89 protein-coding genes and 1 tRNA gene (2 of these 90 cut by a window edge) are annotated in these 115,343 nt (G+C 44.1%); 36 read left to right on the forward strand and 54 right to left on the reverse strand.

What is annotated here, in order from left to right; genetic code table 11:
- A protein-coding gene (locus GTQ48_RS10850; protein ID WP_163106716.1) for a M14 family metallopeptidase crosses the window boundary here: on the reverse strand, positions 1-446 show its beginning. It extends 691 nt beyond the left edge of the window; the window shows 446 of its 1,137 coding nt (coding positions 1-446); its start codon is at positions 444-446; its stop codon lies off the left edge, out of view.
- Between the two features lie 206 nt (positions 447-652).
- A complete protein-coding gene (locus GTQ48_RS10855; protein ID WP_032096644.1) occupies positions 653-2,098 on the reverse strand; it encodes a glyceraldehyde-3-phosphate dehydrogenase in 1,446 nt (481 codons plus the stop codon).
- A 165-nt stretch (positions 2,099-2,263) separates the two neighbouring features.
- Between GTQ48_RS10855 and GTQ48_RS10860 the strand changes: the two genes are divergently transcribed.
- Positions 2,264-3,115 carry a DUF2989 domain-containing protein gene (locus GTQ48_RS10860; RefSeq protein WP_163106717.1) on the forward strand — a complete coding sequence of 284 codons (852 nt, stop codon included), beginning with the start codon at positions 2,264-2,266 and terminating at the stop codon, positions 3,113-3,115.
- A gap of 143 nt (positions 3,116-3,258) precedes the next feature.
- Here the strand turns inward: GTQ48_RS10860 and msrB are convergent, their stop codons facing one another.
- The 5 genes from msrB to malQ all read right to left on the reverse strand — a co-directional run bounded on the left by msrB (position 3,259) and on the right by malQ (position 12,176).
- A complete protein-coding gene (gene msrB / locus GTQ48_RS10865) occupies positions 3,259-3,657 on the reverse strand; it encodes a peptide-methionine (R)-S-oxide reductase MsrB (RefSeq protein ID WP_163106718.1) in 399 nt (132 codons plus the stop codon).
- Positions 3,658-3,848: 191 nt separating this feature from the next.
- Complete coding sequence (gene gndA, locus GTQ48_RS10870; RefSeq protein WP_163106719.1) at positions 3,849-5,402, reverse strand: NADP-dependent phosphogluconate dehydrogenase; 1,554 nt, start codon at positions 5,400-5,402, stop codon at positions 3,849-3,851.
- A 123-nt stretch (positions 5,403-5,525) separates the two neighbouring features.
- Positions 5,526-7,613, reverse strand: coding sequence for a glycogen debranching protein GlgX (gene glgX / locus GTQ48_RS10875; protein ID WP_420837604.1), 2,088 nt, complete (start codon positions 7,611-7,613; stop codon positions 5,526-5,528).
- Positions 7,614-7,681: 68 nt separating this feature from the next.
- The gene (gene glgB, locus GTQ48_RS10880) at positions 7,682-9,883 is read right to left on the reverse strand and encodes a 1,4-alpha-glucan branching protein GlgB (protein ID WP_163106720.1); all 2,202 of its coding nucleotides are present in this window, start codon (positions 9,881-9,883) and stop codon (positions 7,682-7,684) included.
- Positions 9,884-9,977: 94 nt separating this feature from the next.
- Entirely contained in the window at positions 9,978-12,176 is a 2,199-nt protein-coding gene (gene malQ, locus GTQ48_RS10885) for a 4-alpha-glucanotransferase (RefSeq protein WP_163106721.1), read from the reverse strand.
- A 239-nt stretch (positions 12,177-12,415) separates the two neighbouring features.
- On the opposite strand from malQ, the gene gap reads away from it, so the two are divergent.
- Entirely contained in the window at positions 12,416-13,411 is a 996-nt protein-coding gene (gap, locus tag GTQ48_RS10890) for a type I glyceraldehyde-3-phosphate dehydrogenase (protein ID WP_163106722.1), read from the forward strand.
- A 230-nt stretch (positions 13,412-13,641) separates the two neighbouring features.
- A complete protein-coding gene (locus tag GTQ48_RS10895; RefSeq protein WP_163106723.1) occupies positions 13,642-14,493 on the forward strand; it encodes a D-hexose-6-phosphate mutarotase in 852 nt (283 codons plus the stop codon).
- Between the two features lie 118 nt (positions 14,494-14,611).
- Here GTQ48_RS10895 and GTQ48_RS10900 read toward each other — a convergent pair whose 3' ends face one another.
- From GTQ48_RS10900 to zwf, 5 genes are read right to left on the reverse strand one after another with little or no spacing between them, the layout of a single operon-like run.
- The gene (locus GTQ48_RS10900; RefSeq protein WP_163106724.1) at positions 14,612-15,256 is read right to left on the reverse strand and encodes a bifunctional 4-hydroxy-2-oxoglutarate aldolase/2-dehydro-3-deoxy-phosphogluconate aldolase; all 645 of its coding nucleotides are present in this window, start codon (positions 15,254-15,256) and stop codon (positions 14,612-14,614) included.
- Between the two features lie 3 nt (positions 15,257-15,259).
- Positions 15,260-16,213 carry a glucokinase gene (locus GTQ48_RS10905; RefSeq protein ID WP_032096653.1) on the reverse strand — a complete coding sequence of 318 codons (954 nt, stop codon included), beginning with the start codon at positions 16,211-16,213 and terminating at the stop codon, positions 15,260-15,262.
- A complete protein-coding gene (edd, locus tag GTQ48_RS10910) occupies positions 16,213-18,039 on the reverse strand; it encodes a phosphogluconate dehydratase (RefSeq protein ID WP_163106725.1) in 1,827 nt (608 codons plus the stop codon). The genes GTQ48_RS10905 and edd overlap by 1 nt, the downstream gene beginning before the upstream one ends.
- Positions 18,040-18,049: 10 nt before the next feature.
- Positions 18,050-18,742: a 6-phosphogluconolactonase gene (gene pgl / locus GTQ48_RS10915; RefSeq protein ID WP_163106726.1), complete on the reverse strand. Its 693-nt coding sequence runs from the start codon at positions 18,740-18,742 to the stop codon at positions 18,050-18,052.
- 1 nt (position 18,743) lies between these two features.
- Entirely contained in the window at positions 18,744-20,237 is a 1,494-nt protein-coding gene (gene zwf / locus GTQ48_RS10920) for a glucose-6-phosphate dehydrogenase (RefSeq protein ID WP_163106727.1), read from the reverse strand.
- Between the two features lie 283 nt (positions 20,238-20,520).
- Here zwf and GTQ48_RS10925 point away from each other — a divergent pair, with 283 nt between their 5' ends.
- A complete protein-coding gene (locus GTQ48_RS10925; RefSeq protein ID WP_032096656.1) occupies positions 20,521-21,372 on the forward strand; it encodes a MurR/RpiR family transcriptional regulator in 852 nt (283 codons plus the stop codon).
- A 322-nt stretch (positions 21,373-21,694) separates the two neighbouring features.
- On the forward strand, positions 21,695-23,131 hold the full coding sequence (gene pyk, locus GTQ48_RS10930; RefSeq protein ID WP_163106728.1) for a pyruvate kinase: 1,437 nt from the start codon (positions 21,695-21,697) through the stop codon (positions 23,129-23,131).
- A gap of 167 nt (positions 23,132-23,298) precedes the next feature.
- Here pyk and GTQ48_RS10935 read toward each other — a convergent pair whose 3' ends face one another.
- Positions 23,299-23,919 carry a BON domain-containing protein gene (locus GTQ48_RS10935; protein WP_163106729.1) on the reverse strand — a complete coding sequence of 207 codons (621 nt, stop codon included), beginning with the start codon at positions 23,917-23,919 and terminating at the stop codon, positions 23,299-23,301.
- A 567-nt stretch (positions 23,920-24,486) separates the two neighbouring features.
- Here GTQ48_RS10935 and GTQ48_RS10940 point away from each other — a divergent pair.
- Positions 24,487-25,470: an endonuclease/exonuclease/phosphatase family protein gene (locus GTQ48_RS10940; protein ID WP_163106730.1), complete on the forward strand. Its 984-nt coding sequence runs from the start codon at positions 24,487-24,489 to the stop codon at positions 25,468-25,470.
- 166 nt (positions 25,471-25,636) lie between these two features.
- Here the strand turns inward: GTQ48_RS10940 and GTQ48_RS10945 are convergent, their stop codons facing one another.
- Positions 25,637-26,191: a hypothetical protein gene (locus tag GTQ48_RS10945; RefSeq protein WP_163106731.1), complete on the reverse strand. Its 555-nt coding sequence runs from the start codon at positions 26,189-26,191 to the stop codon at positions 25,637-25,639.
- 773 nt (positions 26,192-26,964) lie between these two features.
- Here GTQ48_RS10945 and GTQ48_RS10950 point away from each other — a divergent pair.
- Positions 26,965-28,050: a glycosyltransferase family 2 protein gene (locus tag GTQ48_RS10950; RefSeq protein ID WP_163106732.1), complete on the forward strand. Its 1,086-nt coding sequence runs from the start codon at positions 26,965-26,967 to the stop codon at positions 28,048-28,050.
- Between the two features lie 151 nt (positions 28,051-28,201).
- Positions 28,202-30,406, forward strand: coding sequence for a response regulator (locus GTQ48_RS10955; RefSeq protein ID WP_163106733.1), 2,205 nt, complete (start codon positions 28,202-28,204; stop codon positions 30,404-30,406).
- A 150-nt stretch (positions 30,407-30,556) separates the two neighbouring features.
- Here the strand turns inward: GTQ48_RS10955 and GTQ48_RS10960 are convergent, their stop codons facing one another.
- The 4 genes from GTQ48_RS10960 to GTQ48_RS10975 form a co-directional block, all read right to left on the reverse strand.
- Positions 30,557-31,441, reverse strand: coding sequence for a WYL domain-containing protein (locus GTQ48_RS10960; protein ID WP_163106734.1), 885 nt, complete (start codon positions 31,439-31,441; stop codon positions 30,557-30,559).
- 356 nt (positions 31,442-31,797) lie between these two features.
- The gene (locus tag GTQ48_RS10965; RefSeq protein ID WP_239060087.1) at positions 31,798-34,344 is read right to left on the reverse strand and encodes a M1 family metallopeptidase; all 2,547 of its coding nucleotides are present in this window, start codon (positions 34,342-34,344) and stop codon (positions 31,798-31,800) included.
- A 267-nt stretch (positions 34,345-34,611) separates the two neighbouring features.
- Positions 34,612-36,531: a methyl-accepting chemotaxis protein gene (locus GTQ48_RS10970; protein ID WP_163106736.1), complete on the reverse strand. Its 1,920-nt coding sequence runs from the start codon at positions 36,529-36,531 to the stop codon at positions 34,612-34,614.
- A gap of 133 nt (positions 36,532-36,664) precedes the next feature.
- Positions 36,665-36,916 (reverse strand): hypothetical protein, encoded by a 252-nt coding sequence (locus GTQ48_RS10975; RefSeq protein WP_163106737.1) that lies wholly within the window; start codon positions 36,914-36,916, stop codon positions 36,665-36,667.
- A 193-nt stretch (positions 36,917-37,109) separates the two neighbouring features.
- Here GTQ48_RS10975 and GTQ48_RS10980 point away from each other — a divergent pair, with 193 nt between their 5' ends.
- The gene (locus GTQ48_RS10980; RefSeq protein ID WP_163106738.1) at positions 37,110-37,514 is read left to right on the forward strand and encodes a type 2 periplasmic-binding domain-containing protein; all 405 of its coding nucleotides are present in this window, start codon (positions 37,110-37,112) and stop codon (positions 37,512-37,514) included.
- Positions 37,515-37,604: 90 nt separating this feature from the next.
- Here the strand turns inward: GTQ48_RS10980 and GTQ48_RS10985 are convergent, their stop codons facing one another.
- A complete protein-coding gene (locus GTQ48_RS10985) occupies positions 37,605-38,513 on the reverse strand; it encodes a LysR family transcriptional regulator (protein ID WP_163106739.1) in 909 nt (302 codons plus the stop codon).
- 118 nt (positions 38,514-38,631) lie between these two features.
- Here GTQ48_RS10985 and GTQ48_RS10990 point away from each other — a divergent pair, with 118 nt between their 5' ends.
- The 4 genes from GTQ48_RS10990 (at position 38,632) to idi (ending at position 43,706) form a co-directional block, all read left to right on the forward strand.
- A complete protein-coding gene (locus GTQ48_RS10990; RefSeq protein WP_287009199.1) occupies positions 38,632-39,519 on the forward strand; it encodes a type 1 glutamine amidotransferase domain-containing protein in 888 nt (295 codons plus the stop codon).
- Between the two features lie 19 nt (positions 39,520-39,538).
- Complete coding sequence (locus GTQ48_RS10995; protein WP_163106740.1) at positions 39,539-40,693, forward strand: iron-containing alcohol dehydrogenase; 1,155 nt, start codon at positions 39,539-39,541, stop codon at positions 40,691-40,693.
- Between the two features lie 323 nt (positions 40,694-41,016).
- Positions 41,017-42,891, forward strand: coding sequence for a putative bifunctional diguanylate cyclase/phosphodiesterase (locus tag GTQ48_RS11000; RefSeq protein ID WP_163106741.1), 1,875 nt, complete (start codon positions 41,017-41,019; stop codon positions 42,889-42,891).
- A 257-nt stretch (positions 42,892-43,148) separates the two neighbouring features.
- Positions 43,149-43,706 carry an isopentenyl-diphosphate Delta-isomerase gene (gene idi, locus GTQ48_RS11005; protein ID WP_163106742.1) on the forward strand — a complete coding sequence of 186 codons (558 nt, stop codon included), beginning with the start codon at positions 43,149-43,151 and terminating at the stop codon, positions 43,704-43,706.
- 80 nt (positions 43,707-43,786) lie between these two features.
- Here the strand turns inward: idi and GTQ48_RS11010 are convergent, their stop codons facing one another.
- From GTQ48_RS11010 to GTQ48_RS11035, 6 genes are all read right to left on the reverse strand, one after another.
- The gene (locus tag GTQ48_RS11010; RefSeq protein WP_163106743.1) at positions 43,787-44,662 is read right to left on the reverse strand and encodes a Brp/Blh family beta-carotene 15,15'-dioxygenase; all 876 of its coding nucleotides are present in this window, start codon (positions 44,660-44,662) and stop codon (positions 43,787-43,789) included.
- A complete protein-coding gene (locus GTQ48_RS11015; RefSeq protein ID WP_163106744.1) occupies positions 44,662-45,846 on the reverse strand; it encodes a lycopene cyclase family protein in 1,185 nt (394 codons plus the stop codon). The genes GTQ48_RS11010 and GTQ48_RS11015 overlap by 1 nt, the downstream gene beginning before the upstream one ends.
- A complete protein-coding gene (locus tag GTQ48_RS11020) occupies positions 45,839-46,753 on the reverse strand; it encodes a phytoene/squalene synthase family protein (protein ID WP_163106745.1) in 915 nt (304 codons plus the stop codon). Before GTQ48_RS11020 ends, GTQ48_RS11015 begins: the two co-directional genes overlap by 8 nt.
- Positions 46,743-48,353, reverse strand: coding sequence for a phytoene desaturase family protein (gene crtI, locus GTQ48_RS11025; RefSeq protein ID WP_163106746.1), 1,611 nt, complete (start codon positions 48,351-48,353; stop codon positions 46,743-46,745). Before crtI ends, GTQ48_RS11020 begins: the two co-directional genes overlap by 11 nt.
- A complete protein-coding gene (locus tag GTQ48_RS11030) occupies positions 48,346-49,203 on the reverse strand; it encodes a polyprenyl synthetase family protein (RefSeq protein ID WP_239060084.1) in 858 nt (285 codons plus the stop codon). Before GTQ48_RS11030 ends, crtI begins: the two co-directional genes overlap by 8 nt.
- Positions 49,204-49,293: 90 nt before the next feature.
- Positions 49,294-50,115: a bacteriorhodopsin-like gene (locus GTQ48_RS11035; protein WP_239060085.1), complete on the reverse strand. Its 822-nt coding sequence runs from the start codon at positions 50,113-50,115 to the stop codon at positions 49,294-49,296.
- A 202-nt stretch (positions 50,116-50,317) separates the two neighbouring features.
- Between GTQ48_RS11035 and GTQ48_RS11040 the strand changes: the two genes are divergently transcribed.
- Positions 50,318-50,482: a hypothetical protein gene (locus tag GTQ48_RS11040; RefSeq protein WP_163106747.1), complete on the forward strand. Its 165-nt coding sequence runs from the start codon at positions 50,318-50,320 to the stop codon at positions 50,480-50,482.
- Between the two features lie 44 nt (positions 50,483-50,526).
- Here the strand turns inward: GTQ48_RS11040 and GTQ48_RS11045 are convergent, their stop codons facing one another.
- From GTQ48_RS11045 to GTQ48_RS11075, 7 genes are all read right to left on the reverse strand, one after another.
- Entirely contained in the window at positions 50,527-51,201 is a 675-nt protein-coding gene (locus tag GTQ48_RS11045; RefSeq protein ID WP_163106748.1) for a nitroreductase, read from the reverse strand.
- 137 nt (positions 51,202-51,338) lie between these two features.
- Positions 51,339-53,294 carry a methyl-accepting chemotaxis protein gene (locus GTQ48_RS11050; RefSeq protein WP_163106749.1) on the reverse strand — a complete coding sequence of 652 codons (1,956 nt, stop codon included), beginning with the start codon at positions 53,292-53,294 and terminating at the stop codon, positions 51,339-51,341.
- A 351-nt stretch (positions 53,295-53,645) separates the two neighbouring features.
- Positions 53,646-56,771, reverse strand: a complete 3,126-nt coding sequence (locus tag GTQ48_RS11055) for an efflux RND transporter permease subunit (RefSeq protein ID WP_163106750.1) — start codon at positions 56,769-56,771, stop codon at positions 53,646-53,648.
- Positions 56,772-56,782: 11 nt separating this feature from the next.
- The gene (locus tag GTQ48_RS11060) at positions 56,783-58,102 is read right to left on the reverse strand and encodes an efflux RND transporter periplasmic adaptor subunit (protein WP_163106751.1); all 1,320 of its coding nucleotides are present in this window, start codon (positions 58,100-58,102) and stop codon (positions 56,783-56,785) included.
- 126 nt (positions 58,103-58,228) lie between these two features.
- The gene (locus GTQ48_RS11065) at positions 58,229-58,618 is read right to left on the reverse strand and encodes a hypothetical protein (RefSeq protein ID WP_163106752.1); all 390 of its coding nucleotides are present in this window, start codon (positions 58,616-58,618) and stop codon (positions 58,229-58,231) included.
- Between the two features lie 213 nt (positions 58,619-58,831).
- Positions 58,832-60,967, reverse strand: coding sequence for a FlgO family outer membrane protein (locus GTQ48_RS11070; RefSeq protein ID WP_163106753.1), 2,136 nt, complete (start codon positions 60,965-60,967; stop codon positions 58,832-58,834).
- A gap of 167 nt (positions 60,968-61,134) precedes the next feature.
- Entirely contained in the window at positions 61,135-61,734 is a 600-nt protein-coding gene (locus GTQ48_RS11075) for an FMN-dependent NADH-azoreductase (protein ID WP_163106754.1), read from the reverse strand.
- A gap of 345 nt (positions 61,735-62,079) precedes the next feature.
- On the opposite strand from GTQ48_RS11075, the gene GTQ48_RS11080 reads away from it, so the two are divergent.
- Both GTQ48_RS11080 and GTQ48_RS11085 read left to right on the forward strand, forming a co-directional pair.
- On the forward strand, positions 62,080-62,841 hold the full coding sequence (locus tag GTQ48_RS11080) for a pirin family protein (RefSeq protein WP_163106755.1): 762 nt from the start codon (positions 62,080-62,082) through the stop codon (positions 62,839-62,841).
- A 308-nt stretch (positions 62,842-63,149) separates the two neighbouring features.
- Positions 63,150-65,543, forward strand: coding sequence for a fatty acid cis/trans isomerase (locus tag GTQ48_RS11085; RefSeq protein ID WP_163106756.1), 2,394 nt, complete (start codon positions 63,150-63,152; stop codon positions 65,541-65,543).
- Positions 65,544-65,656: 113 nt separating this feature from the next.
- Here GTQ48_RS11085 and GTQ48_RS11090 read toward each other — a convergent pair whose 3' ends face one another.
- The 3 genes from GTQ48_RS11090 to GTQ48_RS11100 all read right to left on the reverse strand — a co-directional run bounded on the left by GTQ48_RS11090 (position 65,657) and on the right by GTQ48_RS11100 (position 71,368).
- Complete coding sequence (locus GTQ48_RS11090; protein WP_163106757.1) at positions 65,657-66,859, reverse strand: mechanosensitive ion channel family protein; 1,203 nt, start codon at positions 66,857-66,859, stop codon at positions 65,657-65,659.
- A gap of 91 nt (positions 66,860-66,950) precedes the next feature.
- Positions 66,951-70,070: an efflux RND transporter permease subunit gene (locus tag GTQ48_RS11095; RefSeq protein WP_163106758.1), complete on the reverse strand. Its 3,120-nt coding sequence runs from the start codon at positions 70,068-70,070 to the stop codon at positions 66,951-66,953.
- A 2-nt stretch (positions 70,071-70,072) separates the two neighbouring features.
- Positions 70,073-71,368, reverse strand: coding sequence for an efflux RND transporter periplasmic adaptor subunit (locus GTQ48_RS11100; RefSeq protein ID WP_163106759.1), 1,296 nt, complete (start codon positions 71,366-71,368; stop codon positions 70,073-70,075).
- A 323-nt stretch (positions 71,369-71,691) separates the two neighbouring features.
- Between GTQ48_RS11100 and GTQ48_RS11105 the strand changes: the two genes are divergently transcribed.
- Positions 71,692-73,095, forward strand: coding sequence for a TrkH family potassium uptake protein (locus GTQ48_RS11105; RefSeq protein WP_163106760.1), 1,404 nt, complete (start codon positions 71,692-71,694; stop codon positions 73,093-73,095).
- Positions 73,096-73,125: 30 nt separating this feature from the next.
- Positions 73,126-73,248: a hypothetical protein gene (locus tag GTQ48_RS17825; RefSeq protein ID WP_275405632.1), complete on the forward strand. Its 123-nt coding sequence runs from the start codon at positions 73,126-73,128 to the stop codon at positions 73,246-73,248.
- On the opposite strand, the gene GTQ48_RS11110 is transcribed toward GTQ48_RS17825, so the two are convergent.
- The 4 genes from GTQ48_RS11110 to apbC all read right to left on the reverse strand — a co-directional run bounded on the left by GTQ48_RS11110 (position 73,237) and on the right by apbC (position 76,819).
- Positions 73,237-73,313: transfer RNA gene (locus GTQ48_RS11110), tRNA-Pro, on the reverse strand. The genes GTQ48_RS17825 and GTQ48_RS11110 overlap by 12 nt on opposite strands.
- A gap of 104 nt (positions 73,314-73,417) precedes the next feature.
- Positions 73,418-74,869, reverse strand: a complete 1,452-nt coding sequence (locus tag GTQ48_RS11115; RefSeq protein WP_163106761.1) for an SLC13 family permease — start codon at positions 74,867-74,869, stop codon at positions 73,418-73,420.
- 114 nt (positions 74,870-74,983) lie between these two features.
- Positions 74,984-75,577: a dCTP deaminase gene (dcd, locus tag GTQ48_RS11120; protein WP_163106762.1), complete on the reverse strand. Its 594-nt coding sequence runs from the start codon at positions 75,575-75,577 to the stop codon at positions 74,984-74,986.
- A 126-nt stretch (positions 75,578-75,703) separates the two neighbouring features.
- Positions 75,704-76,819 (reverse strand): iron-sulfur cluster carrier protein ApbC, encoded by a 1,116-nt coding sequence (apbC, locus tag GTQ48_RS11125; protein ID WP_163106763.1) that lies wholly within the window; start codon positions 76,817-76,819, stop codon positions 75,704-75,706.
- 108 nt (positions 76,820-76,927) lie between these two features.
- Here apbC and metG point away from each other — a divergent pair, with 108 nt between their 5' ends.
- Positions 76,928-78,955, forward strand: a complete 2,028-nt coding sequence (gene metG / locus GTQ48_RS11130; RefSeq protein WP_163106764.1) for a methionine--tRNA ligase — start codon at positions 76,928-76,930, stop codon at positions 78,953-78,955.
- A gap of 72 nt (positions 78,956-79,027) precedes the next feature.
- On the opposite strand, the gene GTQ48_RS11135 is transcribed toward metG, so the two are convergent.
- Positions 79,028-79,858: a methyltransferase domain-containing protein gene (locus tag GTQ48_RS11135; RefSeq protein ID WP_163106765.1), complete on the reverse strand. Its 831-nt coding sequence runs from the start codon at positions 79,856-79,858 to the stop codon at positions 79,028-79,030.
- An 85-nt stretch (positions 79,859-79,943) separates the two neighbouring features.
- On the opposite strand from GTQ48_RS11135, the gene gloB reads away from it, so the two are divergent.
- The 4 genes from gloB (at position 79,944) to GTQ48_RS11155 (ending at position 84,054) form a co-directional block, all read left to right on the forward strand.
- Entirely contained in the window at positions 79,944-80,735 is a 792-nt protein-coding gene (gene gloB / locus GTQ48_RS11140; protein ID WP_163106766.1) for a hydroxyacylglutathione hydrolase, read from the forward strand.
- 65 nt (positions 80,736-80,800) lie between these two features.
- Complete coding sequence (locus GTQ48_RS11145; RefSeq protein ID WP_163106767.1) at positions 80,801-82,465, forward strand: lytic transglycosylase; 1,665 nt, start codon at positions 80,801-80,803, stop codon at positions 82,463-82,465.
- A gap of 4 nt (positions 82,466-82,469) precedes the next feature.
- Positions 82,470-83,519 (forward strand): ion transporter, encoded by a 1,050-nt coding sequence (locus GTQ48_RS11150; RefSeq protein WP_163106768.1) that lies wholly within the window; start codon positions 82,470-82,472, stop codon positions 83,517-83,519.
- 64 nt (positions 83,520-83,583) lie between these two features.
- Positions 83,584-84,054 (forward strand): BamJ family beta-barrel-assembly machinery protein, encoded by a 471-nt coding sequence (locus tag GTQ48_RS11155; protein ID WP_163106769.1) that lies wholly within the window; start codon positions 83,584-83,586, stop codon positions 84,052-84,054.
- A 61-nt stretch (positions 84,055-84,115) separates the two neighbouring features.
- Here GTQ48_RS11155 and cysS read toward each other — a convergent pair whose 3' ends face one another.
- Entirely contained in the window at positions 84,116-85,498 is a 1,383-nt protein-coding gene (cysS, locus tag GTQ48_RS11160) for a cysteine--tRNA ligase (RefSeq protein WP_163106770.1), read from the reverse strand.
- A gap of 223 nt (positions 85,499-85,721) precedes the next feature.
- Between cysS and GTQ48_RS11165 the strand changes: the two genes are divergently transcribed.
- The 9 genes from GTQ48_RS11165 (at position 85,722) to GTQ48_RS11205 (ending at position 95,583) form a co-directional block, all read left to right on the forward strand.
- Positions 85,722-86,213, forward strand: a complete 492-nt coding sequence (locus tag GTQ48_RS11165) for a peptidylprolyl isomerase (RefSeq protein ID WP_163106771.1) — start codon at positions 85,722-85,724, stop codon at positions 86,211-86,213.
- Between the two features lie 136 nt (positions 86,214-86,349).
- A complete protein-coding gene (gene lpxH, locus GTQ48_RS11170) occupies positions 86,350-87,075 on the forward strand; it encodes a UDP-2,3-diacylglucosamine diphosphatase (protein WP_163106772.1) in 726 nt (241 codons plus the stop codon).
- Between the two features lie 308 nt (positions 87,076-87,383).
- Positions 87,384-88,967: an alkaline phosphatase gene (locus GTQ48_RS11175; protein ID WP_163106773.1), complete on the forward strand. Its 1,584-nt coding sequence runs from the start codon at positions 87,384-87,386 to the stop codon at positions 88,965-88,967.
- Positions 88,968-88,981: 14 nt separating this feature from the next.
- Positions 88,982-90,901, forward strand: a complete 1,920-nt coding sequence (locus GTQ48_RS11180) for an alkaline phosphatase (RefSeq protein WP_163106774.1) — start codon at positions 88,982-88,984, stop codon at positions 90,899-90,901.
- 179 nt (positions 90,902-91,080) lie between these two features.
- A complete protein-coding gene (locus GTQ48_RS11185; RefSeq protein WP_239060086.1) occupies positions 91,081-91,848 on the forward strand; it encodes a hypothetical protein in 768 nt (255 codons plus the stop codon).
- A gap of 163 nt (positions 91,849-92,011) precedes the next feature.
- Positions 92,012-92,626, forward strand: a complete 615-nt coding sequence (locus GTQ48_RS11190) for an OB-fold-containig protein (RefSeq protein ID WP_163106775.1) — start codon at positions 92,012-92,014, stop codon at positions 92,624-92,626.
- Positions 92,627-92,643: 17 nt separating this feature from the next.
- On the forward strand, positions 92,644-94,401 hold the full coding sequence (locus tag GTQ48_RS11195; protein WP_163106776.1) for a flotillin family protein: 1,758 nt from the start codon (positions 92,644-92,646) through the stop codon (positions 94,399-94,401).
- A gap of 152 nt (positions 94,402-94,553) precedes the next feature.
- Positions 94,554-94,730 (forward strand): oxidoreductase-like domain-containing protein, encoded by a 177-nt coding sequence (locus GTQ48_RS11200; protein ID WP_163106777.1) that lies wholly within the window; start codon positions 94,554-94,556, stop codon positions 94,728-94,730.
- Positions 94,731-94,824: 94 nt separating this feature from the next.
- Positions 94,825-95,583 (forward strand): type 2 periplasmic-binding domain-containing protein, encoded by a 759-nt coding sequence (locus GTQ48_RS11205; RefSeq protein WP_163106778.1) that lies wholly within the window; start codon positions 94,825-94,827, stop codon positions 95,581-95,583.
- A gap of 127 nt (positions 95,584-95,710) precedes the next feature.
- Here GTQ48_RS11205 and GTQ48_RS11210 read toward each other — a convergent pair whose 3' ends face one another.
- The 4 genes from GTQ48_RS11210 to GTQ48_RS11225 form a co-directional block, all read right to left on the reverse strand.
- A complete protein-coding gene (locus GTQ48_RS11210) occupies positions 95,711-96,166 on the reverse strand; it encodes a type II toxin-antitoxin system YhaV family toxin (RefSeq protein WP_163106821.1) in 456 nt (151 codons plus the stop codon).
- Between the two features lie 20 nt (positions 96,167-96,186).
- Positions 96,187-96,516, reverse strand: coding sequence for a type II toxin-antitoxin system PrlF family antitoxin (locus GTQ48_RS11215; RefSeq protein ID WP_163106779.1), 330 nt, complete (start codon positions 96,514-96,516; stop codon positions 96,187-96,189).
- Between the two features lie 150 nt (positions 96,517-96,666).
- Positions 96,667-97,032 carry an RHS repeat-associated core domain-containing protein gene (locus tag GTQ48_RS11220; protein WP_338023315.1) on the reverse strand — a complete coding sequence of 122 codons (366 nt, stop codon included), beginning with the start codon at positions 97,030-97,032 and terminating at the stop codon, positions 96,667-96,669.
- A 128-nt stretch (positions 97,033-97,160) separates the two neighbouring features.
- On the reverse strand, positions 97,161-99,161 hold the full coding sequence (locus GTQ48_RS11225) for a hypothetical protein (RefSeq protein WP_163106781.1): 2,001 nt from the start codon (positions 99,159-99,161) through the stop codon (positions 97,161-97,163).
- A 503-nt stretch (positions 99,162-99,664) separates the two neighbouring features.
- On the opposite strand from GTQ48_RS11225, the gene gtfA reads away from it, so the two are divergent.
- Positions 99,665-101,164: a sucrose phosphorylase gene (gtfA, locus tag GTQ48_RS11230; protein WP_163106782.1), complete on the forward strand. Its 1,500-nt coding sequence runs from the start codon at positions 99,665-99,667 to the stop codon at positions 101,162-101,164.
- 242 nt (positions 101,165-101,406) lie between these two features.
- Here the strand turns inward: gtfA and GTQ48_RS11235 are convergent, their stop codons facing one another.
- On the reverse strand, positions 101,407-101,817 hold the full coding sequence (locus GTQ48_RS11235) for a winged helix-turn-helix transcriptional regulator (protein ID WP_163106783.1): 411 nt from the start codon (positions 101,815-101,817) through the stop codon (positions 101,407-101,409).
- Between the two features lie 126 nt (positions 101,818-101,943).
- Here GTQ48_RS11235 and GTQ48_RS11240 point away from each other — a divergent pair, with 126 nt between their 5' ends.
- Entirely contained in the window at positions 101,944-102,939 is a 996-nt protein-coding gene (locus GTQ48_RS11240) for a YhdH/YhfP family quinone oxidoreductase (protein ID WP_163106784.1), read from the forward strand.
- A gap of 347 nt (positions 102,940-103,286) precedes the next feature.
- Here GTQ48_RS11240 and GTQ48_RS11245 read toward each other — a convergent pair whose 3' ends face one another.
- From GTQ48_RS11245 to GTQ48_RS11260, 4 genes are all read right to left on the reverse strand, one after another.
- The gene (locus GTQ48_RS11245; protein ID WP_163106785.1) at positions 103,287-105,704 is read right to left on the reverse strand and encodes a PAS domain-containing protein; all 2,418 of its coding nucleotides are present in this window, start codon (positions 105,702-105,704) and stop codon (positions 103,287-103,289) included.
- A 317-nt stretch (positions 105,705-106,021) separates the two neighbouring features.
- On the reverse strand, positions 106,022-107,032 hold the full coding sequence (locus tag GTQ48_RS11250) for a zinc-binding alcohol dehydrogenase family protein (RefSeq protein ID WP_163106786.1): 1,011 nt from the start codon (positions 107,030-107,032) through the stop codon (positions 106,022-106,024).
- Between the two features lie 15 nt (positions 107,033-107,047).
- Positions 107,048-108,589: a S10 family peptidase gene (locus tag GTQ48_RS11255; RefSeq protein WP_420837605.1), complete on the reverse strand. Its 1,542-nt coding sequence runs from the start codon at positions 108,587-108,589 to the stop codon at positions 107,048-107,050.
- Between the two features lie 242 nt (positions 108,590-108,831).
- On the reverse strand, positions 108,832-109,416 hold the full coding sequence (locus GTQ48_RS11260; protein WP_163106788.1) for an acyl carrier protein phosphodiesterase: 585 nt from the start codon (positions 109,414-109,416) through the stop codon (positions 108,832-108,834).
- A gap of 180 nt (positions 109,417-109,596) precedes the next feature.
- Between GTQ48_RS11260 and miaE the strand changes: the two genes are divergently transcribed.
- Positions 109,597-110,391 (forward strand): tRNA isopentenyl-2-thiomethyl-A-37 hydroxylase MiaE, encoded by a 795-nt coding sequence (gene miaE / locus GTQ48_RS11265; protein WP_163106789.1) that lies wholly within the window; start codon positions 109,597-109,599, stop codon positions 110,389-110,391.
- Between the two features lie 176 nt (positions 110,392-110,567).
- On the opposite strand, the gene GTQ48_RS11270 is transcribed toward miaE, so the two are convergent.
- Genes GTQ48_RS11270 through GTQ48_RS11280 form a run of 3 tightly spaced genes read right to left on the reverse strand, consistent with a single transcriptional unit; the run spans position 110,568 to position 113,876 of the window.
- Complete coding sequence (locus GTQ48_RS11270) at positions 110,568-112,163, reverse strand: M48 family metalloprotease (RefSeq protein WP_163106790.1); 1,596 nt, start codon at positions 112,161-112,163, stop codon at positions 110,568-110,570.
- The gene (locus GTQ48_RS11275; RefSeq protein WP_163106791.1) at positions 112,153-112,527 is read right to left on the reverse strand and encodes a hypothetical protein; all 375 of its coding nucleotides are present in this window, start codon (positions 112,525-112,527) and stop codon (positions 112,153-112,155) included. Before GTQ48_RS11275 ends, GTQ48_RS11270 begins: the two co-directional genes overlap by 11 nt.
- Positions 112,524-113,876, reverse strand: coding sequence for a CHASE2 domain-containing protein (locus GTQ48_RS11280; protein WP_163106792.1), 1,353 nt, complete (start codon positions 113,874-113,876; stop codon positions 112,524-112,526). The genes GTQ48_RS11275 and GTQ48_RS11280 overlap by 4 nt, the downstream gene beginning before the upstream one ends.
- A 580-nt stretch (positions 113,877-114,456) precedes the next feature.
- On the opposite strand from GTQ48_RS11280, the gene GTQ48_RS11285 reads away from it, so the two are divergent.
- On the forward strand, positions 114,457-115,056 hold the full coding sequence (locus GTQ48_RS11285) for a Yip1 family protein (RefSeq protein WP_163106793.1): 600 nt from the start codon (positions 114,457-114,459) through the stop codon (positions 115,054-115,056).
- 194 nt (positions 115,057-115,250) lie between these two features.
- Here GTQ48_RS11285 and purF read toward each other — a convergent pair whose 3' ends face one another.
- Positions 115,251-115,343, reverse strand: partial view of an amidophosphoribosyltransferase gene (gene purF / locus GTQ48_RS11290; protein WP_163106794.1) — the final stretch only. 1,428 nt of this gene lie beyond the right edge of the window; the window shows 93 of its 1,521 coding nt (coding positions 1,429-1,521); the start codon falls outside the window, past its right edge; its stop codon occupies positions 115,251-115,253.

Below are 115,343 nucleotides of genomic sequence, written 5' to 3' on the forward strand. Positions count from 1 at the left end.
ATGACTAACATCGACATGTCACGGCCATCCAGTGTTAGCCCTAGAAAGCGGTGCTCACACAACAGTGACATTTGCGCGTCGTGAACTAGGTCTAGGTGGCGCTCATAGCTATAAGGAATGAAATACGCAAAATACACGCTTGGCTGTTCTAACGTGAGTGAGAAGGTGAGATTGTCGCCGTCAAATTCACTTGGAACACGAAACCAGGTTTGCCTATCGTAAGAAGCAAGAACGTTATACCCCTTCCAACCATCGGGATACGCAGATTTTGCCAACCCTTGGATGGTCATTTTGTGAGTAACAAACGTTTCGCCCACAAGACGAAAATGAAACCATTGGGCAAATTCTGATTGGTTGTCTTTAGGTATAGTAAGAAGAATATCTTCTGGAGACTCTGCGCTAACAACATTAATGTTGCCGCTGTCGAATTGACTGGAGATATGCATAGACTGTCGTTTCCCTTATTATTTGTGCGCTAATTTAGCATAGTCAGCAACACAAATACCATGTGCACTGGCTGGTTTTACCAGCATGAAGTACACATTTTGTTTACACTAATAAAAAACCGACCCTGTTGGTCGGTTTTTTAATCAATTAACGCTTGGTGCTTTAGCGAGCGGGGATGTAGTGACTTTAGCAGTCACTTAGCTTACTAAAGCGGTAGCGTTGGAAAGCTAAGGTTAGCCATATCGCGAACTACGCGAAGCACCTGACAGCTATAACCAAACTCGTTGTCGTACCACACGTAAAGCGTTAATCGGTCATCAGACACGATGGTTGCCTGTGAATCTACGACTGACGCAGCTCTTGAACCTACCAAATCGGTAGATACAATTTCTTTACTCGCCGTGTAGTCTATTTGGTGCTGCAATTTAGAGAATAAAGCGGTATCGCGTAAGAATTCGTTGACCGATAGCTTGTCTGTGGCTTTCTCTAAATTGAGGTTCAAAATTGCCATAGACACATTCGGGGTAGGCACTCGAATCGCGTTACCCGTAAGCTTACCGCCTAATTTAGGGTATGCTTTCGCCACTGCTTTCGCTGCGCCGGTTTCCGTGATCACCATATTAAGTGGTGCACTTCGACCTCGACGATCCCCTTTGTGATAGTTATCGATAAGGTTTTGATCGTTTGTGTAAGAGTGAACAGTTTCAACGTGACCATTCTTAATGCCATATTCTTCATCAAGGGCTTTTAACACTGGAGTGATAGCATTGGTGGTACAGCTGGCCGCCGATACAATGGTGTCATCAAGGGTCACTTCGCCATCATTCACACCGTGTACGATGTTTTTAATATCGCCTTTACCAGGCGCGGTCAGCACTGCCTTAGCTGCGCCTTTTGCTTTTAAGTGAAGACCTAACCCGTCTCGGTCGCGCCAAATACCGGTATTATCAATGATAATAGCGTTGTCGATACCGTATTGCGTGTAATCCACTTCATCAGGGCTGTTCGCGTAGATAACCTGAATAAACGAGCCGTTTGCTTTTAGTGCATTGCGCTCGTGGTCAATTGTAATACTGCCGTTGAATGGACCGTGCACTGAGTCTCTGCGAAGTAAACTCGCACGTTTTTCCAAATCGCCATCGCGACCGCCGCGCACGACAATGGCACGTAAACGAAGCTTGTTGTTTTTGCCCTGACGCTCGATGAGCAAACGGGCTAGTAAACGGCCTATTCGACCAAACCCATAAAGCACAACATCTTGAGGCTGCTGATTATCGTCTTTATCAACCACATCACTGAGTTTGTCAGTGAGATACGCAGTTAAGTCATCATTATCAACGGCTGAGCCATAGTGAAAGTCAAACGCTAATTTGCCGATATCAATTTGCGCTGGAGCAATCTTCATTGTACTTAGCGCTTCCAATATAGGATAGCTTTCTCGCAAACGTAACTTGATGCCTTCGTGCAAACGGACCTTGCGGTGCGCTTTAATGATGTCGATAGCACTGGCATTAAGAAGAGAGCGGCCGTATACAGATATCTCTACGGCTTTGTTGCGATACAGCTTGCCTATCAAAGGCAGCATAATTTCTGCGTATTCCTGACGCTCTTGCCAGCTACTTTGTAATTCCTGCTCGTACTGTTGATTCATGCTTCAGCCTTCATGGATGTAAATTTACGTTGGTTTCACGTCAGCTTTTTATTATTCTTAGGGTACACGTAGGTGAGTTTTTGCCTGACGATCGTGGGATATATCTTAATTAAACACGCAGGGAAGGCCAAATTGTCTATTAATTTCAAAAATGCAGTATATTTTATGAATGGACATACATTATTTTGTAAGTTTCCAACAAGTTATTACAAAGCTGCCTGCTTTGTGGCGTCGTTAGTCGTGATAAGTGGCTGTAGTGATTGGTTCGAGCCCACCATCAAAGAAATTTGCGCAGAACATGAGAACATGTGCGTAGACTTAAGCTTAGATGCTCGATGCACACCGCAAAGAGCAGAGATTATTAGACTGCGTTACTACAACCAAAACCCGTCTAGCGATGCCTATAAATATCCCCTACTCCTGTCTTTCGAAACCTACCTTGAGTGCGTTAAAGAAGTGCAGCACATTGAGCATATAAAGCGTAAAGGCAAAGAAGCAACCCGTCTAAAAGGAGTGATCACCGCGAGAAGAGAATTGCAGCGTTTAGCCCGAGAAACAAAAGACTCCTTAGACCCTCACCTAAGCTATTACCACTGGACGCGCTTCGGCGATGATGACGCGTTTCATCGCTTCGAACGTTATGCAGCGAGTAACCAAGTCAAAGATCCTGAACTACTGGTTAATTTGGCTTCGGTGCAAATCAAAAACGATCCTACGCGAACCATAGAAACACTTTATCGCGCATTAAGTCTGTATACCGACAGTGACGACATTGATATTGGCGTTTATCATTCTCTGGCATCAATTGGCATTGATGCAGACAATTACCGAATGGCCTATGTGTGGTATGGCGTAGCGGAAGAGTATGACGATAGATTACCTGACACTCAGCGCGTACAGTTAGGCGAACGCTTCGACTTACCCACAAACATACTCGACTCTGTCACCACTGACATCATCAGTGCCCTCGATAGCAATACGTTTGATGCTGCAAAATTAAAGCTCAACAAGCTCTAATATTGAAAGTAAATTACATTTTAAAAGTGTATAAAACACAAAAAAACCGCCTTTCGTTGGCGGTTTTTTTTCTATTATTGAAAGCGATAACGAAACAAGCTTAAATTTTAACCACCTGTTTACCTTTAACCTAGACCAAAGTGCTAGCCTTTTACTACTTCGTTATTTTCACTTTTAAACGTCATAGAGACTGAATTCACGCAGTATCGCTGGCCTGTTGGTTCTGGGCCATCTGGGAATACGTGGCCCAGGTGTGAATCACACTGCTTACATAGTATTTCTACTCGACGCATGCCGTGCGATATATCTTCGCGATAATCAACATTACCATCGTCTAGTTGTTTATAAAATGAAGGCCAACCGCACCCTGCATCAAATTTTGTGTCTGAGGGGAACAATGGCGCATCGCAGCATTTACATACATACACACCACCACGGGTTTCATCAAGCAATGCGCCAGTGAATGGTCTCTCTGTCTCGGCCTGACGGCAAATTCGATATTCTTGCTCGCTCAGCTTTTCTTTCCATTTATCGTCTGACATTACGCCCTCTCTTTGTTCAAATAATCCAATTCACGTTAGCGGGTTACCAGTGCTCACCTTTGTAGCCAGTCTGTTAAACCTCACACTTAAAAAAAAGTGGGTAAACAGACTAACAAAAAGGGTGTATTTGCTGCCAAATACACCCTTTTTATTGTGGATAACGCTAAACCGCTATGTGTTTATCCTAACGGTTAACGTTTTATAGCAGTCTCTGGTCTTGCAGGATCACTCCACTCGATGTGGTACTTTTTACCCGCTGGCTTATCAACGCGCTGGTAGGTATGCGCTCCAAAGTAATCACGCTGCCCTTGAAGCAGATTTGCCGGTAATACTGCTGAACGGTACGAGTCGTAATAGCTGAGTGCCGACATCATTGCAGGGCAAGGAATTCCTGCTAGTGCAGATTGCGCAATAGACTCACGCCAATCAGCCTGATACTCGGTAATTTGCTCTGCAAAATACGGGTCCATTAACAAATTAGCCAGGTCTTCGTTATTTTCATAAGCTTTTGAAATAGACTGTAAGAATACGGCGCGGATAATACATCCAGCTCGCCATATTTTTGCTATTTCCCCAAAGTCTAATGTCCAGCCATGCTCTTTACCTGCCATTGCCATTAGCTGGAAACCTTGAGCGTATGCACAGATTTTCGAGCAATATAGCGCCTGCTCAAGTTTGTTGATGATTGACATTTTTTGTTCATCATCGAACACAGAGGCTTCTGGGCCTGCCAGTACTTGGCTTGCCGCCACGCGTTCTTCCTTTAAGCTTGAAATACTGCGAGCAAATACCGCTGCCGTGATTGTTTGAGCCGGGCTTCCCACCTGCAACGCACTTACCGCGGTCCACAGGCCAGTGCCTTTTTGCCCTGCTCGGTCTAAGATAACATCCACTAGAGGCTGCTTGGTCTCAGGGTCTAGCTGTTCGAGTACTTCGGCACTGATTTCAATGAGATAGCTATTGAGCTTACCATCGTTCCAGCGGCGGAATACCTCTGCTATTTCAGCGGGCGCCATATGAAGCGCATCGCGCATAATTTGGTACGCTTCACAAATAAGCTGCATATCGGCATATTCGATGCCGTTGTGCACCATTTTTACGTAGTGTCCTGCACCCACAGGGCCTATATAAGTCGCGCATGGCTCACCGCCAACCACGGGCTTACCCGGCACAAAGCTCTCGATTGGCTTGCCGGTTACAGCATCAACTTTTGCTGCAATAGATTTCAAAACAGGCTCAATACGCGTCCACGCATAAGGATTACCCGATGGCATGAGCGAAGGACCAAAACGAGCCCCTACCTCACCGCCAGATACAGCCGTAGAGAAGAATATGAACTTGCCTTTGTACTGCTCTTCGCGAGCAACTGAGTCGGTCCACAAGCTGTTTCCCGTATCAACAACGATATCATCGGCTTGAATGCCTGCATCAATAAGGTGATTACATACGTGGTCAACGGGGTCGCCGGCCGGCACTGAGAGGATAATGAGGTGTGGCGCTTTAAGTTTACTGAGTAATTCAGTATAAGAACTGCAACCTTCAACCCGTGGGGGTGTATTGCTTTCTCTTTCACTTTCATCTTTGGCAAGAATTGCATCAACTTTATTTTGATCTAAGTCGAAGCATGCCACTCGATAACCATGATCTACTAGGTTCATGGTAAGGTTATTACCCATTACCCCTAAACCGATAAAACCGATATCGCACAAAGTGTCTTTGTGCGAACTGCCACCATTATTTTGCATAGGAAAACCCTCACATTTAGATGGGAGAGCATGTTACCACTTGATGATATAAAGAACAGTCAAACATCGAAAATTTAGTGCGGTATGCCGTATTTACCACCGCTGGTAAAGGTTAATTCGCTGTTAACGGAATAATTCAGAGAAACTGAATAAGGTTAACGACCTGCTTGCTTGTAAAAAGACCTGCTGAATACAAATTGAAGGCTGGTCATCAAGTGAGGCATAACGCGTATCTAGCTGTAGTGTCCAGCCGCCACGGCGTTTTGACGTAGGTAAATGGAACCGTACGTCATTTTCACTGGCGTTAACGCATAAAAACCAGTGCTCTGGCTTAACGTTACCGTCACGGTAACCTTTAATCTCAACGCCAAAAGCCTTGTTGTGATGCGCATTCCAGTCTTCGGAGGCTTTGTCAGACCCATCGGGTTTGAACCAATTAATGGCTTTCACGTTTCTCGACAACGTAAACGAATCATCGTGAAGTTTTAGCTCGCTCAATAGAGTGGATGATTGACGCAAGCGAATAACAAACTGACAAAACTGCAGGAAGTCTTGTTTACTCTTGTTCATCTCCCAATTCAGCCAGCTTATGGCATTGTCTTGACAGTACGCGTTATTGTTTCCGTTTTGCGTTCGGCTTAGTTCATCGCCACCGAGTATATGCGGGGTTCCTTGGGAAAAAATAAGTGTGGCAAACAAGTTGCGTTTTTGGCGCTCACGGACTGCCAAAATGGCACTGTCCTTGGTCTCCCCTTCAACGCCGTAATTGGCAGAAAGGTTGTTTCCATGACCATCGCGATTGTCTTCTAAATTATCGAGGTTGTGGCGATCGGCGTAGGTCACCATATCGTGCAGGGTAAACCCATCGTGATAGGTAATATTGTTGACTGACGTAGAGATGTGGCGATGGCCTTTATGGAATATATCTCTAGAGCCCATTAGGCGGGTTGCAAAGTCGGGTGTTTGACCATCATCGCCGCGCCAAAAAGCGCGAACTGTGTCTCGGTATTTATCATTCACTTCTAACCACGGTGATTCAAAGTTGCCGACTTGATAGCCTCCAGGACCAATGTCCCACGGCTCAGCAAGCAATACTTTGTCGCTAAGCACTGGGTCTGCACTAATTGCTCTTAAAAGGCCCGACTGACTGTTAAAATGCTGAGGCTCCCGACCAAGAGACACTGCCAGGTCAAACCTAAACCCATCGATACCAATAACATTTACCCAATGACGCATAGCATCAAGGATAAGCCCCATCATAAAAGGTTGTGCAGTGTTTATGGTATTGCCGCAGCCAGAGTGATTTGAATAAAATACCTCACCGGCGTCCGTTTGCTCAAGTAAGTAGGCCTCATAAGGACACAGCCCTTTGTAGGACAATATTGGACCGCCAAACCCGGCCTCTGCAGTATGGTTAAATACCACATCCACAATCACTTCAATACCGGCCTCATGGTAACTATTCACCATCTCTTTAAGTTCAGCCAGTGCGTCAGACACGCCGTAGCGCGGCTCTGGTGCAAAAAAATTAACAGGGTTATATCCCCAGTAATTGGTTAGCCCTTTGTCTGTAATAAAGGGTTCTGGCATAAACGAGCACAGCGGCATAAATTGCACGGTGGTGACGCCTAGTGCTTTAATATGATTAATGACACTTGGATGAGCGGCGCCAAGGAACTTGCCCTGATGCGCCTTAGGAACGTCAGGGTGTAACTTTGTTAGGCCTTTAACATGGGCCTCGTAAACAATGCGGTTGTGTTTTGCTATTTTCGGGCGAGACGTATCACATTGCGCATATTCCGCGTCATCAATAACTAAACATTTAGGGACCATAAACTGTGAGTCATCGTCATACTGGCGGCGATTCCATTTAATGGGTCGGCTAATTTTCTTTGCATAGGGATCGATTAACAGCTTCTCTCGCGTTACCTCATCAAGGTCACCCTTTGCTCGTTCAACGCGATAGCCATAAAGCTGCCCGGCTGCAATGCCATCTACAAAACCGTGCCACACGTCCCCGGTTTTTTCTGGTAACGCTTGCTCGTGAGTCGTTTGCTCCGTATCGCTGTTAAAAAGGCACAATATAACCGCGGATGCCCCTGGTGCATACACTGCAAAATTACATCCGTCTGCGTCTACAGTGGCCCCTAAAGGAAATGATGAACCACTTTTAATATTGTTTATTTTATTCAGCTTCACGTTTTTATTCACTGCTCATTCACTTTGCGAAATTATACCTAAGGGTGCGTTTTTCTGTGCCTAGGGTGTACCGCGCCTAATTACTTTTCATTAACCACATAAAATATTGTCGCAAGCGGCGGTATCGTCAGTTCTACCGAATAATCTCTGTCATTCCACGCCGTTTTTTGCGGTGTAGCTTTACTTAATACCGTCATACCGCTTCCCCAAAACTTCTCATCGTCGGTGTTAAGCGCAAGCGTCAGCGCATTTTTGGAGTCTACCCCTACCCTGAAGTTTTCATGAGGTATTGGTGTAAAGTTGGTAATGACATACACTTTTTGTTTTGAAGACTTTGCGTTTCGAACAAATGAAACGATGCTTTGCCCTGCATTACTGTGGTCTATCCATGCAAAACCATCGGCGTGGTGATCTTGTTCATAAAGCGCAGGGGTTGTTTTGTATAAATGATTCAGTGCTTTGTAGACAGCTTGCACCCCTTTATGACGGTCGAAGTTCAAGAGCCCCCAGTCTAGTTCGCTATCGTGATTCCATTCTGAAGACTGGCCTAACTCATTACCCATAAAGTTCAGCTTTTTGCCCGGGTGCCCGTACATAAACCCAGCGTAGCAGCGCAAGTTAGCCGTTTGTTGCCATTCGTCACCGGGCATTTTACGCAGCATACTCCCTTTACCGTGCACAACTTCATCGTGGGAAATTGGCAGCACAAAATTTTCGTCAAATGAATAAACCATGCTGAAGGTAATATCGCCGTGATGGTAATTTCTGTAAGCGGGGTCTTTGGCAATGTAATGCAATGAATCGTGCATCCACCCCATGTTCCATTTAAAACCAAAACCTAAACCACCGTCAAACACGGGGCGAGAAACTTTAGGGAAAGACGTTGACTCTTCAGCAATCGTCATCGCATCAGGGAAGTGTTTGTAGACTTCTTCGTTCATCCAGCGCAACAAGCTGATAGCTTCGTAATTCTCGTTCCCGCCATCCACATTGGGGATCCATTCGCCATCATTGCGTGAGTAATCCAAGTACAGCATTGACGCTACGGCGTCGACGCGCAAACCGTCGATGTGGAATTTATCTAACCAGAATAACGCGTTGGCGACTAAGAACTGACGAACCGTGTCTTTGCCAAAATCGTAAATGCATGAATTCCAATCCGGGTGCCAGCCCTTCTTAGGATCCTCATACTCATACATGCACGTGCCGTCAAAGCGCGCCAGTCCGTGCCCGTCTTCAGGAAAGTGAGCTGGAACCCAATCAATAATAACGCCAACACCTGCTTGGTGGCAGCGGTCGACAAAGTATTTGAAATCGTCAGGGTCGCCAAATCGGCTTGTCGGTGCAAACATACCCACGGGCTGATACCCCCAAGAGCCATCGAATGGAAATTCTGATATGGGCAGTAATTCAACATGGGTGTAGCCCATATCGCTAACGTAATCGATTAAGTTGTCAGCTAATTCTTTATAGCTTAAATAGCGTGCATCGCTCTCGCTATTCGGACGTTTCCATGACCCCAAATGAACTTCGTAAATGCTCATAGGTGTGGTGTATTTATTTGCTTTTCGTTTCTCCAACCATTCGTCATCATTCCACGTGTAGTTGTCGTGGTTGTATACTTTTGATGCATGGGAAGGGTATTGCTCAGCGCTAAATCCTAGAGGGTCGGCTTTATGAGGAAGGTCGTAGCCACGAGAGTCTTTAACTTGATACTTGTAGCGCTCGCCTTCGGCCATACCTGGAATAAACAACACCCAGTAACCCATGGATGTTTTTTCCATAGGATGAATCCGGCCATCCCACTGGTTAAAATCGCCGATTACCGATACTGCCGACGCATTCGGTGCGAACACACAATATCTTACCCCTTCTACCGATGAGTTATCTGCCGCATCTACAATGAGTAACTGAGCGCCCGCTTGTTGATACAGGTTAAACGGTGTGCTGTCGATAAAATGAACGGCGTGATATGCCTGTTCTTTAAACTGGTATGGGTCGGTGTAATCGTACTGTTGCTGCCCTTTATTAACAACAACGCGATAAACATGACTAGCACAGTCTCTTGGAATGACAGCTTCAAATAAACCTGAGGTTGAAATAGGCAGTAACGATATGTCTTTCAGTGCAGGGCTATCCCACGTTATCGTTATCGATGTTGCTTCTGGACGCCATACGCGAAGAAGTAATTCACCTTCGCCTTCGATAACACCTAATTGGGAAAACGGTTGTGAACATTTTGCTTGTTCAAACTGCTCAACTACCTTCTGCACTAACTGCATTTGTTACTCCTATTAAAAACCCGCGATGCGCGGGCCTAACTAAGTCATAGTGAGAGGCAGCAAAGAGCACCTCTCATTAAATTACCCTGCAAGGTTAACGATTACTCGCTTGTTTTCTTGCAGCAGTAAGTTTAGACGCTAACGCATTTATATCATGACTTTCAAAGATTGACTCAATATTCTGTGTCAACTTTCGGCGCCAATTCGGGTATTCGTTAAACGTACCTGGAATATTCACTGGCTTATCCATTTCCAGCCAGTCTTCTAACTGCAAGCTCAGCAGCGCACTTGAACCACCAGCCATGTGAACCTGCATGCCGTTGTTAAGCTCTCGATTCATACCGGTAACATTGACGTCGTGTCCCACATGTTCTGGGATAGAGTGATGCCCGTGCAGTGTATTAAGGATCTCCTGCTTGTTTTCATGCCTATCAGCATACAGGGTTTGCAATATATCATCCGTTGGATACAGCCCAATCTCTTTACCCAACTCTAAATCTAAACAGTGCCAGTAGCCAATAAGCGTTGGCATATCGTGGGTTGTTAACGTACTCATCGACTGTTCAGGATAATGACTTGGTGAATAAAAACCACCGTCCTCGGCCTGTTCGAAGAAAAACACACGGTATGAATAAACGCCATTTTGAGCAAGCTTACTACGAATTTCCTCTGGTACTGTTCCGAGGTCTTCGCCAATCACTAAACTTTCATTTCGGTGACTTTCTAACGCTAAAATCCCAAGTAAATCATCTACTGGGTAGTAAACGTACCCGCCCTCTTTGGCACTATCACCTTTACACACCCACCACAGGCGAAGAAGTGCCATCACGTGGTCAATACGCAATGAGCCAGAAGACGCCATGTTCGACGCAAACAAATCAATGATCGGTTGATACTGTTGCTCGTAGAGCTTTTGAGGGTCCATTGGCGGCAACCCCCAGTTTTGGCCTAACGGACCAAGAATATCTGGCGGAGCCCCCACACTTGCATCGGTACAGTATAAATCTTTATTGCCCCAAATCTCAGCGCTGCCTTCACTCACACCAACCGCTAGGTCGCGATAAAGACCAATGGTCATGTTGGCATCAAGTGCTCTGCTGCTTGCCATGTCGAGCTGCTGGGCAGCAATCCATTGCAAGAACAGATAAAACTTAACGTCGTGAGCGTTATCTTTCTTAAATTTAGCAACCGCAGAGTTGTGGTAATCTTTGTATGCTTTAGGGAATACAGGCCATCCCCAGCTTTCTTTGCCATCTGATTTTAACTTAGACTGCAATGCGTCGTACACCGCAAGCATATCAAGACTCTCACCACCGGCTTCAACAAAGGCATTAAACGCTTTATTTTGCGGTGTTTTGCCACGTAGAAACTGTTTATCGTAGATATTGAACAAGGCGTATAGGGCGGAAAGCTTTAGCTTGGCTACCGCTTCGTAATCTACGTGTTCAGCGTCTCGGGCATGTTTCAAGGTGTCGACAAAGTCATCTGCATTGACCACATCTTGAACAGATTTATCATCGAAGCCTTCAACAGCAGTGACGTCAATATATAGATAGTTCAACCAACGACGTGAGCTTGGGCCATAAGGCGAACAGGCATTTGGGTTTGCCGGATAAAGTGCATGTATCGGATTAAGACCGATAAAGTCAGCCCCCACGCCCGCAGCATTATCAATCAGTTTTGCTAGGTCAGAAAAATCACCAATACCCCAGTTATTTTCGCTGCGCACACAATAAAGCTGGACGCTTAGGCCCCAGATTTTTTTTCCATCCTTGATTTCATTGGGGCTATAGCACGCTTCTGGCGCAACGATGAGTCTTGAGGTGCCAAGTTGGTCGTCGTCGGCTTTAAGTACTATATTGTGATAGCCCAGAGGGAAGTCCAAAGGCAGTTTCACTGCGTACTCATGAAACTCTACTTCATCGATATGGGCCATTGACGTCATTTTTTGGTCAACAGGCGTAAACGGGTATTGTTTTTGACTACCATCTTCTAAGGTAATCTCAAACACATGCTCGTCATTAACAAGTTCGATAGGCAGACGCACAGGCAAATAAATTGCTTCAGTAGCTCTGACTACCTGGACGGGATTAAGCGGCGACAACCAAACGGAGGAAACATCTTGAGCTATTTGAGACTGAATTTTTTCATCACTGGATGTGTCATAGCCTAGCGCGTTTAATAGTTTCGCTTTGCTCGGTTCTGCGATGGTTGTCGGGTTGCCCCATGCGTCGACGTAGTGGGTCTCGATCCCACGCATTTCAACCAGTTGTTGCAGAAGTTGTTGTGTCATTATGAGTCATTCCTGTTATTCGGCAAAAGACGCTGGCATAGGCAAACTTGCAGAAAGCGTCTACAAACAATTTTTTAACATTATTCTAGAAACTACGCGCTGGCGAAACTGAATACGTTTGCATAAGTATTTATTCGTAATTTTGCAACACTTTATCTTTTTATTTTGCTAATTATGGCATTTTGATCCATACTTTACGTAATTTATTTTCATTTTATTTTAAATTTTCGAGGTACGTTATGACAATTCGCATCGGTATCAATGGTTTTGGCCGCATCGGTCGCCTAGTAATGCGCGCAGCAGCAGAGCGTCAAGACATCGAAGTTGTGGCAATTAACGACTTACTAGACACAGATTATATCGCCTACCTACTAAAATACGATTCTACTCACGGCGTTTTCAACGGTGAAGTTTCAGTGGACAATGGAAGCCTAGTCGTTAATGGCAAAACTATCCGCATCACCTCAGAAAAAGATCCTGCCTCTTTGAAATGGGGTGACGTTAACGTAGATGTAGTTGTTGAATCAACAGGTCTATTTTTGACGAAAGAAACAGCCGCTAAACACATCGAAGCGGGTGCTAAGAAAGTGGTTATGTCTGCGCCGTCTAAAGACGACACGCCAATGTTTGTTATGGGTGTTAACCACGACAGCTATGCGGGTGAAAACATTGTGTCTAACGCATCGTGCACCACAAACTGTCTTGCACCGCTTGCGAAAGTACTTAACGACAAGTTTGGTATTGTTGACGGCTTAATGACAACAGTTCACGCAACAACCGCTACGCAAAAAACCGTTGACGGTCCTTCAATGAAAGACTGGCGCGGCGGCCGTGGTGCTGGCCAGAACATCATTCCTTCGTCAACTGGCGCCGCTAAAGCGGTAGGTAAAGTTATTCCAGAGCTAAACGGTAAACTTACCGGTATGGCATTTCGCGTTCCAACGCCAAACGTTTCAGTGGTTGATTTAACCGTAAACTTGGCAACGCCAACAAGCTACGACAATATCTGTGCGGCAATGAAAGAAGCCTCTGAGGGTGAGCTTAAAGGTATTATGAGCTACACCGAAGACGCTGTTGTGTCTAATGACTTCATTGGCAACGCAAATACGTCAATCTTTGATGCGACAGCGGGTATCGCATTGACTGACACCTTCGTTAAAGTGGTATCTTGGTATGATAACGAATGGGGCTACTCGTCAAAAGTACTTGATTTGGTTGCTCACATCTCTAAATAACTTAGCAATAACAAATTTTGCGGCGTTAACGCTTTATTTGTTTAACAGTTAAGGTAATCTAAAGGCGTAGATGTCATATCTGCGCCTTTTTTGTTTCTGTGGCAGTGGTAATGTTTCGTCACTTTTAGCTTAAGCTCTGTCGTATGAGCTCTGACGTATAAGCTCTGTTATTTTATCTCTGTCGTTTAAGTTTTACGTCTTCATTTTCTTTATTTTTTAGCGGAGCATCTATGTCGCCGGTACCGTCAATTTCTATCAGTGAGTCTAACGGACTTTCATTTCTCAACGTTAACAATGAGTTTGCGTCGGCAAAAATCAGTTTGTTCGGTGGGCACGTTTTATCATTTGTGCCAGCTTTAGACGGCAAAGACAGGCTCTGGGTTAGCCCTCATGCTTATTTAAACGGCGAACGCCCTATCAGAGGGGGTATTCCTATTTGTTGGCCGTGGTTTGCTAACGACCACGGCAAAGAGGCTGGTGAGTTGCCGCCTCATGGTTTTTTACGAACTCAAGTATGGCAACTCACAGAGTCGTCAGAAGACGAAAGTGGAACAACGCTAGCTTTGACCCCTTCGTTTACTCGTGCAGAAGGCTTTGAACACGACTGTAACGTTGTACTTCGAGTACACGTAGGCGCACGTCTACGTGTGGCCTTAGAAACTGAGAACACCGGTGTGGCTCCTTTCTCGTTTAATACAGCATTACACACCTACTTTCACGTAGACCATATCAAACATACTGAGCTTGTTGGAATAACGGGTGAGTACAAAGATAAGCTCGATGACTGGGCGGTAAAACCCACACCTGTGCCCTACACTATTGATGCCGAAACAGACCGTATTCACTTATCTGCGGTAAAACAAGCAACTATTTCGGTTGATAGCACTGAATTTACTGATGTCATTTCAGAAGGTAACGACTCACTCGTGGTATGGAACCCGTGGCAAGGTGCAGCCTCTATTTCTGATATGGACCCGTTTGGCTACAAGCATATGCTGTGCGTGGAATCGTCGGTAACAAAAGGGCTTAAGCTTGAGCCGGGAGAAAAGTTTGAACTGGCTCAGATAATCGTGCCGAAATAAGTCTCAAGTGTGGCGTGGGTACAACGTCAGACAAATACGGGTTGAGTAAAACAAAAAACCTGCCAATTGGCAGGTTTTTTAATGCTGATACGTTTAGCTTAGGCTTATGGCAGAATAATTACTGCTTTGCACCGGCAACCGCTTCTTTCGCTAACTGCGTAATACGGCCCCAATCACCTGACTCAATCGCGTCATCAGGCGCTAACCACGAACCACCCACACATTTCACGTTATTCAGCGAAAGGTAATCGTTGTAGTTATTAGGGCCAATGCCGCCAGTCGGACAAAATGTCACGTCTGGAAACGGGCCGCTGATTGATTTAATGGCTTTCACGCCGCCAGATGCTTCAGCAGGGAAAAATTTCATGTGGGTATAACCCGCATCTTTACCCTTCATCAAATCTGACGTTGATGAAATACCTGGAATCAGCGGTATTTCTGCGTCCATACCCGCTTTCAGTAAATCGGCAGTCATACCAGGGCTAATAGCGAATTTAGCCCCCGCATCTACAACCGCTTTTAACTGCTGTGCATTGGTTACTGTACCGGCGCCAATCAGAGAGTCAGGTACTTCTTGCGCAATACGCTTAATAACGTCAATAGCAGAAGGTGTGCGAAGGGTAACTTCTAGCACTTTTATTCCACCGGCCATCAGCGCTTTCGCCAAAGGAACGGCCTTTTCTACGTCGTTGATAACCAATACAGGAACCACAGGTCCGGCCGCAAAAATTTCCTCTGGAGTGTACTTCCATTTAGTCGTCATAATTTAACTCGCTGTGTTTTGATTCAGATAAGCAGCTGCGCCTAAAAGGCCATGATCAGGCTCTGCTATCAAATAGGTAGGAATATCTTTTACATAGTGCTTCATTTGACCTTTAGCTTCGAATCTCGCTCTGAAGTCACTATTGTGTATAAAATCTGGAAAGCGGTTAGCAATACCGCCGCCAATGAAGATACCTCCAGTGGTTGCCATATTCAGTGCCAAGTTACCGGCAAAACTTCCCATTATTCGGCAAAACTGAGTAAGGGCAGCTGCAGATATCTCGCAGGTTCCTGCAAGTGCTGCGTCAGTAATTTGCGCTGGCTCTTGAAAAGCAACCGGCTTGTCAGCATGTTTGGCAAGTGCCGTGTAAATGTTCAAAATTCCGCGACCCGACATCACTTCTTCAGCGGATGCTCTTCCAAAAGAAGACTGCAAATGACGCCAAACAACAATGTCAGTTTCATCAACCGGAGCGAAGTCGATATGACCACCCTCTCCGTCTAATGTCTGCCAGCCTGAATCCGTCATGGTGATATGCTCTACACCAAGGCCAGTGCCTGGGCCGAAAACAGCAATGTTGCCGTTTTCAGTGGCAGTACCCTCACCAATTTGTATAACTTGGTCGCTACTAAGCACGGGAAGTGAGTGAGCTACTGCAGTGAAATCGTTTATCACAAACAGCGCATCTAGCTTAAGCTGTGAACGCAACGCATTTTGTGAAAACGCCCAACTGTGGTTGGTCATTTCTACCTGATCGCCAAGTACGGGGCACGCAATAGCAATGCAGCCTTCGCTAAAGGAAACATGAGGCATATCTGAAAAATACTGTGCAATCGCTAGATCGATACTGGCAAACTCTTCGCACATATATTTTTTGATGTCGGCAACGCCAGACTCGGTAACCCGAGCCAGACGAATATTGGTACCGCCAACGTCAGCCACAAATCTCTGGCTCATTACGCTTGCTCCTGAGTGTAAAAAAGAGAGCAAGCTCCTTCTTCTGCGCCAGTAAGTATTGCGCGCATTCCCGCAAACATTTCCCGTCCCATTCCAACATGATGGTTAGCCAAATTCGCAGGTGCTGGTTCACGGGCTGCTAATGTTGCATCATCAACATGAAGAGTCAGTGCACCTGTTTCTGTATTAAGCTCAATAATGTCGCCTTCTTGCACTTTAGCAAGTAAACCACCTTTATAGGCTTCAGGGGTAACATGGATGGCGGCTGGCACTTTACCTGAGGCCCCAGACATACGACCGTCGGTGACTAGTGCAACCTTAAAGCCCTTATCTTGCAACACACCCAATGGAGGCGTTAAGCGGTGAAGCTCTGGCATACCAATGGCAGATGGACCTTGGAAACGAACGACCACGATACAGTCTTGATCTAATTTACCTGCTTTAAACGCTGCGTCTAATTCGAACTGATCTTCAAATACCACTGCAGGCGCTTTCAGTGTGCAGTGTGGCGTGCGTAAAGCAGACGTTTTAATAACGCCACGGCCTAAATTACCGTCAAGTACACTTAATCCACCGTCTGGTTTAAACGGTTTTTCAACGGTTGCCAGCACTTCTTTATCAAGTGACTCAGTTGGACCGTCGCGCCACTCTAGTTCACCGTCAACAAGTTTTGGCTCTTTGGTATAGAAGTCTAAGCCTTCACCACAAATTGTCTTAACATCGTTGTGCAGTAAACCAGCGTCAAGCAACTGCTTCATTAGCAATGACATACCGCCAGCTGCTACAAAGTGATTAATATCGGCTGAACCGTTAGGGTAAATACGCGTCATTAACGGCACTGCGTTTGAGATGTCTGAGAAGTCATTCCAATTAACGATATAGCCAGCTGAGCGAGCTACCGCAATTAAGTGCATGGTGTGGTTTGTTGAACCGCCTGTGGCTAATAAGCCCACGAGGCCGTTAACAATAGCTTTAGCATCGACAATATGACCAATTGGCGTGTAGTTGTCGCCTAAATCAGTCAATCGAGTTGCTTGTACTGCAGCGGCTTTCGTTAGCGCTTCACGTAAAGGTGTACCTGGATTAACAAATGAAGAGCCCGGTAAATGCAGCCCCATCATTTCTACCACAAGCTGGTTAGAGTTTGCTGTTCCGTAGAACGTACAGGTTCCTGCCGAGTGGTAAGACTGTGATTCAGCTTCCAACAGCGCATCACGGCCCACTTTACCTTCCGCGAATTCTTGGCGCACTCGCGCTTTTTCTTTATTCGGCAATCCAGAAGGCATTGGGCCTGCAGGAACGAATACCGTTGGTAGGTGGCCGAAGGTCAATGCACCCATGAGTAATCCAGGGACAATTTTGTCACAGATACCTAGCATCATGGCGCTATCAAACATGTTGTGCGAAAGCGCTATGGCCGCCGCTTGTGCAATGTTGTCACGACTCATTAGGCTCAAGTCCATACCAGACTGACCTTGAGTAACGCCATCACACATGGCAGGTACACCACCGGCAAACTGGGCCACACTGCCTACGTCTTTTATCGCTTCTTTGATGACAGCAGGATAAGACTCGTAGGGCTGATGCGCTGAAAGCATGTCATTGTATGAAGAAATAATAGCAACGTTTGCTTTCGTCATCGAACGCAAATCGCCCTTTTCTTCTGTGCCGCATGCGGCAAAACCATGAGCAAGGTTACCGCAAGATAACACACCGCGATGTGGGCCTTGGCGACGAGCCTTTTCAATTTTCTCTAAATACGCTTTACGCGTTTCTTTGCTACGCTCAATAATGCGTTGCGTGACTTCGGCAATTTTTGGGTTCATTTCTTGTCTCCTATGGCGCCCACATCAAGGTAACCGGTGCTCTATTGACAACGGCTGTGATGGGCTTTTGCGCTTCGGTGGCGTTTTCAATAGCGTCGAGTAGCACTTGTTTTTTCATCTCACCGGTAAGGTGCAAGAAAATATTTCTGCTATTGAGTAAAGCGGGTAACGTTAGTGAAATACGTTGATGAGGTGCTGTTGTAGGTTGAACAGCGATACACGTTCTTCCGCTGCTCATATCAAGGCCGTCATTAACTTGTTCTGAACATGGGAAAAGCGATGCGGTATGACCGTCTTCCCCCATACCCAAAATAAGTGCATCGAAAGGTTGAGACATGCTGGCTAAATTACGCTCAGCAACATTCACACCTTCGTTTGCATCTTCTACATCACTTTTTAATTCAACAAAGCGTGCGGCTGCGGCCTTATTTTGAATAAGGTTATTTTTAACTAAACTCGTATTGCTGGCGTCGTGGTCTTCATTTACCCAACGTTCGTCGGCAAGAGTAACGTCTACTTTGTCCCACTCAAGGTCGGTGTCGCTCAACTGCTTGAACAACGCTAGCGGCGTGCGACCACCGCTAACAATAAGCGATGCACGGCCACGAGTTTTAATACCTGTTTTAAGGATACTAACTAAGTCTTCTGCAAACGCGCTGGTAAGCGCGTCTGGATTGTCGAATGATAATGTAGTGAGTGCCATATTATTTCTTCTTTACCGTTTTGCTTTCGTACCAGCTGCGATTTGCACGCGCTAATAAACCGATGGAATCTACTGGGCCCCACGTACCAGCCTGGTAAGGCTCTGGAGGCTCATTTGATGACTTCCATGCATCGAGTATTGAATCAACCCACGTCCATGCTTGCTCAATTTCATCGCGACGAACGAACAGCGCCTGATTACCTAGCATAACTTCAAGCAATAGCTTTTCGTAGGCATCGGGAATGCGCTCATCTGCAAACGCTTCTGAAAAGCTTAGGTTAAGCTTCGACTTTTGAAGGTCCATAGAGCCCGAATTAGTTAAACCCGGTACTTTATTCATTACGGTAATTTCTACGCCTTCATCTGGCTGTAGACGGATGACTAACTTGTTTGGCGGTAGATTCTTAAAGCTATCACCAAATAAGTTATGAGGCTGTCGCTTAAAGTAGATAACAACTTCGCTCACCTTGTTTGGCATGCGCTTTCCGGTGCGCAGATAAAATGGAACCCCTGCCCAACGCCAGTTATCTATTTCCGCTTTAATAGCAACGAAAGTTTCCGTTTTGCTTTGCGTGTTAGCACCCTCTTCTTCAAGGTACCCAGGTACTTCTTCACCTTTCACAAAGCCCGATGTGTACTGACCGCGAACAATGCTTTCATTAATATTAGTGGCATTGATAGGACGCAGCGCTTTAAGTACTTTTAGTTTTTCGTCGCGAATACTGTCAGCATCAAGTGTTGTTGGTGGCTCCATGGCCACTAGACTCAATATTTGCAACAAATGGTTTTGGACCATGTCGCGCATTTGGCCGGCGTCATCAAAGTAACCCCAACGGCCTTCAATGCCCACAGACTCAGCCACTGAGATTTGCACATGATCGATACAATTATGATCCCAGTTTGTTGCGAATATTGAATTAGCAAAACGCAACGACACTAGGTTAAGTACCGTTTCTTTACCAAGATAGTGGTCAATGCGGTAAATCTGCTTCTCGTCAAAATACTCTGCAACTTGTTCGTTGATTATTTTCGACGACTCAAGATCATGACCAATCGGCTTTTCAAGCACAACGCGTACGCTTGAATCAATAATTTTGCAGCTGTGTAAACCACGACAGATATCACCGTAAATCGCAGGCGGTGTTGCTAAGTAACATACCATGGTGCGAGATGGGTCTACATGGTCGTCTAGCACACAGTAGCTGTCGACATTTTTCATATCAACACACGCATAATGTAAGCGAGCGCGCATTCTTTCCCATGTAGCTTCACACAGCTCTTGTTCGCCAAACTTAACTAAGTTTGTATGCACTTCTTCAATGTAATCTTCTAAAGACATATCATGGCGAGCAACCCCCACAATAGTGGTTTCAGGGTGCATTAGATTCGCTTTTTCAAGCTGATAAAGTGATGGCAACAGCTTGCGTCGTGAAAGATCCCCAAGTGTACCGAAGAGTACAAAATCACAGGGTTCGTAGGAATTATCCATTACCATATTCGTCGACCTTTTAAATGTGGTTTTAAGTGCCGTGTTGGTTCTTTATTTACAACACTAACGACTATTATTACCGTATAGTTAACACCAAATGTAGTAAAATTACAACTTCTACATACTATACGATGAGATTCTTTACTTTTCGATGATATAGCTCCCTGTCTATTACCATTTACAGTACAAAAAATGTTAAAAAATTACATTTTTCTTGTCACAGCTTTCACATTGGGTACTATTAGGGTGTACCTTACAATAAACCGAGCCAATTACTTGCCGTATCTGTATGAACATTTTAGAAAAAATAACTCAAAACAAAGCTGCGTTTAGCAAATCAGAAAAGAAAGTTGCTGAGATTATACTTGCTAATCCTCAAACTGCCATCCATTCAAGTATAGCAACATTAGCTAAAATGTCGGATGTCAGCGAGCCAACTGTGAATCGATTTTGCCGCAGACTAGATACTAAAGGCTTTCCGGACTTTAAACTCCATTTGGCGCAGAGTCTCGCAAACGGTACGCCCTACGTGAACCGTCATGTTGACGAGAACGACAGCCCAGACGAATACACCAACAAAATCTTCGAATCGACAATGGCTTCATTGGAAGTAGCGAGACAGTCTATAGACGTCAATGTGGTCAATCGCGTTGTTGATTTACTTACTCAAGCGCAGAAGATTTCTTTCTTTGGTCTTGGTGCATCGGCTTCTGTGGCTCATGATGCGTTAAACAAGTTTTTTAGGTTTAATGTCCCAGTTGTTTATTTTGAAGACATTCTGATGCAGCGCATGAGCTGCATGAATTGCTCTGCCGGTGACGTTGTCGTGCTGATAAGCCACACAGGTCGAACTAAAAGCTTAGTTGAAATTGCACAGATCTCACGAATGAACGACGCCACCGTTGTTGGCATAACGTCAGCTGACAGCCCACTGGCGCAGGAGTGCAGTTACGTATTATCGCTAGAAGTACCTGAAGATACCGACATGTACATGCCAATGGCATCGCGCATCGCACAGCTGACCCTCATCGATGTACTTGCTACCGGATTTACGCTTCGACGTGGTAATAAATTCAGAGAGAACCTTAAACGGGTTAAAGATACACTGCGCGGGTCTCGTTACGATAAAAGAGATGGCTAAGGGTTGCATCTCTTTCTTCATTCTATTCACTACCATTTTTTCCACGCCCTTCTGTTTTACTTCTGCATTACTGACGCTTGCGTGCAAGCGTCAGTAACCTATACTTAAACTGTGCCGCGATTATTCATCTGTTTCTCGCAAAGTAGAGGAAAGTTAACGACAACTGGTCAAGCCAGTAGGGAGTTTTTCTTTCTTTCATTCACATTTTTGTCAAAATACTCTACTATTCTGTAATAAAATTACGTAAAGCGATTACAGCGCTCATTGAGTTGAATAATTAGCTTTACCATCTTTTCTATAAAAGAAGCAGCGACGGAATCCCATGACCAGAAGAACCAAAATTCTTGCCACATTAGGCCCCTCAACCGATTCAATTGAAAAAATTAAAGAACTTATTGCTGCCGGAGCAAACACGGTTCGCATGAATTTTTCTCACGGACAAGCAGAAGACCACATTGAGCGCGCAAAACGTGTTCGTGAAGCGGCGAGAAGCCTTGGTAAATATGTGGCAATACTCGGTGATTTGCAGGGACCTAAAATTCGCGTTGCCCGATTCCAAGAAGGCGCCGTTAAATTACAGATTGGTGCTAAGTTTGTATTAGATGCTGAACTTGAGCGAGATGAAGGCACGGTCGACCATGTAGGCATAGACTACAAAGCACTACCTGATGATGTGTCGGCTGGCGATATTCTTTTACTGGACGATGGACGCATACAGTTAAAGGTAACAGGTGTAGAAGGTCGCAAGGTTATTACAGAAGTTACCGTTGGCGGTAAACTGTCTAATAATAAAGGTATTAACCGCCAAGGCGGTGGTTTGTCAGCAGAAGCGTTAACAGAAAAAGACAAGCAAGATATAAAAACGGCAGCGCAAATTGGCGTAGACTACCTTGCTGTGTCGTTCCCACGCAGCGGCGCCGACCTTAATTACGCTCGCGAGCTTGCTGAAGCAGCCGGCTGCTACGCAAAAATTTGCGCCAAGGTAGAGCGCGCAGAGACTGTTGCGACTGACGACGCCATTACCGATATTATCAGTGCCTCTGACGCTGTCATGGTTGCCCGTGGCGATTTGGGTGTTGAAATTGGTGATGCAGAACTTGTTGGGGTTCAGAAGAAACTTATCGCTCGCTCACGTCAGCTTAATAAAGTGGTTATTACAGCCACTCAAATGATGGAGTCTATGATTGATAGCCCTATGCCCACTCGTGCAGAGGTTATGGATGTGGCTAACGCCGTATTAGATGGCACAGATGCAGTTATGCTGTCAGCTGAAACAGCGGCGGGAAGTTTCCCTATTGAAACTGTTCAAGCTATGGCACGTGTTTGCGAAGGCGCTGAAACTCACCCTAGCGTAAAAATTTCCAAGCATCGCATGGACCAGCAGTTTTCATCGACCAGTGAATCTATAGCGCTATCTGCGGTTTATGCCGCGAATCACCTACCAAGCGTAAAAGCAATTGTAGGATTGACAGAAAGCGGAACCACGCCGAAATTAATGTCTCGAATTACAACATCACTGCCAATTATCGCCATGTCTCGTCACGAGGGCACGCTCAACGCAATGGCCCTTTATCGCGGTGTTAAGCCAGTATTTTTCGACTCGTCTAACAGCGAGCCCGGCAAACTTAAGCACGACGTTGTGGCCTGTTTAAAAGAAAAAGGCTTAGTGGAGAGCGGTGATAGCATTATTCTGACTTACGGCGATGAAATGGAAAAAGTCGGCGCAACTAATACGCTTAAGATTGTAGATGTTGAGTAACTAGAGAGACTAATCCTAGAGAAATTAGCCCTAGAGAAACAAGCTTAACGTCCGTTTTGAATAAGCGATGTTAAGAATTCGGCATTGAATGAGTATTTAGCAAAATAGCTACATTATAAATACAAAAAAGGGGCGCAAGCCCCCTTCATATTAGCATAACTAATTAATTAGTTCATCGCTGTGGTTGTTACAACCTTGAGATTGTTTTCAACATTCTTCACGTCAGAGGCGTTTTTCGCAATCTCTACCGCTAAGTCTTCTTCAGCATCAGAGTCTACGGTGCCCGTAAGCACAACATTGCCGTCTTCTACATCTACGTCGATGTCAAAGCCTGAGATATCAGAGTCCATCAGCAAACGAGTTTTGATCACTGTGGCGATTTTCGCATCAGTCAATTCGCTTGTACCTTCATCGACGCCGTCTTCAACATCGTCAGACATATCTGATGTCATTGAATCCATATCTCTGTCTTCAATTACTGAGAGCTTGTTATCGACTGACATTACACCGTCGATGTTAGCAACTAATTCTTCAGCGAGCTTTTTGTCCACTGAGTTATCGACTTTACCGGTTAGAATTACATCGCCGTCTTTCACGTCGGTATTAATGTCAAAAGAATCTAGGTTACCATTGAACAGCAGCGTAGCTTCCGCTTTGCCATCAATCCATGCGTCTTTGGCACCTTTTTCCCATGCGTTATCTGTTTGGCTATCTGAATTCATATCACCTGCAACAGCAGCTGTAGACAATGATGTAGCAACAATAATAGATAGTATTGTACGTTTCATAACATTTCTCCTTTGTTGAAACTCACAAGAGATGTAGCTAAGTTCATGCCAACGCAGTAACATGTTGTTATATATGGATTTGTTTAAATCCAACTAAAAATAGGTAAGATATACTTGCAAAGTTTGCTTACTTTCAAGCAATTTTTACTGATTCTCATTTAGATTAATGCTGAGTTGATAAACTCACGTATTTATCTCAAGCGCCTATATAGCGAAGCATATCCTTCAAGCTAGATGAGTGTTGGGTGTACAGGGTGAATTCTGAAGATTGAACTGAGGTATAAGAGTTTCTAGTACATCAAGTAGCCGAAGAATCAGTACATAAAGATAAGACTTTCACAACAGTAGTCATTGTTGAAGTAGGCTTCATCACAGTTGTACTGCTATGATGAACCCAGTAGAGTCATTCATTAAACGCTTTTTTATGCGGGTGTTCTAACTTAAAAGGCACACATTTAGCATGTGCGATTGAGCACTTGCACGAGTTGCATCACTTTGCATAGAACAGACAGAGCTTACCTTAGCCTTAAGCGTATGTGAGTCTTAAACTATTAATATGGATATTTAATGGACATTTTTCTTGTATCACTTTCGGTTTTTTTTATTGTAGTTAGCGCTGCGCCATTACTGCCATCATCACATTGGCTAGTAAGAGTCTGGGAATTTCCAAGGTTACAACTTGCGGTGTTAATTACTGCGGTACTTATCACCCTACTTTGCTATAAAAGTCTTGCGCTACCTTTTTGGCTTCATGCTGCACTTGTCGCAGGGTTAGGCATAAGTTTACTGTATCAGGCTATTTGGATTTTTCCTTACACTGGCTTTTATCGCAAAGAAGTACCCCGCGACAGAAACCCGCAAAAGCAGCGTACGATAAGCATTCTTTCTAGTAACGTTTTTATGCCTAACAGCAATTATCAAAAACTAATCGACCATATCAACAATAAAAAGCCCGACTTTGTAGTCACCCTGGAATCAAATGAAAAATGGGAGCGCGCGTTACAGCCTATTGAAAAAGATTACCCTTATACGCAATTTTGCGCCTTGGAGAATCTCTACGGTATGCATTTGTACAGCAAGTATGAGTTTGATGAGCACACGCTTCGTTTTTTAGTGGAAAATGATGTTCCATCGGTAAAAATAGCCATAAAGGTTGACGGTGAGCGTGTCATTCTTCAGTTTCTTCATCCAAAACCACCTAGCCCTACAGAAAATGAGTATGCTCGCCCAAGAGATATTGAACTTAATATTGTGGGACAGGAAGTGGCACAAACGGCGGGGCCTATCATCGTTGCGGGAGATTTAAATGATGTGGCATGGTCGCCGACGACTCGCAAATTTAAAAAGATAAGTGGGCTTTTAGATCCAAGGGAAGGTCGCGGCTTTTACAACACATTTCACGCTCACTATCCGTTAATAAAATGGCCGCTAGATCACGTCTTTCATTCTTCACACTTTGCGTTAGTAGACCTAGAGAGGCTCTCTGATATTGGCTCAGATCATTACCCGCTTTACACCGAGCTTGTACTTAAAGAAGCGAACGAAAAGTAGGTTCAAATCGGTTACAAGGATCCAAGCCAAGCTCAAACCAATTAATTCAAACCAAATAGCACGCATACAAAAAAGCCCCCAATTTGGGGGCTTAATTATTACAACTGGTTAGTGAAGTAACGTGGCGTGCTGGCAGCGCTTGTGTGATAGCGCTCCGATTTGCATCTTATGACTTCGCTGAGACCGACTTATTCGTGCACCACATAACGCTTTCACACGCATCTTCTCGGCGTTTAAAATGTGCGAGTCCTACCAATTTACCCTCTCGCGGCCACACTGCTTGTTTTAAGACTTCATTATCTTCAACAGTGAGGTGTTCACTGCGTAGCTGAATTTCTACCGCTTTTTTGTTTGGCTTTATTAATGTGGGTATCGCATCCACAATTAATGATTTATCAACGCATATGTATTCTCGTTTAACGGGGTCGCGAACTACGCCGATAACGTTGTCATCGCTGATAATTGCAGGCCACCCCTCTGAAATTCGGCTTTGACCGAACATGATAATTGTAAAGGCAATCAATACAAAAAGCGTTAACCCGACAAACTGGGTACTCAGGTCTGGGGCCACAATAACAATTACAGCAACCACTGCAGCAAAGAATATCCAACCGCCAAACACCCTGCGCATGGCGTTAGGTGAAATACCTGAAATAACATCGACAAGGCGTAGCGTTTGCTTGTCGTAATGTCGAAGTTCTACAGAGGACTGGGATGACACAGAATTAACCACCATTAATATGAAAATAAAAGTAAAAAAGATGACCCTACACTTTTACGTATAAGGAATAGTTAAAGGTTAAAAAGTAATGCTAATACAACGATAATACATGGCTACTACACTGGAACTATATGCATATACGCTAAAAAATAACTAGGGCCTGTTGATCTTTGTTGTACGAGTTTTGGGCTAAATGGAAGCATTTTAATCGCGAAAGAGCCCTGTAGGCCTAGTGGACTAAGTCAAAGGGCTGTGACAAAGAGTAAAATGCTTCCATAACGCCCCCTTCGGGCAGCGCCTGTGAGCTATTTGTCCTGCGTTGAATGGTTTCGATTTAGCCCGCTAGACCTTCAACCATTCGCCTTGTCTAAATAGCTCACAGACCGCTGCAAAAATGTACAGCAAAGGTCAACACGCCCTTGAATAAGTTATTGAAAAATAATTATTTAAGCAATGTTGTTAGGTTACCAAATAACCCTACTATCGCATAGCGTTAATCGTGTAAATAAAGTGAAAATACCTATCCTATAGTGATGTGGATATTCGCCTGTAATTTTTACCCTTTCATTTACAAAGATGCGCATCACATTTCTACACCCCAGAGCAAAAAACGACAAAAAATCATATAAAACAGTGAATTAAACAATGGATCGACTATTGCTTATCTAGTGCTACGAATCAGTCGTTTTAGACAAAAGTATAAGAGTACATCCAGTTCACGCTCTTATTCGGTAAAAGTCTCCTCTAATAGCGATGCAAAAGGGATAGTTAAAATGAGTGCACCAGTGAGTGTGATAACGATAGTGAAGAACAGAACCGAAAAGCTCTGCAACCTCATTAATCAGCTTGAGGCATGCAGCCCTACCCCTGATGAGTTACTCATTGTATGGATGACACCACCGTCTGATTTATCTTTAATCACAAGCGACAAGTTCAACATTGAACATAAATTTGTCAACCAGGAAGAGCTTCCAATTGCGAAGGCAAGAAATAAAGGAATGTTCGATGCGAAAAACGACCTGTTAGCATATATTAGTGTCGACACTATTTTTTCGCCGGCATGCCTTAAAGAGGCGGTATCAACACTCGTACCATCATCAATAATGAGAGCTCCGGTGCGCTCTATTCCAATCACCTCTCGCAATCAACCGTATACTGAGCTTTTACATGCCAAAAGCGAAATTAATTTAGGCAAACCTTTTTCTGTAACACAAACAAGCGACACTTCATATAACGACGCTTTACCGAAAGCGAGTTTGCTAGAAAATACAGGGCCAGTAGACAAACAGGACAATAATCATGGAAAATTTAGTAACGATAGCAGTGCTTCTGCAATGTTTTTTATACGTAAGGCAGACTTTGAAAAAACCAACGGCTTCGATGAAACCTACGACGGTTACGGGCTAAACGACGAAGACTTCTTCACCCAGTGCCGCAATGTGGGATTATCACTCACCGACCATCCTTCCATTGTTTTCTCTCCCTCACGGGACCTCACGCGATGCCCCGTTAATCATTTATTAGACTTTGTTCATAACGCACAAATTTTCCGTGAAAAATGGGGGTTTTATCCCCGTAAGGATATTCTTTGTGCCTATGCCGATAAAGGATTAATCAATAAAGACTTTGAACACAATAGTATTCGAGTAGTTCGCTTGCCAAACGAAAACGAACTCTCTGAAAGTAAAACAGCGCTAGCGCCAATTGATAAACCTAAAAAAGTGGAGCGCAAGGTAAAAAAGCCCTTAAATAAGGTGCTTGCTGAGCCTAAAGCGCCTTTTACATCGCCAGCTGATAAACCTAAAAGTAAGTCGAGCGCTTTAAAGTTCTTCCGAGGCACAGAGAGAAAGTCTGCCTAGTTAAATGGTTCACAGAAATAGTTGAAGCGCTACTATCCAATTCTTCTCTTCTATTTCATGAGTTTGTTTATACCAATTAAACAGCTGACAAGTTGCACATGAAATGTGTGTCTATTACATTGTAAGGTAAGGTTTGCCGAATGCGATTGTAATGACCATAAAGTTTCAGTATATTTTTGCCCTTGTGCTTACTGCCACAGCAGTGTCGCTATCCTTTTTTATCATTAACGATTTATTGAGCGATCAGCGTCAAGATGCAGAAATAATCAATATTGCTGGCCAGCAGCGAATGCTTTCTCAAAGAATTGCGTTGTTACAGTCAGCCACTAATTTGTGTGGCAGCACGCAGACCAAAAGCTATTTAGCGTCCTCATTAGACAAGCTCGAAAGTAACCATGCAAAACTCATCGCCCTTGATAATTTATCAGCCGCACATAAAGACTTATATTTTGGGAATGTAAACCTCGATAAAGCCGTTAAGACCTACGTAAAAAGCGGCAGAAACAAACTTGCGAATGCATCTAGTACAATCAATGCAATGAGTGTAGTCAGTGAAAGCAATAAAGAATGCTCCACAACATTTTTGCAAGACATAGCAGTTCAACCATCTGCGTCATCTTCGATAATTGCAGATTCCACGCAACTCCTTAAGCACTTAGATATGGCCGTCACCTTATTCGAAAACGATGCCAACGCCCGTGTGAACAATGCAGAAAATTTTGCGCTATACCTTTGGTTAATAACCTTACTACTGCTTGCTATTGAGGCGGTATTTGTTTTTACGCCAATGGAAAAGCAAATACGTCGTTCGTTAGCCCGTCTCACTAAACTGAAGAACGTGGCTATGGAAGAAGCAGAAAACGCAAAGCGTGCAAGCCAAGCAAAGTCCGATTTTCTTTCTAGCATGAGCCATGAACTGCGAACGCCGATGAACGGGCTTTTTGGGATGATTGAACTCGCCATTGATACGCCTAGTAAAAGCAATATCTACCTTAAAAAAGCGAAGAGTTCAGGTAGGCAGCTACTCTCTCTTATCAACGATATCCTCGATATTTCAAAGATTGAAGCAAACAAAATTAAAATTGAAAAAGTGCCTGTCGATCTACTTCAAGTGTTAGATGACGTAGTGTCGTTGCAACGTGTTTTTTGCCAAAAGAAAGGGCTCGAGTTTTATTACCATAAAGAGGCTAGCCTTCCACCCATAATAGAAGGCGACGTGACTCGTATTTCACAAATTCTGCATAATTTGCTGAGCAACGCAATTAAGTTTACCTCATCCGGCAGCGTTTCATTGAATGTGAGTCACGCCGTGTCGGGCGATTCACTTTTACTCACGTTTGATATTATCGATACCGGAATTGGCATAGAAGAGGATGTCATTGACAAAATTTTTCAAAAGTTTGAACAAGCCGATCAAGCCACTACCCGCCAGTTTGGCGGAACGGGGCTTGGTTTAAGCATCGCAAAACAGCTGTCGCTGCTGATGGGTGGCGATATAAACGTGCGCTCAGCGGTAGGGAAAGGGACGACCTTTTCATTTACTATGAACACACAGGAGGCCCGTTTACCGCCTATGTCCGTTCAGTCTATAGCAAATATTCGCTGCGCCATCATCGACGACTTACAAACTAGTAGAGAATATCTGGCCCATATATTGGCTTCTATGCATATTGAAGGTACCTGCTATGCATCGGCCAGCGACTTTTTAAACCACACGCCTTTAGACTACGACGCTATTATCGTCGATTTAGCAATGCCGGACGTAAGTGGCTTAGACCTCATTGAACAATTGAAACGCAGTAAGCACAGTGTCCTGCCAAAGATAATTGTAGTGTCCGCAGAATTAGAAAGGCTAAACGGTCAAGACACGCTAACGGAAATGATATGGCGTTCACACGCTAAGCCCATCAATAGACGTGAAATAGAACAAGATTTGCGTAAATTACTTGCCAGCTCTTCTCCTATTTCTGAAACGCCAAAAACTAAGGTAAAGAAAAAACGCATACTGCTAGCGGAAGACAATGAGATTAACGCGGAAATTGTTAAAGCACTTTTACAGCAAGAAAATTTTATTATATTACACGTTAAAAATGGACAAGACGCCCTTGAGGCCTGTATTAAGCATACCTTTGACCTTATTCTCATGGATTGTAATATGCCGGTGATGAGTGGTATTGAATCATCCATCTCCATTCGAGCCACTTTAGACTTAAAAACACCTATTATTGCGTTAACAGCGAATGCATTCACCGAGGATAAAGAGGAGTGTTTGGCCGCTGGCATGAACGACTTTCTTACCAAGCCCATAGACAAAGACACCTTAATTACCTGCATCAAAAAGTACCTCGATGAATGAGCTAGCCTCAATGCTTTACATTACCCCTTTGCTCCATTGCTCCATTGCTCCATTGCTCCATAGCGCCTACCAGAGCCCTATTCTTAACATTATAGCTATTGCTCTGGCTTGCACAGCAGCTAGAGCAATAGCCTAATCGTCAGCATCATTTTACTGATACTCAACTTCCTCACTGGTATAGCCCGGTGCAATAGCAAGATTGTCTATATTTGCTAAGCTTGCCTGATTTCTCAACCACAGTTGATATTCACCCGTTCGAAGACTGGCTAATTTAGTGCAATCCACGTTCCACCTTCTGAGCAAATACCCCGCCATTGCAGCACGTACTTGAAGTACCAATACGCCCTCTTCCATGGCATAGTCTAGCTCTATCGCTGTAGGGTATTTAATATTTTTAGGGTGAGGAACAATTTCAAGGGGAATCATTCTTTGCCATGCCTCGTCACAGTCTTTGAGCTCATTTTCATCAGGGGTATCTTTAACCGTCACCTTGCTAATACGGGTTAATACAAAGTCTCGAAAACTCTGAGACTTTCTATCAAATGCGCGAACATGCCACCGCTGCCCGTTATCAACAATACTATGGGGCACCAGCTCTCGCGCGCCTGAGCCGCTTGAAAGCGACGTATAAATCACGCTCATGGCTTTTTGATTCACAATAGCTTGCACTACTTTAGCCACAACAAATATATCCGGCACGTTAAGGGACGACGCGCTTTCAACGGGAAAATGAATATCGCCGATGGCATCAAAGCCATCTGAAATATCATTGGCTAATTTGACTAACGTACGTCTAGCATCGTGCTCGAATAGTGGCAAAAAGGATTCTGTTTGAAAATACCGCTTTTCTTGCGCTGAATACACTAAGTTGTCAGGCGCTAACTCTTTATACAACGTAAAGTCTCGAGAGCCGGCAGACAGCCCCACTTCGAAGCGCTTGATAAGGTCTTGTCGATGAATCGCGCCTTTAAATAAGAGGCAAAAATCGATGTAGGCCAGTCGCTGGCGTTGTGAAAAAGAGATGGTATCTAGCATTAAAGCGCCTCATTATTTTCGACAGTGTGTTTTTACAGGCAAGGCTATTTGTTAACGCTTTCACAATAGAGATTACAAAATAAGCGTTACGGGCTAACCGCTGTAAGAAACGTGATCTTTTAGCCAGTGTGGTTCATTTTAAGCCGCGTGTAAATATAAACTTTAATCAGGCAGAGTATTCGCAATGAGTGTTTACTGTGAGTTGGTTTTTGTAAGTCGGTTAATGTTATTCGGATATTGTAAGTCGGTTGGTGTGAGACGGACATTATGTCGGCACGTGCAATAAAAAAGCACCTTTCGGTGCTTTTTTATAACCGTTAGCAAACAGCGGCGCGTGCTATGTATTTCAAATATAGCTACTTGGCATAGTTAGCAAGAAACTTATCAAAGTCACTTTGAAACGCTGTTTTTAAGCGAAGACACTGTTGAGATTCGTCTTGCATAATTTCTACACCTCGAGCCATACCTTCGTAACGGTCAGAAATCTTGCTATAAAACGTGTTCGCCATGGCAAGGTTTGTTTCAGAGCAGCTTGAAGACACAAATTCAGGCATGCGCGCTACGTGATAGTCAGGCATCTTCTTAATCAAGGCGTCAGCGTTATTATCAAGCCATTGATATACCAAGGTATGATCATCAAGATTTCTTGCCACCCGCGCAACCATATACATGGTGTTTGCTGGTGTTATCTCATTGGTTAACGCCAAGTCTAACATCTTAAATACTGACTCCTTGTCGTCAAAACGCATGGAGTAAATCAGCGTACTTTTTACGTTTGGCAACTGCGCTTTTTTAAATGCACTTACCACCTCGTTAAACCACTTGGCGTTATCTTTATCTGCACTATTTTTTGTCGCAATAGCAATGGCAGTTCCGGCAAGGCCAGAAGAAACACTTGCTGGATCGTCGATATACTTTTTAGCGAGCACGTTACTCTTCTCAACCAGGCTATCGCTTTCGGCATACATACCTAAAAAGCCATACAGCTGGTTGCGAAGGCGAATAATGTCGGTCGAATCATCCTCTGCCTGAGTAAGGCTCAGTGAATCTAATAGTGGCATATAAGTGTTAGTCAGCAAGGTAGCATACGCATCGCGATTGCTATCATTGACTAAGTAATCAAATTCTTGCAGTACACCAACAGCAGCGCGAATAACGGCAGGGTCTTCATCTGCACTTAACGCATTGAGTACTTTCATCACACTATCAACACTAACCTCATCAGCATTTAACAGTGCTTGGTAGTTATACAACACGTTTTTCTTCTCACGCTTGTTCAATACCTCAATATTTGCCAGTAAATTGTCTAACTGCGCAGGCGAGATAGACCAGCGGAAATAACCTGTGGCATTGTCATTCGGATACACCCAGTCGGCCTCGGCTAGCTGAGGGAGGGTTGTAGTGGTTTTGTCGATAAACACAACCTCACTTTTCATTTCGCCGTTTTGCTGGTAGGTCAACTTAAGCGGTATGGCCCACGTTTTATCTTCTACCGATGCGCCAGCAAAATGGAAGCGAGACTGAGTGACTTTACCGTCTTCTGTAATATGAATGATGGGGTAGCCTGGCTGTTCTAGATAGGCTTTCATCATTGCACTTAAATTAAAGTCGGATACGCCATCAAGCGCTCGCCACAAATCATCAGCTACCGTATTACCCCATGAATGGGTTTTCATGTAATTACGCACGCCCTCACGGAAGCTGTCGGTACCGATTAGCGACTCAATCATTTGCAGGATCGATTCACCTTTTGAGTAATTAAGCCCCAAACCATCCATAACGTCTGGCTGACGTTTCACTACTTTTTTCACGGGCTTAACCGTTGGGCTTGCATCTGCACCAAAAGCCCCTTCTTGAACAAGGCGATCTGCGTAATTTAACTCAGGATATAGCGTCTTCATTGTGTGACTTGCAGCCCATGAAGCAAACGCTTCGTTTAGCCACAGATCGTCCCACCAGGCCATGGTCACTAAATTGCCAAACCATTGGTGGGCAAGCTCGTGCGCAATCACGTTAAGTGGGCCAGAGCGCTCAGTAACACTTGGGTTATCAGCTAAAAGCAATAGGCTATCGCGATAGGTAATTAGACCCACATTTTCCATAGCGCCATGTGTGAAGTTAGGTACAGCCACAAAATCCATTTTTTTGTATGGATATTTGATGCCAAAGAAATCTTCCAAAGACGTCAGTATTTCTGGGGTATGCTTGATGACAAACTTCGTTTTGTCGATATAGCCTTTTGGCACATAAACACGACCTGGCACAGACAACCCTGTCATCTCAGTGCTATCAAATGGGCCTACTGTGTAAGCGATAAGGTAGGTCGGCATAGGCTTTGTTTTTTCAAACTGAACGGTTTTTACGCCATCGCTTACCGACTCTTCAAGCACAGGCGTATTTGATACCACTACCTGATGGGCAGGCGCGCTAATGGTCATTTGATATGGAATTTTAAAAATAGGCTCATCAAAGCTTGGAAACGCTTTTCTAGCGTGCATGTCTTCAAACTGGGTAAAGATATAATTGTTTTCTTCAAAACGAGACAGGTACATGCCGTCTGACGACGTGTTTACATTACCTTCAAACGCAATTTTAAGCGTGTAGTTGCCAGGCTTGATAACGTTCTCAGCCGTTCCCCAATTAATATCATAATCACTTTCCATAACGCTTAGCGACAATGAGTGCTGAGCATTGACTAACGCAGCAGACGTAATGGATAAATCGTGCTGATAAAAACCTACTTTTTGAGTCGGTGAATTGACAACAACGTCAATCTCCGTCGTCCCCGAGTACGATGGTTTATCTGGGTCGACATTTAAGTGAATACGTTGAAAGGTGGGGCTTACTGACGATGGCAGACGATATTCAACATCGGCTGCGTTAGCAAAACTGCTCAATAGCATGTTTAATGTGAGCAGCACCGCTGCCGAACTAAACAGCGCAGTTATTCGTTTCATTATAATTATTCCATGTGTGAAGCAGTGCAATATCGCCGCTGCAATGTTTTTCCACCGCATAGAATAAAAGGGATCAAGGACTACGGCAATGCCAAGCTCACATAATCAATAATGAAATTGTTACCGTTCGTTTCAAGCCTGACAATTGGTAGGTTCGTCGCAAGTAGTTGATTTAGTCAATGGCTCAATTAAAGAGGCCTTAGCGGCCTCTCCTTAGAAACGATAGCGCCTAAGCTGCGCTTGCATTTGCTTAATTTGATCAACTAACTCATTGCAGCTTATTGCCACCTCGGTGGCATAATTGCGATTAGCATCACCAACGGCCTTAATACTCTCAACCCCTTGAATAACGTTTCTCGCTACCTCTTTTTGCCCTTGTGCAGTATGCGAGGCCTCTTGGTTTAATCTAGTAATACGAGCCACTGCACCTAGTGCTTGTTCCAGTGAGACTCCTGCATTTTTAGTCACTTCAAGGGTATTATAAGCCGTATCTTTATTGCGATTCATTTTTGATGCGGCTTCTCTGCTACCTTGTTGTAAACGTTCAATCATAATGCGAATTTCTTCTGTCGATGACTGCGTTCTGCTTGCCAGAGAGCGAACTTCATCGGCAACAACAGCAAAGCCTCGTCCTTGCTCACCCGCCCTAGCCGCTTCAATTGCCGCATTTAATGCCAGCAAGTTTGTCTGCTCGGCAATGTTGCGTATCACTTCCATCACGCCACTTATTTCTTCACTGGCTTGCGCTAACTCATCAATGACTTTAACAGACTCATCAACATCATTAGCCTGGGCTTGAATGTCGTCGATAGTTTGCGCAAGCACGCTTACGCTAGTTCTGGTGTCGCTATCTGCCGCTGTGGCAGCTTCACTGGAACTGGTGATACTGGCAGAGACGTTATCAGTATTCTCTTGCAGAAGAACGATTGCAGAATCAATTTTATCGGTTTCTAAAGAAAGTAACGACACTGACTCGCTAGACTGCTCTGCCGTTTTATTAAGCAACTGTGATTTAGTCAGCATACCGCCGGTTGTGGCATCTACGTTTTGCAATGTCTCTTGAAGCTGGCCTAATAGTTGATTAAATGCTCTAGCCATTTGCCCAAACTCATCCCCCCTTTTGCCTTCAAACCTAAAAGTAAGGTCGCCTTCGCCAGAGGTTAAGTTAGTTACCACAGCAATAAACTCCTCAAGGGGCCTACCCACTATGTATTTTACGAGCAACCATATCGTAATAAGTACACCTGCACTGGCCACCAGTACTTTTGCAATCACCGCAAAAACAGCTGCGCTTATCAGCGACGATTTTTCACTTTGTGACGCGACCAAAATAATATCGTAGCCCCACGGTTTAAAAGGCACGATAGTTGTCGACCATTTGTCATTATCATTGAGTGCAGACTGCACTGTTTGCTCATTGACATGAGACGAGTGCATGCGAATATTGCCCTTACCATCTCTCAAGGCGACGAAGCCTTCATCAAGAAGGTGGCTTTTCTTAATTGCATCCTCGAGCACGTTTAAATCTGCAGAATAGCCAACGTACCATATGCCAATAACACGGCCTTGGGCGTTGAACATGGGCTCATAGCCAGTGAGATAAGGGCTACCTAGAATATCTACCGCACCGTAATAAGCCTGTTGTTGCTCTATTTGTTTTATAGCCTTACCGGATGGAGCGAGCTTAGTACCGATAGCTCGCGCACCATTTTTAATAACGTTGGTACTAATCCGTATATAATCATTGCCCGTTTTACTGAATAAGGTGGCGGTACCGCCCATTACGTCAGTCAACTCGTCTACCAATGAAAAGTCGTTAGCTTGCGCTTGAGAACCGAGAAATAATTGTTGAGCTGGTGTGTCTTTTACGGTGACAACCCCACCATGACTTGGAACGCCCAGCGCTTCGCCTCGCTGCTTGAGCAGCGACATACTGCTTTTCACTCGCTCAAGTACAATAGCGTCAGTAACGGTGAGAATATTAACGAGCCTGTCCGCTGTGTTTTGTTTTTGCGTTTCTATCTGCTTTACGACATTGGAAGACGTGGTGACTACCGTGATAATTGCGATAACCAAGGCTAATAAGGCGATGACAGAACAAATTGCTAATAAAAACTTACGCTGGATCGACATACAATTTTCGCTCGCTCATGAAGATTGTTAATGCTAATTGCTACTTATTTTTATTCAGGCACCTTCCCTAGCTAACGCACTCCATATACTTAAATTTAGGTAACTTTTTCCATAGAGCAAATTTTTTTATCATTTACTTCATATTCACCTTACCGCCAATCATTTTTAGAGAGGGGGTTCCTCGAATTAATGAATCCCGTGCAAATTGTTGTTCGCAGTTAGGGCATATGCCCTCTTCTTTTGTGAAGTCTTCAACTATTCGCTCTTTGAAACACTTAACCAACGCCCCTTTACCACCTTTTTTATATTTATAGAGTAAGGTTTTACACTTAGCACAATAAATCTGAACGGTTTTTTCCGGGGCTTTTTTTCGGGGTTTTGCCATCAATACCTCGCTAATACTCATTCTGCGTTTTGCTACCATTGTACAATCGCAGCATGGTGTTATTTTCAGCTATACTTTAACAGACGTAAACACGACTCACTGTTTCTTTCCTTTATTGGCTAAACTGTTTTAGAGAATCTGAATGATGAGCGTCCTATAACGGATTTATTTACAACGATTAAAGGTAACCTTCATGAAATTTATTTTCGCACTGTGTCTTTTGCTTTCAATGCCTGTATTTGCTGGCACGGCTATCATCATTAATGCCAACAATACCTCCGGCATTGACGTTGAAATGGTAAAGCGCATTTATCTTGGTAAATCAAAAGCGTTTCCTGATGGGAGCAGAGCTATCCCCCTTACGTTTGAAACAGGTAATGGACTTCGAAATATATTTAACAAAGACGTACTTGGAAAATCTGAATCTCAATATTCAGCCTTTTGGTCGAAACTTGTATTCACGGGTCGAGGAACGCCACCTGAAATGATTTCAAACGAAAATGAAATGCTAACGCTTGTTGCTACAAACCCGAACACTATCGGCTTTATTGATGAGAGCAAAGTTGATGGCTCAGTAAAAATTGTAGGCACGTTCTAGCGTTTGGTTCGATTAACTCGCCGGTTCAGTTTAAAAGAAATGCGCAGTACGGTTCCCCCTGTACTGCGATTTGATTCTTTCACCCTCGTACTAGCTTGGATATTCGGCAAGGTAATTTAAGTTAGTAAACGCAGTGATAACATCCTTAGCAAAATCTACTCTGGGATTAGAAAGCGCGCCCTTTTTCCATACTAAGTATAAATCATTCTCTGGACCAGGCTTGCCCAGCTGAATAAGCTCTCCCTGCCTTATGCCTTGCTTGCAAAGGTAATCGGGCAACACTGAATAACCAACCCCCGACGTAACTATAGACGCGATGGCTCTTATATCTGGGCAGATGGCTGCCACGGGCGAGTCGCATTTGGCATTAAACACATCAGCAAAGTAGCGGCGAATAAGCGGAAGTTGTTCATCATAAGCGACCACTTTATGCGTATTTAATAGAGAAGCTGTCACCTCCCGCTCTCCTATCAACTTGCCCTGAACTCGATTCATAACAAGGATGAGTCGCTCTTTGTCCAGTTTTTGATATTCATACATAGTTGATTCTGGCTCTGACCCAGTAATAGCAAGTTCAGCCACGTCGTTTTTTAACAGGCCATAAATATCTGTTTTATTGCCGGTATGGACAACCAGGTTGACTCTATCGGCCTGCAGCAGATTGGCAAGTGTTGGCCCCGCCACAGAGCTGAGGTACTCAGCGGGCCCAGCAAGGTGCAGTGTACCGTGGTCTGTTGAAGCTCGACTTCGAATTGACGCCACTTTTTGCTCAAGAATGTCGATGTGACTAGATACTTGAAGCGCCAGATCATCGGCAATTGGGGTTGGCTCAACGCCTCTCGCTTTTCGAATAAACAGCTCCTTCCCCACAATGGACTCCATTGCTTGGATATGCGATGTAACTGCAGGCTGTGACATATGCAGCCTTGATGCGGCCCGAGTAATGTTGCCACTGCGATACACTTCAACAAAGGTTTTTAACTGCGTAAGATATGACATCGACCGACCCATCAGATTATTGATGGCTGATACTAACTTATCTGACTTCTCGTGCCAATTAAACCTCCGTAAGATGCAGCCCATCGAAGCATTTGGCTTAAATTAATAAGGATTTTTTGTGAACAAGACACTACCGATATTATTACTTATCTCATCATCATCGCTATCACTGAGCGCTTTCAGTCATGGGCACGAAAGTGGAAGCGGTGAAGGTCATGAGAGTCAGACTGATACCAAAGGCGAGGTACTGGTACTGCTATCAAGCGAAGATAGAATGCAGCTTACAGAAGGTAAAACTGAGCCGACGGGTTATTATTTAAATGAGTTTGGCGTACCCGCAAAAGCATTGGTCGACGCCGGTTACACTCTAGTGTTAGCTACGCCGAAAGGCAATGCGCCCGCCGTAGACAGTAAATCGGTGATCCCACAGTATTTTGGCGGTGACAGTGCTTACATGGAGCAAATACAACGCTTTGTTGCCTCTATTGATGGCATTGACGATACCCTATCGCTTTCAGAAGTCATCGATGCAGGTTTAAACAACTACAAGGGCGTGTTTATTCCTGGCGGCCATGCCCCACTTATCGACTTAGCCAACAACCCTGAAGTGGGTAAAATTTTGAGCTATTTTCACAGTGCAGAAAAGCCCACCGCGGCAATATGCCATGGCCCTATCGCGCTTTTATCAGCACAAAACAACCCTGAAGCGTTTAATTCATCGCTTAAAAGCCAAGCCGATGCAGAGGCTGACGACTGGATTTACGCGGGTTATGAAATGACGATTTTCTCACAAGGCGAAGAAGAGTACTTTGAGAGCACCCTTACCGATGCAGGCTTACTTTACTATCCTTCCGATGCTATGAGCACTGCTGGCGGCGACATGAGATACGAAGAAATGTGGGCCCCTCATGTAGTTGTAGATCGCGAGCTAATTACGGGACAAAACCCTTTTTCAGACAAACTACTCGCTGAAAAGCTTATTAACCAACTGAATGAACAAGACTAATAAGGACGAAAAACTGACTATGCTTAATTTTACATTTAAAAATCAAACAGAAGTGCTTTTTGGAAAGGGCCAACTCAGTGAAGTAGCCTCTCGTTTACCACACAATGCAAAGGTGCTATTTCTTTACGGTGGTGGCTCGATTAAAAAAAACGGCATTTACGATAAAACCGTAGAAGCACTTGGCGATGCCGAGGTTGTAGAATTTCACGGTGTTGAGCCAAACCCGGAATTTTCGACGCTGATGAAAGCCGTTGAAGTGGCTCGTGACAACAAGGTTAACTTTATCCTCGCTGTGGGTGGCGGAAGTGTTATCGACGGTGCAAAATTTGTCGCTGCTGCAGTCAACTTTGCTGGCGACCCATGGGATATCTTAATTAAAGAAGCACCGTTTGAAAATCCATTACCTATCGGTGCCGTTCTTACACTGCCTGCAACTGGCTCAGAAAGTAATGGTAATTCAGTGGTAAACCGTAAAGAAACCTCACAAAAGCGCGCGTTTTCATCTGAATCTGTACAGCCGGTGTTTGCAGTACTCGACCCTGAATTTACCTATTCGCTGCCGATGCGACAGGTATCAAATGGTGTGGTAGACGCCTTTGTGCACGTTATTGAGCAGTACCTCACCTACTCAGTTAACGCGCCGTTACAAGACAGGTTTGCAGAAGGCATTTTGCAAACGCTTATTGAAGAAGGTCCTAAGTCACTAGCAACACCTACTGATTACGACGTAAGAGCAAACGTAATGTGGTCAGCGACAATGGCGTTGAATGGTCTTATTGGCAAAGGCGTTCCACAAGATTGGGGCACTCATATGATTGGCCACGAATTGACGGCACTTCACGGTTTAGACCATGCGGTAACGCTAGCTATCGTATTGCCTTCGCTGATGTATGTGCAACGTGACAGCAAGAAAGAGAAGATTTTGCAGCTTGGTGAGCGCGTATTTAATATTTCAGAACACAATGAAGAAAAGGCCATAGATTTGACCATTAAAGCCGTTCAAGATTTCTTTGAAACAATGCAGGTCAAAACTCGCTTATCTGATTATGATATCGATAAAACAGCCATTGATGGATTAGTTGATAACCTAGAGCGCAACGGCCTAACTGCGCTTGGTGAGCACGGCGATATTGACCTAGTAAAGGCAAGAGAAATTCTCACGCTGGCTGCCTAACGCTCAAGCCCCTAGTTGTAGGCTAATTACGCTGCAGCACTATTACAAATAGCGCTATTACAAATAGCGCATACGCCTAAGCTAGTAGGCATCAATACCGCGCTAATAAGTAGAACAAATGAGTCTGCTTATTAGCGCGAGTTTATGCTCATTTTAACCCGCCTATCCTTCATTTTTTTAATTTTTGCTCTTCCTTTTTTCTTTTCTTCTGCAACCCATACTAGCAACAGAATCCTCATAATCTGTTTTGGTCGTATTACTTTCTTGATTTTTGCCCCCTAACCGTTACTGTATTAATCAATATATGGGTTAGGACTATCATCATGTTGGATAGAAAAGTAGAGCCCTCTTCAGTAACATCAAGCGGTAAGATGATACTTGTGAAACAACAAAGGTTGGTGCAAACCTGCGTTATCGCGAGCGTAAGTTTATTTATCGCCCTTCTCTTTGCCCGTGGGCTTGCAGTTTATATTTTTTCATTCGGTCTGCTTTCTCTTGTGGCTACTACCTGTTTGTCGGTTTGGCGGTATTCGAACCTATGTAACTACCTATTCTTAATATCAATCTCGCTTATGCTGCTCCTATTGTCGATAACTGGCGCTGGTGTATTCGACCTGGCCATGCTGGGCTACCCAAGCGTGATCATCTTTTCTGCCATCCTTGGCGATAGACGTCTATTTTTAACCACGCTGACTTCAGTGCTATTGCAGTGTGTGTTGCTGGCTTGGTTGGCTATTGAAGGCGTGGTGGTTCCCCACGCCCCGTCAGTGACGTGGTCCCATGTCATATTTATCATGATTCTTTTTATATTTACTGGTTTCTGCGTGTACATCTTGGTACAAGACATCAGGAATCTGCTGCAGTCACTACAAATAGAAAACACAAAAGCAGAGGAGAGCCGGCTTCAGGTACAGCATCTTGCACTGCACGACCCCCTTACAGATTTACCCAATCGCTTATATGGTGAGCGCCTTTTTTCGACCATGCTGAAAAGAAACAATCCATCCCAAACTAAATTGGCACTACTGTTTATTGATTTAGATAACTTCAAGCCTATTAATGATGCATTAGGCCACGCTGCAGGTGATAAGTTTTTACAAAACATTGCGCAAACCATTAGTCAGCATTTAAACGGTGATCAGTGCCTCATTCGTTTTGGGGGTGATGAGTTCATTGTGCTGGCAGCCGGCATAACCGATAAAAATCAAGTCGATGCGCTTTGCACAAACCTAATTGCGTGGTGCAGCACTGAATTTGAAGTATTAGAAGCCAAAATAGTAGTTTCTGCGTCAATAGGAATAGCCTGCGCACCAGATGATGGAACGACGTTTAAGCAGCTTTGCCGTAAAGCCGATGTGGCCATGTATGAGTCGAAACGCAAAGGACGAAACCGGTTTGAGTATTACAATGCCGCACTCGATGAGCGCAGTGACGTGCTGTTTAACTTACTGCAGCAATTACGCCCTGCTGTATTACATAATAAACTAGCGGTGTACTACCAACCGTTAATTGCGCTCGAAACGGGAAAAGTGTGCGCTATGGAAGCCTTGGTAAGATGGCCACAAGAAGACGGCAGTCTTATTTTCCCCGACCAATTTATTCCCGTTGCCGAAAGCAGCGGACTCATTAATCAACTAGGCGCGTTTGTGCTCACAGAGGCCTGTGAATATTGTGCGTACCAACACAGTATTGGCAACAAATACTTATCCGTGGCGGTAAATCTTTCTTTTTCACAGTTCAGAGATAATTCACTGCCCGGTATTGTTAAATCAGCATTGCAAAAAAGTGGCTTGCCTGCTGTATCTCTTGAGCTTGAACTAACAGAAAGCATACTAGCAGACGATCACGGGAACATTAGAAAGCAGCTGGAACACATTAAACAGCTTGGCGTTCAATTTTCTATTGATGACTTTGGTACAGGCTATTCCAACTTAAATTACCTGCGAGCGTTTAACGCCGGAAAATTAAAAATTGATAAGATTTTTATCACTACTCTTGGCATAGATCAAAAACACGAAACCTTAGTGTCTGCCATCATTAATATGGCAAAGAGCTTAGACATGCAAGTTGTGGCAGAGGGCGTGGAAAACGAAGCAGCAAAAGCTAAGCTAGTTGAGCTTGGTTGCGATATTGGACAGGGATACCTTTGGAGCAAGCCCATACCAAAACATGAATTCGACGTGTTGCTTAATTCCTGATAACCCACAGCTTCACAAATTAAGGCTTCACAACGTAAGGCCTGATGAAAAAGAAGCATCACACCGATCAATAAAGCGCCTTTATCTCTTCGCTCATAATTTGAATTTAAGCGGTAGAAAAATCACTGTTATTGCAAAGCAGCGCTTCATGCCGCCTTACTTCAACTAACGTAAAACCATATTGTCCTCCACGCGTATACATCAATAATTATTGGGCAAATACTTATCAATCAGTATTGTTATAAATGAGTATGGTTATGAATGAGTCAGTAGTGTTAGTCAATTCGATGGGCAATATGGTGGGTACATGCGAGAAACTGCAGGCTCATCAACACGGTCTTCTTCACCTTGCCTTTTCACTGATGCTAGTAAGAAAAACCGAACACGGCTTTGAACACTTACTACAACAAAGAGCCAGTGATAAATACCACAGCGGTGGCAAATGGAGTAATGCTTGCTGTTCACACCCCAGAGAAGGAGAAAGGCTTGATAGTGCGGTAAAACGTCGCGTTTTTGAAGAGCTAGGTGTTACCCATTTACCTAACCCTGAATACGTTGGCGCAATGACGTACAAAGCGTCATTGGATAACGGGCTTACTGAGCACGAGTACGACCATATTTTCGTTCAGTATTGCAATGACGACGACGTCGCTCTATCACCTAACCCTGATGAAATCAGTGCCACTCGCTGGGTAAGCGAACAAGACATTAAGGCTGAGTTATCACAAAACCCACATAGCTATACTGCTTGGTTTGCAGATTTACTGCAGCGCTTCGTAAGTGCCAGAGAACAAAAGCCAACGCATGATGCTTAATGAGTTGTTCCTGATTCCTGGTTCCTGGCTCCTGGTTCCTGGTTCCTGGTTCCTGGTTCCTGGTTCCTGGTTCCTGGTTCCTAATTATTGTGATTACTAAAGTGTGTAAGCAACACATGGGGGCACGTTACTGCAAACAGCCCGATAAAGATAAGCGGGTAGTACACACTTAATGCCTCTGTTTCGATAAAATACCAGTAGCCCGCGCTGAAAATAGCGACAGTACCAAGCATAGGAACGAGCGTAGCAACAGCCAGACTTTTGAAATTCACCTGCATTGTTTTTTGCACTAACACTGTGTGGTAAACAGAGTGAACAATACAAAAGTACAGCGTAAAAAAGACAAGGGGAGGCAGCACGCACGCGCTTATCACGACAATAATCATGTTCTTCACAGCTGGCGTTTCGATACTATCTTTTAACCAATAAGCCAATACAATTGCAAAGCACAGTACTGCTATTACCTGCATGCCTAAGGCGATGATGGACGCATGGTATGCGGGTAAAAAAAGCCATTCAAAAACATCTTCAAGACGCCGTGAATACACTAACGATGGGGCTGTCACCACCACGGCACTGAGACACCATGCGGGTGTCGAACGGGTTTGCTGCCAGTCGTGCCTGAAGTGGGCAACTCCAATAGTTAAAAAAACTAAGAGGCACACTGTTGGCAACAGCATCCATGCAAAAAACGCCATCACCACTAATGCGGTATACACGCAAACAAGTATGCCGAGCTTTACGGCATAGCTGAAACGAGATTTTCCCATGTCTTGCCTGCTTAAAGACTTGAGCATAAGGATATCTAGTGCACCATGAGGCATTCCCATGATGAAAATAACAATAAGAGCCGCTATGCCTATCCCGTCATTTGAAATGGGAAAGGCTGCGTACCAGGCTATACAAAGCACGATACTTGAAATCGTAAAATAATTAAAAAGCCGAAGGGTATTCATTAGTGCTCAGGGGTAAAAAGCGCTTTGACGAACGGTCTAATCGGCATAGCCTTGATGATAGACAGAACGTCTGAAAAAGTAGCCTTCTCTGTCATAAAGCGGGCAAACACAACAGCATTCACATTTTTAGCCATTGAGCTAAAGAGTGTTGGAGATAGCGCCATGTTTTTTCTCATTACCTTCAAAAACAAAGAGTCTAACGCAGAGTATATCGGCGATATGGGCTTAGCTAGAGATAATTTATTTTCACTGCAGAGGCTTTGGGCTGTTTTTTGCGCCCAGCGCTGAATGGTTAAAAAAGCGTACCCAGACGACGCCCTAATCATACTGCCACGCGCACCAATACAATTCCAGTTGCCTTCCTTGACTGGTGCTATTCGTGTATCCATCGGCAGCACCCCCTTTTCCCACTTTTCAATAACCACATCATTGCCATAATCGCCGCTATTGACTATATCCTCACAGGCAGACTGCATATCTGCAAGAGATTCATAGCGCATTGAAAAGCGAGTTAGCTCAATAAGTGCATAGTCTGAATTGAAGGGTAAAATATAGGTGAACTCAAAACAGCTTTCATCAGCGGTCATGTTTGACATCAGTGCGACCTTTTTTGCGTTAAACGACTGAGGGGACGTTTTCACCCACGCACCAACAAAATACTGATTGATAGTATTACCCTCTGGCAGAGAAATGCCACACGCACTATCAAACCCAAAGGACGCTGAAACCCGCCGGCCTTTCAGCGCTAGCTCAACATTATTGGCATTGGCATTGGCATTGGCATTGGCATTGGCATTGGCATCGACAGTATCAATCAACTCACTATCGGTATTCCACAGCCATTCTATAGTGGGCAGGCCTTTGAGCTTTTCAAAGGCGTATTGATAAAAATCTTCAGCCTGTAAGCAGCAGTAAGCGTGTTCACTTGATTGTGTACAGTGGTGATATTCTTGACCGTCACCTGAGAATGACCATGAAAACCAGTGGCGTTTGATTAAGTGATGTAGGGAGGATGAAATATTTTCCTCTCCCCAGAAACACCAGGTTTTTTGAGTTTCGGGTTCAGCGCGCTTTTCAACGACTAATACGCTTCCTGAGTAGCCTTGTTCTATTAACGCTAATAGTAGGGATATGCCTGACAACCCTGCCCCTCGGATAATAATGTCTACGTTATTACTAGTCATTAATTATGCTAACGGGCTGCAGGTCGGTAATGGAGGCGTGAAGCACATCAATACTTGGAGCACGCTTTTCAGCAAATACAGGGTAGCCACCTCTCACCATGACAGAAGAGGCGATCAGTATTTTCTTGGGTAACCCTACCCGCGTTCTTCCTTCCCAATATGCATATTTGTGACGTGCCGCTAGTTTTATGCCTATCTCGCGGTACACTGAAGCAGCGATGGCAATGGCATTTCTGCTATTTTTAGGTAAGTACCTTAATCCTTGCCAACCACTATTATAGTAACACTCACTCAATGCCAGTAACCGCTTTGTAGCATCTATGACTTTTTGCTGCGTTGTAACGGAATTTCCCACAATATCTTGAGCAGACACATCGCACCAGCTTCCGGGAATATATCGTCTTCCCATCTGCGCATCTTCAAAAACGTCTCTTGTTATATTGGTGAGCTGCATGCCAATGCCGAGGTTGGTGGCATAAGGCAGCCCTTTCTCTTTCGCGCCTAAAATGGGACACATCATTAGCCCTACGACGCCTGCTACTCGGTAGGCATACCTGATAAGGTCATCCTGCGTTTTAAAATCAACGGTGTATAAATCTTGCTTCACTCCCTCTATAAGCTGTATGGGAAGTGTCGAAGAAAAGCCGAGCTCACGCTGCAATGACAAAAAATCTGCCGTGTTTGCACATAATTCGGTGCCAGTCTCAATAGCGCGCTGAATAGTTTCTAGCTCTGCCTTGGCGAGCTGTTTGTCGCTACTTTCATCCGCTATATCATCAATCCAGCGACAAAATGCGTAAAGACGGGCGGCCTGATTAAGTCTTTTTTCAGGCAAAAAATATCCTGCAAAACGAAAAGACTTACCATGTTTAGCGAGTGTTGCTAATGCCACCTCTTCATTTTGCATTCACGCCCCCACCCTGTAATTCGGGAGATGCGGATAAACTTGATTGGGTAACATTGCAATTCGTTGAATGTGCAACGGATACAGATTTAACCTCTGCTGCTGTTGTTGATGCCGTTTCATGGGTTTTATTAGGCACCACGCTAGGAATTAAGCTTTCTACCACTTTTGCAGAGGAAAGTACGCCGGGTAACCCAGCCCCAGGATGGGTTCCTGCACCACACAGGTAGAGGTTTTCTATTCCTTCTGATTTATTGTGAAATCTAAACCACGCCGATTGAGTAAGGGTGGGAGCAATTGAAAAACCTGCTCCCTCTACACTTAAATACTCTTCGGAAAATTCTTTTGGTGTCATGTCAAATTGTTCAACAACACAGTCGCTAAGACCTGGCATGATAGATGATTCGAGAGCCTTTATTATTTTCTCTGCATACTCTTCACGAATGTCTTCCCATTGTGTTCCAGATGACAAGTTGGGAACGGGAGATAATACATAAAAGCTATCGCAACCTTCAGGCGCCATACTAGGGTCTGTGGCTGTTGGGCGATGTAGATATAGGGAAAAATCGTCTGCTAACACCTTCTTATTAAAAATATCATCTAAAAGTGGCTCGTAGCGCTTGCCTAACCAAATGGTGTGGTGAGCTATGTCTTCAAATTTTTTGGTGGTACCAAAATACAAAACGTACAGTCCCATGGAGAGCTTGGCATGCTTGGTTTTTATCCGAGCTGACAGCTTTTGGTCTTCTTTTTTAATCAGATTTGAATAAAGGTATTTCGGGTCGATATTTGACACTAGGGTGTCGCAATCAATAGCACCCGATTCGCAGTGCACTTTTGTGGCTTTCTTATTTTCAGTTTCGATACCCGTTATAGTGGTGTTTAGCTGAATGTTAATGCCTTCCTCTTCCATCAGCTTGCCTAGCGCCTGAACTAACGCGCCGGTGCCACCCATAGCAAAATGAATTGCCCACTTTCTCTCTAAGAAATGAATTAGGTTATAAATACAGGTAGTGTCAAATGGGTTGCCACCAACCAGCAAAGGCTGAATCGAAAAGGCTTGGCGTAGCTTTTCACTTTTTAAGTGTTCGCACACTAGTTGCCACACGTTGCGGTAACAACGAAGCTTGGCGAGATTAGGAATTTGAGAGACCATGCTAGAAAGTGTATGGAAAGGTTTATCTGCCAATTGGCTAAAACCAATATCAAAGATAGCTTCTGATTCTTTTAATAGTTCGAGGTAGCCGTTTTCATCTTCTGGGCAAATACGCCTAATTTCTTCCAACGTATCTTCAAGTGTGCCGCCGTAGTTAAACGTATCGCCATCGGGGTACGCAAATTTATACCAAGGCTCTACAGGCACAATGTCTATGTAGTCTTCAATTTTCTTCCCAAATAGTTCGAATAGCTCTTCGAATAAAAAGGGTGCAGTAATGACGGTAGGTCCCGCATCAAAAACAAAGCCGTTGCGACGAAACACCCGTGCTCGCCCGCCCAATTCGTTCTGGCGGTCGACTAAGGTAACATCGTAACCTTTTGCTTTCATACGCAAGGCCGATGCAATGCCGCCAAACCCGGCTCCAATGACTACTGCTTTATTCATTTTGGCTCCTACACACTGTCTTAAACAAAAGCTGACACGCTTTTATCGCAGACTCGCCACAATTAGCGGGTAATTCTTTCAATTCAAGTTCGCAACGTTTAAGTAAATACTGCGCTCGCGTTCTAGCCAGTTCAATGGCTTGGTCGTGATCCGACTCTCTGGCCAATAAATTAACCACATTGAGCTGACCATTGGCTAAGTCTGCTTGCCAATCATCCATGTCATCAGCGATTTGATAGGCTATTGCAAACTGGCGAATGGCTTCACTGGCTTTGTCGACTGCGCTTTCATAATTAGCTGCAATGAGCGGTAGCGCTAGAGATAGCTGAAGAAGAGGCCCGGATTTCTCTGCTGCGATAATTTCAAAGTCGACAAGTGATTTAACCTGTTGATGGATATCCTTGCACTGACCTTCGATAGTTTTGGAAACATTGTTGCTTACACAGCGAATTAAAGCAGGAAGTTTTGCAACGTCTTCAATATCGCTCAAAGCGCCATAGGCTTTTGACAGCAATAAGTCTCCCGCGCACAGCGCGATGTCTTTTCCAAACCGGCTCCAGACAGACGCTCGACCACGTCGCTGTGCGTCGTTGTCTTGCAAGTCGTCATGAACTAGCGAAGCATTGTGTAATAGCTCTACACAGCTAGCTAGCGTTAAAGCAGTCTGCTCGTTAAGTGACAATGCCTCGCAAGCTTGAAGGCAAAGTTTAGCTCGTGTTCGCGAACCTCCGCTTTGGAGGTGGTAACACGCAGCTGAATTTTCTGATACAGATGAAAAGAGCTCTTTTTCTAATAACTCCATTACCTGTAGGCTGTTTTTACTGGTGCTTTTAGTTTTGCTTTTGTTCATTTTCACACCCTTGGCAATAACGCTTGCGCTGCTTTGCAACGCAAGCGTGCATAACGCAAAGCAGCAGTTAGTTAACTGCTGCCTATTCTCTTAGTTTTTTAGTTTGCCGTCGCTTTCATTCGTTGCGGCGAACCAAATCAAGAGGCCAAATGCAATTTTGTTAACTACGTCTGCTAAGTTATAGATAATGTTAAGCGAATCTGCATCTGCAGCACCCACTAGGTAACCCATTACATAGCCAATTGGATAAATTGCCCAACCGATAGTTACAACCCAACGCATTGCGCCATATGCATATTTTACTGCATCACTTGCATGGGCTTCTGCTGCTTTACCCGCCTCACCAAGGAATACTTCGTACAAAATGTAGAACCAACCAAGCATACCAATTACGAAGCCAAGCGTAAGGTCCATATATCCTGCTTCGCCAAGATACCCAGGAATTAGCATGACCAATGTACCGATAAGCAGACGCCAGAATATGCCCGCTGTTGCTACGCCAATCGCACGTAATATTAAGTAGAATTCAATCATTAGCAGTGGCACTGTTAGAAGCCAATCTATGTAACGATACACTGTTGGTGTTTCACCCGTTGCTACCCACACGTCGCGCATGTAGAAGTAGTGCACTGCGGCGATAAACGTAACTAGCGCCGACACGGTTAAGGATGTTTTCCATTTTGCCGTTACGGCTTGCGTTTCCCATAGGAAAAACACGGTTGAAGCCATAAGTGCCATGGAAATTAGCCAGAATGAAATTCCAACGAAATCATCAGGCTCAAGGTTGGCGGCCGCGTGGGCCATCGTTGGAGTTAAAAGCAATAAACCGCCTGTGGCGAGCATTTTGCCTTTCATTCCGAGTTTACCCACGTTTTTACACATATCTGAGATGGAGCTAAAGTTTATCTTCATTATTTTTCTCTCACATTCATCACTGAGTTTAGGTTGACGCTGAGCATTTTAACAATTACTTAACGTAACATTAGGTAATTGATTAACAACTTTTGGGATCAGAACATCACTCCGATTTCTGCTAATATTAAAAAACATTAATAAGAACTATGTTTAGGCTGTATTTTCGTACACATTTATTAATTAAAATCAGGAAAGTATTATGAAATTCTTTAAACTAGGCTTTGCCGCTGTAGTAATTGTGTCTTTAATATCTTTGGCGTGGTACTTCGTGCGTCAACAGCAGTTTTTAATGGTGGGAGTACCTACCGCATTGTTACTCACTATCATCATTGTGATGATCATGCGGCAGGAAAAAGTTGAGTAGATGAAAACGAGTAGCTTTTGTTTAGCTGCTTAGCTGTTTAGTGCTTACTCAAAACCGTGGTAGGTCACAAAATCTGCGTTGTCTGCGCGGGTAGAGCGAACAGAGTTAGCAGGAAAATCAGGGTCTGGATAGCCAAGCGCTATACAGATCATAATGGCTTCATTGTCTGGGATATTGGCGTGCTTGTGCACCACGTCAGACTGCATAATGCCCTGTCCGTTAATCACGCACCCCAAGCCTAAGTCCCACGCGGCCAATACAATACCGTAGGCTAAAGAGCCTAAGCCGAACTGAGTAATTCCTGCAGGCTCAAGCGTTTTGTCGTAAGTCAGCACTAAGGATACAGGTGCATCGAATTGACGAAAACCGCGCATCATCCAGTCCATTCGCTTTTCTTTGTCTTCGCGAGTTATGCCCATGACGTCAAACAGCTGAACGGCGACATCGATTTGTCGCTGGCGGTGAATACCCTCGTAGTCTTCCTTATAAGGAAAATCCCGCTTATGGGGCTTTCCTGCAAGTGTATTCTCTGTATTACCTTCGCGTATTTTATCTAAAACATCGCCAGTAACAGCGTGTATCTTCCACGTTTGTGTGTTGTAAGAAGAAGGCGCCCACTTAGCCGCGTTGATAATAGAATCTACGGTTGCTTTTGACACAGGCTGCTTTGTGAAGCCGCGGACACTCTTTCTTGAAGCGGCAAATTCTGCAAAATTCATAAGACTCTCGCTTACTCTATGTTATTACAAATTATTAACATAGAGTAAACGCTGAACATCCCGTGATGCAATGCAAAAGGCACACATAAACGATTGATTATAGTTATATATATCTATCGCTTTTTAGCGTACCCACCCTACAGCTTAAACTGTCCGACGAGGTCGTTAAGATCATCAGATAACGACAGCAAGTTTTCAGCGTTGTTCGATAAGCCCTGCGACGCCTTGCTTACCTCTGAGGTTGAAGCCTGCATTCCTACAATGTTTTTACTTATCTCTTCTGACACTTGATATTGCTGTTCAGCAGCTGTGGCAATTTGCGTGATTTGATTCATAATTTGCTGCACTAGCAGCCCAATTTTCTCAAAGGTTTCGCTTGCCTCATTTGACTGCGTGGTAGCCTGCTCTGATTGTTCAAGACTTGTCGTCATTTTCGCTGATACAAATCGCGTGCGCTCTACAAGCTTGTTGAGCATGCTATCAATTTCTTCTGTTGCACCGTGTGAACGTTTTGCAAGGGTTCTAACCTCATCGGCGACCACGGCAAACCCTCTACCCTGCTCACCGGCTCTGGCGGACTCTATGGCGGCGTTTAGTGCTAATAAATTTGTTTGTTCAGCAATATCTCGAATGACATTAAGAATTTTATTGATATTGCCACTTTCGTTTTCAAGCTCATCAGTAGCCGATGATGCATCACGCATCAATGTCATCAATTGCTCAACCTGAACCACTGTATTTTTAATGATAGAGCGGCCGTTTTGACTTGCATTATCAGTTTGCTCTGTCGCATCCTGAGTTGATATACAGCTTCTGGCTACTTCTTGCGCTGCCGCGGCCATTTGATTGGTGGCAGTAGCAGTGTGCTCTATTGATTGTTCCTGTTTTTCACTTGCTTGATTGAGCGACTCAGCTACTGCTTTAAAGTCTTGAGACGAACTGTGCAGCGTTTGTGCTTGGGCCTTTATTTGACTGATCAAATCGCCGATAGAGTTCATAAACTGATTAAAGTAATTAGCAAGCTCACCAATTTCATCCCGTGTTTTAACGTCTAAACGCTGGGTTAAATCTCCTTTTCCGTCAGCGATTTCTTTTAAGCTTCGACTAATATGCAAAATAGGCGCAACAATTTTATCGGCGAGCAGCACACCAAGCACACTGCACAGCACTAGCATTACAACAAGTACAATCATCATGGTGGTCACAATGTTTCTTGCCGGTGCTTCAATATCTGAACTTTCAATTACCCCAATAAACTGCCACTTCAAATTAGGAGAGCTGTATTTGGTAACCGTCACCTCACCCTCTTTGGTATCCACAGAAAACGTATTGTCTCTTTGTGTTTGCAACGCTTTGTACATGGCTAAATTTTGCAACTCACTCACGTTTTTAAAGTTATTGCTCTTATTGCGTGGGTCAGCCAGTACCACACCATTATCGTCAACTAAGATAACGTATCCCGACTCGCCAATTTTAACATCGTTAACCAGTCGCGTTAGTGTATCTAAGGTCACGTCAATAGACTGCACGCCTATTACACTGCCGCTGTCAGACTCTATTGTGGTGGCAATGGAAATCATCGGTCCGCCAGACACCCCTTGATAAGGTGAGGTAATAATCGCCTCACCCCCCGCTTGCTTTGCCTGCTCGTACCAAGGCCGCTTGCGAGGGTCGTAATTGGTCATAGGTTCAGCAGGATATTGAATAAAGCCCCCCGTCTCTGTTCCCATGTAGACATTCAGTAAATTGGGATGCTTTTCTCGAAACTGACCGTGAAACTCATAAATGTTTCTTTCTATATCCCCGTTACTCAGGGGGGTCATGTCTGCAGAGCGGTTTATGTAGTTGGTAATTGAGGTATTTGCCGCTGACTTTACTCTCACGTCGTCAGAAAGGTAGCGAACGTGCTCTTTCATTCCTTCAAAAAACAATTCAAACGCATTATCTATTTGTTTTATTTCTTGGGATGCACTATTGACAAAGTAATTGCGAGATTGTGTAAAGGTTTGCACTGTCGTTGTTACAACTAAAACAATGATAGGGACGGTTACAGCGACTAAAAATGCAGTTATCAGCTTACTTCTTATTTTCATCTGCCACTTCTCTTTACGTTGCGTTAAACGGGGTTACCAAGTAATGGTCACCGCGGAAGGCGTGTACGGATAACCTTACCAGTAAAGATGGTTTTTCGTAAGTATGGGAGAAGGTTTTGTGAAATTTCTGCTTAGGTTTTCGTTAATCCTATCGTTATCGCACTTAAAACTGCAGATTGAAGCTGGGATTAAAACAAAGAGTAGCACCTAATTTAGGCGCTAGCTTAGACGTTACGCCTCACAGGTAAGAAAGCGACGGGGCTCGCTAATATGCTTAGAATAACGCGTTTTTTCATGCTCTGTACGGCATTACACACGTGTTGAAGCCCCGTCTCTGGCGATACTATTGAATTAACTTTGTGCGTTTTTTCCTTTCACTAGCCCCTTCATGTCTTTACCGTAGCCTCTAAAGTACCGCTTTATATCCTCGAGAATGAGGTAGTTTAGCGGCACAATAAATAGAGTGATCACGGTCGCAAACAAAATACCAAAACCTAGGCTCACCGCCATCGGAATAAGAAACTGAGCTTGAGTAGACTTTTCAAATAACAGCGGCATCAGCCCCGCGAAAGTCGTCAGCGATGTAAGTAATACAGGCCTGAAGCGTCGACCACCAGCATCATAAACCGCTTTTTTAAGGGCAATGCCTTCAAGACGCTTTTGATTTATATAGTCTACCAATACTAATGAGTCGTTCACCACAACCCCCGACAGCGCGAGCATACCCATAAAGCTTAAAAGCGTTAGGTCCATGCCCATGATCCAGTGACCAATTACCGCGCCAACAAGGCCAAAAGGAATAACAGACATCACAATTATCGGCTGAGAATAGGACTTAAACGGAATGGCTAACAAAATATAAATCAGTATTGCCAAACCTGCTCCTCCTACAATTAGCCCTTGAGACGACTCTTCTTGGTCTCGTGCTTCACCTGCCATTTCAAAACTCACGCCAGGGTACTGACCTAACTGCTCAGATAACCAATCGTTTAGTTCTGACTGCACCAGCGTTAAGTCACCGTTCTTTTTATCAAAATCTGCGGTAACCGATAGGGTTCTTTGTCTGTCTACCCGCAAAATGCTGTCTGGGCTAAACCCTGGGATCACATCTGCCACTTGCCAAAGCGGCACTTCTTGGTTTGGCCCAATGCGGATCATCATTTGTTCGAGGGTTTCAATAGACTGTCTAGCTTGAAGTGGGTAACGCACCATCACGCGTACCTCTTCTCGGCCTCGCTGAATGCGTTGAATTTCAAACCCAAACACCGCTTGCCTAACTTGCCTTGCCACTGTGTTTAAGTCTAACCCTAACAGTCGGGCTTCGGGTTTTAATTCAAGCTGAAGTTCTTCTTTACCATCTGACAACGAGTCTTCAATATCAAAAACAGCCGCATATTCACCCATTTTTGTTTTCAGCTTTTCACCAAGCTCGTTTAATGCATTGGTGTCTCTGCCTTTAAGCTCAACATCTACGGGCGAGCCGCCCCATCCACCAATTTCAGCGCGATAGTTAAGCTGTTCCGCACCAGCAATTTGGCCAACGCGTTTGCGCCATTCGTTAACCACTTCTCGTGTAGATACGTCTACCGTGCGTTTTTCAGGCGGCACCAGATCAATTTGCACTCTACCTGTGGTTGAATTTCTTCCACCACTCACGGAGTAAATATTTCGAATGACTGACTCGCCAGTATCTTCATCAAGATACTCCTCGCGAAGTGCTTGAGCGTGACCCGTGATAGATTTTACGATGCGATCCGTGCTTTCAAATGCCGTCCCCGCAGGCATCACTAAGGTAGCGGTTGCCACCTCACTTTGAACTCTTGGGAAGAAAACAAACTTGGTTTGCCCACTGGCGATAGAGCCTATAATAATTACCAGCACTGAAAACATGAGTACCCACGATGCATAGCGCCACTGCATTGCGCGCGCTAATACAGGTTGATACGCTCGTTCAATAAGCACTTCTAGAGAGCGAGCAACCTTCTTTTGAATTTCTGACAGTTTTGAGGCAGGTTTGTCGCCACGGGGTTTCACATGCTTTAAGTGAGCGGGCAAAATAAATTTCGATTCAATCAAAGAAAACAGCAATACAGGGATGATTACAAACGGAATAGCGGCATACCAACTTCCCCTTCCTGTTTGAAACGCGAGTGGCAAGAAAGCCGCCGCGGTAGTCAAAATACCAAACGTAACCGGAACCGCAACTTCTTGCGTGCCTTTAATGGCCGCATCGAGAGGGTTTTCGCCACGTTCTAAATGAGCATAAACATTTTCACCGGTAACAATGGCATCGTCCACCACTATGCCTAACACCAGAATAAAGGCGAATAGACTCATTAAGTTAAGGGTAACGTCGAACACAGGCATCAGTAAGAATGCCCCCATAAAACTCATGGGAATACCTAAACATACCCAAAACGCTACCGATGGACGTAAAAATAGGGCAAGTAAGGTGATCACTAATAGCGCCCCCTGCCATGCACTAGTCGATAACGTAGCGAGGCGGGCTTTAATTGGCTCACTTCTGTCTCGCCAAAAATCTAAACTTAAGCCTTCGGGCATTTGCGATTGTTTTGCTACTACGTAATCTTTTACCGCTTGGGTAACTTCAATAATACTTTCATCACCAGTGCGAAACACCTCTACTTCCACAGCTGGCATTCCGTTAAACCGTGTTTTAAGGGGCGTTTCTTCAAAGGCATCCACGATATTAGCCAGGTCACCTAGCTTAATCATTGTGCCGTCTTGAGTGGTGACTATAGGAATATTTGCATATTCATCAGCGTTATAGGCTTGGCCTCTGCTACGTATGAAAATATCACCGCCTTCAGTTTTAAGGTTACCTGCTGACACATCGGTTGCGTTTTGACGAATAACGGTAGCAACCTGCTCTAACGTTAAGTCGTACTTTCTTAGCACCAACTCTTGAATTTCAATAGAAATTTCAAAGGGAAGCGTTCCCCCCACTTCAACTTGAGAGATTTCGTTTATGGCTGCCAATTCATCGCGCACTGTGTCTGCTAATCGGCGCAGCGTTATGGGGTCGTAATCGCCATATAGCACTACACCAATGGCGTCTCGTCGCCATTGGGGCACCTGAATAAGTAAATTCTCAGCATCAACCGGAAAATTATTGATGGCGTCCACTTTTATTTTTACATCATCAAGCATTTCCCTAACGTTATACCCTTCCTCAACTTCGATAGTGACAGATGCACTACCCTCACTGCTTGATGAATTAAGTTCTCGTATTCCCTCTAGGTCTTGAACCGCCTCTTCAATACGTATGGTGATCCCTTCCTCTACTTCCTGAGGCGATGCGCCAGGCAGAGACATAGTAACGCGCACGCTGCGCTGTTCAAATTCGGGAAATAAATCAACCGGGATGTGGTTTGATACGACATATAACCCTGAGATAAAAATGACGGCAAGTAAAATATTAGCCGCCACATCATTTTTAGCAAACCATGCAATCATGTTGGCAACTCCTACTGTTGTTCAGTGTTTTTTGCACTGTCAGCAGTCTTTGCCTGAAGCGATTTTTTAGCTGACGATGTCTCTGGCAAGCTATCGGCCAGTGACTTCACCTTAGTGCCATCGGGAATGTTGGCTGTAGGGGTAAGAATTAACTGATCGTTTGGCGTTAACACATTGCTCGCATTGCCAGTAACTTGAGAATTGGTGGCAGAAACAATCACGTTTTTATCGTCGGTCCATAACGGAGTGATGGGTCTTTTTCTTAGCACCCCTTCATCCACCACACTTACCATATTGTTCTGAGACACAGCTTGGCGAGGAATAACGAACACATCATTGAGTTTCTGCCCTTCGATACGAGCACTCAAAAATTGACCTACTCGCAGAGCTGGTCTTTGCTGAGTAGCTTGAAAAGGGGTTTCTACCTGAGCCACAAGAAATAACATACGGGTGGTAGGGTCGAAAGCGCCTTCACTTCGCACAATCTCGCCTTCCCATTGATAGGTTTTAGTGCCTAAGTCGCCATATAGTCTTACGCGGGGGTTTTGAGCAGAGCCAGAACCGTTTTCACCTAGGTAAAAGTATTCTAGCTCTGCGGTTTTAATGGGTAACCTTACTTCAACAACGTCGGTACTGTAGATAGACGCGATAGTTTGTGATGGAGTCACAACTTGTCCAACATCAATTGACTGACTTAGCACCATGCCATCGAAAGGCGCTTTTATAACGGTTCGTTCAAGATTTAGCTGGGCGCCCATTAGCCTTGCCTCTGCTGCGCGAAGCGCCGCTTCTGCCGCAGCAACCTGAGGTTTGCGCAACGCCAAAAGTTTAGCGGCCTCACCTTTAGGCTGCTTGTTCCATTGTTGCGCTGAAAAGTCGGCTTCAGCCAGTTCTTGCAAGTAGCTTACGTTGGCCTCTGCAACTGCAGATTTTGCAATATCCACTTCAATGCGAAAGTCCCTGTCTTCTAATCGAACAAGAACATCACCTTTTTTAAATGACGCCCCGGCTCGAATGTTGGGAGCAACCGAGACCACGCGACCGGAAACGTCGGCTACAAGCTCAGTTTGTGTGAGCGGTTGCGCCGTGCCGTAAGACTCAATCCATACCTCGTAGTTATCGATAGTGAGATCCATGACATCAACGGCGACTGTGGGAGCAGCTTGACTTCCTCCCCACTTCCTTGCCTCTGGCTTACTGGAAAACATCGCTCTCACTATTAGTACAGCGATGATGAGGATAAGGATAGAGACGATGATATGAGCTATCCAAGGCGCTTTTTTGTTATAAGCCGTTTGTTGATTTTTGTTGTTATTATCGGTGTTAACCATATTTTTACTCCGCGCAGCACGCGCACTACATCAGTTTTCTACGACACAGAATACGGCGTTTTAAAAATTTAGGACTGCTATAAGCGATAAAAAGGCGAAAAAGAAGGTTTAACACAAAATAAACATTTAGCGGGATGATGAGCGTATCTGCGAAAGCCAATGTTGAATTTTTGCCTCGTCTTTATCAATCATAAACGGCATAGTGAGATTTGAAGGCCTATGCGGGGAGCCTGCATGAACAAATATACTGTTTTCGACAATACCCACCGCTTTGCAACCGGCCTGCTGAAAAGCAAAGTATCCCGCCATCATTTCGCCAATCGCATCATGAGTAATGCCCGCAGTTTCTGTAGGACGCTGAAAAAGCACCCATGCATTTAACGATGCGGTTAATGAAAGAATGTCGAGGGTCAGTTTTCGAACACCACTTAAGTTAAATCCATCGGCATAATCGCAATATACCGTGTCGCCCTGCAAAGACAGTGAATAATTTCCGTGTGCATTATCTAGGAACATGCTCTGTCGAACCATAACGTTTGAGATGACTACTTCACTTAGACTAAAGTATATTGCCAGAAAATTGAGAATGGCAACTTAATTTGAAGATAGCGAGTGATATTAACGACAATTCAGTGTGTTACGAGCGCGTAATCACAGATTATTAGTCATGCTGCAATAGGTGTACTAAATGTATGATACAGCAATGCTTGAAAATGCATGTCTCTCTCATCATTGTGGATTGGACACGGTAATTTCATCTATCGCTAAATCAGGATTCCATTTTCCGAAGGTGCTATTGATAAATGAGGTGGCAAGGGGTTTAAAATCAGGATGCTGATTTAGTCCATAAAAACGGGGGGAGGTGAGTAAAAATGTCTCACTTCCTATCGAATCATCATCGAGAAGCGGTTGGCGGTTAAACATACTTTTAACGCTTGTTTTTAAAACATCTTTGACTAGATACAGGTAACCTGCGCAAGACCAGCTATTCTTATTTTGTGTTTGTTGGCATACCGAGACCGCAGGGTCAATGGCGCCTCGTAGTTTGCGAGCATAACTATCGTCTCCCTTAAATTTTTTAATTGCCGCGTAGGAATAGGGTTCAAGTTGAGAAAGATCTACCTGTTGAAAGAACTCATCTGCAGTTGCGCCTGCTAATTGCTGCTGTTTTTCATACAGCGCCTCATCTCCTTGCTCCAGCTTATAATAAGCTAGCACTCTATTCTGGAATTCTTCGGTAACTGGTAATTGACGATAGCGAACTTGCTGTTGTTCGGTTAATTTGCCTTTCGTCTCTAAGTCGAGGAGGAGTAAATAGGCGTTAAAAAAATCTTCTGAACCGTCTGGTAGTTGGCTGAGTTCGTCATTCATATAAGCAAGCGCAATGTTAACATTACCACTAAGTATATAAATTGAAGACTTTACTCTTCTGTACTCGGAATTGGGCTCGCCACGATAGGTGTTAATTAACTCCAACGTTTTTTGAATGTCTTGTTTGTAGGCGTAATAATAATAAAAATTTGCGATAAACTTCGCTGAACTATCTTTAAAGTTTGTATTTATTGTCGATAAAAGCTGCTCTGCTCGTTGGGGCTGTTCAGCGATAAGATACAAATACATTAAGTTGGACGCATTTATCTGACTCTGCGGATTTGTCCTGAGTATCTGTTCCCGACGCTTAATCATTTCTTGAAAATCATCAAGATAAAGCGTGCTAATGTTTTGTATAAGGGGATCGTTAGGTGACTGATTATAAGCCATTTGATGAAGCTGCTTCGTAACTTCAAGTCTGTAATTTTTCTCCGCCTGTATTGCTGTTACCAGTGTTTTTAGCGGAAAATCTGGCGCGGTCGTTAATTCCCAAAATAACCGTTCATTTTCTGCCTGAGATTCTTCGGTGTTGAATCCACCGTAGTATGAGGCAAGTTCGTACACCATATATAGCTGTGCTTTTGCGAGGTGAAACTGAGGATCCTGCTTAGTGGCTTGTTTCAGGAAATCTGCGGCTTGTTGCAACGACTCTGAGCTTCGCTGATATGAAAATTCTCGACCTTTAATGAATAACTCGTAGGCCTTTGGATTTTTCGTCATTCCAGCTTCTTGCTCAACTTGCTCAGGTAGTAAATTTAATTTAAGAGCCTGTGTGATGGCGTAAGTCAGTTCATCTTGTACCGCAAAAATACTGTCTAGCGTTCGATCATAGGTTTGTGACCAAATATGCGCACCACTGCTTACTTCGATAAGCTGCGCAGTAATACGTAGTTGATTTTTGTCTTTTCGAACACTGCCCTCAAGTACATAGTTTACATTTAGCTTTTTCCCTATCTCGCGAATATCATTATTGCTGTCTTTAAAGTTAAATGACGAGGTACGTGCTATTACCACTAATTTATTCAAACGCGCCAGTGAATTTAAAATCTCTTCGGCTATGCCATCTCCGAAGTAACTCTGTGAGCTATCTGGGCTCATGTCCTCGAACGGCAAAACCGCAATAGAAAGCTCAACACTGTCATCCGCAGAGTCAATAAACCAGTTTTGATAGAAGATGAACCCAAGGGCAAACGTTAGCGAGATAGCGAGTAAGTAATTAATTTTATTGCCAGTGTGCTTACCAATTGACTCATTGATATCAACCTCGTGGGTACGCTTTAGCCCTTCAGGGGTTAATTCAAATGCCCAAGCAAAAATGCATACAAAAGGAAACGCTATTACGAGGATGACTGTGATAATCGTGCTAAACAGTGTTGGCAGATGTAAGGCAGGAGAAATGACAGCAACTATTTGTAAAATGATCCAGCATGTCACCAAATAAACACTAGCAACCTTAAATACGTTGCGACGTTTAAACTCGGAAAAAATCTTCATGCGTCCTGCCAGTTATTTTTATTTATCCACCATAATAGATAAATACCAACAGCACAAATATTGAACAAGTAAATAATGTATTTATTTTGTGCTGTATCTGAAAGGCGCTGATTACGTTTGGTTAAACGCAATCATTCGCCTACCTGCATCAACACTAAAGTTAATAGCTACACACTAAACGTTTTTACGGCCTGTTCAGCTGCTTTCATTCGTTCTTCACCGTCTGGCATGGCTAGGCCCTCTGCATAGATAAAAGAAACATCAGTAAGACCAATTAGCCCGAAGAAATCTTTTAGATATTGAGATTGGGTGTCTTTTTGTGTGCCTTCATAGATACCGCCTCGCGCGGCAACTACCACTATCTTCTTGTTTTCCAGCAATCCCACCGGACCGCTTTCCGTGTACTGAAAGGTAACGCCAGCACGCGCTATGCGATCGACCCATGCTTTAAACGTAGAGGGCACGCCAAAATTGTACATAGGCATAGCAATAACAACAGTATCGCTGCTTTTTAACTCGTTGATTAACGTATCTGACAAGCTGGCGAGTTCATCTTCGCCCTTGTTAGCCCATGAAGCCATTTCAGCTTGCGTTAAGTGAGGTAGATCATCAGCAGCAAGGTCTCTTTCTATCACCGTTACACCATTATCTGATTGGCTATTGTGTTCAGATTGGGACTTGATTCTTTCTACCAGCGCGTTAGCTAAGATAGATGAATTTCCTTGGTCACCATTCAGTGACGATTTCAATAATAAGATAGTGTTCATTCGTTTTCTCCTTCGATATAGATTTGGCTGACTTAGTGAAACATCACAAATGCTACGTCGAAGTATTGAATGAAAGCGCAACAAAATAAATATGTTAAAAACGCATCATTCATTCCAATAAAACGAATAAAAAGGAAATACGCCACAAGTACTACTTTGTTATTCGATAAGCACTACATCACATAAAGAGAAGAACCCATAGAAACACAAGGAAGAGTAACAGCCGCTAATGCCCGACTCGTAATACATTCTAATAAAAAGAACGAAACAACCTTTTTAAAGCAATTTTCTAAATTCATCGTTAGGACTACAGTACCCTTATTGAAATGAAGTGAGGACATTCAAATGATTTATATTAGAAAAGCAGACGAACGAGGCGACGTGAACTTAGGCTGGTTACAAAGTAAGCATAGCTTTTCATTTGGACACTATTATGATGCACAGCATATGGGGATTTCGGCGTTACGGGTGATCAACGAAGATGAAGTCATGCCGGGGCGAGGGTTTGGCACCCACGGGCACCGAGACATGGAAATAGTGTCTTACGTTATTGAAGGAGCACTAAAGCATGAAGACAGCAGCGGCAATAAATATGTGGTGCCAGCAGGCGATATTCAGCGCATGAGCGCAGGACGAGGCGTTACCCACTCAGAGTTTAATGCTTCAAAAAATGAGAAAGTAAAATTTCTACAAATTTGGATCTTACCGGATAAAAAAGGAATTGAGCCAAGCTATGAACAAAACGCAGTGGCACAAAAAGGCGCGCTTACTCCTTTAGTTACTCCCAAAGGCAGCGACGGCACCCTATCAATAAATCAAGATGCCAGTATCTCTAGGCTAATGTTAGATAAAGGAGAGACCTATAGCTTAAACACCGCGAATCGAACGGGCTATTTGCACATTATCAATGGTGACGCTGAAGTGAATAGCTCTGACACTGAAGCCGCTGATACCAAAAACGCTACTATTAATAGCACAAGCACAGAGGCGTTCGATAATCAGGCTTTCAGTAAAGGAGACGCCTTTGCTATTGGCGCAAATGAGCAAGTTAACATAGTAGCAACTAGCCCTATTGAGGCGCTTTGGTTTGATTTACCCCCTGCCTAGCTCAAATGAGGAGTAGCTTACATTAGGAGAAGATGAGAGGAAATTGTCAAAGATATGGGAGAAATGGAACCCGTCTTGCGATTGCGCATACACATTTCCCCTCTTTTCTACCACCTGTCCCCTGGCTACTGTATAATGTTAGCTCTAAGGATGTTCGTACTAGCGAATAGGGTTATCTTGATGTTATCTCGACGCAACATTCATGTGAGCCTGTCAGTAAGTACAGCTAACGCCTGTCAGTAAGTACAGCTAAAAAGTACGGTAAAACAGTACAGTCTAAACAAAATAATTTAAAAGAGAGTTTTTGCATGAATAAGTGGACAACCTCCATTTGGTGTATCGTTGTGCTATTAGCTGGGTCAGGCATTTATCATTTTTTCCAAACGCCCATCAAAGCAAAGTCGCTACCTGTATCAGTGCCGCTTACAAGTGAAGTGGTTAATTATCACGACGACGTCAAGCCTGTTTTAGCTAAGCGCTGTGTGGTTTGCCATGCCTGTTATGATGCACCTTGCCAACTTAAAATGGGCGCTTATTCCGGTATTGAACGAGGCGCGAGCAAAGAGCGGGTTTACGATGGTGAAAGGCTCATAGAAGCCAACTTAACTCGACTATTCGAAGACGGCCATACGCTAGCCCAATGGCGAGATAAAGACTTTTTCGCAGTTAATTCTGATACGCCCCAAACAAGCACAAATGGCTTGTCATCCACAGATTACCAAACCGCGGCCAATGAAAACTTATCATCAAGCGTTATTGCCCATCTGCTACAATTAAAACATGATACGCCAGTAGAAACAGCCAGCGAAACACCGGCGCTTCTCAATAAAGAAGATTACCCGTTGAATATCAACAGAGCATATCAATGCCCTACCATCGACGATATCGATGACTTCAAAGAAGATTACCCTTTATGGGGAATGCCCTATGCGTTGCCAGCATTAGACAAACAAGAAAACGCACTCATTCTCAATTGGATAGCCCAAGGCGGCAAAGGTAGCGACGACGTTGTTATCACAGAAGAAAACCAGCAGCACATTATGGCGTGGGAGGACTTTTTAAACGGTAACAGTTTAAAGTCTCAATTAATGAGCCGTTATTTATTTGAACATCTCTTTCTTGTGCATCTGCACTTTGACGCAAAGCAACCTCAACAGTTTTTCAAGCTGGTTCGCTCCGCCACAGCCCCGGGACAGCCCATTAAAAGTATCCATACCCGTCGGCCCTTTGACAACCCTGGCGTAGAGCGAGTGTATTACAGAATAGTGCCGCTAAAACAAACGCGAGTGCACAAGTCGCATATGCCAGTATTACTAACCAGCGATCGCATGGATAAATACGAAGACTGGTTTTTGAACGACGATTACGAGGTTACCTCAATGCCGTCGTATAAGCCTGAAGAGGCCTCTAACCCCTTTATTACATTTGCCCAATTACCCATAAACGCTAGATACAACTATATGCTTGATGAGGCGCAAAACACCATCATGCAATTTATCAAAGGCCCAGTATGTCGCGGGCAAATGGCGCTAAACGTAATAAACGATCATTTTTGGGTTGTATTTTCTGAGCCAGATTTAGATTTGGTTCAAAATAACGGCGAATTTATACAACAAGCACTTCAAAACATTGAGCTGCCTGCTGAAGAGCAAAGCAATGCCCTACCTACGGCATGGATGAACTATGCCGCGATGGAGCGTGAATATTTAAACGCGAAATCTGAATTCATCAATACCAAAATAAAAGACAAGTTAAGCATAGACCTCGATTTACTGTGGAACGGTGATGGCGAGAATGAAAATATGGCGTTAACTATTTTTAGGCATAAAGATGCCGCAAGCGTAGTTAAAGGGCTTGTTGGAGATACGCCACAAACAGCGTGGGTGTTAACGTACCCACTCTTTGAGCGCATTCACTATCTATTAGTTGCGGGTTACGACGTGTACGGCAACGTTGGCCACCAGCTTAACAGTAGAATGTATATGGACTTTTTGCGTATGGAAGGCGAATTCAACTTTTTAGCGTTACTACCAAGTGAAACCAGAGACAAGATTAGAAACAAATGGTATCGCGGCTCGGTGAGCGAAGTTGAAGAATTTGTGTATAAAGGCAATACATCAAAGATAGAAACTAATATTGAGTACAAAACCGACAACCCTTATCAAGAATTACTCGATACCATGAAGCGTAGATTCGCAGGCACAATCAGCGAGCGACATTACCTAAATAACGGGTTTAAAGAAAAAGAGGCTATCGCTAGCTTCAACACCATAAACTCGCTTAAGGGCAAGAATATTTCGCTTCTTCCTGAGTCCACCATAGTGCGGGTTTATGACAAATCAAGCGATGAACAACACTTTTACACTATGCTGCGACACAGCGCCCACACCAATATTTCCCATTTGTTTAATGAGGAAGACAGGCGTTTACCAGAAGAAGACACCGTCACTATCGCCAGTGGATTTATGACCTCTCACCCAAATGCGTTTTTGCAAGTCGAAATATCAGAACTTCCCGATCTCGCCTCACGCATAAATAAAATGGGGGCAGAACCGGATTATGCAGCTTTGCTAGACACCTACGGCGTAAGACGCACAAACCCAAAATTCTGGGACTATGCTGACAACATGCACAGCTATTTTAAAAACACCTACCCTACTGAATTTGGCTATTTAGACTTCAATCGGTTAGAAAATAGATAAAGAAAACTGCTGGGTGATGACCTCTCCCAGCAGGTTTATTGAAAGTGATTAGTAATAGAAGGCGCCAAGGTATGGCGCTTTTTTAGTTGGTTTCCAGCTATCGCTGTAACTACTTAAAGAATATTCTCGCCTCCCTCTGGATCTCTGGAGTTACGAGCTTGTTCTCTAATTTCATGAGCTTCAGACGCTACATCATCATCTGAGAAACGACTATTTTGTTTCACGTTATGATCATGTTTGGCTTGATTAGAGCTAGAACGTGATGCTTCACCCTCACTGTTATTTGAAGCATCATTACCCTGACTCACTTTTCCATCTCCACCAACCTCACTTTGGTTTGGCGCCGTTTCAACCCGAAGACCCTGTGGAAATATCCGTTCTCTTGCATCGTCAGGCATACTAATATTGGCATCTAAAAAAGCAGTGGTAATGTTGCGCATGAGCACTGACGACATTTTGAGCACGCTGGTTTTCTCTACGTCTACCCAAAAATACACTTTCACATTGTAGCTAGAGGCACCTAGCGTATCGATAAGCGTTTGAGGCTCTGGATCGGTCAGCACGTTTTGCTGTTCGCCAATCACACTCTGTGCTATTTGTTGTGCTCGCTGAATATCAGCGTCGTATCCTACTCCAATAACAAAGTGTCCTCGCATAAGCGGGTTAGCCGTTAAATTCTTTATCACACCTTTATAAATTGTCGCGTTAGGTATTTGAATGTGATTACCATCAAAATCTACCAATGTAGTGGCACGTGCCGTCACTTTTTGAATAATGCCCGTAAAATCATTTATCTGAACAATATCGCCTATACGAAAAGGCCGCTGGATAGTGAGCAGTAGGCTTGAAATAAAGTTTTCTGCAATGTCTCTAAACGCAAAACCTAAAATAAGCCCTACGACACCCGTCCCACTGACAACCGCAATGGCAAAGCCCGTTAAACCCGCCAAAAACAGAAACAAATAAATTCCAAGTAGCATAAGCACTAAGCTGATGCTTCGTTGAATAACAGAGCGCAGTAGAGGCGACGTTGTCGTTCGCGTCATTGGCTTTACAAGTAAGCTGGCAGCATGAGGGGCTAAAAAGATAAAGACAGCCATCACAACAATGCCAAGGGCTAAACCAGGCAAGCGATAAACAAAGCTCTCCCAAAGCTGGGCTAAAAGCGATTGCGCATTAGATAGACTGGAAATAGCGCCTCCATCATCAGTGCTCTGCACCAATGAAGACGCTGTGAGTTGTAGCTTGTTAACTAATAGACTGCTACTAGATTCCGCACTGCTCGGCAGCATGGCGTTTGATGATAATACAAACATAACCTTAATCCTTGGTGTGCGCCCTCATGTTAAATGAAGGCGCGTTAGTTAATCCTGTAATACCAGCGTTCGTTAGATGGTTGATACAGTTCTAGCTGGCCTTTTCAGTATTACCGTTAGACCCTTTACCAATGCGACGTACCCACACAAACAAAAACGGAGCAAAGAACACAACGCACACTGTGGTCATGGTTATCCCGCCAAGTACGCCTATGCTAATTGCATTTTGTGCACCTGAGCCCGGGCCAGAGGCAAACGCTAAGGGCATTACGCCTAAAATGAAAGTAAGCGATGTCATAATAATAGGGCGAAAGCGCTGACTTGCGGCGTTTATGGCAGCGTCGTAAGCGCTCATCCCTTGGCTGTAGTTGCGCTGTGCAAACTCCACAATCAAGATAGCATTTTTAGCCGCTAAACCAATGGTCATTAACAGCCCTACTTGAAAATACACATCGTTTGATTGACCCGTTAACCACGTTGCTAAAACGGCACCGCAAATACCTAATGGCACCACCAGTATAATAGCAACGGGGATCACTAAGCTTTCATACAAGGCCGCTAAAATCATAAACACCACCACTACAGTAATGCTGTAAAGCAGCAACGTTTGACTACCGCTTTCTTTTTCTTCGTAAGACAACCCTGTCCACGCAATTTCAAAACCATTATCGAGTGATTCTGCAATTCGCTCTAATTCTTTTAGCGCTTCGCCCGAACTCACTCCCGGTGGCGTCGAGCCCTGAATTTCTCTTGCAGACCCGCCATTGAAGCGTGTTAATTTAGAAGGGCCGTAGGACCACTTACCCTCTGCTATTTGACTAAGCTGTACCATGCCATCGCTGCTGTTGCGCAAATACCAATTATCGATATCAGCAGGCAGCATTCGATATTCATTATCGGCCTGAACGTAAACCCGTTTTATGCGACCGCTATCGACAAAATCATTCACATAGCGACCGCCTAAGGCAACGCTTAACGTTTGATTTATGGTTGATATTGGAACCCCTAGCGCTAGCGCCTTTGGCGTATCTATATCTAAGCTGTATTGAGGGTTATCGGCAAGACCATTAAAGCGAACTTGAGACAGCAGTGGGCTTTCGTTAGCAGCTTTCAGCAGTTGCTGAGTTGCCTGCTTCATTGCCTCGTGACCCGCTCCTTCGCGGTCAATCAGCTGTAGCTGAAAACCACTGGCATTACCTAACGCACTCACAGGCGGCGGTACAAGGGGAATAATCATGGCGTCTTTCACCGGAGCCAACGCCTTAGCGGCACGCTCTTTTATTTTAAAAACGCTGTTTTGTTCGCCACGCTTTTCCCAATCTTTCATTTGCACGAAAGCAATACCTACATTCTGCGCTTGCCCTGCAAAGCTAAAACCAGCGGCAGTAAATAAACCCTCTACTGCATCACCTGCTTCGTTGAGATAAAAGTCTTCAAGCTTGGCCATTTTTTCTCGCGTTTGCTGAAGCGTTGAGCCTGGCGGCCCAGACACCAAGGTAAACATTCGGCCTTGATCTTCTTCGGGTAAAAACGAGGTAGGAATTCGTCCGAAGATCCACATACTTCCTGCCACCAATACAATGAACACAGCAGGTAAAATTATTTTATTGTTCAGCAACTTTTCTAACAGGGAATTGTGACGATTTTTGATACTGTCGAAGCCAGTATTAAACCATTGCAGTACCTTGGTGCTTTGTTTCTTTCCACCAGATTGCAGCAACAAGGTGCAAAGCGCCGGTGATAAGGTAAGGGCAATAAACAGTGATATCCCCATTGCAACTGATATCGTAATGGCGAACTGCCTGTAAATTACGCCCACCGAGCCGCTAAATAGCGCCATGGGTAAAAACACCGCCCAAATGACTACCGTTGTGCCCACCAGTGCGGAAGAAATTTCTGCCATCGCATTTTTTACCGCCTCTTTAGGCGACAGGCTTTCATCTTCCTCAAGCTTTCTTTCGGCGTTTTCGGTAACCACTATGGCGTCATCTACTAACATGCCAATGGCTAACACAAGGGCAAACATGGTAAGTACGTTAATGGAGTAACCAAACAGCAATAAAAAGCTAAATGTACCTAGCAAAACAACAGGTATGGCAACAGCCGGAATTAAAGTAACTCTTAGCGTTTGCAAAAAGATGTAAATCACTAGCACCACTAACACCACCGCAATCACGAGGGTTTCAAGCACGTTGAAAATAGACGCGCGGATAAAAGGCGACGTATCGACTGGGTAAGCAATATCCAAATCATCTGGAATGATGCTTTTAAATTCATCAATTCGCGCTTTCAAGGCTTCTATTGTAGCTAGCGCATTAGCCGATGGCGCAAGCTCAATGGCGATACCCGACGCGGGCTTCCCGTTCCATCTGCCAAGCACTCTGTAATTTTCTGCACCCACTTCAATACGAGCAACATCGCCTAACGTTAAACTCGCGCCGTTTAAATCTGAGCGTAATAAAATAGCTTCAAATTCTTCAGGCGTGGTTAACAGCGACTGCGCAGTAATAGTGGCATTAAGTTGTTGACCTTCTACCGATGGGGCTCCGCCAATTTCACCCGTTGCTAACTGCACATTTTGTTGTTCAATGGCATTAGTGACATCAAGTGCGGTAATGTTGTAATTATTCATGGCATTAGGATTAAGCCATATGCGCATAGCGTTTTCAGGGCCAAAGGTTTGTATTTGCCCCACCCCATTAACCCGACTTAATGGCTCTTCAAGATTCGACACCAGAAAATCTGAAATCTCGTTGCGGTTCATCTCGCCACTTTTTGAGAAAAAGCTGACCAGCAGCGCATAACTGCTGCCTGCCTTTTCTACTGCAATGCCAAGCTGCTGCACAATGGGCGGTAACGCAGATTGCGCTTGGGATACTTTGTTCTGGGTTTGTACCTGCGCAATATCGGGGTCGGTACCTGGTTCAAAGGTTAAGGTAATTGACGCGGTACCTGCAGAAGAGCTTTGCGACTGAATGTAGCGCAAATTGTCGATACCCGTAAGGCTCTTCTCAATAACTTGAGTAACCGTTACCTCCATGGTTTTTGCCGACGCTCCAGGGTAACTTGCGCTAATAGAAACTTTAGGTGGGGCAATATTTGGGTACTGCTCTAGCGGAAGATTCATCACTGAAAATGCGCCGCTTCCCATGATAAGAAGTGCGATTACGGCGGTAAAAATAGGGCGGTTGATGAAAAAGCGAGAAAACATAATTATTGTGCCTTCCCTGTCGGCTGTGCATTCTGGTCATCAGCGCTCTTATTGGTTTTTTGCTTAACTTCCTGTTTAGCTTGTTGCTTAGCTTTTTGATTAGCTTTTTGATTAGTTTTTTGATTAGCTTCTCGGTCACCCTCCTGAGTCACTTTTTGCGGCTTAACACGTTGCCCGTCAGCTAGTGTCATTGTGCCCTCAACAATTAGCCGCTCACCTTGCTTCAAGCCATTTTCAATAACCCATTTATTTTCAAACGCCGTGCCCGTGGTAACCTCTCTTTGGCGCGCTTTGTTGTCGGCGTCTATCACCCACACATGCTTTTTACCGTTCGCCCCAATTTTTACGCTTTTTTGCGGAACAATAATAACCGGGTCTGCAGTGCTGTCATTAATTGCTCCGCGCACAAATAGCCCAGGTAGAAGAGCAGTTTCAGGGTTAGCAAACTCGGTGCGAACTTGAATAGTGCCTGTTTGATTATCAACCGCAAAATCTGTGGCTATTATTTTGCCAATCTGGGGGGACCGCTCTCCTGAGTTTAAAAATAAGCTTACCGATTGGCTCTGCGAAGTATCATTTTGCGAGCCTATCAACTGCCTATCGCTAGCAGAGACAGAGAAATCAACATAAACAGGGTCTAATTGACGAATGGTGACAAGGGTTTGTTCTTGCTGCTGTGACACCAGCGCGCCCTTAGTTACACTTGAAGGCCCTATGTAGCCAGTGATTGGTGCGTAAACCTTGGTATAAGCGAGGTTTATTTTCGCGCGCTTGAGCTGGGCTTCACTTTGCATTAGCGTGGCTTTTGCTTGCATTAACTCTGTTTGCGCATCTTCGAAAACTTGCTGACTTAACACGTCAGATTCGGCCAAGCTATCGTATCGCTCAACAACGGACTGGGCATTATTCACTCTCGCTTGAGCGTTATTAAGGTCTGCTTGTGCAGAATCTACCTCGGCTTGGTAGCGATTAGGCTCAATTTGGTAAAGCTGGTCGCCCTCTTTAACTAACGCGCCCTCGGTAAACAAGCGAGACTGTATAATGCCGCTTATCTGGGGCCTTACTTGGGCGACTTGGTATGGTACTACTCTGCCTGGAATTTTAGTTAAGGTAGGAATTTGCTGCAAAGTGAGATCTACATACCCTACCGGCGTTGCAGGTTGTTTTTGCTTAGCACTTGCATCATTTTGTTTCGGTGAAGCAGAGTCTTGAGCTTGTGATGAGGCAGTATCTTTATCACTACAACCAGCAGCTGCTAGCGCGGCGAACATCAATGCAATACTAATTTTTTTAATCATAATCCCTGCTCGTAAGTTCCTTGGTGTGGAATAAATGTGTAAAGAAAGAGCGGCTTATTTCTTCGACGGCGATTAGCGCTACCTTTAAGCGGGTGTAAGCCGAAAACTCATTGAATAGCGAAGAAGCAACCCATCCAAAGCGTTAATCAAATACGACTGCAAACACCTAAAACCATTGTAGCTACGGGGGATAAGAGCATAAAAGATCACCTCGCAGCTTAGATGGTGTCTGATCCTTTTCAATATAAGCACCTTAAAAATTGCTACATAAACGTAAGCAATTTGAGTGATAGGTAGTTATACAACAAGCTTATCTTCGCCTTTTGCTGTGGCATCACATTTATTCATTCATCTCAAAAGCGTTATACGGAAATTATGAGGGCACAACACTGACATCGATTAAAGACTTACTAGTAACCAAATCGCCAACCGCGCTTTTGATTTATGGCTATGTGTTCTTTTTAATCATCGCATTTAGTTTGCTGAGCCTGCCTATCGCGCAAAACTCGCCAATTGAATGGTTAGATACCCTGTTTATAGCCACATCAGCAGTATCGACAACGGGTTTAATCACTACTCAGCCAGGGGTGGACTACAGCTTTTTTGGGCAGCTTGTCATCCTATTGATTATTCAAATTGGCGGCATTGGGTATATGACTTTTGGCTCATTTATCCTGGTAGCCTTAAAAGCAAAAATGTCGAAAGATTCGCTTAAAACGTCTCTTGAAATGAGCAAGCGAGAATTTGCTTTTCCGAAAGACTTTAAGCCCAGTACTTTTGTGAAAAAAGTGGTTTTATTCACGCTTATCGTAGAATGCATTGGTGCCATATTATTGGCGGTTATTTTTACTCAAAACGGAGAAGCGGCGCCTATTTGGTCGGCCATTTTTCATAGCGTAAGTGCTTTTTGTACGGCTGGTTTTAGCTTAATGACAACCAGCTTTCAGAGCTATCAAGGCCACCTTGCTGTTAACTTCATTATTTCAGCGCTGTCACTGCTTGGCGCTATCGGTTTCATTGTGATGGTAGATGTGTGGGATGTAGTGAAAAACCCCAAAAGCACACCGCAATTTTCAACAGCCATCATTTTAAAAATTACCTTTGCATTATTACTTGGCGGAACCCTTTTCATAGGCTTTACTGACGATTCACTTAATCACCTGCCGACGTTCGAGCGCTGGATGACTGTATTTTTTCAAGTCATGACAGCAAGCACCACCGTGGGATTTAATACCTTTAACGTGGCTAACATGCACATTGCCTCGGTGTTTGTTATGTTCTTTCTCATGCTATTTGGCGCTTCACCCTCGGGCACGGGTGGAGGATTGAAATCGACTACTCTTGCAGCGCTCATCGCCATTGTAAGAAGTACCCTTAAAAGAAGGAAGCTTGTGAGCTTTGATGGAAAGCGACTTCCCCTACACAAGCTACAGCTAGCGGCCAGCAGTTTTATATTAGCATTTGCCATATCCTTTATCGCTGTGACCATTTTACTTATCACAGAAGAAGCTCCATTAAGCTGGATACTCTTCGAAGTACTTTCAGCAATTGGCACAGTAGGGCTCACCATGGGCCTAACTACCGAACTCAGTGACATAGGAAAACTGGTAATAATGCTAATGATGTTTATGGGTAGAGTTGGCATTTTAACGTTTGGGGTATTTCTCTCGCTAAGAGAAGAGAACGAAGATGAAGACAATCAAGAAGAGGAAGAGTTGGTGCTGTAGTTTTGTTTCGTTTAAATGGAGAGGGTTTTAATGACGGATTATCATCAGTTGTGGGCGTATATTGGTATATTGAAAGCGATTGTTTTGAGTGCTGCAAAGCGAGAGACTGAAGCTCACGCTGTAAACGGGGAAAGTATAGATTGGTCGGTGTGAGAGGATTTGAACCTCCGACCCCTGACACCCCATGACAGTGCGCTACCAAGCTGCGCCACACACCGACCGAAAGAGCGTGTAAGTCTACTCAAAATAATCAACAATGCAACGACAATTAGCAATTAAGGTACTCAAGCGCTTAATTGCTAACCACTTCTTTGAAAACCGACTATCCCAACGTAACGAAACACACTCCGGTTACCACTAACGCCACAAAAATGTTGAGCACAATGCCCTCTCGGGCCATGGTTTTTATATCAAACTTTTCTGTTGAGTAAGCAATGGCATTGGGTGCTGTCGCAACGGGCAACATAAACGCGCAGCTTGCGCTAATTGCGGCGGGGATCATCAGTAGCTTAGGGTCTACGCTTACCGCTATACCGGCGGCGGCCAATATGGGCATTAACAAGGTTGCCGTTGCTGTATTAGAGGTAATTTCCGTTAAGAAAGTGACAAATAAGCAAATACCTAGCACCAGCAGTATTATCGGTAATGATGAAAGGCCCGTTAACCAGGTCCCCATTAAAATGCTTAGCCCAGATGCAGTAAACGCTTTGGCAATACAAATACCGCCTGCAAAAAGCAGTAACATTCCCCAGGGAATATCATTTGCTGTTTTCCAGTCTAATAACTTATCGCGATTGCCTTTGGCATCCACCTGCCCGCTATCGTTACCACTGTTGGTCAAAAACATGGCCGCCACACCCGCTACGGCAATAGTGCTGTCGCTGATGGTGGTAACCCCTAGCCATGCAGTCCAAAAGGGGCGAAAAATCCATGCCATAGCAACCGTGCCAAAAATAGCTAAAACCCGTTTTTCTGCACGAGACCACTCACCGGGCTCAGGGAGGTCTATTTTGCCCACCACACTAATTCCGCGGGCAAGCCACAGTGCCATAATAGGTACCGCAACAATAACAATAGGAATACCTGTTTTCATCCAATCGATGAAGCTGTATTCCATGCCTTGAGTTTCTTCGTAAACACTCATAAAGATAATATTGGGCGGCGTGCCTATTGGTGTACCTACCCCGCCAACGCTCGCAGAATAGGCAATACCTAAAATAAGCGCCACGCCAAAACGAGGGTTGTCGACCGCGTTAATAATGGCAATCGCCATGGGCAACATCATTAAAATGGTGGCGGTGTTGCTTATCCACATGCTCAGCACTGCGGTGGTTATCATAAAGCCTAAAATCAGCTTCATAGGGCTGCCACTGCCAGTTAAGCGCAGCATATATATTGCAAAACGCTTGTGAAGATTGGCTCGCTCTAATGCTTTTGAAAGCATGAACGCCGCCATTAACAAAATAATGACATGACTACCAAGTGATGACGCCGCCTCGCTGTGAGACAGCACACCGAACAATGGGAATAGTGCGAAGGGCAGTAATGAGGTTGCTGGAATTGGCAGTGCTTCAGTTACCCACAAAATGGCGACAAATAGAGTAATGGCTGCGGTAAAGACAATATCTTTAGGCTGCCCAACAAACCACAACGATAGGCCACTGACACAGGAGATAACAAACGCCAGTAAAATAATGAGGTTTTTGGGTGTGGGCTTTTTGTTAAGGGGAAAATTGTTGTGTGGAGTATTTTCTTTTTGAGACTGAGTGTCCATTGCGCTTCCCATTTACCTGTCGCATTTATAATTGCTTTTATTCGCTATTATAATTTCTACCAGTAAATGACGGGAAACGCACTACCCTTTACCACTTTAATCGTGGTTTACGGGTTACTTATGTTGGTCGTCTGAGGTTATGCGACTTGCAATAGCGCCATCTTGGCCTTTGTATTTCGCATCCACTCTAGCGTTGTAAGGCTTTTCAGCAGGGCTAGATAACACTTCAAAACTTATCGCCCCAATTTTCATTCCTGGGCGAAGTGCTAAGGGCAGTTTACCGCTGTTGTAAAATTCAAGCACGATATTGCCAGACCAACCTGGGTCGATTCTGTGTGCCGTTACGTGCACCATTAGCCCTAGTCGCGCCAGTGAAGAACGACCGTCTAGCCAACCCACAATGTTATCGGGCAAAGTAACCGACTCAAGCGTAACCGCTAATGCTAGCTCTTTAGGGTGAAGAAAAAACGCTTTGCCGTCTTCCAGCTCAATCTCGTCACTCATCACGTGATCGAGTGCTTCTTGAACCTCAACTTTTGGGCCGCTTAAATCAATATAAGGCGCTTGATGCTCTTCAAACACTCTAAACTTATTTCCTAAACGGATATCTACCGTTACCCCACTAATTTGGTCGTAATTAGGGGTTGGATCGATGGCAATCTTCCCTTCTTGTAAATATTGATTTATGTCGCGGTCACACAAACGCATGGTGTATTCCTCATTTCATTAGGCGGCTATTATGCGTATGTAAGGCAGCCCAATCAACTGCCTGAACGAGTGTTTTTCGCGCTTTCGTTAAGAAAATTGCAAAGTGAGGTTTTTGCTCATTAAGAATTAACTACCCACAATGCCTATGGGGTTGCCTTTAATGTGTTTATTGCCTTCTTCTCGTGGTGAAAGCGTAAGGGCTAATTGCATTGATAGCGCACGTGCGGCCTCTTGATAGCTTGCTGATATAGGGCTATCTGGCGAACTTATGAGCAAGGGCGTTCCGGCGTCGCCGTGTTCACGTATATGAATATCCAATGGTAATTGTCCGAGCAGTGGCAAGCCGTGGCGTTCGGCTAACGCTTCCCCTCCGTCTTTTGAAAAAACGTAGTCTTTGGTTCCACAAGCTCGGCATTGGTAGTAACTCATGTTCTCTATTAGCCCCAGTACCGGCACGTCAACTTTTTCAAACATGCTAATGCCCTTTTGTGCATCGGCTAACGCGAGGTCTTGGGGTGTGGTAACAATTACAGCGGCGGTAAGTGGCACCTGCTGCGCCATGGTTAACTGAATGTCTCCCGTGCCTGGCGGCATATCAACAATGAGATAATCAAGCACCGGCCACAGTGTTTCGTTTAATAATTGCGTAAGCGCTCGACTTGCCATAGGGCCTCGCCATACAGCCGCATCGTCTTGTGGTACCAAGTACCCAATTGAGTTTGCCACCAATCCGTGTGCCATTAACGGCTGCATGTGCTTATTGTCTTCGCTTTCTGGGTGCGCCGAGGTATTACCAAGCATAATAGGAATAGACGGCCCGTATATATCGGCATCCAAAATGCCAACTTTGGCGCCTTCTTTCATTAGAGCAAAGGCAAGGTTAATACTGGTGGTCGACTTCCCTACCCCACCTTTACCGCTGGCAACAGCAATAATATTTTTAATGTTAGTGATTGGCGGCAACGACGTTTGCTGGCTTGTTATCTCAGTTGAAAAAGACAGCTGCGACTCAGTTAACGCATGCTTTGAATCTGCTTTTAATTTAGCAAGCACCAAATCGCTTAGCACAGGTAACTGGCTATCGATACAAAATGGCAATGTGACATGCACGCCCTCGGCGTTGCCGTCGGTAGACGTCGCTTTACACCAAGAAGCCGTTTCGGCTACATCCATACTGAAATAGCTGGCTAAAATAGCAGCAACCTTTTGGGTTACCGGTTCGGCTTTGCGAGAAAAGAACATAAATTGCCCTACAACCTAAAGATTTGTTTGAATTACGTAATGCAAAAAACGCGGTTTTCCGCTAGTATTTGCAGCCATTTTGAAACGCAAAGAATCAATAACGTCATTATGTCAGAAAAACGCCGAATTCTGGTAACCAGTGCGTTGCCATACGCAAATGGCTCTATTCATTTAGGGCACTTGCTTGAACATATTCAAACAGACATCTGGACCCGTTTTCAGCGTCTTCGCGGAAACGAATGTTACAGTGTTTGTGCCGATGATGCACATGGCACACCGGTTATGCTTAAAGCGCAAGAGCTTGGTATTACGCCAGAAGAAATGGTTGCCCGCACGCGTGCAGAGCATCACCAAGACCTCATTGATTTCCATGTGGATTACGACAACTACTATGTAACCCATTCACCGGAAAACAAGGCGTTTTGTGAAGAGATTTACTCTCGCCTTGACAACGCAGGTTACATTAGCAAACGCGTGATCAATCAGCTTTTCGATCCTGAAAAAGAAATGTTTCTTCCAGATCGCTTTGTAAAGGGCACGTGTCCAAGCTGCGGCGCAGAAGATCAAAACGGCGATAGCTGTGATGTCTGTGGTGCTACGTATAGCCCAACAGAAGTTAAAAACCCGCGCAGCGTGGTGTCTGGCGCTACGCCAGTACTGAGAGAATCTGAGCATTTCTTCTTCGACTTACCCAAGTTCGAAGATATGCTTAAAACGTGGATACGCTCTGGTGCGCTGCAAGAAGAAATGGCAAACAAGCTGCAAGAATGGTTTACAGAAGGCCTTCAGCAGTGGGATATCAGCCGTGATGCTCCGTACTTTGGATTTGAAATTCCTGGCGCGCCAAACAAGTTTTTCTACGTATGGGTAGACGCCCCCGTTGGCTACATGGCCAGCTTTAAAAACTTCTGCGACCAAAATAGCCTAGAGTTCGATGATTTCTGGAAGGCCGATTCTACCGCCGAGCTATATCACTTTATCGGAAAAGACATTACGTATTTCCACTGCCTGTTTTGGCCGGCCATGCTTGAAGGCGCAGGATACCGCAAGCCTACTGGGGTTAACATCCACGGGTTTGTTACGGTAAATGGCGCGAAGATGTCTAAGTCTCGCGGTACCTTTATTAAAGGCCGTACTTATTTAGACCATTTGAACCCAGAATATTTACGTTATTACTTTGCGTCTAAGCTAAGTGACGGAGTCACTGATATTGACCTTAATTTCACCGACTTTGCGCAGAAAGTAAATTCTGACCTTGTAGGTAAAGTTGTTAACATTGCAAGCCGCTGCGCTAGCTTTATTACCAAGCGCTTCGATGGCAAGTTATCAGACAACGTCATTGAGCCAGAACTCATTGCTGAATTTCAAAATGCCGCAGATGGTATTGCAGAACTGTTTGAAAAGCGTCGCTACCACCAAGCAATTCGCGAGATAATGGCCCTAGCAGACAAGGCAAATCAGTTTATTGATAACAATGCGCCTTGGGTAACGATAAAAGACGAATCTAAGCAGCAATTTACCCACGACGTATGCTCGTTGGGCATCAATATGTTCCGCCTATTAACCATTTACTTAAAGCCGGTGCTGCCTATTTTAGCGGAAAAAGCAGAGAGCTTTTTGAATGACGAATTCAATTGGGCTTCCCTACAAACAGTACTTACAGGCCACGCTATCAATAAGTTTAAACCTATGATGCAGCGTGTAGATATGGAGAAAATTGACGCCATGATTGACGACTCTAAAGAGAGTTTAGCGCCACAACAGGCCGCTATTGCACCAGATAGCCCGCTAGCGCAAGACCCTATCAGCGACACTATCTCGTTTGAAGATTTCGCAAAAATCGATCTTCGCATTGCCCGTATTGCCAATGCCGAGCACGTAGAAAAAGCAGACAAGCTTCTGCGCTTAGAGCTAGATTTAGGCGGCGAGACCAAGCAAGTGTTTGCTGGCATTAAGTCAGCCTATGCACCAGAAGCGTTAATTGGTAAGCACACTGTGATGGTGGCGAATTTGGCACCTCGCAAAATGCGCTTCGGTTTAAGTGAAGGAATGGTACTTGCCGCAGGACCTGGTGGCGACGACCTTTATATTCTAGAGCCTCATGAAGGTGCTAAGCCTGGAATGCGCGTTAAGTAACCACAACGTGTTGCTGTAACCTTGCAACTACACACGCTAAAAAGCCACGGTTAGACAACTACAAGGTAGTTGCTACACGTGGCTTTTTTGTTTCTGTGACGTGGTGCGCGCACTAGCCCCTACTGCAGAAAACTGGGGTTTTAATGCCCGCTTTGGCCTAATGGCCGTCATGGGGAAAACGCGTTTCTTAGCCAGAATGACATACACCGCACTACACCAGGGAAAGTACGACGATAAATAGTGCTGAAGCTTTGCCGCTCCCTCCCAACGCTGCTGAAAAAATAACGTGGAAAAAAGAATTTGCCGCTGCTCTATTACTTCAAACCCTAGAAGATGAAGCCAGTCTTTCATTCTGTAGGTAGTAAAAAAGCGGGCATCGTGCAAGATATTATCGCGCTTTACGGGCAAGTATTTGGCGACGCCAGCTAAGCTAAGCGGGTTAAAGCCGCTGATAATAACGTGTCCGTCTTGAGTGATCACCCTGTCTACTTCACGCAAAATTTCATGAGGATCTTGAGCAAAATCGAGCTCGTTAGCCAACAATAGCCCATCAATACTGTTTTCTGAAAACGGCAGTTTGTGCGCTTGGCCAATAATGAAGTTCTCGTTTGCACAATGTGTTCTTTCGTCAGCCTCACCATTCGCGACAGCCTTAAACATGTCGTCTTTAGCCCGTTCGCTACAGGTAAAGTCGGGGGTATGATTAATGCGATGATGAATTGGACTATCGTTTAGCTGAATTTGTGCGCTTAAGTTGCCTAGTTTTACAAAGTGATAGCCAAAGATACGCTCTGCATATTCATTGCAAACCTGCTCCACCGCCAACTTAATATTTTCTCCTGCGGGAAACTCATCCCAGCTAACGGGATAGCGCGGTGGCTTTGACCTAAACGCCGTTTTCATTATCACTTCACACGCTCATCGGTTGCTCTGTAAACCACATGCCCCTATAGTAACGCATAATTGAAGCTAAACAAGCAGGTGTATTATGCGCATCGACACATTGCCTTCGGGCATAACAGTCCATCCAATTCCCGCCTTTACTGACAACTATATATGGTGTATCCACAACGGTAAAAATGCGGTTGTTGTAGACCCAGGCGATGCTGAGCCAGTGTTAAAATACATGGCCAAACACGCATTGAACTTAGCTGCCGTTCTTATTACCCATCACCATCGCGACCACACAGGTGGCATTGCCAAATTGGTCTCGGCTATTGCAGATTTACCCGTTATAGGCCCAAGAGGCGGGCATATAAGAGGGCTAACTAAAACCGTGGCGCAAGGCGATACGGTAGCGTTGCCGGTTGTAGATATGTCGTTTCAAGTAATGGAAGTACCGGGGCATACCCTCGATCACATCGCGTTTTTCGGTCACGGTGCATTGTTTTGCGGCGATACTCTGTTTTCAGCCGGTTGCGGCCGATTATTTGAGGGCACGCCAGAGCAAATGCTGCATTCACTCAATAAGCTCAAGCGCCTGCCTGATGCCACTGCGGTATATTGTACTCACGAATATACGCAGGCGAATGTGAACTTTGCCCTCGCGGTAGAGCCTAACAACAGCGAATTGCAAGACTATGATGCTTGGGTAAAAACGAAGCGTTCTCATGACGAGCCGACCTTGCCCAGTACATTAGACGAACAAAAACAGATAAACCCTTTCTTGCGCTCACATGAGCCTGCGATAAAGGAAGCTGCGCAGCGTTTTGCTGATACTGAGCTGACGGATGATGCCGCTGTTTTCGCCGCAGTTCGACGTTGGAAAGATGAGTTTTAGTGAATATATTTGCCATTTAGCGTAGTATTACGCCCTTGCAGTACACAAAGAGGTTTCTTCAAAATATGCAGTCGAAGTTGTTCCCACTTGCGTCCGTTCTATTGGCGTTAGGGCTTTCAGGATGTCAGTTAACCGAAAATGAAAGTGAAAATGTAGCCGTAGAGCAAAACGAGAAAGCAGCACTTGAAGCATGTGCTGAAACCTATTTAGGTGAAGAAGACATTGCCGATTGCGAGGTAGCAAGAGACGGCGTCATTGATGTTATTCACCCAAAAGATGATGTGTTAGAAGAAACAGCGGAAGTTACAGCCCCCGAAGACGCGGAAGTAGCTGCGGTAATTACCGACGTATGGCAGCGAGCCAGCAATACATTTTCACTGAATATACCGGATGACCGCCGCGTGACTGCGCAGCGAGATTGGTATTTAAAGCACCCAGAATACATGGCCCGCGTGGTAAAACGCGCAAAGCCGTTCTTGTTTTACATTGTTGAAGAAATTGAAAAGCGCAATATGCCAATGGAGTTAGTGTTACTCCCTATTGTGGAAAGCGCCTTCGATCCGTTTGCCTATTCCCATGGCCGCGCCGCAGGAATGTGGCAATTTATTCCTAGTACGGGCAAACGCTTTGGCATGCCGCAAACTTGGTGGTATGACGGAAGGCGCGATGTAGTAGCCTCTACTCAGGGTGCTCTTGACTACCTTACCTATTTAAACGACATGTTTGATGGCGATTGGCTACATGCGCTAGCAGCATATAACAGCGGCGAAGGGCGCGTTATGCGCTCAATTCGTGCAAACAAACGTGCAGGCAAGCCCACCGACTTTTGGCATTTAGGTTTGCCAAGAGAAACCCGAGCGTACGTTCCTAAGCTTTTAGCCCTTGCGGATATTTTGAAAAATAAAACGGCCTTTGATTACCCATGGCCAGAAGTTGAAAATGTAGCGGTTATTGAAGTGGTGGATATTGGCTCTCAGGTAGACCTTGCGTTTGCCGCAGAACTTGCTGATATGTCATTGAAGGAGCTGCACGGCCTCAATCCAGGATTCAATCGTTGGGCTACGTCACCAGATGGACCTCACCGCCTTGTGTTGCCGGTAGAAAAAGCAGCGTCATTTTCACAAGCATTGGCTCAAATAGACAGAAAAGAGCGCCTAAATTGGGTTCGCCACACAGTTAAAAGCGGAGACAGCCTGGGGAAAATTGCCAATCAATACCATACTACTATTAAGGTGATTCAGCAGGTTAATGAACTCGATTCTTCAATGATACGCATTGGCCAAGCTATTATGGTACCTGTTGCCCTTAAAGCGTTAGATGACTATGCCCTTTCTCAAGAGCAGCGATTAGCGAGTATTCAAAGTAGCAATAAATCGAAGCAAAAGGTTCGCCATACCGTAAAGTCTGGTGATACGCTGTGGGACATTGCTCGAAAATATAACGTATCGACAAGACAACTTGCAAAGTGGAACGGTATGGCACCTGGCGACATGCTGCACCCCGGCAAAACCTTGGTGGTATGGTTAGAGGGTAAAAGCGACGCTGGTGTTACCAAAAAGGTGACCTACACAGTGCGTAACGGCGACTCGCTCTCGCGTATTGCCAGTAAGTTCAATGTAAAAGTAAGCGACATTAGCAAATGGAATAGCCTTAATACGAAGCGCTATTTGCAACCTGGACAAAAACTAAAGCTTTATGTTGACGTTACCAGGCTAACATCTACAGGATAGAGACATGTTAAAAATTAACCGAGAAAATCTGCGAAACAGTCATGAAACGCCTTGGTTAATTTTAGACTTAGTCATGCTGGGTTTATTGTTTATAAACTTAGCATGGCTCATATTTGATGCGCTGTACGCAACTAATTTTGTGTATCAGCAGCTTGGCGTGCACTTTCCTGCAGTTATCGACGCCTACGACCCCATACACAACAACTTTTTACTTGTCGACTTAGTATTCATAGGCATATTTTTTACTGAATTTTGTTTTCGCTGGGCGGTGGCAATAATAAGAAAAGAACACCTGCGCTGGTACTTCTTCCCATTTTTACATTGGTACGATCTTGTTGGGCTTATCCCAACGGGCGGCACACGTCTCTTTCGCTTTCTCCGCATATTGTCTATTTTGCACCGCCTGCACAAATACGAAATTATCGATTTAAATCAAACCGCTATTTTTCGATTCTTTACCTTCTATTACGATGTTTTTGTGGAAGAGTTAAGCGACAGAATAGTAGTAAAAGTGCTAAGCGATGCACAAAAAGATATTTCAGCGGGCTCTCCGCTGCTTGATGATATTACTAACCAAGTGCTAGCGCCCAGGCGCCCCGTTATCACCCAGTGGATGGCCGGCATTATCAATCACCTAGGGCAATCTATCAGTAACGATGAACACGGTGACGTAATAAGAGAGCACGTTCGAAAAAGTGTGGGTAAGGCTGTGCGAGGTAATGCGCAAGTATCTTCTCTTAATTACTTGCCCATTATAGGTAAAACCATTGAAAATACGCTGGAGCAGTCGGTTACTGACATTGTTACCTCATCCCTCGTTAATTTGTTAAGCGACCTAGACTCAGAGCGTATTGATCACTTTATTTCTGTGGGCATGCACGACTACACCCCCACTGCTGACGCTCTCGATGAAGAAGTATTGAATGTGGTAAACGAATGCCTTGAGCTTGTGAAAGCTCACGTATCACAACAGCGCTGGAAATCCCATTTGATGGAAAAAGAATCGACCGTGCCCTCCCCTGGCCAGGTTTCAAAGGAAAACGATACGTTGTAAAAGATAGGGCGGTAGATTCGCCTTTTTATAACGCCTATTAACAACAAATAAAAGAAGACTACTAATGAAGTTTATTATTTTAGCTATCGTGATTGGTTTAGCCATTTTCTTATTTACCCGCCACACGTCAAACAAGAAAATCGCGACGGATAACATTGAAGCCGGTAACGTGTTTCTAGCAGAAAATAAAGCCAATATTGCTGTAAAAGAGACATCTTCAGGCCTTCAGTACGAAGTCCTTCAAGAAGGACAAGGTACACAGCACCCAACGGCATCATCAACAGTCAAAGTGCATTACCACGGCACCTTGCTTGATGGCACTGTATTTGACAGCTCGGTGGCGCGTGGTGAGCCCATTAGCTTTCCACTAAACCGTGTTATTGCAGGCTGGACAGAAGGCGTTCAGCTTATGGTTGAAGGTGATAAGTATAAGTTTTTCATTCCATCACACCTAGCCTATGGCGACAGCGCAGCGGGAAAAATAGCACCAGGCTCGACGCTGATATTCGAAGTGGAATTGCTTGAAGTTAAATAACACAAAAAAGCCTGCTTTAAAGCAGGCTTTTTTTAACGCTATAGCTTATTAAATAGCAAGACTAACTTCTGCGCCAAGTGGTGCCGCCCGCGCCATCTTCTAGCACTACGCCCATTGCGGTTAATGCATCGCGCGCCGCATCAGCCGCGGCCCAATCTTTTGAAGCTCTTGCGTCGTTACGTTGTTTAATCAATGCTTCAATTTCAACAGCTTCATCGTTGTTGTCGTTACCGCCTTTTAAAAACGCATCAGGGTTACTTTGCAGCATGCCTAAAATACCGCCTAAGCGTTTTAACACAGACGCCAACTTGCCCGCTTCAGCGGGTTCACCTTTTTTGCGGTTAATTTCACGAGCCACATCAAATAACACTGAGAACGCTTCTGGCACATTAAGGTCGTCGTTCATCGCAGCTTCAAAGCGCGCTAAATAACCACCGTGTGTTAGCTCAGCCGTTTCATCAATATCAACACCGCGTAGCGCTGTATATAAACGCTCCAGCGCTGCTTTAGCTTGGGTAATGTTATCTTGCGAATAACTCAATTGGCTTCGGTAATGGGCAGACATTAAAAAGAAACGTAAGGTTTCTGAATCATGCTCTTTTAACACATCGCGAAGGGTAAAAAAGTTACCGAGAGATTTTGACATTTTCTCGTCATCCACCTGCACCATCCCCGCATGCATCCACACGTTCACATACTCGCTGTCATGGGCGCAGCATGATTGCGCAATTTCGTTCTCATGGTGAGGAAAGGTTAAATCTGAACCACCACCATGAATGTCAAAATGGGCGCCTAAATGCTTATAGTTCATTGCTGAACATTCTATATGCCAACCAGGTCGCCCCTCGCCCCACGGTGATGACCATGCTGGCTCACCGGGCTTAGTGGTTTTCCATAATACGAAGTCGAGGGGATCGTCTTTACCTTGCGCTACTTCTACTCGCGCACCGGCTTTCAGCTGGTCTAAATCTTGTTTACTTAGCTTGCCGTAGTCTTCATATTTGCTGACATCAAATAGTACGTCGCCGCTTTGTGCTTGATAGGCGTAGCCTTTTTCAACCAAGCGCTCAATGATGTCGATAATTTCGGGCATGTGCCCACTCACCGTTGGCTCAACATCGGGTTCAAGCAGATTAATGGCTGAAAAGTCTTCATGCATCATTCCAATTGTACGCTTGGTTAATGCTTCAAAACTTTCATTATTCTCGTTTGCACGAGCTATAATTTTATCGTCAATATCCGTAATGTTGCGCACGTACTTTACGTCAAGACCAAGGTGGCGGAGATAGCGCACCAGCACGTCAAAACTTAAATAGGTACGGGCATGTCCCATATGGCTGAGGTCGTATACAGTAATACCACATACATACAGACCCACCTTCCCTTCTTCAAGCGGCACAAATTTAGCCTTCTCACGGGTTCGGGTATTGTAAAGATGTAGCATAAAGAATCTTCCTGTATATCAATTTTGGGCGCAAAGTTTAGCACTGTATAAAAATAATGGTAAGGCTTTTAACCCCCTATTTCACTGGCATAAAAAGCCAAAACTGGCCTAAATGAGTAATAACATCCTGTGACCGCTTATTTATGCGTCGCTATTTCCCCAAACAACGCTTTTGCGCTACCATTAGCGCACATTTTTACAGTTAATATATAGGACATCTTCAATGGTTACGTTAAAAACAAATTATGGTGATATCACGCTAGAGCTTTTCGAAGACAAAGCGCCTAATACCGTTGCAAACTTTCTTTCTTACGTTCAAGACGGTTTTTTTGATAACACTATTTTTCACCGTGTAATCAACAACTTTATGGTTCAAGGTGGCGGTTTTACAGAAGACATGGAGCAAAAAGACACTAAAGCTCCTATCGAAAACGAAGCTAACAATGGTGTAGCAAACGAAGTTGGTACCGTTGCTATGGCGCGTACTCAAGACCCTCACTCTGCTACGTCACAGTTTTTTATTAACGTTAACAATAACGACTTCCTTAACCACACTAGCGAAAGTGCTAACGGTTGGGGATATTGTGCGTTCGGTAAGGTAACTGAAGGCATGGATGTGGTAGAAAAGATCAAAGCCGTGAAAACAGGCAATAACGGTTACCACCAAGATGTACCGGTAGAGCCAGTAATTATCGAAAAAGCGATTGTTGCATAAGCCAGTCAATTAGCGGTTAAATAAGCAGTTAAATAACTCCTTTGACTTACGCCGCAATATTGATGGAAAAGCTTCATAAATAAAGCGAATGCCGCATCTTTTAGGTGCGGCCTGTTTAATCTGAAAAAGACACACTATGCCTTTTACCTACTTTATTGCCGACCTTCACCTTAGCGCCGATAGACCTGATATTACCGACTGCTTAATGCGCTTTTTAGAAGAGGACGCAATTAATGCAGATGCGCTCTATGTGTTAGGCGACCTCTTTGAAGTTTGGATTGGCGATGATGACATAAACCCATTCAATACGGCAGTGGCAGAAGCGTTCAAGCAAGTAAGTCGGCATTGCCCTATTTACTTTATTCACGGCAATCGTGATTTTGCGATAAGGCACAACTGGCTAAACAAAGCGGGCATGACCTTATTAAGTGAACAGGAAGTTGTCGACCTGTACGGCACTCCTACATTGCTCACTCATGGCGACGAGCTTTGCACAAAAGACGTGGCATACCAAAAGTTTCGCAAAAAATCTCGCGGTTGGTGGTGGCCAAGACTCATGCTTGCCCTCCCTTTATGGTATCGACGCAGAGTTGCTCGCAATGGCCGAGCCCAGAGCAAGGCAAATCAACAAAGCCTCAAGCCAGAGATAATGGATGTAACCCCCTCTGAAGTGGTTGATGCACTCGAAAAATGGGGTGTGCAGCGCATGATCCACGGGCACACGCACCGTCCTAAAATTCACTCACTTCAAGCAAACGGTAAATCTGCAACGCGAATAGTACTTGGTGATTGGTACGACCAAGGCAGTGTTTTGAAGGTTACCCCTAACGATGCTATGTTACAACATCACAATTTTATGTAAGTTTATCTGACACTTACACACTGGTCAGTCCACAACCTATAATAAATTTTTGTTAATCATTCTTTTTTGCACATTCTCGCAAACGATTAATAAATAAATAGAATTTTTCAATTTCATTTCTTATTGCTCACTTTCTATTAACGTAATGTGACAGTTGTGACAGTTTAGCAATATATCTGTCAAATAAATGTCACTAATCCTGCCTAACCTCCAGCCTGCGTTTAAGCAAAGGCACAACGGAAAATAGCTATTTGCTTTACAACACGCCTACCCACAACCGATTTTAATAAAACGTTTAGGAAACAATCATGAATCGTAACTGGAAAGTAGCATGCACAGCAGTAGCAATGGCGGTATCCGCTGGGCTACAGGCTGCAGTATTGCCAGAGCATCAAACAAATAGCGCTTGGTACACCGATGCGCAATCGAAATTGACTGAGAAACTAGCAACGAATAATAAATTCAAAGCCAAAAACGTTATTCTTTTTGTTGGTGACGGTATGGGTATTTCTACCCTTACCTCTGCTCGTATTCACAAAGGGCAATTAGCTGGCAACCCTGGTGAAGAAGGCTACTTAAGCTTCGAATCTTTTCCCCATACTGCGCTTGTGAAAACATACAACGTAGATGCACAGACTCCAGATTCTGCTGGCACCATGACAGCGATGATGTCAGGCCTTAAAACAGACGTAGGCGTGATTGGTGTTGACGAAGACATAGAACGGGGCGACTGCTCTACTGTAGCAGGTAACGAAGTGATTACCGCGCTAGAGCTTGCAGAAATTAAAGGTTTATCTACTGGTATTATTTCTACTGCACGTATTACTCACGCTACGCCAGCTGCTACCTATGCCAAATCAGCCGATCGCAACTGGGAAGACAATTCAGATATGCCTGAAGAGGCTGTAACAGCGGGTTGTGTAGATATAGCTGACCAGCTTGTTAACTTTGAATCTTATGTAGAAGGCCGTTACACAGGCGTAGACATTGACGGTATTGAAGTTGCAATGGGCGGCGGTCGTCGTCACTTCTTACCCCGCGATGAGGCTTTTAACAGCCCTGATGCACAAAGCGATGTAGAAGGCGATCGTACTGATGAGCGCGACCTGACAGCAGAATGGCAAAATACCTATGAAAACGGCGTCTATGTATTCGACCAAGCAGGCTTTGACGCTATCGATACCGAATCAACAGAGCGCGTATTTGGCTTGTTCAACGAATCGCACATGCAATATGAAGCAGACCGCGGCAACGACATTGCAGGCGAGCCTTCAGTATCTGAAATGACAGAAGCTGCTATTAATATTCTCGATAACAACGATAACGGCTTCTTTTTAATGGTGGAGTCTGGCCGTATCGACCATGCCCACCACGCAGGCAACGCCGCAGGCGCGCTTACCGATACCCTTGCTTTTGAAGAAGCAGTAATGACAGCGGTCGAAAATACGAATCCAGAAGAAACATTGATTCTTGTTACTGCCGACCACGGTCATGTATTCACAATCGCAGGCTATCCTAAACGTGGAAACCCTATCTTAGGCAAAGTTGTAAATGTAGGCTCGGAAGAGCCAGCAACTGCATCAGACGGCACACCTTACACTACCTTAGGCTACACCAATGGTCTTGGTTTCCGCGACTTAGGCGATGAAACGAATTCAGACGCCACCTACGCGTTAGATAACGCCGCTGGCCGTGTAGATTTAACCAATATCGACACAACAACTCCAGGGTTTCACCAAGAAGCCCTCATTCCATTAGGCTCTGAAACGCATTCGGGTGAAGACATTTCATTGCATGCAACAGGACCTGGAAGTCAACTTGCACAAGGCGTGGTAGAGCAAAACGTTGTTTTCCACTTAATTAATCAAGCCCTTGGCCTTGTTAACGAATAAGTGGAGATAAGAAAATGAATGTATTTAAATTAAGCTTAATTGCAGTTGCTATCGCAGGTCTCTCTGCGTGTTCATTAGAAGGCGACGACGGCCAGGACGGCGTTGATGGCGCCGCGGGTGCTGACGGAAGTAATGGCGTAAACAGCCTTACAGTGCAAACCGAATTAGCTGTGGGCGATGCAAACTGCCCGAATAGTGGTGTTCGCATTGACTCTGGTTTAGACAACGACAGCGATGGCACATTAGCAGAAGCGGAAATTACATCGACAAGCTTTGTTTGTGTGCCAGGGGTCGACTCTGTAGGTAGCAGCGAAATTCTTACTAGCTTAAACAACGACTGGTTTGTTGATGGGCAAGCTGAAGTTGAGAACAACAAAAGCGTATGGATGAATGCGACATCAGGAAATGCTGCATCATCATCTAGTGTCAGTGTCGCTACCGTAAGCTCGCAACAAGAACTCGATGCGATGGTTCAGAACCTGCGCGGCACAGCGAAAAACGTTATTCTTTTCGTTGGCGACGGCATGGGTATTTCAACCGTTACCGCAGCACGTATTCTCGACGGCCAAATGAAAGGCTTAGAGGGTGAAGAGAATCAATTGAGCTTCGACGCTTTCCCTTTCTCCGGTTTATCAAAAACCTATAACGTTGATGCACAAACACCAGATTCTGCAGGCACAATGACTGCGATGATGAGTGGTATCAAAACTGACGTGGGCGTGATTGGCGTTGACGAAGACATTGAGCGCGGCGATTGTAGTACAGTAGCAGGTAACGAGCTTGTAACAGCGCTAGAACTTGCTGAAATTGCAGGTAAATCTACCGGTATTATTTCAACGGCACGTATAACGCACGCTACACCTGCTGCTACGTATGCAAAATCAGCAGATCGCAACTGGGAAGATATTTCAGATATGCCAGAAGCAGCTGTTACTGCTGGCTGTAGCGACATTGCAGACCAGTTAATCAATTTCGAAGCTAACCTAGAAGCGAAGTTTGATGGATTGGATGTTGATGGTATTGAAGTAGTTATGGGTGGCGGTCGTCGTCATTTCCTACCAAGAGATCCTGCGTTTAATAGCCCTGATGCTGCAAGCAGCACTGAGGGTGACCGTACAGATGGTCGTGACTTAACGGCAGAATGGCAGAGCCTATACACCAACGGTGTATACGTTTTTGACCAGTCTGGTTTTGATGGTTTAGACACAGAAACTACCGAGCGCGTGTTTGGTTTATTCAACGAGTCGCACATGCAGTATGAAGCAGACCGCGGTAATGATATTGCAGGTGAGCCGTCGGTTGCTGAAATGACAAGCGCTGCCATTAAAGTACTCGATAACAACGATGAAGGTTTCTTCTTAATGGTTGAATCGGGTCGAATTGACCACGCTCATCACGCTGGAAATGCCTACGGAGCTTTGCACGATACTATTGCATTTGCTGAAGCAGTCGCTGCGGCAGACGAGCTAACTAATGATGAAGACACGCTTATCATTGTTACAGCCGACCACGGCCACGTGTTTACCATTGCGGGATATCCGAAACGCGGTAACCCCATTCTTGGAAAAGTAGTTAACGTAGGCTCTGATGAAGCAGCCACTGCCGCAGACGGTACGCCTTACACAACTTTGGGTTACACCAATGGTCTTGGCTACAGAAACCTAGGCGACGTGACTAATTCAGACGCGTCTTACCTAGCTGCGCCAGACACCGGTCGTAAAGATATCACCGATGTTGACACGACGACTCCTGGCTACCACCAAGAAGCGTTAGTGCCACTTGGCTCAGAAACACACTCGGGTGAAGATGTTGGCATTTATGCCAAAGGCCCAGGTGCATTCTTAGTGAATGGTACTAATGAACAAAGCATCATCTTCCATGTAATGGACTTTGCGGGTGACTATGTGTCGCAAGCAGAAAGTGCAATGGAGTAAGTATTGCTCAAGTAATTTTTAGGCAATATTTATGCAATGCTTAAGCAATACAAAATAAAGTAAAAACATGGCCTTAGCTTACCAGCTAAGGCCATTTGTATTTCAATTTACATGTACGAGAGAGGATCCACTCGCGTCCCTTTTTATTGGAGCGAACTTGGAGCAAAACTGGAGCTAAAATGAAAAAGTTACTCATTCTTCTCACTGCTTTTAGCCTTACCGCTTCTGTGCACGCGGTAAATGCCGATGATGCTGCTGCCATGTGCAAAGAAAACGGTAAACAGGTTAAAGCTGACTATACCATTAAAACTACAACGCATACCGCTACGGGGGCTGATGCGCACCATAGTATACGTGAGAGCAATCTGTTGTTGTGGCGAATGGACAATAAGGTGGCACACCAATATCCATCAACCCAAATTACTGAAGTTTACACACTGGTTCGCAATAAACTGATTAAACCCGTTCGTTACTTTGATGGCCACCAGCGCGCTATTGAATATCAGCCGGGTGAAACTATTCATGGCAAAAAAGAGACTGACTTCTCCTATCGTTATCAGCTTATTAGCGATACGTTTATCGATAATATGACGCTTGTAAGCTCTGAAGGTAAACACTGCAATCAAAAAGATACTTACACGCTTAAAACCGCCACAGGCTCTTTTTCATTAGTTTGGTTGCCACAACAACAATTGATAGAGCGCTTTGATATAGAGCAAGGCAATATGCATCGCACTTGGACACTAACCAACACAGATTATGAAGCAGACGTAAGCACCTTTTTCGCTAAACGCATTGATTATCAGTCAACGGATTACGCTGATATTGGTGACGATCATACCGACCCATTCCTTACAAAAATGGTCACTCAAGGCTTTATTGAAGCTGGTGCAAGTGGCTTCTACGATCAACATGGCCGTGCACTTGAAGGAGAGCACAACCATTAAGGTAATGTCGAACTTACGTTAATACCCTACGAGCTTAGTGATTGAGCAAGTATGCATGGCGCTGCTTGCTCGCCATGTTGTCGTTTACATTCTGTTGCTTTTTATTACTGGAATATATTTTAGGCTGTGGTATAAAAAGCCAACACGATCACGGATGATGTACATGACAGACCTTCTTTTATCCCCCTCAAATCTTTGGTTCAGCATAGCCCTAACCGCCATAGCCTTTATAGCCGTACTGGAACTGGTAAGCATGTTATTTGGGTTAAGCTTACTCGGCATTGGTGATGAGATTGGCGAGACTAGTGCCGACGGTTTTATGGGAACTGAGTTGGCAAGCTGGCTAAACATAAACAAAGTACCGTTTCTTGTCTGGCTAGTGGTTTTTCTTACCTGCTTCGGACTAAGCGGTATTACGATTAACGGCATAAGTTCACTTACTTTCAATACAGCACTGCCTAAACTGGTATCAGTGCCTGCCGCGGTAATATTGGGCCTTTTTATCACCTCAAAATCCGTATTTATCATTGCTCACCTTCTCCCAAGTGTAGAAACAAGTGCTATGCACAGCGACGATTTCGTAGGAGCCGTTGCACAAATTACTATAGGGCGAGCATCGAGAGGTAACCCTGCAGAAGCCAAGTTTACTGACAACTTTTCACAACCCCATTTTGTTTTAGTTGAGCCATTAGAACCGGAAGAGCTTTTTGATAAAGGCGAACGGGTAATATTGGTTCAGAAGAACCCACACAGCTGGTTTGCTACCCGCTATCAATAACGTAAAAGAGAAGAAGTATGGATACAATTCAAACCACTAATATGCCGTCTATTCTATTTGTTGCCGGCGCTATTGTTATTGGACTTATTGTTATAGGTTTAATATTTGCCAAGCTATACAAAAGAGCCACTAAAGAAACCGCCTTTGTCAGAACCGGACTTGGTGGTGAAAAGGTGATTAAGGACGGCGGAGCATTAGTGCTGCCTGTGGTTCACGAAATTATTCCTGTGAACATGAACACCCTTCGCATTGAAGTAGAAAAAACACAAAAAGACGCTTTAATAACGAAAGATAGAATGCGTGTAGATGTGAAAGCAGATTTTTACTTGCGAGTGGCGCCTAATGCCGGTGGGATCTCAATGGCAGCGCAAACCCTAGGGACGAGAACCACTCGTGCAGAGGAAGTTAAAAAGCTGATGGAATCGAAATTTGTTGATGTGCTGCGTGCCGTTGCCGCAGAAATGAGCATGACCGAAATGCATGAACAAAGAGCCGACTTTGTGCAAAAAGTGCAACAAAGCGTGGCGAACGATTTAGAGAAAAACGGATTAGAATTAGAGTCGGTAAGTTTGACTGGGTTTGACCAAACTGACCTTGAGTTTTTCAATGAAAATAATGCCTTTGACGCTGAGGGCCGAGCACGCTTAGCCAAGATAATTGAAGAAAAACGCAAAGAAACAAACGATATACAGCAAGAAAACCGCATTTTAATAGAGCAGCGTAATTTGGCTGCTGAAAAGCAATCTCTTGATGTTAAACGTGACGAAGAAGAAGCACGGCTTACTCAAGAGCAGGTACTTGCGTTTAAACGTCAGGAACAAAAAGCCGAAATTGCCAAACAGCGTGAAATGAAAGAGCGTGAAGAACGTGAAGCGGAAATTGCCAAAAATCGCGCGATTGAAGCCGCTGAAATTGAAAAGTCTCGAGAGATTGAAACCCAAGAGATAGCTAAGCGCCAAGCCCTTGAACAAGCAAGAATTCGTCAACAACAAGAAGTTGAAGTGTCTGAGCAAGTTAAGCAAATTGCGGTTGCTACCAAATCAGAAGAAGAGTCTGCCGCACGAGCAAAAGCAGCAGAAGCCGAAAAGCAAAAAGTTGAAAAAGAAGAAGCGGTACTAACCGCCAGGTCAGTAGCTGAGGCCGAACGTAAGAAGCAAATTGAAGTTATTGATGCGCGCAAAGAAGCAGAGCGCGAAGCGGTGAGTATTACTGTTGAAGCAGAAGCTAAAAAAGAAGCCGCAGAAAACAGCGCTCAGGCCATTTTGACAGAAGCAAAAGCATCGGCAGATGCCAAAATGCTTCAAGCTGAAGCAGATGAAAAAGTGCTTGCTGTTGAAGCGCAAGGTAAGCAAGCGCTGTATGAAGCTGAAAATACGCTGAAAAATGAGCAAATAGAGCTACAAAAATCATTAGCCATGTTGAAAATTCTACCAGAATTGGTGGAGCAAGCTGTGAAGCCTCTTGAAAATATCGAAGGTATTAAGATCCTTCAAGGCTATGGGCAAGGAGGCACATCCAGTACAGGAAGTCATACGGTTGCCACATCGGGCAGCGGGCTGGCCGAACAAGTCACTCAAGCTGCGCTGAACTATCGCGCCAACGCCCCTTTAGTAGATTCAATGCTAAGAGAAGTGGGTCTTGTTGATGGTGAAAAAGGTACGTTAAGCGACTTAATAACCGGAAACAGTGAGCTACTTGCGGGCACAGCAACACCGCCACAACAAACCAACGTAAGCGGAACGAAATTAAACGGCAGTGCGACACCTGAGGCATAAGCCAGAGAGTTAAATAAACACGTGCCGCAAGCACCTAGTCTATTCCATTGGGCTATAAACAAGGCCTCTATGCCTGGCATAGAGGCCTTTAATTTGAATTCCCCTTCACAGCACGACATAATCAGCCAAAGCCTACATCTTATTAATAATGTATGAGTGAGCACACCAAAAACAACTCGCCACCCGAACCTGAAAAACCGCTAAAAGACGATTGCTGTGGTGGCGGCTCCTGCTGCCCATGCGTTTGGGACGCCTATTTTGAAAAGCTAGACGAGTGGAAAGATAAGGTGAAAATGCTAGAGAAAGAGCGAGAAAATACCAACCAATAACAAAAATACACTAAAACCTCTCTGCTTGTGTATACTTAATAAACAGCGATGGGTGGGATTGCACTAGGTCGATAACTTGGTTTGTTGAAGTGTTATGAGAAATACAATAAAAAAACTAGCCTGTTTTGTTTTGCTGTTATGCGCATTCACAACCAGCGCGCTGAGCAACGAAGAAAAAGTATACCGAGTAGGGCTTGAGGACGTCGATTATTATCCGATGTTCACTAAGATTGACGAGCGGAGTAAAACAAGCTTTTTGGTTGACGTAATGGAGCTTTTTGCCGAGCGAAATGGACTGAAATTCGAATATATTCACTTACCCGTTACCCGCTTTGATGAATGGTACCAACAAGACGACATTGATTTTCGAATACCTGACAGCCCTATTTGGAGCGTCAAAACTGATAATCTCGTGTTCAGTCAAGGAATTATTAAATTACGCGCTGACACAGTAGTGTTGAAACAAGATGAGTCAAAACCATTGTCGTCGTTGAAAGTACTGGGTTCTCTTTACGGTTTTGTTCCAGGCCCTCATTGGCGGGACCACATTAGCGCTGGGCATACAAAATTTATCTATGAAAGCTCTATGAGTGTGCTGGTACGAATGCTGAAAAAAGGTATGATCGATGGCCTGGACGTCAGTATTTTCGTTGTGCATCACTATGCAAAACACTTAGGTTACAAACCAGAAGATTTTGTCGCATCTTCACAAGCACCAAGCACACACTTTAGCTATCAACTATCCACAATGTCTTACCCAGAAATTATCAAAGATTTTGATGCGTTTCTTGTCGCTTCTCAAAATGAGATAAGCATGCTCAAACAAAGAAAAAATATTTTTGATGTGAAGTAGCAACTTAAATGTCGTTGATAAACACCTATATTCATCATGTTCACTAAATCTTAGTATCGTGCCTGCAAATAAAATAATCTGAAATACGATCCAGGCTACCGTCCTTCTTGAGAAACAAGCGGTTCGCTTATGAAGAGAGAAATTCGCCCTTAGCTGCTTTTAGAAGATCATCCCAAACCTCGGGAGGATGACCAGCCTTCAACATCTTTTCGAACACTTTATAAGCATCTGTTTTGCTGCCGTATGCACGTTTATTTTTTTCATCATTCACCCATGCATAAACGATGACTTTCGACTCTAGGTGGTAGCGAAAAAAAAAACGGTATTGCTGGAAGAACTTAGCTCGAAACCAATGCTTGTTGTCATCACCTAATGTACTTCCTTGGCGAAATTCAGCATTGGTAGGATCATGTGGTATTAATTCAAAGATTAGTCTTTGAATTGCAGCCAATCGTTTCGTGGCATTCTTTTTAAGGTAGCCTTTTGGATCTTTCTTACGTAAAGCTTCAACTTGTGATTTGAGGCTAAGGTATTGCTCTTTAAACAACGGATGAGTGTAAAGTGTCCAACCATTTACAACCATTGGTATCGTTTTTTGCAAACTTACTCGTCCTCATCCAATAACGGAGCATCTAAGTCAATATCAACACCTTGAACCATCGCATCAACGCTTTCACGCATACTTGCTGATAACGGCTCTAGTCTTTCAGGATGAGCTTGCATATCACGCGCTATGAAAGATAAAAACTCGCCGAGCACAGGGTCACTTTCTTGTGCTTCTGCACGCGAAATAACAACACTGCCATCTGACTGAATAGCGTATTTAATTTTGTCTTTCTTGCCTAACTGCAACGCCTTACGAACAGGACTAGGCACTGTGGTTTGAAAACGGTCTGTAAGTGTTGATTCAGTTTCTAAAGCAACTTGTGCCATAACAACCTATACCTTTTACTTCTGTTATTGGTTTTGATTTTAGTATGAATTAAGAGGTAATGCAAATGCATTACCTCTTGTGGTGTGTGCTAGAAAATACTCAAATCACTCAACGCTGAGGTATGTGACTTCCCATACAATTCCGCAAGTTTAGATCGTGAGACTATATTCTTGGTCTCCTTCCTTGAATTTGTATACACCTTCAATTTTCTTTCTTTTTTTAATGGATTGTTTCATGGCTTTCTTAATACCATATTTAGCAGTGTTTTTGACTGTTGTGGCTGGGATTCCCGTAGTCTGTTCAAAAACTTCACCGCCAACTTCTTTTAAAATCCAAATAGCTGCAACTACTAACGGAATTTCACCTGTCGGGTCGATAAATTTATACGTGTTACTATTAGCATAAGCATAACGATTAAAGCCATGAGCAATCTTGCTATGACCCAAAGCTCCAACAGAATCATTTGAATAAAACCGACCTATGACGGGATCATAGTATCGTGCCTGCATATACACTGTAGTGCTATAACTCTGGTGAAAAGTAAACAGGCGTAAAAAACCCGGTTGCAGAACCGGGCTTTCAAATTACACTTTTAGGTGATGTCTAGGCTTATAAACATCAATTTATAACCCCCAACTCTGGCTTACTGTGGGTTTAACGGCATGTTCGAATTATACCGGAACTGCCCTTTTAAAGTTGGGTTGGTAAGTTCACAGCTCTGTTCAAAATCAACAGCTAAACTTTCGATCTTACCAGATTCATTGTATGACAATTCAAAAATTTCAAATCTACCGCTGCTTTGGTTGCATCCTCTTCCCGACCCAGTGAAACTTAAGCCCGGAGATGTGGGAGATTGAAAAGGATACCTTCTCGCCCCTTCATATATGCCTACACCAATAACTTGGTCGGATGGCGCTGCTAGGTCTAAATTCCACCAATCGTTTCCATTAAACGAAACGTCCAAATAGTTTGCACTTTCTTCGTAAGAGTTAACATTGAATACACCGTCCGCATCAGTATAGAACCTGCTTTGTCCCCCGCCGATATAGTCTCCTTGAGGACTGTCAAAGCTCAGTATCGTACTCATTGGTTCAACGTAACTGATAGTCAACTCTTCGGTCACGCTGTAACCTGAGGATGCAGTGATAACAACTTCTATAGAAAGATCGTCAGTTGCTTCTTCTGGTACGGTAAATCTCGTTTCTGCGCCAGTTGGATTGTCAAAAACCACTCCCGCGCTGCTACCCTCGCGCCACTGAAAAGAGAGCTCTCCGTTTGAGTTATTGGTTGTTTCTGCCGCATTAAGTAACGGAGTATCATTAAAACGGTATAGTTTTGATTGGCTAGTTATAGCTGGAATAATTTCATTGCTTGTTTGAATTGACGGCAAATATACATAGTCAATTTGACCGTTCGTCGCTACCACCTCGATATCTACCAAAGTATAGTTTCTATCAGCCTGAAGAGCGCGTTCAGGCGAAGCAATAACCATAGCCCCGTTAATTTCTATTGATGCAGGAGTATCGACATAAGGATACTCATTCGCACCAAATGCAAATTCACCATAGGGCGGGCTCACCGATTCTACTGGGCGAGAAAATAGTAGGGTAACACTGTCACTTAAACCAAACTTATCTAGCGAGGACTTATTGGCAACGGTGACAAAGGCAAAGTTATCTGAGCGAAATGGAAAAATATAGTCTGGCAATTGTGCACTAACGCCCATCATTGCGCCTTCGATTGCATCACCCCATTGCAATAAATAAGTGTCTGAATCGTACGATACATTGAAGTAAGTTGAATTTTCGACGAAATTTGCAGTTACCGTTACTACATCTGATGAAGAAGTAGAAATAGAAATCTCTCCCTCATTTGGATATTCATTTAAGTAGCCTGAGAAGCCTTGCAACTGTGAAATACTGTAAGTAGCTCCTAGCTCCTCGTCGTTTATACTTCCACTGACCCCGACTCGATACTTCGCAGTTTGATAATCATCCTGCTTTACAATCTCAAAATTGCTGAAAGTCATCACTTTTTGACTATTGAAATTAAGCGGTACGCTGCCTACTGTATTTACGATAAGTGAACTTTCTGATGTTTCACCCTCATACTTGACACGCATTACGCCATCAAGATTTATGACACCATCGATCGTTAAATCGCTTAAATCTACTTTTGCAGTAAAACTCTCATTCTCAGCAAATACTTCGATATCGTAAACAACACTCCCGTCAGCAACATCGTCTAAGCTTGCGACATAGCATTCACGATAATTAATGGTTACCGTATCCCCACCTGAAAACTCGCCATTACTGTCATTATCAGAATGCACTTGTTCAAATAATCCACCATTACTACAGCTTAGTTCGCCTGTTGAACCAGAGGTACGGTTAAGCACTAAAGTGTTTTGAGACATAAAGCCAATTTGTAGCATGCTATCCATGGCTGAGAGGCTACTTAATGCAGCCTGACTATCATAACCTGACAGCGTTATTGCAGGAGCAGAAGGTGGCGGATTTGACCCACTTCCAATATTCGAATTACCACCACTATCGCTACCTCCACCTCCACCACAGGCGGTGAGAATAAATAACGAACTTAACGACAAAATTGAGGTTTTATAGGCAAGATTACAGGCGAACATGGCCAGACTTCCTTTTCTATGTGATTGATATTGTTATCCTAGTACCCAGAGTATAAGCACAACAGCGATTGATGTTAATCTTTAAATGACATCAAGTAACAGATTCTTTCCTTTGAAAAAAATAAATAATCTCGCTAATACAATCGCTAACTCATTAAAATAATTAGCATTTCCAGACTCACTCTCGCTATTTTTCTTTTTAAAACGAACATCTTGTAACAAATTACCGCACTTTCTCACTTGCCTTGTACAAATAAACATCTCATTTACAAATCAACAATCCATTGCTATATTCTCCCATAGAAACTTAATCGATTAAGAAAAGCTCGAGTTATAAGGTCGTTAGGATTAACGACTCTACTCTCGTGTCACTGATTGTTAAGCTAAACCTCTACCTTATTGAAAGTGACTTTAATAAAGCGGTTCTTGCTTAATGGTATTCATTACATACCAAGGCGTGCTTACTGCGCCTACTGTAACAACCGTATTTTCGGAGAATTTCAATGTCTATAAGCAACGGCGTTCAGTTAATTACTTATGCAGATAGATTGGGCGATGGCAGTATCGAAAGCCTTAACAGCCTTTTAAATGGTGCACTGGCCAACTTATTTAAGGGTGTGCATTTATTACCATTTTATTATCCCTTTGATGGTGAAGATGCCGGTTTCGACCCTATTGATCATACAAGTGTCGATAAGCGTCTTGGCGATTGGGGCCATGTAAAGAAAATGGGTGAGTCTGTTGATATTATGGCAGACCTTATTGTTAATCATATGTCAGCGCAGAGTCAGCAGTTTCGTGATGTACTACAGCACGGTAAAGACTCAACATACTGGCCTCTTTTTTTGACTAAACAAGACGTTTTTAACAGTAAAGCCGACGCTGAAATTGATGCACAGATTGCACAGGTTTTTAGACCTCGCCCAACACCTTTTTTTAGCGACTATGATATTGCAGGCAATGAAACGGTACCTTTTTGGACGACATTCACCTCAAATCAAATTGATATAGATGTTGAGTCTGATCTTGGGAAAGACTACTTGTCGTCTATCCTTACTTCGTTTACCGAGAGTAATGTCGACCTGATTCGCCTCGATGCTGCGGGTTACGCCATTAAACGAGCTGGTACTAATTGCTTTATGCTTGAAGAGACTTTCGCGTTTATTGAAGAATTGAGCACCCGCGCGCGCTCTATGAACATGCAATGTCTTGTCGAAATTCACAGCCACTATCAAACGCAAATTGATATTGCTGCACGCTGCGACACCGTGTATGACTTCGCATTGCCCCCATTAGTGTTACATACCCTGTTTACTCAAGATGCAAGTGCCCTAGCCCACTGGTTATCTATTTCTCCACGCAACTGCTTTACTGTGTTAGATACCCACGACGGTATTGGCATTGTTGATGTTGGTGCAAATGGCGATAAGCCCGGACTCCTTGAAAACGAGGCGATAAACGCGCTTGTGGAACAAATACATACAAATTCAAACGGCGAGTCGAGAAAAGCCACCGGGGCTGCAGCGAATAATGTGGATTTGTATCAGGTAAACTGTACCTATTACGATGCACTGGGTAAGAACGACTTTAGTTATCTTTTAGCCCGCGCCATCCAATTCTTCAGCCCTGGTATTCCACAAGTTTACTATGGGGGCCTACTCGCCGCCGATAACGACATGGAGCTTCTGGCTAAAACCAATGTAGGCCGCGATATAAACCGCCCCTATTTGTCGACTAAAATGGTAGAAGAAGCCGTTGAAAAGCCGGTTGTTAAAGGGTTGTTTGAGCTCATTAAGTTACGAAATCACAGCAACGCGTTTAATGGTGATTTTTCTGTGTCGTATGAAGAAAGCTTGCTTGCTTTGAACTGGGAAAATCAAGGAGATAGCGCACGTCTTGAAATTGACTTTACGACTACTGATTTTAATGCTGTGGATGCCGCTATCCATATAAAAGATGGAGAGAAGACATCTACGTTGAAAATTAGTGAATTGTTAGGCTAATCGCCGCAACGACAATGCGAATGTAGTCAACACGAAAGGCTCGAAATTTCTGTTTCGAACCTTTCTTTCATTAAGAGCTTTGGCTTTAGAGGCTTGCTTTAAGAATCTTGTTTTGCAAGTATTTACTAAAAGCATCTTATATATGGGTGGCGTGTTTTGAGCCACTATTCTCACATGCGTATTGAGAGTATATTCACTAGCCTATGCTTTTTTAAAAGAAATTTTCTGTTTATGACCGGCGTTTAGCGATGATTATCGTTGTAATCTTTTCCCCATTCACATAACTGACGCAACGTAGGCTCTAATGTACGCCCAAGCTCAGTTAACGAATACTCTACCCGCGGTGGCACTTCGGCATAAACCTTACGATTTACAAGTTTATCTCGCTCTAATTCTCGCAACTGCTGGGTGAGCATTTTTTGTGTCACCCCTTGCAATCGGCGTCTTAACTGGCTGAATCGAAGTGTTTTGTGGCATAAGTGCCATAAAATCACGCCTTTCCACTTACCACCAATAATCTCAAGTGAAACAGCCACACCGCAAATATATTGCGGTGTTTCTTGATTGTTCTCACGCTCGCTTTCTTTTTCTATTTCGAGCTCACTATTATGCTCACTTAAGCGAGCACTATCCGTTTTTAATACTTGCGCCATGCTGCACCCTCAATAAAGCTCAATAGTTTCATTTTGGGTACTACCCTACTAAAAAGTGCATACTTGCACAAAATAAATTTACCGTCAGAATGGACTGCAAGTAAATAACAGTTAAGGAAAGCTACAATGACAACATTTCAAGCATTGCTCGTAGAGAAATCTGAAGATAAAACCTTTTCACGTTCTGTGGTTGAGCGACATGTGGATGAACTTCCTGAAGGGGCGCTTCTTGTAAAAGTAAAATACTCCTCGCTTAACTATAAAGATGCGCTTTCTGCTTCAGGCAATCCTGGCGTAAGCCGAAACTTTCCTCACACCCCAGGCATTGATGCAGCAGGCACTGTTGTGTCTTGCGATGATAACGCGTTTAACGAAGGTGATGATGTCATCATAACGGGCTACGATCTGGGTATGAATACTTCTGGAGGGTTTGCAGAATATATCCGAATTCCTTCGTCATGGGCGGTTGCCAAACCAGACGGCCTGTCGTTAAAAGAAGCCATGGTTTTAGGCACTGCAGGCTTTACCGCAGGATTGTCTGTACAAGGGTTAGTTGAAAACAATGTAACGCCAGAAGACGGCGAAATACTTGTCACGGGTGCAACAGGAGGCGTTGGAAGCGTCGCCGTGGCATTGCTCGCCCAAGCAGGGTTTAGCGTTGTAGGCTGCACGGGTAAAGACTCACAGGCCGACTTCCTTATGTCTTTAGGCGCTTCCCGCGTAATAAATCGCGATAGCTTGCTAGAGAATAAAGAACGCCCAATGCTTAAAGAGCAATACGCTGGTGTGGTGGACACAGTCGGCGGTGAGTTTCTTGCTCAGGCAATAAAGTCGACTCAATACGGTGGTGTGGTTACCTGTTGCGGGCTTACCGCTTCAGCTCAGCTTGATGTAAGTGTATTCCCCTTTATATTACGGGGAGTGTCATTGCTAGGCATAGACTCAGTACAGTGCCCCGTGCCACCTCGAGTAAAGCTATGGGATAAGCTTGCCGGTGATTGGAAACTTAATCAACTTGAAGCATTAACCACCGAGGTCGGTTTATCTCAGCTAGACGAAAAAATTGACGCTATTTTAAAAGGTCAGTTGTCTGGTCGTACACTGGTAAATTTAGACCTATAGCCAAGGCTTGTCCCTAACCGACTTATGCACTTTTTTTCGAGCTTGGACTTGTCAAGCGAGACAGTCTCAAGCTTGAGACTCTTAAGCTTAAAACTGTCAGATTTGAGACTGTCTCACTTGAGCGTAAAAAGCTCTGAGCATGACCAGTCTATGTCTGCTGATTTGGCCCTACTGGTTTAGGTGTGTTGATTTAGGGCTAGTAGAGTAAATCAATAGTGTAAAAGGCAAAGGGTGCAAAAGGCGAAAGTGCAAAAGTGCAAAAGACAGGAGTCTAATGCACTTTTTTAAGATGTGAGTTATTTAAAGGCCTACAGCAGAAAATAGTAGCTGTGACGCTTACAGGCAAACTATCGACTGTATTGCTTTAACATGCCAAACAGTTGATTCATGTCTATTGGTTTGCCTAAATGACTGTCGAACCCTTCCTCTAAATAATAGGCTACGTCTTCAGGCATTACATTAGCGGTAAGCGCAATAACAGGAATATGCTTTTTCATTGCGCTTATTTGTCTATGGGCTTCCACACCATCCATTTCCGGCATATGTATATCCATTAGAATGAGGTCAAAGTCTTCTTCTTGTAACGCATCAACCGCTTGCTTGCCGTTATCCACCATGGTTATTGCAGCCATCGTATCTTCTAGCATGGTTTGAATAACCACTTGGTTAATAGCATTGTCCTCAGCAATCAGTATCTTTTTGTTAGACATTAATGGGGCAGACAGTGACTTTTTAGCCCTAGTTTGCGTATCAACTTGTGTTGGCTCAAGTGGCAAAAACACGGTTATTGTTGTGCCAGTACCTTCAATACTGTTGAGCTTAATATCTCCATTCATCAAGTCTATTAAGCTTAATGTGATAGCCATGCCCAGTCCTGTACCACCATAACGCCGAGTGGTGCTGGTATCGGCTTGAGCAAAACGTTCGAATATGCGCTGTTGGGCTTCTTTGCTCATGCCTATGCCAGAGTCGATAACTTTTATGGCTATCATTTGTTTGCCCTTGTGTTCGCAATTGGCAACTTTTATTCTCACAGAGCCCTTGCTGGTAAACTTCACAGCATTCGAAACAAGGTTCAAGAGTATTTGTTTTACCCTAACAATGTCACCAATCCAGCCATCTTCAAAATTATCATCTATATCGACAGAATAGGCCACGCCCTTGCTGCTTAGCATTTCATCCATGTCGTATTTAACAGCACTAAGTACCTCTAATAACGAAAATGGCGCAAGCTCAATACTGAGTTTATTCGACTCAATTTTTGAATAGTCGAGAATATCGTTAATAATGGTGAGCAAACTTTGTGCTGAGAATGCGGAGTTATCGAGAATCGTACGAAGGTTTCCTTGGATATCTGAGTTTCTCAACAACTGAAGACCACCAAGAATGGCATTCATAGGCGTACGTATTTCATGGCTCATATTCGCAAGAAAATCACTTTTCGCTGTTGCTGCTGCCTCTGCTCGCAGCTTTTCTTGCTCAAGCACCTTCATAGTCTCGACTTTATCGGTAATATCGTAGTTAACACCAATGGCTTTTACTGGCTTCCCTGCGTCATTGCGAAGAATAATAGCGTTGGCCTTGAGGTGTTTAATCTTACCGTTTGGCACTACCACACGAAACTGAGTATCAAATTTAACATCGTTTTCTATTGAATAATCGAGCAGTGCTCTTACATCGTCAATGTCATCCGGGTGTATGGTGTTTTCCCATGCTTCAAATGCACCGGTAAACTGCTCTTCGGACACACCGTAAAGCAAGTACATCCACTTATCCCAAAGCAGCTCTTCGGTAATGAGGTCGAACTCCCACACTCCCATACCAAGAGCATCGTTAGCGACCTGTAGCCGTATTGATTCTGCGACCGCCCGTTCACGAACTTTTTGTTTCTGTGCCTCTATCTGCTTTTGCGGCGTTATATCTTGAAAAACGCCGAATAGCCCTGTGCACTCACCACTATCAAATTGAGGTCGTCCTTGAGCCCTTACCCAAATATTTCGCCCGGTTGCAGTGACAAGTTCAAGCTCTAGGTTCCAAGACTTACCCTCGCTGATCCCTGCCTCTACCGCCTCAGTTATTAGCCTTTGGCTTTCTCCTGGCTTATAAAAATTGATGCCTTCTTCTAGATTTGGTTCATAGTCGAGCGGCACCTCATGAATGCGTTTTGTTTGGTCGCTCCAAACTACCTTACTTGTTTGTAAATTGACTTCCCACGTGCCGATATTGGCGGTTTTTTCGAGTTCATCCAGTAACGTGGCCTGCTTTTGAAAAGCGAGCTTCTGCTTTTTCTCATACTCTGTTCGCGCCTGTTCCTGTTCTTTGATGTCGGAAACATCCGTCTGCGCACCAAGCATTCGAATAGGTTTACCTTCACTGTTTCTTATCGCAACGCCACGACAGCGAACCCAAATAGTGTGTCCCGATTTATGGGTGTATCTCATGACCTGCTCGAAGGTTGAGTCCTTATCGGCATAATGACTTTCTAAATTTTGAAGGGCTACTTTAACGTCGTCTTTATTGACAATATTTTGCCACTCGGACTTAAGGTGTTGTTTACTGGTAGGGTCGTAACCGAGTATTTTCCAGAAGGTGGGACTCATCCAGCCTTTTTCAGGATTTTCCAGATCCCAAAACCAAACCCCATCAAGAGCAGAACTCTCAATGAAATTAAACAAGCGGTCATCACTTTTTAATAAATCTTTTAATTCAGTGAAGAGGTAATGATCACTACCAATATTAGTTAAGGCCAAACTCTTCTCACTCATTAGGAGGAACATTTACAGAGGGTTGTAAACGTTATAGTAAAACCAGCATAGCAGTAATATCAGGCTAAATAGAACTTGTAATAACATCTATTTATACTGATTTAAGGAGGGATAGATTAAAAAATAGTGTTTATACGTTTCAGCAAGGTGATATCGTCACGTGTAACAGCTGCACTTGCTATGCTTGTTATTAATCACCGAGATGATTTTTCTCTTCAAATAGGCTTCCTTCCAGTAATGCTGCATTAATGAAACACACGACGAACACGAAAAAGGGCGTATAAACGCCCTTCTTGTCACTTAGTGATAGGTATTTTTTAAAAACCTTCTAGCACGAGTTTACCGACAGCGGTTCCGGCCTCAAGCTGCTTGTGCGCAGTAATAAGGTTTTCGGCATTTATTTTCCCTAAATGCTTACCCACTGTGGTTTTGATTTTTTTACTATCAACCAAATCGGCGACATGTTTTAGCAGACGGTGCTGTTCAATCATATCGTCGGTTTTAAACATGGAGCGAGTGAACATAAACTCCCAATGCAGCGACAAACTTTTTTGCTTAAGCTTCGATACATCAATACTTTCAGGGTCGTCAATTAACGCTAGCCTGCCTCTTGGTTTCATTACCTCAACGAACATCTCTATATTGGCTTCGGAATTAGTTAAGCTGGCAACGTGAGTTACCTGCCCTACATCAAGTGCCTTTATTTGCTCGGCCATAGGTTTACTGTGGTCGATAACATGATCAGCGCCAAGGGACTTAACCCACGATTTCGTCTCATCTCGAGACGCTGTGGCGATAACTGTAGCGCCAGTTAGCACCTTCAGTAGCTGCAGCATAATAGAGCCTACTCCGCCTGCGGCGCCAACCACGAGCACCACTTCATCACTTTTTTCTTGTTGCTGTTTTAGCAGCAGGTGATCAAAGAGTAATTCGTAAGCCGTGATGGTAGTCAGCGGCAGCGCTGCCGCCTCGCTATCAGAGAGCGACTTTGGCGCTATTGCTACAATACGCTCATCAACCAATTGATACTCTGCGTTGGTGCCTTGACGAGTAAGGTCTCCCGCGTAATACACGCGGTCGCCCACCGCGAATGCCGTGACATCGCTTCCTACTTCTTCCACTACGCCAACGGCATCCCAACCAAGTATTTTTGGTTGTCCTTGTGGCTCAACCCGTTGCCTAATTTTGCAATCTACTGGGTTAACGGCGATGGCACTAATTTTTACAAGTAAATCGGTGCCTGTTGCACTGGGCTTTTCAACTTCGATATCTTCTAACGCATTTTCATCAACTATCGCCAACGAGCGAGTGTAGCCTACGGCCTTCATTGTCAACCCCTTTAATTAACGTTTATACATAGCAGGCATACCTTCACCAGGCGTGCTGTTTTTAATGAACTCGCGTAAATCTTGATTCGATGATTTCAAGTCGTCACGACGAAGATACATCATATGCCCGCTTCTGTAGCCTTTAAAGCTTAATCGGTCTTTCATTGCACCGCTGTGATCTAGCTGCCACATGGTGTATTTGGCATCAAAATAATTGGTTGCACCATCGTAATAACCAGCTTGGATCATGACATTTAAATAGGGGTTTTGAGCCATCGCTAGGCGCAAATTGCTTCCCGTATTGTTATTGCTTCTGTCCCACGGACGAACGGGACCAAACATGTTGTATTTAATGTCGGTTTTATACGCTAGCTCTTCGCGGAGATAGTAGTTAATGGCAGGCGTAAACGAGTGTAGCCAAGAGGTAAGCTCGGCCCAGTAGTCTGGTCTATCACCACTTTGCTTAGCATCAATACCTAAATAACGACTGTCTAGTCTGCCAAGGGTTTTGCCTTCATCGCGCAGCAGCTCTTTCCAGAAAAACGCGGTACTGACATCTAAATTGTTCTGCGAAACAGCGTCTTCACTCAACCCAGAGTAACGAGCCATTTTTGCCAACACTTTGCGTTTTTCTTCTGGCTCGATGAAGCCGCCTTTCGCTAATGCCGGTATTAGCTCGTTAATAGTAAAGTCTTCTACCTCTGGCAGTAATTCAAGCAGGTCCTTGCTTTGAAGCTCTGAATCTAGCTTATTGTGGTACCACGCTGCCGCAGCAAAGTAAGGTAAGCGGTTAGCCGCTTTTACCGGGCCATTACGCTCAATACCAATATCGGTTGGAGAAACTAAAATAACGCCATTTAAATACATCCACTGACGATTTTGTAATTCAAGGGCAAGGCCTGACACTCGCGTAGTACCGTAGCTTTCGCCGATGAGGTATTTAGGAGAGCGCCAGCGATTGTTTCTGGTAACAAAGGTATTTACCCAATCTGCAAGGTAGCTAATATCGGCATTAACGCCGAAAAACATTTTTTTCTGCTCTTCCTGTGACGGCATTTTGCCCTCGGCATTAGGCAACACTCTGCTATAGCCTGTATTAACCGGGTTAACAAACACAATGTCAGCGGCATCTAATACTGAGTATGGGTTGGTTTGCACGCCGTAAGGCTGCACTGGATAGCCTTCGTCATCGATATTGAGAATACGAGGCCCTGTATACGCCACATGCATCCATACTGACGCAGAGCCAGGCCCGCCGTTAAATGAAATGATAAGGGGTCTTTTGGCATCATCTTTTACATCGGTGCGCTTGTAGTAAGTGTAAAAAAGCGTTGCGACAGCTTCATCCTTACTATTCCATACGGGCTGGGTGCCAGTAGTGGCACTGTATTTAACCCGCTTGCCTAAAATTTTGGTCTCATGTTCGGTTACAACTTTACTGTCTATTTCGATAGCACGGTCGTGTTCTTGTGCAATAGCGTTAAACGTAAATAGTGAAAGAAACAGCAGACAATACGACGCTGCCGCTTTACGAGTGTTTGAGTAGGATATTGTCATTTTCATACACGCTTCTTTTTGTTTGGATTATTGACACAACCACTATAACCCTAGTGGCTTATTCTCTCTAATTAGAACGATAAGTTAACGAAATTAGTCGATATACCTCTGTAGAGGCTTATTCACACATACGCTCGAAGACAAAGCCTACAGAAAATTCGCAGAGAGATTTCGTAGGTTGAGTTCACGGAGAGAGTTGGCAAAGAGAGTGCAATTCCGCTAAGGGCGGTTAATCTGGGCGATTAATTTTCTATCGCCTTTTCATTAACATGCTCAATAAGCTCAGGAAGAAACGAGAGAAACACACTCTCCAATTTAGCTTTATTGCTTGCAATATCATCCACACTTTTATGAAAGTCATTTTTAAAGCGAATGCGTTTCGCTACCACTGTAATAGCCTTAGCAATTCCCTCTTCTCTTGCGTAATCGTCGAACCAGTTATGAGTGATCATATGGCCAACGCTATGCTGCATTGTGCGTGGCATTTGCGGCAGCCGCGTTTCTAGCAGTTCAAATCGCTGAGAGCAAAATGATGAAAATGGCTGGTCAGCAAAACGAGCCCAATGTTTAATTAACAGGTGATCAAAGTAGATATCAATAGCGACGGGAGCGTATCGACGCCTGCTTTGATGAAACAGTGTTTTCGCTTCTTTCACTAAGTCGTGTTGGTCAGTGAATTTATCCACTACATAATGATTCTCAAGCCCCCGCTGCACATACGGTGAAAAAGAAGTGACATCGACTCCTCGACGAAAGTCGCCTAGCAAATTACCAAATTGGGAATCTGCCGTTGGTTTAGCGAGAAAAAGATGAGCTAAATAATTCATAATGTTGTTTGGTTCTTATTTCGGTTGTGTGTAACAGGGGCCATCAGGTAAAATTTGTAAACAATAGTCAGCAACGCTGCTAAGCAGTCAGCGCTTATGCTGTCAGTTCATGCATCCAGCATTATTACAAGAATGCTAATCGTAACAGTTTTCACGTCATTTCATCAGGTAAGTACATTAATGTCTGCAATATCATCTTCAGAAATATCTTCTCTCCTTGAGCCAGTAAATGCGTTTTTGCAATGTAATACACCAGACGCATGGTTAGATGAAGCAAAAAAAGAAGAGAACCTTCGTATGCTGCTTACCGACCACTTAATTTGTGAGTTAAAAGCTGCCCAGAGCGCCATGTACTTGCTTCGCCGTTATGTAGCAGATGAAGAAACCAGTAAAGTACTTCTAGGTTGGCTTAAGCCTTATGAAGATTTTACGTATAGACACGTTGGCGACTGGCAGTCTCTAAACACAAAGCATTTGTCAAAGAGCGTGTTCAATGTCGATGGCTTAGACAGCGTTAAAAAAGACATGTTGGATAAAATGGTGATGTTGATTAAAGAAGAACTTCACCATTTTTATCAAGTGCTTGAGATAATGCATCGCCTTGGGTTTGAGTATAAATCGGTAACATCTAGTCGCTACGCTAACGGACTACTTAAACACGTTCGCACTTACGAGCCAGAAAAGTTAGTAGATAAGCTTATTTGCGGCGCTTACATTGAAGCCCGCTCCTGTGAGCGTTTTGCAAAACTTGCTCCACATGTGTCTGATGAACTCGGCAAGTTTTATGTGTCTTTATTACGTTCAGAAGCTCGTCATTTTGAGGACTATTTGACCCTTGCCGCGGCGATTTCGCCCGTGGACATTACCGAGCGGGTTTCACTTTTCGGCGATGTTGAAAAGCAGCTCATCAAAACGCCAGATGAAGAGTTTAGGTTTCATAGCGGATTCCCTGCTATTGAAAGTTTAATGGCTTAACTGCGCTCGTAAACTGGTTGCTCGAACTCATTTTATTTAAAAAAACGGGCCGCGTTTGAATTTAGCGCAGCCCGTTTTTTATTGTTAAAAGCCTTAGAAACTTTTTGTGAAAGAAGAACTGAGTTAATTCTACACAGCTTTTACCTAGTAAGAATTTCCAACTCTATAATCACTAATTAAGTTATCCTTTCTCTTAATGACTGACAGCTTAATTTAAACTCATCGTATTTTTCACATTTATCAAGAGTGGAAAGAGCTTCCTCATTATTACCAGTATTCGAAAGAGCGATACTTTTTTGCAATATGAATAAGCTTTCATTACCAAATGTATTTTCCGCACTTTCAATAGCAGCAAGAGCATCTTCGAATTTTTGTTGCTTCATCAAACGCTCAACCCTTATTTCTACAAGAGAGGGAGACGCATCCTGCCATCTTTCAATTAAATCTAAATTCTGCATTGCTTTGATGCTGTCACCTTTGGCCATCCGAATGTTATACATAAGCTCTCGCATGTAAGGATGGTTTTTTGTGATTGAAGTTTGCGATTCACGAGCAAGCGACATCGCTGTATCAATATCGCCCGCAGACAAAGCATTAGAGGCTTCAAACGCTACCCTATAACTACTCAGCACCGTTGCAACTTCTGAAACTTCTTTTACTTCATTCCATTTCTGACGATCTACTTTGCGCCTTACCTCATCACGATACACTCTTAGTGCGTAAGACTTTATATTTTCTTCTCTCACATCAGGCGCCATGTGCCGTTTTTGAAAGTAATCAGCGGCAGTTGAAAGAGATGTGCTTAGTCCTTCTACTAGGAATGCGTTAAATTGTTGGCTGATACCTCCTAAATCTCCTGCCTTGAAGGCTCCAGTCAGGGCTTCTTGCTGCTTTTCCCAAAAAGCAGACAGCATGCCTTCTTGCTTTCCTTGAAAGTTTTCTAGCCGTTCTAGCACATGAGAGTGAGCTCGCGGAGAATATCCAGCGGCAATTGCAAGGTCAAACCCTAACAAATCCGCTTCATCTTCTTGGGTTCTCTTCCAAGCCGTATTCCAAACACTATCAGACACCGTTTGTATCACAGCATTGTAAACCATTGCCTTTGAAATATTATCACTGCCCTGCTCGCTTGGGTTATATTCAAGTGTTCTTGATTTACCCTGTTTTACAAAACTAGTGTCTTTCGCAACGTTTGCCATAACAATTGCGCTGGCTAGCATATTGACGTTTTCTTTATTGTCTTGAACTACAGCGTCCCGCTCGTGATGACGCATAAGAATGTGGCTAACCTCATGCGCAATAAGAATAGCTAACTCGTCTTCGCTTTCCACATTGTTCAGTGTACCAATGGGAATGCTTATCATACCGAAGGAATCAGCATAAGGCGCAAAAGACTGAGAATGAACCACTTGAATTTGAACGTTTACTGGACTGCCATCCCATTGAGCCATGAGGTTATCAAGAATACCATCTAGGTATTTTTTTAATCTCGGAGAATGAACGACGTGAGACTGCCGAATTTGCTGCTTTGGAATATCCTTTCCCGAGTAACTGATCACTCCTTCAGTGCCACTAAATTCATCTTCTCGCTGTTTGTATTCAGCAACTTGCGGTTGAGAGATGTACTTTCCATCGAAGCTATTGTGAATACTCTTGCCAGTGAGGTTACCCATTGCATCGCCCACTCCTTCAATAGTGCTTTGACAAGCACTGATAGCGCATAAAGAGCCCAAAATAATGGTTAGCTTAGTAAAAGTAGAATTAATTCGCATTTTCACACGCTCCCCCAAAACCCATGGTGCCGGTTTCTCTTTTATCCTTTGCCCCTGTCTCACTTATTTTATAACAGGGTAAATCGACTACCTTCCCTTTATTCAGCTGTACGAAATATGTATCCAGCCACACTACCTCTCCCTTTGAATTCTTTATTTTAACGAGGTCGAGTACATCGTTTCTCTCAAGTACGGGTATGTCAGTGCTTGGAAGAGTGTCTACGGCGACCGTTGCAATTACCTTCCCTTTTGCATCGAGTGTTTCAATTTCCTCAACACTAAAGCCTGTAATGGCTAACGGTTCATTTGCTATTACACTAAACGTCATGAGTAACGTTAGCGCGGCAGAATATTTTTTCATCATACGATTTTCTCCTTGGTAAGACCTTTAAGGTATGTAATAGATGTTTTTAACGGTGTGAACAGCCTTATTTTTACTGCAAAAATAGAGAGGATAAGTGTTAACTGTGCTACCCAATTGATTGGTTCAAAATTAAGTAGATATGAAAAAACGATAACGACAGCTAAGAGAAGTACAACAAGAATTATGGCCGAGACCGCTATAAACCTTTTATCGCTTGCACCAATAGTCTTGCTTTCAGACTGCCTTTCAGCAACTTTCTCTCGCCACATAAAGACCAGCAGAAACAATAAGCAATCGGTTATATCTGCCAAATCGATACTACCCAAAACCGTTGGTGCAGGTCTGAAATACTGTTCTTTGTACGTTATCAAGTTATCAAGTGCCATTGCGTGAAAATAAACCCCGGCTACTTTTCCATGAACAGGTGAATATACTTCATCACGTGCACCTTGAATTAATGCGCCAACCATCACGAACTTGTCTTTTAAAAGATCTTTCAAAATCTTTTTATCCTCACTTTTAGTGGCAGATAAATAGTCTGGTGGCAACGTAGTGGAGTAAGCACAACGTTGACGCCACTCTGGCACAAATTTCCAAAATACCTCTGACAGAAGAATTTGCGACATTATTGTCAGCGTATATTGCTCTGACATGCAGCTTGCATTATTCGTCAAGCTGTACTGGGCGCTAGATAGTTCCATTCCCCATTGCAAAGCAATTGGCGGTGGCGCTTCAGGAATAGAACACTGAGAGTCACCGTTGCAATATTGGCTGTATAGGGCAAAGGCAGGGGTAGATAAAGAATCAATCTGTGAGGGATAGTAGCTGTCGTAACCGTCCCATTGAACTATTACCGGATCAGTACTTGAAAAGAAATTGGAGCCGGACAGCGCCGAATTATTAACACGTGGAAGATAGATCGGTACTCTTGAGCTGTACCTATTAAAAATATTGGCTAATGGCTCGGGGGAATCTCCCCGCGCAGACCTATCATGTGTGTAAAGTAGATCAACAAAAAGCCCTTTTGGCTCGTATGATAAAATTCGTTTAAATAAACCGGCTTGCTGAACGTAAGAGAGGGGCCAACTCAATCCATTGTTGTTGAGATAATCATCATTTATGAGCACCACGACAATTTCGTCTTGCCCTTTACTGCTATAGTAAAGGGCATTTACCCTATTTAGGATATCTGCAGATGCATTGTCAGTCGCAGTGGTTATCTTAAACGGATCGAGAAGGATTAAGAATACTAGCGCTACAGAGCGAATCCACAACCCTAGTCTTCCCCAATGCCGGCTTTCAGCAAATGCTATAAAATATAATACGAGCGCTTTAATGATTATGTCCATATCTATCATTGTTAACCCTAGTATTTACCGTTGGGTGTGTATTTGTCAATAACGCTGTAAAAATGTACTGATCTTAAAAGTTTGATTGGATAAACTCAGTTCTCACATATATAGCCTTGACCGAAACACTCTAAACGTTATAAACACAGCCTCCGCCGAACAGACGATTATTTAGTCAATATTTATTGACGCCCGTATGTTCTTACTGCACACTGAAATTGTAAAAATATTGTTAACGGCAGTTAGCGGCGTGCTAATTCAAGCTCGATATAAGCGCTGATGTAAGCGCCAGTGTAAGTAAGAAAACTGCAAGTTTGAAACTTATAGCTTCGAAAGCTGTAAAACTCGAGAACTTGAAAGTTAAAGAGTTCAAAGCTTGAGAAACAGCAAGCACGCTTTATGTATTTTGAGTCAATAACAGGCGGTCACTGGTTTACTTATAAATAAACCGCGTGTTTACCTTACCGAGATCACTCTACTTTGTTCGCTTTGATGCGTTCACTTTAGGGTAAAACCTCACTGCCAAAACAATACACTCGTTCGTTTTTATAATAATAACGTTGTTAAAAAGGCAGGGACTATGATTCTAAATCACCTCATCGGTATCTACACTCATCCAAGAGAAGAGTGGCAGACAATTGATACTAAACACGAAAACTATTTCTACGCGCTTACCCATATTGCATTTATTGCACTTATTCCTTCTGTTGTTGCTTATTATTCTAGCGCTCATACAGGCTGGAGCATTGGTGCAGGTGACGTTATTAGACTTAGCGAAAACAGCGCTATTATGATGGGCATAGGCATGTACTTCGGTTTAATCGCTGGGGTGGTTGCGCTAGCGCTTTTAATTCATGAGCTTGCAAAAGCGTTTGACAGCTCGCCTACCTACACACAATCACTTGAGCTTGCCGCCTACACAGCCACTCCCATATTTATGGTGGGCTTAGCCGGTCTTTACCCTGAATTATGGGTGGTGATGACGGCACTGTTAGTGGGCATTAGCTACTCGGTTTATTTGCTCTACTCTGGTGTTCCCATTCTTATGCATATGCATGAAGACAAAGGCTTTATTTATTCTAGCTCGGTGGTTACTTGCGGCCTTGTGTTGTTAGTAATATTAATGACTGGCTCGGTGTTAGTGTGGGGATTATCAGGTGGGCCTGTTTTTATTCATTAACGTGGTGATGTTAACTGGTTTGACGTTATCGGGTTTGACGTTATCGTATTAGCAATAAACACAAAAATGCCGCTTTAAAAGCGGCATTTTTAATGGTTACTTTTCAGAGTGTCATCTCTGCACACTGACCTTAGCAATAGTGAGCACAATAGTGTTCAAAACAGCATTCACGAAAGTACGCGTACGTGCATCAACTAGTTAGAGTCCATGTTATGAACATCTAAATTGCTCAGCTCAGCCTGCATGGTTGGCGCTTGGTTCGATTTTTCACCACGAGACATATCAAT

Source organism: Alteromonas genovensis, assembly GCF_010500895.1.
GTDB lineage: Bacteria > Pseudomonadota > Gammaproteobacteria > Enterobacterales > Alteromonadaceae > Alteromonas > Alteromonas genovensis.

Coding starts and splice junctions, on each gene's coding strand:
- GTQ48_RS11145 (WP_163106767.1), top strand. CDS start 80,801: ATGCAGTCGAAGTTGTTCCCACTTGCGTCCGTTCTATTGGCGTTAGGG.
- GTQ48_RS11165 (WP_163106771.1), top strand. CDS start 85,722: ATGGTTACGTTAAAAACAAATTATGGTGATATCACGCTAGAGCTTTTC.
- gndA (WP_163106719.1), bottom strand. CDS start 5,402: ATGCAAAATAATGGTGGCAGTTCGCACAAAGACACTTTGTGCGATATC.
- GTQ48_RS11050 (WP_163106749.1), bottom strand. CDS start 53,294: ATGAAAATAAGAAGTAAGCTGATAACTGCATTTTTAGTCGCTGTAACC.
- GTQ48_RS11135 (WP_163106765.1), bottom strand. CDS start 79,858: ATGAAAACGGCGTTTAGGTCAAAGCCACCGCGCTATCCCGTTAGCTGG.
- GTQ48_RS11235 (WP_163106783.1), bottom strand. CDS start 101,817: ATGGCGCAAGTATTAAAAACGGATAGTGCTCGCTTAAGTGAGCATAAT.
- dcd (WP_163106762.1), bottom strand. CDS start 75,577: ATGCGTTTGTGTGACCGCGACATAAATCAATATTTACAAGAAGGGAAG.
- apbC (WP_163106763.1), bottom strand. CDS start 76,819: ATGTTCTTTTCTCGCAAAGCCGAACCGGTAACCCAAAAGGTTGCTGCT.
- malQ (WP_163106721.1), bottom strand. CDS start 12,176: ATGACACAACAACTTCTGCAACAACTGGTTGAAATGCGTGGGATCGAG.
- GTQ48_RS11115 (WP_163106761.1), bottom strand. CDS start 74,869: ATGGACACTCAGTCTCAAAAAGAAAATACTCCACACAACAATTTTCCC.
- GTQ48_RS11020 (WP_163106745.1), bottom strand. CDS start 46,753: ATGCAAAATGAAGAGGTGGCATTAGCAACACTCGCTAAACATGGTAAG.
- pyk (WP_163106728.1), top strand. CDS start 21,695: ATGACCAGAAGAACCAAAATTCTTGCCACATTAGGCCCCTCAACCGAT.
- GTQ48_RS11215 (WP_163106779.1), bottom strand. CDS start 96,516: ATGGCACAAGTTGCTTTAGAAACTGAATCAACACTTACAGACCGTTTT.
- GTQ48_RS11250 (WP_163106786.1), bottom strand. CDS start 107,032: ATGAAGGCCGTAGGCTACACTCGCTCGTTGGCGATAGTTGATGAAAAT.
- GTQ48_RS10925 (WP_032096656.1), top strand. CDS start 20,521: ATGAACATTTTAGAAAAAATAACTCAAAACAAAGCTGCGTTTAGCAAA.
- GTQ48_RS11245 (WP_163106785.1), bottom strand. CDS start 105,704: ATGAGTGAGAAGAGTTTGGCCTTAACTAATATTGGTAGTGATCATTAC.
- GTQ48_RS11155 (WP_163106769.1), top strand. CDS start 83,584: ATGAAGTTTATTATTTTAGCTATCGTGATTGGTTTAGCCATTTTCTTA.
- GTQ48_RS11100 (WP_163106759.1), bottom strand. CDS start 71,368: ATGATTAAAAAAATTAGTATTGCATTGATGTTCGCCGCGCTAGCAGCT.
- GTQ48_RS10935 (WP_163106729.1), bottom strand. CDS start 23,919: ATGAAACGTACAATACTATCTATTATTGTTGCTACATCATTGTCTACA.
- GTQ48_RS11260 (WP_163106788.1), bottom strand. CDS start 109,416: ATGAATTATTTAGCTCATCTTTTTCTCGCTAAACCAACGGCAGATTCC.
- msrB (WP_163106718.1), bottom strand. CDS start 3,657: ATGTCAGACGATAAATGGAAAGAAAAGCTGAGCGAGCAAGAATATCGA.
- GTQ48_RS11255 (WP_420837605.1), bottom strand. CDS start 108,589: ATGACAATATCCTACTCAAACACTCGTAAAGCGGCAGCGTCGTATTGT.
- GTQ48_RS10950 (WP_163106732.1), top strand. CDS start 26,965: ATGAGTGCACCAGTGAGTGTGATAACGATAGTGAAGAACAGAACCGAA.
- GTQ48_RS10855 (WP_032096644.1), bottom strand. CDS start 2,098: ATGAATCAACAGTACGAGCAGGAATTACAAAGTAGCTGGCAAGAGCGT.
- GTQ48_RS11240 (WP_163106784.1), top strand. CDS start 101,944: ATGACAACATTTCAAGCATTGCTCGTAGAGAAATCTGAAGATAAAACC.
- pgl (WP_163106726.1), bottom strand. CDS start 18,742: ATGGCACTCACTACATTATCATTCGACAATCCAGACGCGCTTACCAGC.
- GTQ48_RS11035 (WP_239060085.1), bottom strand. CDS start 50,115: ATGAAGATAAACTTTAGCTCCATCTCAGATATGTGTAAAAACGTGGGT.
- GTQ48_RS11270 (WP_163106790.1), bottom strand. CDS start 112,163: ATGCGAATTAATTCTACTTTTACTAAGCTAACCATTATTTTGGGCTCT.
- cysS (WP_163106770.1), bottom strand. CDS start 85,498: ATGCTACATCTTTACAATACCCGAACCCGTGAGAAGGCTAAATTTGTG.
- GTQ48_RS10975 (WP_163106737.1), bottom strand. CDS start 36,916: ATGGCAAAACCCCGAAAAAAAGCCCCGGAAAAAACCGTTCAGATTTAT.
- GTQ48_RS11210 (WP_163106821.1), bottom strand. CDS start 96,166: ATGGTTGTAAATGGTTGGACACTTTACACTCATCCGTTGTTTAAAGAG.
- GTQ48_RS11180 (WP_163106774.1), top strand. CDS start 88,982: ATGAATGTATTTAAATTAAGCTTAATTGCAGTTGCTATCGCAGGTCTC.
- GTQ48_RS11185 (WP_239060086.1), top strand. CDS start 91,081: ATGAAAAAGTTACTCATTCTTCTCACTGCTTTTAGCCTTACCGCTTCT.
- idi (WP_163106742.1), top strand. CDS start 43,149: ATGAATGAGTCAGTAGTGTTAGTCAATTCGATGGGCAATATGGTGGGT.
- metG (WP_163106764.1), top strand. CDS start 76,928: ATGTCAGAAAAACGCCGAATTCTGGTAACCAGTGCGTTGCCATACGCA.
- GTQ48_RS10980 (WP_163106738.1), top strand. CDS start 37,110: ATGAAATTTATTTTCGCACTGTGTCTTTTGCTTTCAATGCCTGTATTT.
- gtfA (WP_163106782.1), top strand. CDS start 99,665: ATGTCTATAAGCAACGGCGTTCAGTTAATTACTTATGCAGATAGATTG.
- GTQ48_RS10955 (WP_163106733.1), top strand. CDS start 28,202: ATGACCATAAAGTTTCAGTATATTTTTGCCCTTGTGCTTACTGCCACA.
- GTQ48_RS11045 (WP_163106748.1), bottom strand. CDS start 51,201: ATGAATTTTGCAGAATTTGCCGCTTCAAGAAAGAGTGTCCGCGGCTTC.
- GTQ48_RS11225 (WP_163106781.1), bottom strand. CDS start 99,161: ATGTTCGCCTGTAATCTTGCCTATAAAACCTCAATTTTGTCGTTAAGT.
- GTQ48_RS10995 (WP_163106740.1), top strand. CDS start 39,539: ATGCTTAATTTTACATTTAAAAATCAAACAGAAGTGCTTTTTGGAAAG.
- GTQ48_RS11060 (WP_163106751.1), bottom strand. CDS start 58,102: ATGGTTAACACCGATAATAACAACAAAAATCAACAAACGGCTTATAAC.
- GTQ48_RS11280 (WP_163106792.1), bottom strand. CDS start 113,876: ATGGACATAATCATTAAAGCGCTCGTATTATATTTTATAGCATTTGCT.
- GTQ48_RS11040 (WP_163106747.1), top strand. CDS start 50,318: ATGAAATTCTTTAAACTAGGCTTTGCCGCTGTAGTAATTGTGTCTTTA.
- GTQ48_RS11055 (WP_163106750.1), bottom strand. CDS start 56,771: ATGATTGCATGGTTTGCTAAAAATGATGTGGCGGCTAATATTTTACTT.
- GTQ48_RS10965 (WP_239060087.1), bottom strand. CDS start 34,344: ATGCTATTGAGCAGTTTTGCTAACGCAGCCGATGTTGAATATCGTCTG.
- GTQ48_RS11095 (WP_163106758.1), bottom strand. CDS start 70,070: ATGTTTTCTCGCTTTTTCATCAACCGCCCTATTTTTACCGCCGTAATC.
- GTQ48_RS11195 (WP_163106776.1), top strand. CDS start 92,644: ATGGATACAATTCAAACCACTAATATGCCGTCTATTCTATTTGTTGCC.
- GTQ48_RS11085 (WP_163106756.1), top strand. CDS start 63,150: ATGAATAAGTGGACAACCTCCATTTGGTGTATCGTTGTGCTATTAGCT.
- GTQ48_RS11200 (WP_163106777.1), top strand. CDS start 94,554: ATGAGTGAGCACACCAAAAACAACTCGCCACCCGAACCTGAAAAACCG.
- glgB (WP_163106720.1), bottom strand. CDS start 9,883: ATGCAGTTAGTGCAGAAGGTAGTTGAGCAGTTTGAACAAGCAAAATGT.
- miaE (WP_163106789.1), top strand. CDS start 109,597: ATGTCTGCAATATCATCTTCAGAAATATCTTCTCTCCTTGAGCCAGTA.
- crtI (WP_163106746.1), bottom strand. CDS start 48,353: ATGAATAAAGCAGTAGTCATTGGAGCCGGGTTTGGCGGCATTGCATCG.
- GTQ48_RS10940 (WP_163106730.1), top strand. CDS start 24,487: ATGGACATTTTTCTTGTATCACTTTCGGTTTTTTTTATTGTAGTTAGC.
- zwf (WP_163106727.1), bottom strand. CDS start 20,237: ATGGTAATGGATAATTCCTACGAACCCTGTGATTTTGTACTCTTCGGT.
- GTQ48_RS11090 (WP_163106757.1), bottom strand. CDS start 66,859: ATGTTTGTATTATCATCAAACGCCATGCTGCCGAGCAGTGCGGAATCT.
- GTQ48_RS10970 (WP_163106736.1), bottom strand. CDS start 36,531: ATGTCGATCCAGCGTAAGTTTTTATTAGCAATTTGTTCTGTCATCGCC.
- GTQ48_RS11065 (WP_163106752.1), bottom strand. CDS start 58,618: ATGTTCCTAGATAATGCACACGGAAATTATTCACTGTCTTTGCAGGGC.
- GTQ48_RS17825 (WP_275405632.1), top strand. CDS start 73,126: ATGACGGATTATCATCAGTTGTGGGCGTATATTGGTATATTGAAAGCG.
- edd (WP_163106725.1), bottom strand. CDS start 18,039: ATGAACCCAAAAATTGCCGAAGTCACGCAACGCATTATTGAGCGTAGC.
- lpxH (WP_163106772.1), top strand. CDS start 86,350: ATGCCTTTTACCTACTTTATTGCCGACCTTCACCTTAGCGCCGATAGA.
- GTQ48_RS10860 (WP_163106717.1), top strand. CDS start 2,264: ATGAATGGACATACATTATTTTGTAAGTTTCCAACAAGTTATTACAAA.
- GTQ48_RS11080 (WP_163106755.1), top strand. CDS start 62,080: ATGATTTATATTAGAAAAGCAGACGAACGAGGCGACGTGAACTTAGGC.
- GTQ48_RS10960 (WP_163106734.1), bottom strand. CDS start 31,441: ATGCTAGATACCATCTCTTTTTCACAACGCCAGCGACTGGCCTACATC.
- GTQ48_RS11150 (WP_163106768.1), top strand. CDS start 82,470: ATGTTAAAAATTAACCGAGAAAATCTGCGAAACAGTCATGAAACGCCT.
- GTQ48_RS10905 (WP_032096653.1), bottom strand. CDS start 16,213: ATGAGCCAGAGATTTGTGGCTGACGTTGGCGGTACCAATATTCGTCTG.
- GTQ48_RS11190 (WP_163106775.1), top strand. CDS start 92,012: ATGACAGACCTTCTTTTATCCCCCTCAAATCTTTGGTTCAGCATAGCC.
- GTQ48_RS10985 (WP_163106739.1), bottom strand. CDS start 38,513: ATGTCATATCTTACGCAGTTAAAAACCTTTGTTGAAGTGTATCGCAGT.
- GTQ48_RS11175 (WP_163106773.1), top strand. CDS start 87,384: ATGAATCGTAACTGGAAAGTAGCATGCACAGCAGTAGCAATGGCGGTA.
- GTQ48_RS11205 (WP_163106778.1), top strand. CDS start 94,825: ATGAGAAATACAATAAAAAAACTAGCCTGTTTTGTTTTGCTGTTATGC.
- GTQ48_RS11075 (WP_163106754.1), bottom strand. CDS start 61,734: ATGAACACTATCTTATTATTGAAATCGTCACTGAATGGTGACCAAGGA.
- GTQ48_RS11015 (WP_163106744.1), bottom strand. CDS start 45,846: ATGACTAGTAATAACGTAGACATTATTATCCGAGGGGCAGGGTTGTCA.
- gap (WP_163106722.1), top strand. CDS start 12,416: ATGACAATTCGCATCGGTATCAATGGTTTTGGCCGCATCGGTCGCCTA.
- GTQ48_RS11030 (WP_239060084.1), bottom strand. CDS start 49,203: ATGAACAAAAGCAAAACTAAAAGCACCAGTAAAAACAGCCTACAGGTA.
- GTQ48_RS11000 (WP_163106741.1), top strand. CDS start 41,017: ATGTTGGATAGAAAAGTAGAGCCCTCTTCAGTAACATCAAGCGGTAAG.
- GTQ48_RS11285 (WP_163106793.1), top strand. CDS start 114,457: ATGATTCTAAATCACCTCATCGGTATCTACACTCATCCAAGAGAAGAG.
- GTQ48_RS11070 (WP_163106753.1), bottom strand. CDS start 60,967: ATGAAGATTTTTTCCGAGTTTAAACGTCGCAACGTATTTAAGGTTGCT.
- gloB (WP_163106766.1), top strand. CDS start 79,944: ATGCGCATCGACACATTGCCTTCGGGCATAACAGTCCATCCAATTCCC.
- GTQ48_RS10900 (WP_163106724.1), bottom strand. CDS start 15,256: ATGACGACTAAATGGAAGTACACTCCAGAGGAAATTTTTGCGGCCGGA.
- GTQ48_RS11275 (WP_163106791.1), bottom strand. CDS start 112,527: ATGATGAAAAAATATTCTGCCGCGCTAACGTTACTCATGACGTTTAGT.
- GTQ48_RS11010 (WP_163106743.1), bottom strand. CDS start 44,662: ATGAATACCCTTCGGCTTTTTAATTATTTTACGATTTCAAGTATCGTG.
- GTQ48_RS10895 (WP_163106723.1), top strand. CDS start 13,642: ATGTCGCCGGTACCGTCAATTTCTATCAGTGAGTCTAACGGACTTTCA.